This is a genomic window from Candidatus Methylomirabilis limnetica, assembly GCF_003044035.1.
GTDB lineage: Bacteria > Methylomirabilota > Methylomirabilia > Methylomirabilales > Methylomirabilaceae > Methylomirabilis > Methylomirabilis limnetica.
Genome location: NZ_NVQC01000022.1, coordinates 1 through 112999, shown reverse-complemented (window position 1 = coordinate 112999; position 112999 = coordinate 1). Strand labels below are relative to the sequence as shown.

General features: G+C 58.7%; 113 protein-coding genes, 4 tRNA genes, 3 pseudogenes and 2 riboswitches (1 of these 122 cut by a window edge). Of the genes and pseudogenes, 40 read left to right on the top strand and 80 right to left on the bottom strand.

Going from position 1 to position 112999, the window contains the following annotated elements; translation table 11 throughout:
* The 3 genes in view from CLG94_RS07805 to ruvX are tightly spaced (each overlapping or abutting the next) and all read right to left on the bottom strand, a layout consistent with a single transcriptional unit that may run on beyond the window.
* Positions 1–230, bottom strand: partial view of a tetratricopeptide repeat protein gene (locus CLG94_RS07805; RefSeq protein WP_107562360.1) — the start only. Its footprint begins 523 nt before the window's first position; 230 of the gene's 753 nt are visible here — the first part of the coding sequence; its start codon is at positions 228–230; its stop codon lies beyond the left edge, outside the window.
* A complete protein-coding gene (gene mltG / locus CLG94_RS07800; RefSeq protein WP_133174669.1) occupies positions 227–1246 on the bottom strand; it encodes an endolytic transglycosylase MltG in 1020 nt (339 codons plus the stop codon). Before mltG ends, CLG94_RS07805 begins: the two co-directional genes overlap by 4 nt.
* Positions 1243–1677, bottom strand: a complete 435-nt coding sequence (gene ruvX / locus CLG94_RS07795) for a Holliday junction resolvase RuvX (protein WP_107562356.1) — start codon at positions 1675–1677, stop codon at positions 1243–1245. The genes mltG and ruvX overlap by 4 nt, the downstream gene beginning before the upstream one ends.
* 53 nt (positions 1678–1730) lie before the next feature.
* On the opposite strand from ruvX, the gene CLG94_RS07790 reads away from it, so the two are divergent.
* Positions 1731–2408 carry an endonuclease III domain-containing protein gene (locus CLG94_RS07790; protein ID WP_107562352.1) on the top strand — a complete coding sequence of 226 codons (678 nt, stop codon included), beginning with the start codon at positions 1731–1733 and terminating at the stop codon, positions 2406–2408.
* On the opposite strand, the gene CLG94_RS07785 is transcribed toward CLG94_RS07790, so the two are convergent.
* From CLG94_RS07785 to CLG94_RS07750, 8 genes are all read right to left on the bottom strand, one after another.
* Positions 2391–4247: a threonine synthase gene (locus CLG94_RS07785; RefSeq protein ID WP_107562350.1), complete on the bottom strand. Its 1857-nt coding sequence runs from the start codon at positions 4245–4247 to the stop codon at positions 2391–2393. The two genes, CLG94_RS07790 and CLG94_RS07785, sit on opposite strands and share 18 nt — an antisense overlap.
* A 336-nt stretch (positions 4248–4583) precedes the next feature.
* Positions 4584–5825 carry a S8 family peptidase gene (locus tag CLG94_RS07780; RefSeq protein WP_107562348.1) on the bottom strand — a complete coding sequence of 414 codons (1242 nt, stop codon included), beginning with the start codon at positions 5823–5825 and terminating at the stop codon, positions 4584–4586.
* A 270-nt stretch (positions 5826–6095) separates the two neighbouring features.
* Complete coding sequence (locus CLG94_RS07775; protein WP_107562346.1) at positions 6096–6494, bottom strand: metallopeptidase family protein; 399 nt, start codon at positions 6492–6494, stop codon at positions 6096–6098.
* On the bottom strand, positions 6491–7183 hold the full coding sequence (locus tag CLG94_RS07770; protein ID WP_107562345.1) for a rhomboid family intramembrane serine protease: 693 nt from the start codon (positions 7181–7183) through the stop codon (positions 6491–6493). The genes CLG94_RS07775 and CLG94_RS07770 overlap by 4 nt, the downstream gene beginning before the upstream one ends.
* Positions 7184–7363: 180 nt before the next feature.
* Entirely contained in the window at positions 7364–8026 is a 663-nt protein-coding gene (locus tag CLG94_RS07765) for a protein-L-isoaspartate(D-aspartate) O-methyltransferase (protein WP_107562343.1), read from the bottom strand.
* Between the two features lie 236 nt (positions 8027–8262).
* Positions 8263–9123, bottom strand: a complete 861-nt coding sequence (locus CLG94_RS07760) for a sigma-70 family RNA polymerase sigma factor (protein ID WP_107562341.1) — start codon at positions 9121–9123, stop codon at positions 8263–8265.
* A gap of 171 nt (positions 9124–9294) precedes the next feature.
* Positions 9295–10122, bottom strand: a complete 828-nt coding sequence (locus CLG94_RS07755; RefSeq protein ID WP_107562339.1) for an SAM hydrolase/SAM-dependent halogenase family protein — start codon at positions 10120–10122, stop codon at positions 9295–9297.
* A gap of 1 nt (position 10123) precedes the next feature.
* Complete coding sequence (locus CLG94_RS07750; protein ID WP_107562337.1) at positions 10124–10522, bottom strand: PaaI family thioesterase; 399 nt, start codon at positions 10520–10522, stop codon at positions 10124–10126.
* An 82-nt stretch (positions 10523–10604) separates the two neighbouring features.
* Between CLG94_RS07750 and CLG94_RS07745 the strand changes: the two genes are divergently transcribed.
* Together CLG94_RS07745 and msrB are read left to right on the top strand one after the other, a co-directional pair.
* Positions 10605–10691 (top strand) — tRNA-Leu (locus CLG94_RS07745).
* Positions 10692–10863: 172 nt separating this feature from the next.
* Positions 10864–11268, top strand: a complete 405-nt coding sequence (gene msrB / locus CLG94_RS07740; protein ID WP_107562335.1) for a peptide-methionine (R)-S-oxide reductase MsrB — start codon at positions 10864–10866, stop codon at positions 11266–11268.
* A gap of 35 nt (positions 11269–11303) precedes the next feature.
* On the opposite strand, the gene CLG94_RS07735 is transcribed toward msrB, so the two are convergent.
* The 23 genes from CLG94_RS07735 to CLG94_RS07625 form a co-directional block, all read right to left on the bottom strand.
* Entirely contained in the window at positions 11304–11702 is a 399-nt protein-coding gene (locus CLG94_RS07735) for an exosortase system-associated protein, TIGR04073 family (protein ID WP_239993176.1), read from the bottom strand.
* Positions 11703–11909: 207 nt separating this feature from the next.
* Positions 11910–12710 (bottom strand): polyprenyl diphosphate synthase, encoded by an 801-nt coding sequence (gene uppS / locus CLG94_RS07730; RefSeq protein ID WP_239993175.1) that lies wholly within the window; start codon positions 12708–12710, stop codon positions 11910–11912.
* Between the two features lie 8 nt (positions 12711–12718).
* Positions 12719–13807: a site-2 protease family protein gene (locus CLG94_RS07725; protein ID WP_239993174.1), complete on the bottom strand. Its 1089-nt coding sequence runs from the start codon at positions 13805–13807 to the stop codon at positions 12719–12721.
* Between the two features lie 112 nt (positions 13808–13919).
* On the bottom strand, positions 13920–14852 hold the full coding sequence (locus tag CLG94_RS07720; RefSeq protein ID WP_239993173.1) for a TonB family protein: 933 nt from the start codon (positions 14850–14852) through the stop codon (positions 13920–13922).
* Between the two features lie 70 nt (positions 14853–14922).
* The gene (locus CLG94_RS07715) at positions 14923–15759 is read right to left on the bottom strand and encodes an ABC transporter ATP-binding protein (protein WP_107562327.1); all 837 of its coding nucleotides are present in this window, start codon (positions 15757–15759) and stop codon (positions 14923–14925) included.
* Positions 15756–16862: a FecCD family ABC transporter permease gene (locus CLG94_RS07710; RefSeq protein WP_239993172.1), complete on the bottom strand. Its 1107-nt coding sequence runs from the start codon at positions 16860–16862 to the stop codon at positions 15756–15758. Before CLG94_RS07710 ends, CLG94_RS07715 begins: the two co-directional genes overlap by 4 nt.
* Positions 16859–17623: an ABC transporter substrate-binding protein gene (locus CLG94_RS07705; RefSeq protein ID WP_239993171.1), complete on the bottom strand. Its 765-nt coding sequence runs from the start codon at positions 17621–17623 to the stop codon at positions 16859–16861. Before CLG94_RS07705 ends, CLG94_RS07710 begins: the two co-directional genes overlap by 4 nt.
* A gap of 128 nt (positions 17624–17751) precedes the next feature.
* A complete protein-coding gene (locus CLG94_RS07700) occupies positions 17752–19722 on the bottom strand; it encodes a TonB-dependent receptor plug domain-containing protein (RefSeq protein ID WP_161954084.1) in 1971 nt (656 codons plus the stop codon).
* A 69-nt stretch (positions 19723–19791) separates the two neighbouring features.
* Positions 19792–20067, bottom strand: a riboswitch (cobalamin riboswitch).
* Positions 20068–20202: 135 nt separating this feature from the next.
* Positions 20203–21012: an adenosylcobinamide-GDP ribazoletransferase gene (gene cobS / locus CLG94_RS07695; protein WP_107562322.1), complete on the bottom strand. Its 810-nt coding sequence runs from the start codon at positions 21010–21012 to the stop codon at positions 20203–20205.
* A gap of 209 nt (positions 21013–21221) precedes the next feature.
* Positions 21222–22280 (bottom strand): nicotinate-nucleotide--dimethylbenzimidazole phosphoribosyltransferase, encoded by a 1059-nt coding sequence (gene cobT, locus CLG94_RS07690; protein WP_107562321.1) that lies wholly within the window; start codon positions 22278–22280, stop codon positions 21222–21224.
* The gene (gene cobU, locus CLG94_RS07685) at positions 22277–22840 is read right to left on the bottom strand and encodes a bifunctional adenosylcobinamide kinase/adenosylcobinamide-phosphate guanylyltransferase (protein ID WP_107562319.1); all 564 of its coding nucleotides are present in this window, start codon (positions 22838–22840) and stop codon (positions 22277–22279) included. The genes cobT and cobU overlap by 4 nt, the downstream gene beginning before the upstream one ends.
* Positions 22837–23043, bottom strand: a complete 207-nt coding sequence (locus CLG94_RS07680) for an adenosylcobinamide amidohydrolase (protein ID WP_107562317.1) — start codon at positions 23041–23043, stop codon at positions 22837–22839. Before CLG94_RS07680 ends, cobU begins: the two co-directional genes overlap by 4 nt.
* Positions 23040–23825, bottom strand: coding sequence for a cobamide remodeling phosphodiesterase CbiR (gene cbiR, locus CLG94_RS07675; RefSeq protein ID WP_161954083.1), 786 nt, complete (start codon positions 23823–23825; stop codon positions 23040–23042). The genes CLG94_RS07680 and cbiR overlap by 4 nt, the downstream gene beginning before the upstream one ends.
* On the bottom strand, positions 23822–24208 hold the full coding sequence (locus CLG94_RS07670) for a hypothetical protein (protein WP_239993170.1): 387 nt from the start codon (positions 24206–24208) through the stop codon (positions 23822–23824). Before CLG94_RS07670 ends, cbiR begins: the two co-directional genes overlap by 4 nt.
* Positions 24208–25509, bottom strand: a complete 1302-nt coding sequence (bluB, locus tag CLG94_RS13835; RefSeq protein ID WP_107562313.1) for a 5,6-dimethylbenzimidazole synthase — start codon at positions 25507–25509, stop codon at positions 24208–24210. The genes CLG94_RS07670 and bluB overlap by 1 nt, the downstream gene beginning before the upstream one ends.
* 192 nt (positions 25510–25701) lie before the next feature.
* Positions 25702–25866, bottom strand: a riboswitch (cobalamin riboswitch).
* A gap of 115 nt (positions 25867–25981) precedes the next feature.
* Positions 25982–26245: a histone gene (locus CLG94_RS07660; RefSeq protein WP_107562311.1), complete on the bottom strand. Its 264-nt coding sequence runs from the start codon at positions 26243–26245 to the stop codon at positions 25982–25984.
* A gap of 52 nt (positions 26246–26297) precedes the next feature.
* A complete protein-coding gene (locus CLG94_RS07655; RefSeq protein ID WP_107562309.1) occupies positions 26298–26564 on the bottom strand; it encodes a histone in 267 nt (88 codons plus the stop codon).
* Between the two features lie 856 nt (positions 26565–27420).
* Entirely contained in the window at positions 27421–28158 is a 738-nt protein-coding gene (locus CLG94_RS07650; protein WP_107562307.1) for an MlaA family lipoprotein, read from the bottom strand.
* A 391-nt stretch (positions 28159–28549) separates the two neighbouring features.
* A complete protein-coding gene (locus tag CLG94_RS07645; RefSeq protein WP_107562305.1) occupies positions 28550–29668 on the bottom strand; it encodes a PQQ-dependent sugar dehydrogenase in 1119 nt (372 codons plus the stop codon).
* Entirely contained in the window at positions 29668–30636 is a 969-nt protein-coding gene (locus tag CLG94_RS07640) for a quinone oxidoreductase family protein (protein WP_107562303.1), read from the bottom strand. The genes CLG94_RS07645 and CLG94_RS07640 overlap by 1 nt, the downstream gene beginning before the upstream one ends.
* 235 nt (positions 30637–30871) lie before the next feature.
* On the bottom strand, positions 30872–31111 hold the full coding sequence (locus CLG94_RS07635) for a DsrE family protein (RefSeq protein ID WP_133174667.1): 240 nt from the start codon (positions 31109–31111) through the stop codon (positions 30872–30874).
* 50 nt (positions 31112–31161) lie between these two features.
* Entirely contained in the window at positions 31162–31845 is a 684-nt protein-coding gene (gene radC, locus CLG94_RS07630) for a RadC family protein (RefSeq protein WP_133174666.1), read from the bottom strand.
* 143 nt (positions 31846–31988) lie between these two features.
* On the bottom strand, positions 31989–32270 hold the full coding sequence (locus CLG94_RS07625; protein ID WP_107562297.1) for a hypothetical protein: 282 nt from the start codon (positions 32268–32270) through the stop codon (positions 31989–31991).
* Positions 32271–32972: 702 nt separating this feature from the next.
* Here CLG94_RS07625 and CLG94_RS13605 point away from each other — a divergent pair.
* Positions 32973–36308, top strand: a pseudogene (locus CLG94_RS13605) (PQQ-dependent sugar dehydrogenase).
* Positions 36305–36436 carry a hypothetical protein gene (locus tag CLG94_RS13780; protein ID WP_275666221.1) on the top strand — a complete coding sequence of 44 codons (132 nt, stop codon included), beginning with the start codon at positions 36305–36307 and terminating at the stop codon, positions 36434–36436. Before CLG94_RS13605 ends, CLG94_RS13780 begins: the two are co-directional and overlap by 4 nt.
* Here CLG94_RS13780 and CLG94_RS13280 read toward each other — a convergent pair.
* On the bottom strand, positions 36428–36580 hold the full coding sequence (locus CLG94_RS13280) for a hypothetical protein (RefSeq protein WP_161954082.1): 153 nt from the start codon (positions 36578–36580) through the stop codon (positions 36428–36430). The genes CLG94_RS13780 and CLG94_RS13280 overlap by 9 nt on opposite strands.
* A gap of 552 nt (positions 36581–37132) precedes the next feature.
* Between CLG94_RS13280 and CLG94_RS13275 the strand changes: the two genes are divergently transcribed.
* The 11 genes from CLG94_RS13275 to CLG94_RS07560 all read left to right on the top strand — a co-directional run bounded on the left by CLG94_RS13275 (position 37133) and on the right by CLG94_RS07560 (position 45884).
* Positions 37133–37306, top strand: coding sequence for a hypothetical protein (locus CLG94_RS13275; RefSeq protein ID WP_161954081.1), 174 nt, complete (start codon positions 37133–37135; stop codon positions 37304–37306).
* 275 nt (positions 37307–37581) lie between these two features.
* Positions 37582–38316, top strand: coding sequence for an SDR family NAD(P)-dependent oxidoreductase (locus CLG94_RS07605; RefSeq protein ID WP_107562293.1), 735 nt, complete (start codon positions 37582–37584; stop codon positions 38314–38316).
* Positions 38317–38353: 37 nt separating this feature from the next.
* On the top strand, positions 38354–39151 hold the full coding sequence (locus CLG94_RS07600; protein WP_161954080.1) for an MBL fold metallo-hydrolase: 798 nt from the start codon (positions 38354–38356) through the stop codon (positions 39149–39151).
* Positions 39144–40145 (top strand): RecB family exonuclease, encoded by a 1002-nt coding sequence (locus CLG94_RS07595; RefSeq protein WP_107562289.1) that lies wholly within the window; start codon positions 39144–39146, stop codon positions 40143–40145. Before CLG94_RS07600 ends, CLG94_RS07595 begins: the two co-directional genes overlap by 8 nt.
* Positions 40146–40461: 316 nt before the next feature.
* Positions 40462–40920, top strand: a complete 459-nt coding sequence (locus tag CLG94_RS07590) for a methylated-DNA--[protein]-cysteine S-methyltransferase (RefSeq protein WP_239993169.1) — start codon at positions 40462–40464, stop codon at positions 40918–40920.
* Positions 40921–40964: 44 nt separating this feature from the next.
* Positions 40965–41040 (top strand) — tRNA-Thr (locus tag CLG94_RS07585).
* Positions 41041–41222: 182 nt separating this feature from the next.
* Positions 41223–41678, top strand: coding sequence for a tetratricopeptide repeat protein (locus CLG94_RS07580; protein ID WP_107562286.1), 456 nt, complete (start codon positions 41223–41225; stop codon positions 41676–41678).
* A gap of 25 nt (positions 41679–41703) precedes the next feature.
* Complete coding sequence (locus tag CLG94_RS07575; protein WP_107562284.1) at positions 41704–42759, top strand: M48 family metallopeptidase; 1056 nt, start codon at positions 41704–41706, stop codon at positions 42757–42759.
* The gene (gene ubiE, locus CLG94_RS07570; protein ID WP_107562282.1) at positions 42760–43482 is read left to right on the top strand and encodes a bifunctional demethylmenaquinone methyltransferase/2-methoxy-6-polyprenyl-1,4-benzoquinol methylase UbiE; all 723 of its coding nucleotides are present in this window, start codon (positions 42760–42762) and stop codon (positions 43480–43482) included.
* Positions 43479–44351: a UbiA-like polyprenyltransferase gene (locus tag CLG94_RS07565; RefSeq protein ID WP_107562280.1), complete on the top strand. Its 873-nt coding sequence runs from the start codon at positions 43479–43481 to the stop codon at positions 44349–44351. Before ubiE ends, CLG94_RS07565 begins: the two co-directional genes overlap by 4 nt.
* 300 nt (positions 44352–44651) lie before the next feature.
* Positions 44652–45884, top strand: a complete 1233-nt coding sequence (locus tag CLG94_RS07560; RefSeq protein ID WP_107562278.1) for a nitrate/nitrite transporter — start codon at positions 44652–44654, stop codon at positions 45882–45884.
* 520 nt (positions 45885–46404) lie between these two features.
* Here the strand turns inward: CLG94_RS07560 and CLG94_RS07555 are convergent.
* Together CLG94_RS07555 and CLG94_RS07550 are read right to left on the bottom strand one after the other, a co-directional pair.
* Positions 46405–46480, bottom strand: a tRNA-Ala gene (locus CLG94_RS07555).
* Between the two features lie 618 nt (positions 46481–47098).
* On the bottom strand, positions 47099–48277 hold the full coding sequence (locus CLG94_RS07550) for an MFS transporter (RefSeq protein ID WP_107562276.1): 1179 nt from the start codon (positions 48275–48277) through the stop codon (positions 47099–47101).
* Between the two features lie 116 nt (positions 48278–48393).
* Here CLG94_RS07550 and CLG94_RS07545 point away from each other — a divergent pair, with 116 nt between their 5' ends.
* Positions 48394–49119, top strand: a complete 726-nt coding sequence (locus CLG94_RS07545) for a 2-phosphosulfolactate phosphatase (protein WP_107562274.1) — start codon at positions 48394–48396, stop codon at positions 49117–49119.
* Positions 49120–49200: 81 nt separating this feature from the next.
* Here the strand turns inward: CLG94_RS07545 and CLG94_RS07540 are convergent, their stop codons facing one another.
* Together CLG94_RS07540 and CLG94_RS07535 are read right to left on the bottom strand one after the other, a co-directional pair.
* Positions 49201–50733 (bottom strand): Rne/Rng family ribonuclease, encoded by a 1533-nt coding sequence (locus CLG94_RS07540; RefSeq protein WP_107562273.1) that lies wholly within the window; start codon positions 50731–50733, stop codon positions 49201–49203.
* Positions 50734–50803: 70 nt separating this feature from the next.
* Positions 50804–53407: a TIGR03960 family B12-binding radical SAM protein gene (locus CLG94_RS07535; protein ID WP_133174663.1), complete on the bottom strand. Its 2604-nt coding sequence runs from the start codon at positions 53405–53407 to the stop codon at positions 50804–50806.
* A gap of 260 nt (positions 53408–53667) precedes the next feature.
* Between CLG94_RS07535 and CLG94_RS07530 the strand changes: the two genes are divergently transcribed.
* Positions 53668–54174: an inorganic diphosphatase gene (locus tag CLG94_RS07530; protein WP_107562269.1), complete on the top strand. Its 507-nt coding sequence runs from the start codon at positions 53668–53670 to the stop codon at positions 54172–54174.
* Positions 54175–54276: 102 nt separating this feature from the next.
* Here CLG94_RS07530 and CLG94_RS07525 read toward each other — a convergent pair whose 3' ends face one another.
* The 4 genes from CLG94_RS07525 to CLG94_RS07510 all read right to left on the bottom strand — a co-directional run bounded on the left by CLG94_RS07525 (position 54277) and on the right by CLG94_RS07510 (position 57185).
* Positions 54277–55194 carry a phosphoribulokinase gene (locus CLG94_RS07525; protein ID WP_107562268.1) on the bottom strand — a complete coding sequence of 306 codons (918 nt, stop codon included), beginning with the start codon at positions 55192–55194 and terminating at the stop codon, positions 54277–54279.
* 185 nt (positions 55195–55379) lie between these two features.
* A complete protein-coding gene (locus CLG94_RS07520) occupies positions 55380–55838 on the bottom strand; it encodes a hypothetical protein (protein WP_107562266.1) in 459 nt (152 codons plus the stop codon).
* Positions 55839–56043: 205 nt separating this feature from the next.
* The gene (locus CLG94_RS07515) at positions 56044–56883 is read right to left on the bottom strand and encodes an MqnA/MqnD/SBP family protein (protein ID WP_107562265.1); all 840 of its coding nucleotides are present in this window, start codon (positions 56881–56883) and stop codon (positions 56044–56046) included.
* 14 nt (positions 56884–56897) lie between these two features.
* Positions 56898–57185: a chlorite dismutase family protein gene (locus tag CLG94_RS07510; protein WP_320414619.1), complete on the bottom strand. Its 288-nt coding sequence runs from the start codon at positions 57183–57185 to the stop codon at positions 56898–56900.
* A 344-nt stretch (positions 57186–57529) separates the two neighbouring features.
* On the opposite strand from CLG94_RS07510, the gene rpsU reads away from it, so the two are divergent.
* Both rpsU and CLG94_RS07500 read left to right on the top strand, forming a co-directional pair.
* Positions 57530–57811: a 30S ribosomal protein S21 gene (gene rpsU, locus CLG94_RS07505; RefSeq protein WP_107562263.1), complete on the top strand. Its 282-nt coding sequence runs from the start codon at positions 57530–57532 to the stop codon at positions 57809–57811.
* A gap of 23 nt (positions 57812–57834) precedes the next feature.
* Complete coding sequence (locus tag CLG94_RS07500) at positions 57835–58332, top strand: RNA recognition motif domain-containing protein (protein WP_320414618.1); 498 nt, start codon at positions 57835–57837, stop codon at positions 58330–58332.
* 130 nt (positions 58333–58462) lie between these two features.
* On the opposite strand, the gene CLG94_RS07495 is transcribed toward CLG94_RS07500, so the two are convergent.
* The 12 genes and pseudogenes from CLG94_RS07495 to ligA all read right to left on the bottom strand — a co-directional run bounded on the left by CLG94_RS07495 (position 58463) and on the right by ligA (position 72744).
* Complete coding sequence (locus CLG94_RS07495) at positions 58463–59596, bottom strand: AI-2E family transporter (RefSeq protein WP_107562259.1); 1134 nt, start codon at positions 59594–59596, stop codon at positions 58463–58465.
* Between the two features lie 196 nt (positions 59597–59792).
* Positions 59793–60683: an isoaspartyl peptidase/L-asparaginase family protein gene (locus tag CLG94_RS07490; RefSeq protein WP_107562257.1), complete on the bottom strand. Its 891-nt coding sequence runs from the start codon at positions 60681–60683 to the stop codon at positions 59793–59795.
* Positions 60673–61965 carry a M48 family metallopeptidase gene (locus CLG94_RS07485; RefSeq protein ID WP_107562255.1) on the bottom strand — a complete coding sequence of 431 codons (1293 nt, stop codon included), beginning with the start codon at positions 61963–61965 and terminating at the stop codon, positions 60673–60675. The genes CLG94_RS07490 and CLG94_RS07485 overlap by 11 nt, the downstream gene beginning before the upstream one ends.
* Before the next feature lie 31 nt (positions 61966–61996).
* Positions 61997–62482 (bottom strand): tetratricopeptide repeat protein, encoded by a 486-nt coding sequence (locus CLG94_RS07480; protein WP_107562254.1) that lies wholly within the window; start codon positions 62480–62482, stop codon positions 61997–61999.
* Between the two features lie 147 nt (positions 62483–62629).
* A complete protein-coding gene (locus CLG94_RS07475; RefSeq protein WP_107562252.1) occupies positions 62630–63760 on the bottom strand; it encodes an ABC transporter permease in 1131 nt (376 codons plus the stop codon).
* Positions 63757–64749 (bottom strand): ABC transporter ATP-binding protein, encoded by a 993-nt coding sequence (locus tag CLG94_RS07470; protein ID WP_107562250.1) that lies wholly within the window; start codon positions 64747–64749, stop codon positions 63757–63759. The genes CLG94_RS07475 and CLG94_RS07470 overlap by 4 nt, the downstream gene beginning before the upstream one ends.
* Positions 64742–65800: an HlyD family secretion protein gene (locus CLG94_RS07465; protein ID WP_107562248.1), complete on the bottom strand. Its 1059-nt coding sequence runs from the start codon at positions 65798–65800 to the stop codon at positions 64742–64744. The genes CLG94_RS07470 and CLG94_RS07465 overlap by 8 nt, the downstream gene beginning before the upstream one ends.
* Before the next feature lie 221 nt (positions 65801–66021).
* Positions 66022–66315, bottom strand: a pseudogene (locus tag CLG94_RS07455) (site-specific DNA-methyltransferase); the annotation flags it as partial.
* 84 nt (positions 66316–66399) lie between these two features.
* Positions 66400–67221: a BRO family protein gene (locus CLG94_RS07450; protein ID WP_107562822.1), complete on the bottom strand. Its 822-nt coding sequence runs from the start codon at positions 67219–67221 to the stop codon at positions 66400–66402.
* Between the two features lie 32 nt (positions 67222–67253).
* Positions 67254–70284, bottom strand: a pseudogene (locus CLG94_RS07445) (BPTD_3080 family restriction endonuclease).
* A gap of 106 nt (positions 70285–70390) precedes the next feature.
* Complete coding sequence (locus CLG94_RS07440) at positions 70391–70699, bottom strand: HigA family addiction module antitoxin (protein WP_320414617.1); 309 nt, start codon at positions 70697–70699, stop codon at positions 70391–70393.
* A complete protein-coding gene (ligA, locus tag CLG94_RS07435; protein WP_107562245.1) occupies positions 70696–72744 on the bottom strand; it encodes an NAD-dependent DNA ligase LigA in 2049 nt (682 codons plus the stop codon). Before ligA ends, CLG94_RS07440 begins: the two co-directional genes overlap by 4 nt.
* A gap of 182 nt (positions 72745–72926) precedes the next feature.
* On the opposite strand from ligA, the gene CLG94_RS13425 reads away from it, so the two are divergent.
* From CLG94_RS13425 to CLG94_RS07350, 17 genes are all read left to right on the top strand, one after another.
* Positions 72927–73184, top strand: a complete 258-nt coding sequence (locus CLG94_RS13425) for a hypothetical protein (RefSeq protein WP_107562243.1) — start codon at positions 72927–72929, stop codon at positions 73182–73184.
* 323 nt (positions 73185–73507) lie between these two features.
* Positions 73508–73789, top strand: a complete 282-nt coding sequence (locus CLG94_RS07425; protein ID WP_107562241.1) for a hypothetical protein — start codon at positions 73508–73510, stop codon at positions 73787–73789.
* 185 nt (positions 73790–73974) lie between these two features.
* Entirely contained in the window at positions 73975–74556 is a 582-nt protein-coding gene (gene pyrR / locus CLG94_RS07420) for a bifunctional pyr operon transcriptional regulator/uracil phosphoribosyltransferase PyrR (RefSeq protein ID WP_107562239.1), read from the top strand.
* 11 nt (positions 74557–74567) lie between these two features.
* A complete protein-coding gene (locus CLG94_RS07415) occupies positions 74568–75497 on the top strand; it encodes an aspartate carbamoyltransferase catalytic subunit (RefSeq protein ID WP_107562237.1) in 930 nt (309 codons plus the stop codon).
* Positions 75498–75517: 20 nt separating this feature from the next.
* Positions 75518–76861, top strand: a complete 1344-nt coding sequence (locus CLG94_RS07410; protein WP_107562235.1) for a dihydroorotase — start codon at positions 75518–75520, stop codon at positions 76859–76861.
* An 88-nt stretch (positions 76862–76949) separates the two neighbouring features.
* On the top strand, positions 76950–78161 hold the full coding sequence (gene carA / locus CLG94_RS07405; protein WP_107562233.1) for a glutamine-hydrolyzing carbamoyl-phosphate synthase small subunit: 1212 nt from the start codon (positions 76950–76952) through the stop codon (positions 78159–78161).
* Positions 78162–78181: 20 nt separating this feature from the next.
* A complete protein-coding gene (locus CLG94_RS07400) occupies positions 78182–78439 on the top strand; it encodes a DUF4258 domain-containing protein (RefSeq protein WP_107562231.1) in 258 nt (85 codons plus the stop codon).
* Positions 78436–78630 (top strand): DUF2283 domain-containing protein, encoded by a 195-nt coding sequence (locus CLG94_RS07395; RefSeq protein WP_107562229.1) that lies wholly within the window; start codon positions 78436–78438, stop codon positions 78628–78630. The genes CLG94_RS07400 and CLG94_RS07395 overlap by 4 nt, the downstream gene beginning before the upstream one ends.
* A gap of 34 nt (positions 78631–78664) precedes the next feature.
* Positions 78665–81943 (top strand): carbamoyl-phosphate synthase large subunit, encoded by a 3279-nt coding sequence (gene carB, locus CLG94_RS07390; RefSeq protein ID WP_107562227.1) that lies wholly within the window; start codon positions 78665–78667, stop codon positions 81941–81943.
* A gap of 98 nt (positions 81944–82041) precedes the next feature.
* Positions 82042–82998, top strand: a complete 957-nt coding sequence (locus tag CLG94_RS07385) for a dihydroorotate dehydrogenase electron transfer subunit (RefSeq protein WP_107562225.1) — start codon at positions 82042–82044, stop codon at positions 82996–82998.
* A gap of 69 nt (positions 82999–83067) precedes the next feature.
* Positions 83068–84495, top strand: coding sequence for an aminodeoxychorismate synthase component I (gene pabB / locus CLG94_RS07380; protein WP_107562223.1), 1428 nt, complete (start codon positions 83068–83070; stop codon positions 84493–84495).
* A gap of 69 nt (positions 84496–84564) precedes the next feature.
* Entirely contained in the window at positions 84565–85545 is a 981-nt protein-coding gene (locus tag CLG94_RS07375; RefSeq protein ID WP_161954079.1) for an aminotransferase class IV, read from the top strand.
* Positions 85542–86513 (top strand): dihydroorotate dehydrogenase, encoded by a 972-nt coding sequence (locus CLG94_RS07370; RefSeq protein WP_107562219.1) that lies wholly within the window; start codon positions 85542–85544, stop codon positions 86511–86513. Before CLG94_RS07375 ends, CLG94_RS07370 begins: the two co-directional genes overlap by 4 nt.
* Complete coding sequence (nth, locus tag CLG94_RS07365) at positions 86510–87175, top strand: endonuclease III (protein ID WP_107562217.1); 666 nt, start codon at positions 86510–86512, stop codon at positions 87173–87175. Before CLG94_RS07370 ends, nth begins: the two co-directional genes overlap by 4 nt.
* Positions 87176–87281: 106 nt before the next feature.
* The gene (locus CLG94_RS07360) at positions 87282–88070 is read left to right on the top strand and encodes a DsbA family protein (protein ID WP_107562215.1); all 789 of its coding nucleotides are present in this window, start codon (positions 87282–87284) and stop codon (positions 88068–88070) included.
* 170 nt (positions 88071–88240) lie between these two features.
* Positions 88241–88504, top strand: a complete 264-nt coding sequence (locus tag CLG94_RS07355; RefSeq protein ID WP_107562213.1) for an AbrB/MazE/SpoVT family DNA-binding domain-containing protein — start codon at positions 88241–88243, stop codon at positions 88502–88504.
* Positions 88501–88935, top strand: coding sequence for a PIN domain-containing protein (locus CLG94_RS07350; RefSeq protein ID WP_107562212.1), 435 nt, complete (start codon positions 88501–88503; stop codon positions 88933–88935). The genes CLG94_RS07355 and CLG94_RS07350 overlap by 4 nt, the downstream gene beginning before the upstream one ends.
* A gap of 88 nt (positions 88936–89023) precedes the next feature.
* Here the strand turns inward: CLG94_RS07350 and CLG94_RS07345 are convergent, their stop codons facing one another.
* The 12 genes from CLG94_RS07345 to CLG94_RS07290 all read right to left on the bottom strand — a co-directional run bounded on the left by CLG94_RS07345 (position 89024) and on the right by CLG94_RS07290 (position 100877).
* Complete coding sequence (locus CLG94_RS07345; RefSeq protein WP_107562211.1) at positions 89024–90577, bottom strand: glycine betaine ABC transporter substrate-binding protein; 1554 nt, start codon at positions 90575–90577, stop codon at positions 89024–89026.
* On the bottom strand, positions 90564–91331 hold the full coding sequence (locus CLG94_RS07340; protein WP_107562210.1) for an ATP-binding cassette domain-containing protein: 768 nt from the start codon (positions 91329–91331) through the stop codon (positions 90564–90566). The genes CLG94_RS07345 and CLG94_RS07340 overlap by 14 nt, the downstream gene beginning before the upstream one ends.
* Positions 91332–91373: 42 nt before the next feature.
* Complete coding sequence (gene egtD / locus CLG94_RS07335) at positions 91374–92345, bottom strand: L-histidine N(alpha)-methyltransferase (RefSeq protein WP_107562209.1); 972 nt, start codon at positions 92343–92345, stop codon at positions 91374–91376.
* Positions 92346–92608: 263 nt separating this feature from the next.
* On the bottom strand, positions 92609–93481 hold the full coding sequence (phnE, locus tag CLG94_RS07330) for a phosphonate ABC transporter, permease protein PhnE (protein ID WP_107562208.1): 873 nt from the start codon (positions 93479–93481) through the stop codon (positions 92609–92611).
* A complete protein-coding gene (gene phnE, locus CLG94_RS07325) occupies positions 93481–94368 on the bottom strand; it encodes a phosphonate ABC transporter, permease protein PhnE (RefSeq protein ID WP_107562207.1) in 888 nt (295 codons plus the stop codon). Before phnE (CLG94_RS07325) ends, phnE (CLG94_RS07330) begins: the two co-directional genes overlap by 1 nt.
* Positions 94319–95137, bottom strand: a complete 819-nt coding sequence (locus CLG94_RS07320) for a phosphonate ABC transporter ATP-binding protein (protein WP_107562206.1) — start codon at positions 95135–95137, stop codon at positions 94319–94321. Before CLG94_RS07320 ends, phnE (CLG94_RS07325) begins: the two co-directional genes overlap by 50 nt.
* Positions 95138–95151: 14 nt before the next feature.
* Positions 95152–96027, bottom strand: coding sequence for a putative selenate ABC transporter substrate-binding protein (locus tag CLG94_RS07315; RefSeq protein ID WP_107562205.1), 876 nt, complete (start codon positions 96025–96027; stop codon positions 95152–95154).
* A 278-nt stretch (positions 96028–96305) separates the two neighbouring features.
* A complete protein-coding gene (locus CLG94_RS07310) occupies positions 96306–96545 on the bottom strand; it encodes a YMGG-like glycine zipper-containing protein (protein WP_107562204.1) in 240 nt (79 codons plus the stop codon).
* A 46-nt stretch (positions 96546–96591) separates the two neighbouring features.
* Positions 96592–96978, bottom strand: a complete 387-nt coding sequence (locus CLG94_RS07305; protein WP_107562203.1) for a response regulator — start codon at positions 96976–96978, stop codon at positions 96592–96594.
* Between the two features lie 284 nt (positions 96979–97262).
* Positions 97263–97463, bottom strand: a complete 201-nt coding sequence (locus tag CLG94_RS07300) for a hypothetical protein (RefSeq protein WP_107562202.1) — start codon at positions 97461–97463, stop codon at positions 97263–97265.
* 219 nt (positions 97464–97682) lie between these two features.
* Positions 97683–99488, bottom strand: coding sequence for a sensor histidine kinase (locus CLG94_RS07295; RefSeq protein WP_107562201.1), 1806 nt, complete (start codon positions 99486–99488; stop codon positions 97683–97685).
* Between the two features lie 6 nt (positions 99489–99494).
* On the bottom strand, positions 99495–100877 hold the full coding sequence (locus CLG94_RS07290) for a sigma-54-dependent transcriptional regulator (RefSeq protein WP_107562200.1): 1383 nt from the start codon (positions 100875–100877) through the stop codon (positions 99495–99497).
* A gap of 166 nt (positions 100878–101043) precedes the next feature.
* Between CLG94_RS07290 and CLG94_RS07285 the strand changes: the two genes are divergently transcribed.
* Entirely contained in the window at positions 101044–101436 is a 393-nt protein-coding gene (locus tag CLG94_RS07285; protein ID WP_107562199.1) for a cupredoxin domain-containing protein, read from the top strand.
* A 415-nt stretch (positions 101437–101851) separates the two neighbouring features.
* Here the strand turns inward: CLG94_RS07285 and CLG94_RS07280 are convergent, their stop codons facing one another.
* The 11 genes from CLG94_RS07280 to CLG94_RS13005 all read right to left on the bottom strand — a co-directional run bounded on the left by CLG94_RS07280 (position 101852) and on the right by CLG94_RS13005 (position 109407).
* Positions 101852–102601 carry an ABC transporter ATP-binding protein gene (locus CLG94_RS07280; RefSeq protein WP_320414616.1) on the bottom strand — a complete coding sequence of 250 codons (750 nt, stop codon included), beginning with the start codon at positions 102599–102601 and terminating at the stop codon, positions 101852–101854.
* Between the two features lie 94 nt (positions 102602–102695).
* Positions 102696–103514, bottom strand: a complete 819-nt coding sequence (locus CLG94_RS07275) for an ABC transporter permease (protein ID WP_107562198.1) — start codon at positions 103512–103514, stop codon at positions 102696–102698.
* A gap of 48 nt (positions 103515–103562) precedes the next feature.
* On the bottom strand, positions 103563–103769 hold the full coding sequence (locus CLG94_RS07270; protein ID WP_107562197.1) for an FmdB family zinc ribbon protein: 207 nt from the start codon (positions 103767–103769) through the stop codon (positions 103563–103565).
* A 21-nt stretch (positions 103770–103790) separates the two neighbouring features.
* On the bottom strand, positions 103791–103988 hold the full coding sequence (locus CLG94_RS07265) for a ubiquitin-like protein Pup (protein ID WP_107562196.1): 198 nt from the start codon (positions 103986–103988) through the stop codon (positions 103791–103793).
* Between the two features lie 20 nt (positions 103989–104008).
* Positions 104009–104515, bottom strand: coding sequence for a MogA/MoaB family molybdenum cofactor biosynthesis protein (locus tag CLG94_RS07260; protein ID WP_107562817.1), 507 nt, complete (start codon positions 104513–104515; stop codon positions 104009–104011).
* 155 nt (positions 104516–104670) lie between these two features.
* Complete coding sequence (folE, locus tag CLG94_RS07255) at positions 104671–105225, bottom strand: GTP cyclohydrolase I FolE (protein ID WP_239993165.1); 555 nt, start codon at positions 105223–105225, stop codon at positions 104671–104673.
* Positions 105226–105305: 80 nt separating this feature from the next.
* The gene (locus CLG94_RS07250) at positions 105306–105935 is read right to left on the bottom strand and encodes a DUF4398 domain-containing protein (protein ID WP_107562194.1); all 630 of its coding nucleotides are present in this window, start codon (positions 105933–105935) and stop codon (positions 105306–105308) included.
* A gap of 49 nt (positions 105936–105984) precedes the next feature.
* Positions 105985–107223 carry a diphosphate--fructose-6-phosphate 1-phosphotransferase gene (pfp, locus tag CLG94_RS07245; RefSeq protein ID WP_107562193.1) on the bottom strand — a complete coding sequence of 413 codons (1239 nt, stop codon included), beginning with the start codon at positions 107221–107223 and terminating at the stop codon, positions 105985–105987.
* A gap of 312 nt (positions 107224–107535) precedes the next feature.
* Positions 107536–107610: transfer RNA gene (locus tag CLG94_RS07240), tRNA-Gly, on the bottom strand.
* Between the two features lie 70 nt (positions 107611–107680).
* Positions 107681–109225, bottom strand: a complete 1545-nt coding sequence (locus CLG94_RS07235) for a tRNA nucleotidyltransferase/poly(A) polymerase-related protein (protein ID WP_193450642.1) — start codon at positions 109223–109225, stop codon at positions 107681–107683.
* Complete coding sequence (locus tag CLG94_RS13005) at positions 109222–109407, bottom strand: hypothetical protein (protein WP_133174661.1); 186 nt, start codon at positions 109405–109407, stop codon at positions 109222–109224. The genes CLG94_RS07235 and CLG94_RS13005 overlap by 4 nt, the downstream gene beginning before the upstream one ends.
* A 298-nt stretch (positions 109408–109705) precedes the next feature.
* On the opposite strand from CLG94_RS13005, the gene CLG94_RS07225 reads away from it, so the two are divergent.
* Positions 109706–109909, top strand: a complete 204-nt coding sequence (locus tag CLG94_RS07225) for a DUF1858 domain-containing protein (protein ID WP_239993164.1) — start codon at positions 109706–109708, stop codon at positions 109907–109909.
* Positions 109906–110628, top strand: coding sequence for a serine O-acetyltransferase (cysE, locus tag CLG94_RS07220; protein ID WP_275666223.1), 723 nt, complete (start codon positions 109906–109908; stop codon positions 110626–110628). The genes CLG94_RS07225 and cysE overlap by 4 nt, the downstream gene beginning before the upstream one ends.
* A gap of 490 nt (positions 110629–111118) precedes the next feature.
* Here the strand turns inward: cysE and CLG94_RS07215 are convergent, their stop codons facing one another.
* On the bottom strand, positions 111119–111991 hold the full coding sequence (locus CLG94_RS07215; protein ID WP_107562188.1) for a hypothetical protein: 873 nt from the start codon (positions 111989–111991) through the stop codon (positions 111119–111121).
* A gap of 529 nt (positions 111992–112520) precedes the next feature.
* A partial coding sequence (locus CLG94_RS07210) for a helix-turn-helix domain-containing protein (RefSeq protein ID WP_275666220.1) occupies positions 112521–112999 on the bottom strand: 479 nt, incomplete at its 5' end.

The window sequence follows — 112999 nt, the reverse complement described above, 5'->3', positions numbered from 1 at the left end:
TCCATCAGGTACGCTAACCCCAAGGCGTTATGATAGGCAGAATTGTCTGAGGCGCCATCGATCGCCTGACTGAACTCCCCGATGGCCTGCTTCGCGTCCCCATTGGCCAGGCGTGCGACACCAAGATGATAATGGCTGTCGGCCTTTTCCTGTTTCACCGCCATCTGCTCTGTGGCACAGGCGGCGAGCAGACCGCTAAGCGCAACGATTATGATTAGACCCTTCCTCATCCCGCCCTCCTGATCTGATACCGCCTTACCATAGCGTTGTGCTCGCCCAGCGTATTCGAAAAGGCATGCGTCCCGTCATTTTTCGACACGAAATACAGATATCGGGAGGAGGCGGGATGTAGGGCGGCCATGACGGAGGCGCGTCCAGGGCTTGCGATCGGACCGGGCGGCAGGCCCCGGTGAAGGTACGTGTTGTATGGCGAGGGCGCCTGCAGGTTCGCTCTGGTGAGCTTGCCGCTAAACCGCGATAGGCTGTAGAGCACAGTAGGATCGGATTGCAGCGGCATCCCCAGCCGCAGCCTATTATAGAACACCGCCGAGATGAGCGGCCGTTCCTCTTCCGCCATCGCTTCCCGTTCGATCAGGGAAGCGATGGTCACCACCTCTGCCACTGACATCTTCATCTCCATGGCGCGTGCCCGTTCTGCAGGACCGAACACCTCACCAAATCGCTGAACCATTCGCCCGATAATCGCCTCTTCGCTCAGCCCCTTGACGAGGCGATAAGTATCTGGGAACAGATAGCCTTCGAGCGACTCACCATCCACCCTGTACCGCGCCAGCAACTGACGGTCCCGCAGAAGACCCATGAACCGTTTCTGATCGACCAGCCCCTTTTTCTGAAGCGTTTCGGCAATCTGTTGGGCGGCGAACCCCTCGGGAATCGTCACCTGATGGACGAACCCTTTCCCCTGCTCGAGCCGGCGGATAACCTCAAGCAGGTTGAGGCCAGAGGCAAACTCATACTCTCCGGCAAGCAGGTGTCGTTGTGTGCCACGGGCGACAGCCACAGCCAGGAAGGCGAAACGACTGCGGATCACACGCGCCTCTTTCAGCGTCCTCGCGATATCGAAGGCTCCCGTCTGCGGCCTGATGACAACGGCACGTGTGGTCTCGTTCGTTGACGGTGCCGGTCCGCCCATAATGTACCACAAGATACCTCCTCCCACCAGGAGACAGAGGCATAGGGTAAGCGCTCGCGGCGGCAGTGGAGGTGATGAGAGTGTTGTGCTCACGAGGAGCGCTCCTGCTGACGATGGTAACGATCGAGGAAGCCCTGCAGGATAAGGACGGCGGCCATCTGATCGACGTGCCGCTTCCGCTTGGCTCTGGACAGATCGGCCTCGATCAGCAGGCGTTCAGCCTCCCTGCTGGTCAGCCGCTCGTCCCACATCGTCACTTTTGCCGTCCCACCCTCTTCCAGTCGCCTGGCAAACGCCATGGCCGCCTCGGCGGCAGGGCCGATGGAGCCGTTCATGTTCTTTGGCAGGCCGACGACCACCTCGAGTGCACCATACTGGTCAATCAGCCCTTGAATGACGCTGAGGGCCTCCTGCTCTGAAGATGGTTCGAGTGATGGCAGGGGCTGGGCTGTGAGTCCCAACTCATCACTTACGGCCACCCCGATCCGCCGCGTCCCAAAATCGATCCCCAAGTATCGCGTCACTGCTCGCTGACTCTCCCCTTGACCTCTCAGAAAAACCAGTCACAATGATCGGCATGCCACAGACAGCAACCAAACGTCGGCTCATCTCCCTTTACCGGCATCTCTTCCGACATTTTGGACCACAGCGCTGGTGGCCGGCCCGCTCTCGGTTTGAGGTCATCGTCGGCGCCATCCTTACTCAGAACACCGCCTGGGTCAACGTCGAGCGAGCCATCGCGGCGATGCGGGGTGCGCGACTGCTCAACCCCCGTGGGATCGATGCCGCGCCACAGGAGCAACTCGCCCAGCTCATCCGATCGTCAGGGTATTATAACATGAAGGCCAAATGCCTGAAACAGTTCACGCAGTTCTTGCAAACGCGTTACAGCGGAAGTCTACAGCGGATGTGTCGAGCGGAGCTACAGAGATTGCGGCCAGAGCTGCTGGGAATTTCAGGGATTGGCGAGGAGACGGCCGACTCGATCCTACTGTACGCGGGAGGCCGACCGATCTTTGTAGTGGACGCCTACACCCGTCGGGTACTGGAGCGGCACGGACTGAGTACGGAGAAAACTCCCTATGGTGCGATCCAGCGTCTCTTCATGACACACCTGCCGGCTAACCCGACGCTCTTCAACGAGTATCACGCCCTGCTGGTGGCCGTCGGCAAGACCTACTGCCGGAAAACGCCGCTCTGTGACAGTTGCCCCCTCCGTTACGACCTGCCGAAGGAGTCACCGCTTCTGTCGTAGCCAAAGCAGGTTATAGCCTTCTATGAAGGCATTCACCGAGGCGACGATAATGTCGGGGGAGGTCCCGATGGCGACTACCCGGTTGCCTTCGGCGTCCTTCATGACAATGGTGGTCTCGACTGCGGCAGCGGTCCCAGGCGAGTTGATCTGTACATTATAGTCGATCAGCTCAAAGAAGAGCTTACCGCTGGTCAAAGCGGCTTGTTTCAGGGCGTTAATGACTGCATCCACCGGCCCGACACCCACGGAGGTGGCCTCGACCTTCTCCCCATCGAACAGGACCCAAACGGCCGCCTCCGCCTGGCCATGGAGCGACGTCGAGACCCTGAAATCCTCTACCGCGAGGACGAGCTTATGGGCCGAAAGCCCCTTGAGAACATTCTCCACGATATACTGAAGGTCCGCCTTGGTGATCGGCTTCCCCTTCTTCACAAACTCCTCGATCAGAGACCGCACCTTGCCCCCGTACTCCGCAGTGAGCTTCACCCCGAACTCCTGCCGGACCTTCGTGACGACCTCGGCCGCCGACGGGACTTGCTCAAACAGGTTCTTATCGCCGTTCTTAGCCCCGGCGGCCCTGATCTCGTAGAGCCGCAGCTTCAGGAACTTCTCGACCTCCTGCATCGAGGGGTCGATAGTGGCCGGGGACGGCAGAATTCGCAGCGCTGCCCGGGGATCCTTGAGCCCGTTCCCTGTCGCGAGGCAGACTACTGACTCGTCCGCCCTCACGCGTCCGCTGGTAAGCAGCAGCGCTAGCGCCCCGACCGGGAGCGCCCCGGACGGTTCTACGAAGATCGACTCCTGGCGCGCGAGCCGCTGCTGGGCCTCCAAGATCTCGGTATCGTTGAGCGACAGGGCGCATCCGCCCGATTCGCGGAGTGCCGCCAGCGCCTTCAGCCCGTCCAGTGGATCGCCTGCGATCAACGCAGAGGCAACCGACTCCGGTTTTTTTACCGGTACAGTGTCATCGCTCCCCTGATTAAACGCGGTCACGATCGGCTGACAGCCTACCGGCTGGACGCCGATCATCCGCGGCAGAGACGAGATCAAGCCCAGCTCATGAAACTCTTTGAATCCCTTCCAGAGGGCGGCGATGTTCGTGCCGCAACCCATTGGGACAATGACGACGCTGGGGGCCTGCCAGTCCAATTGCTCCACAATTTCGAACGCCTGCGACTTCTGGCCTTCGATGCGGAAGGCGTAATCGCCCGCCAGATAAAACCTATAGCGCTGGCTCATCTGCTCGGCGATGGATGCCGCATCGTTATACGTCCCTCGGATCTGGAGGACCCGGGCTCCGTAGGAGAGGGCCTGGGCCATCTTTCCGATCGGGGTCCCCTCCGGCACCGCCACATAGCACGGCAGCCCGGCGATCGAGGCGTAGGCAGCGACGGAACCGGCCATATTCCCGGTGGACGCCACGCAGATCGCCTTGGCGCCTTGCTCTTTGGCCTTGGTGATCTCCACGAGCGTTCCTCTATCCTTGAAGACACCGGTCGGATTCAACCCTTCGTTTTTAATGTAGAGCCGTTTGATCCCCAACTCTTCCGCTAGTCTATGGCACCGGTACAGCGGCGTCCCGCCCTCATCAAGAGAGACCACCAGATCGAGGTTGAGAATGGGATAGAAGTCGAGATATTTAAGTGCCTTGATCGGAGAGGTCTTGAGCGAGTATCGATTCAGGCGAGCTCTGATATAGGTGTAGTCATAGCGTACGCCGAGCGGCTTGCCGCAACTGATGCAACGCGTACTGCTCTCCTGCTCGGTGCAGGTCTTGCCGCACACGATGCAGTAGAGCTCGTAAAACCTAGCCTCCCCACGCCGTCCTCTCGCAGCCATCGATCCTCCTCAATCCTCAGTGTAGACGCAAGACCGGCGCGATCTTATCGGGGGTTACCCGAAAGTGTCAAGAGTTTTCCAGGGTTTCAGTATGAGCAGACCTGGTGAAGCCAGCCGGAAAGAGAAGGCTGGAGCTGAGTACCCACAGAGGAATTCAGGAAGAATTGTTATGGAACGAGGCGAACGCCCACCCCAAGATTAATAGAAGGGAACGCGGAGACATGGCAAGAGGCCGGCGCGTCTAGTTGATGCTGATGGTGATATTTTCTGAACTCTGAAAATGCTTGTCGCCGAGTCTCCCCTCGCTCTAATCCACGCGGTATGTTTATAGTCAGATCAATATCCCCCAGCGTGGATCAGCGTGATGGGCTGTTCGTCCTTGCTAAAGGTGCCCGTGTTCTTGGTGGCGTCGGCCTTGAGCTGTATTTCGACGGCGGAGGGGCTAGCGCTTGCATTGGCAGGGGTCGACAGATAGAGGGCACCCGTCCCGGCGACGTGGGGTGCGGCCATCGACGTGCCAGACATGGTCGTCGTTCCCCCACCTTTTCTCGTTGACAGGATGCTTACGCCTGGCGCCCAAACGTCCACGCAAGTGCCATAGTTGCTCCAGGAAGCTTCATGGTCAGTACTGTCGGTGGCAGCGACCGTCATGACGCCGTCATACATGCCCGCGCGGGCCGGCGAGGAGTTGCAGGCATCCGCCCCGCTGTTTCCTGCTGCGATAGAGTAGAAGACGCCGCTATCGGCCGACCTCTTCACCGCGGTGTCCAGAGCTTCGCTCACCCCACCGCCAAGGCTCATGTTGGCGACAGCCCGCTTCGTGGCGTTGGCTAGCAACTTGGCGTCGGCCGTCACCCAGTCCACGCCCTTGGTAACGCCCGACATCGTCCCGCTCCCGCTGCACCCGAGCACCTTCACGCCAGTGAGCGGCGCGCCGGGAGAGACCCCTACCACGTCGCTCAGATTGTCTTTGGCTGCTACGGTGCCGGCCACATGTGTCCCATGGCCGTTGCAGTCGGTGTTCTTTCCTCCGGCGAAGTTCACATTTTTGACCAGATTAAGGTCGGAGTGTGTCGCGATCCCGGTATCGATGATGTAGACGTTAACGTTCGTAACGGCGCCCTCCTCGTCCCCGGCCTTTGTCGAGCTGCTGTCCGCGTCGATTCGATTGATACCCCAGGGAAGCGTCTGGGCGATAGCGTGCATTGTGCCGTCGGCCTCGACATAGGCGACCATGGGCTCGTTCTCGAGCGCGTCAATCTGCCGCGCCGTCAGACGGGCGGCAAAGCCTCGCAAGCTTGCGCTGTAGACGTGGTCTGAGCGGAAGCCATGCCTCGCTTCAATTGCCTGCACGGCTCCGGAGACGCCCGGATCGAGGTATTCCCACGCTGTAGGGTTCGCGCGGGCTCGGTCGTCCGCACGATAGAAGGCTTGGAAATTGTGAAAAGGGGCGTTATCGGCGAAGACCACGATTACGGGGAATGTCGCAGACGGCTGCTGCGCCGACACGACGGTGAAAGATTGCATGGTTAGAAGGCAGATGACCCCAATTACCGATCTCAATAGCAGGCGCTTCATCTAAGTTCCACTCCCTTCCTTTACGAGACTCTGTGTCTCAGGCATCGCAGTCTCCTCATCTCCGGCTCGCAGGGGGCGTGTCCTTCTTGCCATTCCCTCTCCCCCTTCTTGTCAAGCAGAATTCGCACAAAACCCATTTGGGCAGAACATCTATCGGATCCTAACCTGTTCGTCACAATTTATCATCAATGCACGCAACCAAGTATCGAGCTTCTTGTTATACTTTACGTCGAACCAGACTCTTGTCAACGGAAATCGCGAGTCAAATCGTTACTTGTACCCGGCCTTTTCCAGTTCGTCTTCAGAGAGGCCAAAATGGTGACCAATCTCGTGCAACAGGGTCGTGCGGATCTGTTCTTGGATCTCTTGCTTGGTTCGGCAGCCTTCCTCAATAGATCGCTGGTACAGGGTGATCTTATCGGGTAAGACCATTCCGTAGGAACTGCTCCGCTTGGTCAGCGGGATGCCGGCGTAGAGGCCAAGGAGGGTCTCCGTTGGATCGGTCCCGGCCACCGCCAACTCCTCGTGCGTGGGCTGATCCTGCACCACGACCTCTACGTTCGTGAGGCAATCCATGACAAGCGGCGGAAGGGACGCGATCGCCTGAGAGACCAGTTGACGGAACTCCTGGCGACTCAGGGCCATTCGTCGCTTTGCCGCGCTCATCATAGCCGATTCCTCCAGTGAAGCCACTTGCGACCGCCTGACAACAGCACTACCATACCGAGGCCTGCGACGAACCCCCCGATGTGGGCGAACCAGGCGACGCCCCCCACCTGAACGCCCAGTGTTCCCACGCCGTTCAGTACCTGGACGATGATCCAGAACCCCAGAACAATCAATGCCGGGACTTCGACGAGCCGGTAGAAAAAGCCGAGCGGTATAAGGGTGAGGACACGGGCATGGGGAAAAAGGAAGAGATAGGCTCCCAGCACGCCGGAGATCGCCCCGCTGGCCCCGACCATTGGGATCTTTGAAGCGGGATCAGTCCAGATTTGGGTAGCCGCTGCCGCCAGTCCGGAGAGCAAATAAAAGACCAGAAACTTTCGCCGTCCAATCCTATCTTCTACGTTATCGCCGAAGATCCAGAGGTAGAGCATGTTGCCGCCAAGGTGGAACAGGCCCCCATGTACGAACATTGAGGTGAAGACGGTGGCGTAGAGCGGAACGGGGTGCGGCACCAGCAGATCGCCACCGCTGATCTCCAGTGGGATGAGACCATACAGGTGGATAAACTGTACCGCCTCCTGTGGCGGCAACATCAACTGGCTCACGTAGACAAGGATGTTCGCGACGATGAGCCCAACCGTAACAACGGGGGTGCGACGGGAGGGGATGTTATCCCTGAGTGGGATCATAGTAGTTCAAGGTTCATGGTTCAAGGTTCATGGTTCAAGGTTCAAGGTTCGGAGCTCGAGGTTCATAGAGAAAATACGATTGCGTTCTACTTACTATGCCAGGCGTAGGAGATCTGAATCTGCAAACACGATGAACTTTGAACTTTGAACCTTGAACTCCGAACCTTGAACCTTGAACTATCACCAGTCCTCGGCGCCTCCCTTTCCAGTCAACGGCACGAAGCGTACGGGTGCAATCGAGCGGACCATGAATTGCCCGCCACGCTTCTCTCCGAGGATCAGATCCTGCGTTTCCCTCGCACTCCCTACCGGGATCGCTATTCGCCCCCCCTCGCGTAGCTGCTCGATCAGCGGTAACGGGATCCGCGGAGCGCCGGCAGCGACCACGATCCCGTCAAAGGGAGCAAACTCGGGCCATCCTTCATATCCGTCCCCATGTCTGACGTGCACATTGCGGTATCCGAGAGCCTCCAGGTGGGCGCAGGCTCCTTCCGCTAGCGATGGGATGATCTCGACGGTATAGACCTCGGCCGCCAGTTCGGCCAGGATAGCGGCCTGATAGCCCGAACCGGTCCCAATCTCAAGGACCCGATGCGACGGTTGCACCCGGAGGAGTTGGATCATTAGCGCAACAATATAGGGCTGGGAAATGGTCTGTCCGGCACCGATAGAGAGAGGACGGTCTTCGTAGGCGAAACATTCCATGGCCGGCTCTACGAACAGGTGGCGTGGGACCCTCCCCATCGCCGTGAGGACCCGCTCATCGACGATATCTCTGGCCCTGAGCTGCTGCTCTACCATCCGCCATCGCGCTGCCTCCGCGCTTTCATATTGGTCGTCCATTGTGCATCCCCTGAAACAATCAGACTGAAGATCTAGACAAGGGTGAAGTAACCATGTTGGGCTTCACAATTTCTCATTACGCGACTGCCGGGTAAAGAGCTGCAGGCCACACCGGGTAAAAACAAAAGCCCCGATCTCCGGTAAAAGGTCAGGGCTTATCGATCCAACCGCATCTATTTTCAAGCGAAACATCCCACCCTTCTTGTGACGGTGGGTTGTTCGGTAGATGAGGAGATCTAATTTAAGTAATCTCTCAGATGCCTGGTTTTGGCCATGACACGCAGTTTCTGCTTGGCATGCTCCTCGATCTGTCGGATCCGCTCCCGCGAGAGCGTAAGTCGCTTGCCAACCTCTTTGAGGGTCATCGCATCTTCCTTCCCCAAACCGAAGCGCAGCTCCACAATGAGTCGCTCTCTGGATGTGAGGTTGCCAAGCATTCGCTCCACCTCTTCACGGAACGACCTCCGGATCAGTTCGTAGTCAACAGGAGGGATCTGCTTCGATGCGTATAACTCCATGCCAATCCGTTGTTCAAGGCTGATTTCATCGCTGAAAAAAGCCAGTTGACCAGCCCGGTGCAATGCCCCCTCCAGGTCGCTCGCGCTAAGGTCTAATTCCTCCGTCACCTCCGAGTCGGTCGGCTCAGCTTGCAACTGCTGGGAGAGATCGGCGCGGATGTCGTTCAGTTGCGATGCGAGGCGAGCCTTACGGAGCGGAAGTCTCACAGCCCCTCCGCCTGCGGCCAAGGCCTGCATGATCGCTTGCCGGATCCACCAGACTGCATAGGTAATAAACTTAACGTTATACTCCGGGGAGTAGCGGCGCGCGGCTTCGAGCATGCCGATATTGCCTTCGTTGATCAGGTCTGATAGCGACAGACCGCACCCGCGATAGCGGAGGGCTACCTTGACCACGAAACGGAGGTTGGCCTCCACCAGTTGATTCAAGGCCCCCTCATCCCCACGTTGAGCCGCCTTTCCCAGGAGAAGCTCATCCTCTTTCTTCAGGAGTGGAACCTGGGCAATCCGCTTCAGATAGGCGCCTAGAGCGTCGTCGGAGACCCCTTTGTAAAAATGCGCGAACGATCTTTTCGCCACCGTGTCTCACCTGCGCGTTAATCCAGCATCCACGTGCGTTATGAACAAGCCGGGCTGCTATGTTGCTAGAGCCTAACACAGTATTTTACGGATTGTCAAAGACAGGGAAGCGGCCGGAAGACCAGGACAACGTTAGCAAGGGAGGCGTTGGGGAAGGATCAAGCGGGGGATTCACCCCCGATCGCCGGCATCCTTCATGCCGACTACGACCCCAGATCCTCGTCCTGCGCCGAGGAGCCGGGACGCATCCCCATGATTCACGAAAATCTCCAGATAGTCCGTACTTCCAATGACGGCGCCAGGTGCGGCAGGGGCGACCTGGCCGTAATAGGCAACAACCGGAACCTCCTGTCCGGCAATACGAACGAAGAATGTCATCGGGAAATCTCCGGCCGCCAAATGTTCCAGGTCGGTACGGGTAACGTTCGTCACCAGGTTACCGAACCGATCAATATGGAGTATTTCCCCCTTGATCAACGAGGTTCCGGATAGCGTCGCGCGGGGGAGCGCCAAGCGGACATAGTCATCTATTGGTACTCCAAACTCGGCAGGCTTGGCCCCGAGCGACAGGTGGCCTGCCACCGGCGCAAAGACGTCGCGGCCGTGAAAGGTGGCGCTGACCGGATGGAGGAAATACCGGGTAGCAGTGATGGCTCTGACGCCCGACGATCCGGCCTTCTCTGCGAGCGGGGCCAGAAGTCCGTTGTCCGGACCAATGAACAGATGGTCGTCGCAGGTAACCAGGATTGGGCGGCGAGGCCCGCCGACCCCCGGATCAATCACCGCGACGTGGATCGTGCCTTGAGGGAAGTAGCGGTACGCCGTAATGAGAGCAAACGCCGCCTCGGAGGGCTCGTAGGCCTTGCCACCATGGCACAGATCGACGATCACCGCATGGGGGTTGATGCCGAGAATTACCCCTTTCATTATACCGACGAACGGATCGCTCAACCCGAAATCCGTCAGCAACGTGACGACCCGCCGTGCCTGATCCCCCATCTTACCCTCGGATCTTCATCAGGAGGCCGGTGGCCTCGGCAACGACCCTCCCATCCTCCCCCTCGGCCCAGGCCTTCATGTTGACAGTCCTGGCGCCATGATTCAGAATCTGCCCGTAGAAAATCAACCGCTCTCCGATAGCGGCTGGGCGCCTAAGCGTAATCTGGAGCTTGGTGGTGACGGCCATGATCTGTCGCAAGTAGGCGCCGTTGACCATCACCTCATCGAGAATGGTCGCAATAATACCCCCATGCAAGACGTCCTTCCAGCCCTGAAACCGCTTCGGTGGGGTAAACTCGGTCCGAATGCGATCATCACCGATCAGTTCGAATTCGAGTTGCAGACCGGCTCCATTCTGCTTGCCGCAGACAAAACACATATGATCGTCTTCGTAATCCATAGGTTCTTCTTGTGCTTTTCCGTTGACTTTTCAGCGTTGACCATCTACAAGTAGTGAGCGTAAGCAGCTTACTACATACCGTGCCGAAGTGGCGGAACTGGTAGACGCGCTGCGTTCAGGGCGCAGTGGGCGTATGCTCATCGGGGTTCGAGTCCCCGCTTCGGCACCACTAGACTTACGGAGTTGCAGACCTCGGATTAGCTGGGTTTTTCGTCTTTTACTCCTTCTCTCCGCAACCTATCGATCTCTCGTGTCTGGCCGCCGAATTCTCCTTAACGTAGCCTTCCTGCACAGCTCTTCGCAAGAAGATTTTCAAAAGACTGAGCAAGTGAGGATCTGTCATGACCGATAAGCTGATCAGGTCAGATGAGCAATGGAAACAGCGGCTCACGCCGGAGCAGTTTTACGTCTGTCGGCAGAAGGGGACTGAAAGACCGTTTTCTGGTGAATACTCCGACTGCAAAGTAGACGGGATCTACCGTTGCGTCAGCTGCGGTAATGAATTGTTTGGCTCCGAGACCAAGTTCGACTCGGGGACCGGGTGGCCTAGTTTTTGGGCGCCTCTGGCTCCTGAGCAGATCGAGACTGTGGAGGATGCCGATCTGTTGATACGGCGTACCGAGGTGCGGTGCAGCCGGTGCGACGCGCACCTGGGCCACGTCTTTGCTGACGGACCACCGCCGACACACCTCCGTTACTGTATCAATTCAGTCGCACTAACACTGGCAAAGAGCTCAGGCCAGTGAACGAAGTTTACTGGGGACGCTCGGCGACATCGTGGCTAGGGCCTATCGCCTACCCGAGGGCGCGCGATGAGCGCGGGTGATACCACCGTCCGTCCTGATTCAAAAGGATAGCGTGGGCTCAAGATCGGTCTATAATCGTCCGGGATCGAGATCGGGAAGGTAGCTAGTTCATACGCTCCAACGACAGTCCGCATCAAGCCGAGGCCAAAACCAGCAAGGAAGCCGGCTGGGATCCCAAGAAGGGGCCCTTGTTCTCGCGCCTCATAGCAGATCGTCTTCGGCCATTCGATAAACAGACCAAGGGTCAGATTGGCGACACCTCTCAGAGCCTTCTGGCCCGGCGAGGAGCTGGTCAGTTCCCCGGCAACGGCCTGGGTGGTGAGGGCCATCGACATCACAAGCGCAAGCAAAATACCCCGCAAGGTCATGTTCATTGGTGCCTCCAATAGGTTAGGGGAGCCGCCCTGCCGTCTCCGAAGCGCATTGCGCGGCTACCCCACGGATTGACAACGACGACGAGGGAAGGTAGACAAGTTACCGCCTACCTCCGCAGTTCCGGTTCTCTCGCAAGCCGCTTTCCCTTCACTCCTCACCTCGCACTCCGCACCAGACATGGGCGCAGCAAGCAGCGCCCCTACATTTCATACCCCAAATCGGCGCTCGCGTTGCTGAAAGCTTCGAATGGCCCGAAAGAAGTCGATCTTTCTGAAAACCGGCCAGTAGGCGTCACAAAAGTAATACTCGCTGTATGCGCTCTGCCAGAGCAGGAACCCGCTCAGCCGAACTTCACCGCTGGTCCGGATGATGAGATCAGGATCTGGCAGATCGTATGTATAGAGATACTTGCCAATCTCGTCGATGGAAATATCATCGATGATCTTCTCCAGTGGGACACTTTTCGCTGATTTGTCCCTGAGCATGGCCGCGATGGCATCCGCGATCTCCTGTCTCCCGCCATATCCCACTGCGACATTCAGGTAAAAGGCATCGTAGTCCCGCGTCGCCTCCTCAGCCTCGTGAATCGCCTTCACCGTGGACGGGGGGAGAAGTTCCATCTTGCCGATAGCTCTGATCCGCATCCGCTTTCGGTGCACCTTGGGATCCCTGGCAATGTCGCGCATCTTCTTCTCGATCAGCGCCAGGAGGTCGTCCACCTCCTCTTGGCTTCGGGATACGTTTTCAGTGGAAAAGATCCACACGGTCACCATCCTGATCTCAAGCTCTTCGCACCAGTTCAGGACCTCTTCCAGCTTCTCCGCTCCCATCCGGTGTCCTTCAAGGATGGTGGAATACCCGTACTCTCTGGCGTATCGCCGATTGCCATCAAGGATCAGACCGATGTGCCGGGGCAGCTCTCCGCCTCGAACTTCCTGAAACAGCCGCCCTTCGTACAGACGGTACAGTAACTGCTTGAACATCCCGTATCGTTCCTTCCTCTTCATCGAGGGACTTATGGCTCCGAGAAATTGAAGGGGGAGGGCGTGATCACGCTTAGCAAAAGTAGTAGCGATGCGAAGCCCACCAGCCTTCTGCGTTTATCCAGCGGGGTCACATCGTTCAGGGGAGGAGGATGCTTCAGGCCCAGAATCAGGGAGAGGGATGCCCAGAACAGCCACCCTGGCCAGTACAGGGTCCCCATGCCGACCAGCACGATCAGGGCGAAGATTGCCACCTTCCGGTGATGCTTACCTACCAGCGCATACGCGATGTGGCCACCATCCAGTTGACCGATCGGGAGCAGATTCAGCGCTGTCACGAGCAGACCGATCCAGCCGGCGAAAGCCACCGGGTGCAACAGTACGTCGCCTCCTTGGGGTATCGGTCCCAGCGTCAACCACTGCAGGAGCGAAAACATGAGCGGTATCCCAAGGGCGATGCCAACATGTCCCGCTGAGTCTGTGAGTATCAGTTCCGACCAGCGCAGTCCCACGACGATGGCAGGGAGTGCCACGCAAAGCCCTGCAAGCGGTCCTGCGATTCCGACGTCGAAGAGCGCCCTGCGATCAGTAACCGGCGACTTCATCCTGATGAACGCCCCGAAGGTCCCGAGCCCAACCGGGGCAGGGATAAAATAGGGGAGCGTGACAGTGATGCCATACCGTCGAGCGGTAAAGTAGTGTCCGAGCTCATGGACACCAAGGATTGAAAGGAGCGTGATTGCGAAGGGAAGTCCTTGCACCACCGACCAAGGATTCGTCAAGGGATGGGCGCCGCGGTTGGTGGCACCCACGAACACAGTGGTGACGAGGGTAGCCAGCAGGAGCAGGATGTTCAGCCACGGGCCTGAACGAAACTGACGTTTTGAGGGCATTACCCGGAGGATCGTCAGGTCTTCCTCGCTTTGAAGCAGCGGGTAGTAGCCGTGGGGGACAAGTCGTTCCGTCAGCTCAGCTACAGCCTTATCGGGATCGACCAGCAATGTTCCTTTGAAACGAATCGTCCCGTCAAGCAGGTGCGACTCAGTGATCGCAAAGACACCCGCCATCTCCCGTTCAAGAAAAAAGAGGGCGTCCTCTTCCGGGTTCAGCCAGCTTGCCATATCTTGTTTATACCACGGACCCTGTGAGCCGTCAAAACCTTCTGCCGTCTCTCCGCAAGAGCCTAATTCCACGTAACGGCAGGCGCTTCGACACGTATCCGGATAGTGACGCTCATCGATCCCCAAGGCCTCCACGGCTGACATGGTAGTAAAAGGCCGCTCGGATATTCAGCCGTTCAAAGTGCATCCGCTCAGGGAAGGGGCTGAAGGGGGTGGCTTGTCGTATTGCCCGAATCGCCTCGTTATCCAGTGGGGCGATACCAGAAGTCTGCGTGAGCTGCAAGTCGCTCAAGTGGCCATCGCGGGTGATCCCAAAGGTCACCACGAGATTTCCGGTCAGGCCTCGCGCCCCCGGAGGGTAACCCCACACACCCTCGATTCGCTTTTTTACCCCAAGCAGATAGGGCGCAAACCGGGAATCCTGGCTGTCCAATGAGACGGTTGGCCCAGTAGTAGAATCGGCATCGCCTTCCTCCATCGTATCAGCCGCCTGGTCAGGGTACTGCTTGGCATCGAGGCTTTTCCAAAGCATGGCTAGTTGACCCCGGAGATCGGATGGGTGGGTCGATCCACCGACACTCTCGCCCTCAAGCGGCTCTACTTGAGCCACCTTCGGGCTTGGGGAGACGGCTAGCCCAGGCGACGACTGCAGCGGGGTCGGCACCCAAGGGGTGAGCGCGGCACGATGAGCAGAAGGGGCGTCGGATCTCGCTATCGCCGCCGATGCGGGTGGATGAGCCAAGCTTGCTGTGGGGAGGGGGGCCGATTTTACGCTCGGGCGACTTACACGTTTCGGCGTTCTCAACGGACCCACCTTTTTCGCAGACCGTTGCGTACGCGCAGCGGACTTCTCCGGAATCATGTGGTTACGCGTAGGCGGGACCCGCGTCCGAACAGATCGATTGAGAATCCGGACCTGGAGCGGCCGATCCGCAGGTAGCCGGGCAAAAAGCTGCATTGCGCTGAGCAGGCCGGCAAAAATTAGATGGGCTAGCAGCGAAAAGACGATGAAGTTGCGGATCTGCGGATGCTCAGCAGACATCATTCGCGACCAGAAATCTTGAACCTTGACTCTTAGCACTGCAAGCTACAATAGTCTGCGGCCACTAAATTTGTCAAGGATTGATCGTCTCTGCGGAGGCGTCTTCGCGGGCGAAGAAGAGGTCGAGTTTGTCTGGCAAGAGGGTCACCCATGGAATACTGCGCTTGGGATGCTGCTCTACAAGTACGGACACGCCAAAGACCTCCTGGATTATATCTGGCTGAATGACTTCGTCCGGGGGGCCATCCGCAACGATGCGACCCGATGATAGAAGAACCAGACGGTCGAAATAGAGCGAAGACAGGTTCAGATCGTGCATGGATGAGATAACCGTCAGACCGTACTTCACGTTGAGACCCCTGATCAGCGAGAGGATCCGGAGCTGATGGCTAAGATCGAGAGAACGAGTTGGTTCGTCGAGCAGCAGTAGGCGCGGCTTTTGTGCCAGCGCCATCGCCAGGATGACCCGCTGGCGTTCCCCTCCAGAGAGCTCGTTGTACGAACGGCCCGCGGAAGGTAGGAGATCGGTGGAGGTCATCGCCTCCTGTATTGCCTCCAGGTCCTCGCAAGTAGGACCCCGGTAGCGATGTAGATACGGTGTACGTCCAAGCAGCACCACATCCCTCACTGTGAGGGCGTAGGGTAGCAATAGCTCCTGGGGAACCATAGCGATTGCCCGCGCCAGCTCTGCCCGACTCATCCTCTCCAGGGGGTTACCCTCGAAGGAGACCTCCCCTTCCCTTGGGTGTAACAGGCCTAGCATCAACTTCAGGAGGGTCGTCTTTCCCGAGCCATTCGGGCCCAGGATCGCCACTCGCTCGCCCCGTTCAATGAACAGTTCGATCCTCGCAAGCCCGAAGCCGCTCGGATAAGTAAAATGAACGGCTTGGAGACGGATCCCTGGTCTCATCGCCACCCCGTCTCTCGCCCGTTGCGCCGAAGCAAGAAGAGGAAAAGCGGACCACCGAGCAGCGCTGTAAAGATCCCTACGGGAAGCTCTGTCGGGGCGGCAATAGAGCGTGCCGCCGTATCCGCCAACACCAGAATGGCCGCACCGGCCAAGGCGGACGCCGGCAGGAGCCGTCGGTGGTCGGGCCCAATCAGGAGGCGCAGAATGTGCGGGACGGCAAGCCCCAGGAACCCGATCAGACCACTGATGCTGACTGCGGCACCCGTCAGCAGTGCCCCAAGCGCGATGATCCTTCTGAACTCCCGATTCAGATCTACTCCCAGGGCTTGCGCCCCCTCCTCGCCAACCGTCAGGGCATTGAGTGGGACCGCAAACCCATACGCCACGACAATCCCTACGACAATGATCGGCCCCGTCGCCAACAGTTGTCGCGGATCATTCACCGCGATCCCACCCATGAGCCAGGTGAAGATGTGACGAAGTCGAAACTCGCTCCCCTCGAAGAGCAAGATGCTCAAGGAGCCCAAATAGCCGAGAACCGCGTTGACAACCACGCCCGCGAGCAGCAGGGTCGCCGGCGAGTTGCGCCCATCCACCCGTGCAAGTCGGTAGACCAGTTGTACCGCCAGCAGGCCGCCGACGAAGGCCGAGAGCGCCACCGATCCAAAGCCGAGGACGGAGGCCGTGGGTAGGACAAGGATGGCCACCGTCGCCGCAAGGCCTGCACCAGCCGACGTACCAATGATATACGGATCGGCAAGCGGGTTGCGAAGTAACCCCTGAAACAGGACGCCGGCAGTCGCCAGCGCCGCGCCCACCAGCGCCCCGCCCAGGACTCTGGGCAGCCTGAGTTCCAGCAGGATCGTCTCGTCCGCCGCCTGCCAGGTCACCGGGCCGACCGGAATGCCCACCGATCGAAGGAGGATCTTGAGAATGGTCATGGGCGACAACGCGACCGCGCCCTGCATGACACCAATGAGCAGCGCCAACAGGAGTAAGGCTGACAAGGCAACATAGATGCGGGGTGCGAAATCCCCCCACCCCCCCTTTATAAAAGGGGGGCACGGGGGGATTTGGGGTGCGAGGTGCAGGCTCCGCCTCATCGAAATCGATCCGGGTGGAGCAGTCCAGCCAACAGCTCGAGGCCCTCAACGATCCTGGGTCCAGGACGACTGATCGCGTTCGAATCGATCGCAGCAATCGCTCCCAGACGCACCGCCCGCAGGTGACTCCATCCTGAGCGGCTGGCTACGAGCTCCGGGGTCTGCGGGTTGATCGGCGCGCTGGCGTCGCTCAGGATGATCAGATCGGGGTCGGCTCTGATCAGTTCCTCCAGGCTGAACTGAGGCCAAGCCGTTCGCGAGCGCGCAGCGACGTTTGCCCCACCTGCGAGTTGAACGAGGACATCGATGAATGAACCAGGACCGGCCGTGAAAGGGCGGCTCGGGTCGCTGCCATCAAACTCGATGAAGACCTTGGGCCTGGGGGCGTCCCGCACCTTCGCCACGACGGCGGCTACACGCTGCCGCATGGCGCGAACCAGACCCTCGGCTCGTCTCTCGGCGTTCACGATCCGCCCGATTAGGAGGATGTTACGGTAGATGTCGTCGAGCGTCCGTGGCGCAAAGACCATCACCCTGATCCCCTGTCGATCGAGCGACAAAAGCGGCTCGGCGCCCCCATAGGTCGAAAGAATCAGATCCGGACCGAAGCTCACAATCTGCTCCAGGCTGGGATTAAAAGGAGCCACTCGAGGCTTGGCTTTTGCGGCGGTCGGAAAGTCGCTCCACCGGTCCACGGCCACAATTCGGTCTTCAGCGCCCAGGGCGAACAAGATCTCGGTATTACTCGGCGTTAAGCTCATGATCCGCTTGGGCGGCCCGTCCAGTGTGACGGACCGCCCTGTATCATCTACAACAGTAAGGGGAGACGCGTCGGCCGAAGCCCACACCGCGATTATCAAGATGAATGACAGCAGGCATCCTCGGGACCTCATAGGCTGCCCTTAAAACCTAGCAGAAAGGTAATCCGCGGGGCAGAGAAACCGAAGGTCTCCTGAAACCCCTCATCAAAGAGGTTCTGGACCTTTCCGAAGAGTGACACCTCCCTCAGGTGGAGGCGATCCTTGAGCAGGAGGTAGGCGAAGGCAACATCGACGATGGTGTAGCCGGGGAGCGTCACCCGTGGCGAGGGGAAAGTACGAAAGTCGAGGTCCTCCTGAGCGCCGACAAAGGTCGCCGTCAGGTTGGTGTGGAGCTGCTCCCAGACATGGTCGATAGAAAGCGATCCCCTGTGCTTCGGTCGCCGGATCAGCGGTGCGCCGACCGGTAGTTCAGTCCCTCCAACGCCGCCATTGTCGAGAACCTTACTCTCCAAGAATGTGTAGGTGCCGCCCACGGTCAGGCCGAACCCTGGATGCACCCTGGCGGCGGCCTCGATCCCTTTTGCCCTGGCCGACTGGACATTCCGGAAGCTCGGCGATCCACCAACAAAAGCGATCAGGTCGGTGAACCGATTGTGAAAGTAGGTAGCATTCAACTCGACCAGGCCCTTGAGCAGCGGCTGGTCGAATCCGACCTCCCAGCTCTTTGATCGCTCTGGGCTCAAATTGGGATTGCCGATGACAAACTGACTCCCGATCCCGAAGTTCTGGATGAAGGTTGGCGCTTTGATCCCCTTGCCGTAGCCGGCCCTGAGCTTAGTCCCGAGGAATGGGAGGATGTAGGCTCCCGACACGCGGGGGGTCACCTCAGTCCCGAATGTGCTGTTCCCATCGACCCGAAATCCCGCCGTGAGAAAGAGCTGCTTCTTCCAGTCGAATTGGCCCTGGAGATAGCCGGCCTTATTATCTCTGCTTGCCTCATTCGCGCTTGAAAACGGAAAATCGGTCTCTGTGGCGGCAGCGCGCTGTTCGAACTCCTCCCGCTCAAAGGCGAAGCCGGCGGTAAAGAGACTGGAGACATCAAAAACGGTCGGGGCAGTCAGGTTCCAGAAGTAGTCCGCAGATACGCGGCGTTCCTCGTTGGTGCTGTGGAAGGCGGAAAAATCAATGAGCTGCCCTGTGCGAGGATCTACCGGGTCGAATGGATCGTCAAAGGCCGACTGATGGCGGTAGAAGCCGACCTGCACCGTCTGCTGCCACCAGGGCGTCAGCGTGTGACTGGCCTTACCGCTAACGAGTAGCCGCTTCTGATCGGAGGACTGTCTCGGATCAAGCGGGCCGAAGAGGTTGCCGGCATCGCCGGTGGGAAACTCGAAGAGACTGTCGGTGAACCGGACGACAAGGTTGAGGTCCAGCGCCTTCTCTACGGCGTAGTCCACGCGACCGCTGACGGTTGTTTCACGAAAGTCGTTGTTGGTGCGTAGGCTCCCGTCGGTGTCGGTCCTGCCTACGTTCAACGAGTAGCCGACTCTTCCGCTACCACCAGCCAGACTCAACTTCTCTTCAAAGGTCTTCAGATTCCCGCCCGCGAACGAGGCCTCGACTCGCGGGGCCCCCTTCCCTCGCTTGGTGAAGATCTGGATCACCGATCCCATAGCATCGGAACCGTACAGCGCGCTGTGCGGCCCCCGGACGATCTCGATCCGCTCGATATTGTCAGTGCTCAGGTCGCTGAAGTCAAAGAAGCCGCCGGCATCGTTCACCTTGACCCCGTCGATCAGAACGAGGTTGAAGCGGGATTCGCCACCCCTCGGAAAGACCGAGACGGTGCCGCCGCGACTCCCTATCTGTGTAACACTCAACCCCGGCACATCCCGGAGAAGGTCTGAAACCTGAGTGACCTGACGAGTTTCGATCTCCTCTTTCGTGATGACCGTTACAGATGCAGTGATTTGCGTTACGGGAACTTCGGTTTTAGTCGCCGTCACTACGACCGGCCCAAGCTCTACCGGTTCTTCAGGAGTGAGTCTGAGCATCTGCCCTGACGCGCTCCCCAGTCCGCAAGCCCACAGAACTGCCACCCACAACCACCTCTTGACCAAACTACTCCAGCATTTCATCATTCGCCCCCTTATCCGCGAAGGTGGTGCGTTCTCGTCCTCCCCTGGACAGGTCTCCTGACTCGTGGATCGTTATCGACCCTGCGCCTTCCCATCCAACCAGTTTTGAGTTTCTAGTTTTGAGTCTTCAGTTTCGGGTCCTAGAACTCGAAACTCAAAACTCGCAACTCGAAACCATTACTTTGGACAGTGGCATTGTGCAGAGTGACTCCCCACTCACAGTGGCGGGACCGTGCTGGCTTTACCCTGTCGCAGCATATGGCAGGACACACCAGCTTCCCTTACATCCAGGGGCGCCCAGTTCGACTTATCACATTGAACTACCCGTATTGGCCTCTCTCACCCCCTTTCAAGCTTGTTACCCATTCCACTGCAGCAAAGATCCGGCTCACATCTGCTCCGTAACAAAAATCTCCCAATCCTCGGAGGAAGACTTGACCACTACCGTCCATCTCCGAGCCCTGCGACAACGAGAAAGACGATTTCTGACAACTCGATCGTGGCGCCGTAGACGTCACCCGTGAGACCGCCGAGGCGACGCTTCAGCCACAGACCCATCCCCAGGGCAACGGCGAGTGCGGAAACTCCCGGTACGATGACACGCACGCCCGTCCAGGCTACCAAGGCCGACGTCAGGCACGTCGCCATAGCAAAATGGAGTGGGCGCCCGTGCCAGTGAAAGAGCCTCCCCAGGCCTTCGACCCGCGCGTACGGGAAGAAGATTACCAGTGGAATCACCGCCCATCGTGCCAGAATGGGAAAGGCGAACAGTTCCCATACGGCGTCATGCCGGAGCACCATCATGACGGTGAACACCTTCGCGATCAAAAACAGGCAGAGGACCGTAGCTCCATGGGCTCCGATGCGGCTGTCTCTCATGATTGCGAGCATGCGCAGGCGATCCCCACGTCCCCCGCCAAGAGCGTCCGATACGTCGGCCAACCCGTCCAGGTGAAGGCCGCCCGTAAGCGCCGCAAGGAGCGCAACGAGGCCAACTGCCACCAGGTCTGAGGACAGATAGCCGCGCAGGAGCCGCTCCGTTCCGACAAGCGCGAGTCCCAGCGCCATCCCGACGATGGGAAACCACGATAGCGAACGACCTAAGTCGGCCTCTTCGACCAGCGCATTCTTCACCGGCAGTCGTGTCAAGAAACCGAAGGCGATGGCGAGCGATCGAAGCATTTTCATCACGGCGAAGATGAACGCAGGCGAGCGAGACGCCAGGGCAACTCGCAGTCGATGGGCGCTCAAACCGTAGCGTCCAACCGGTTCTACTCACCCTGCCTCGGCGGAAGAAACGGCAGAGCGCTGTGATCAGAAGACTCTTCCCCACGGACGATGCTGTGCCTTAGCCCATAATCATGGGCGCCAGCAGCGGTCTAGCTCCTGACGGAGAGCGCCCATGAGATGATCATGCGCGAACATGGCGAGGGATGGCTCCATCGCTGCTTGCTACACAACTAGGCGCCACTATCGCTCACCCCCGCCGAGGTGAATGTCGCCATCTCGCGAAGGATGCACAGCGCTGCCTCGACGAGATTCATGGCTAGTACCGCGCCGGTGCCTTCGCCTAAACGCAGATTCAGATCGAACAGGGGCGTGGTGCCGAGTGCTTGGAGCACGAGCCGGTGTCCAACCTCCGCAGAGCGGTGCGAGGCAATGAGGTGCTCTGCCGTAACCGGCGCGATTCGCGTCGCGGCGAGCGCCGCGGTGCCGCAGATGAATCCATCGACCACTATTGCAATCCCGGACGCCGCTCCACCCAAGATTACGCCGGCGAGCCCGGCGATCTCGAATCCCCCTACCTTGGCCAGGGCATCGACGCCATCCTGTGGATCAGGCCGGTTGACCGAGAGCCCTCGCCGAATGACGTCAACCTTCCGCTTGAGGGCCACATCGTCAATGCCGGTGCCTCGTCCTGCGACGTCCTCCGGAGGCGCTCCTGTGAACACCGCGGCCAGGGCGCTCGCGGCGGTCGTGTTGCCAATGCCCATATCGCCGATGCCCAGGAGGGTCACCCCATCCCGCACCAGCTCCTCAGCGATCTGAATGCCAACTTCGACGGCCGCGATGGCTTCTTCTCGCGTCATCGCGGGCCCTTTTGTGAAGTTGTGCGTGCCGGACCCGATTCGGTGCGCCCGGATCTCCGGTGCCGCGGAGAGCGGCGCCTTCACGCCCATGTCCACGACTACGACCCGGGCACCGGCATGTCGCGCCAACACGTTGATCGCCGCGCCGCCACGCGCGAAGTTGAGCAGCATCTGGCCGGTGACCTCTTGCGGATAGGCGCTGACGCCCTCCTCGGCCACGCCGTGGTCAGCCCCCATAACTACGATGGCCTTCTGGGGAGGATCAGGCGCGTTCGTGCCGCGAATCGCCGCCACTTGGCAGGCAAGGTCCTCGAGCCGACCGAGACTCCTCCGCGGTTTGGTCTTGATGTCTAGTAGTCGTTGCGTTGCTTCTGCAATGCGATGGTCGGGCTCTCTGATACGGGAACAGATCTCGGTCAACTTGCTCATAATGCGCTTTCCAGGATTCGAACCGACACGGGCTCGGGTCGGATGCGCAGGACCGACCCGAGGATCGCCAGATAGACCTCATCTGCGACGCCAGCGAGTCGTTGGTGGGCGCGGCCCGCAACGTCCCGGAAGGCCCTTCCGAGCGGCGTCTCGGGCACCACGCCCATCCCCACCTCGTTCGTCACGATGACGGCGTGAAACGCCCGCCGTTCCAGGACGCCGACAAGGGTTTGCACCTGCTCCAAGATCCTCGTCTCCGACTCGTCCCGGAGAAGCAAGTTCGAAAGCCACAGGGTCAGGCAGTCGATCACGACGACGTCGATATCGCAAAGATCGAGCAACCTCTCAGCCAGAGCGAGTGGTTCCTCGACGGTCCGAAAGTCGGCACCGCGTGTGCGGGCATGGTCCGCGATTCTCTCCTTCATCTCCTCATCCATGGCCTGCGCGGTCGCGACGAACGCGCGCCGCGCGCCGAGGCGCCGTGCCAGCGAGAGGGCGAAGGCGCTCTTGCCAGACCGCGCTCCTCCCCCGATCAATACGATCCTGGTTTCGTCGCTCATCTGCCGACCCCTCGCGTACGTGTCCATGTCTTCACACTCTGGGTGGTCGCCTCTCCGACCACCCTCCCGATGAGATGGCCGAGAACCGTCTGCTTCCCGGCATAGCGTGTGGGAACGCCGTGCTCAGGCGCAGCCCCGAAGCGGACTCCGCTCACCGCGCACCTCAGCAACGCGGGCGGTTGCAGCAAACGAGCGCTGATCATGACGGCTCCCCCGCGACCAGCGACTGAACGACTGCAAGCGACTCCTCAAAATCAGCCTCACGAAAGACTTCGAGCGTAAGCACACCACGGTACGACACGCTCAGCAGGGTATCGACGACCCAGCGAGCACTCTCGTGCGGGTAGTGCTTGAGCGAGCGGTGATCTCGCCCCGATGGGTCCACGCCGTGCCACTGGATCACCCGCGTACGGTGTAGGTTTAGGAGAAGCAGATCTCGCTCTGGACGCTCGTCGCGGTGAAGGTGCCCGAGATCAATCGCCACAGAGAGGCCAAGGTCGTTGACGACCGGCTCGATGTGTGAGAAATTGTAGTCGAGCGTTTCAATGCACAAGTCTGCCGGAGAAACCCCTCTGTCCAAAATGGCCTCGAGCGACCCCGCCGCGCGGCGACGCCAGGCCGGAAGATCCGTTGGCACCCGATCGTGCTCGCAGTCGCCCAAGTAGACGTGCACGATATAGGCGTGGGGCCGGAGCGGCCTTGCCAGCTCGATCGCGCGGCAGACCTGTTCGATGGCCGTCTGACGCTGCGAATTGCTGTCGCTCGCCAGACTGACGTTGAGAGGCGTGTGTACTGTATAGGTCAGATCGGCTCGCCCCTTCCACTCAACGAGCGCGCGCAGTTCCGCTTCGTCCGGAAGGCCTGATTCGAGTTCGAACAAGAGAATCTCGATGTCGTCGACCCGACCGGCCAGCCGCTCGACGTTTGGAAGCCATCGGGCTGGGTAGATAAACGAAGTGGCGCCGATGCGAAAAGGTACGTTCACCGCGTCCTCCTCGCGTAGACGGTGCACGCGTGAACGAACCCCTGGGCCGCAAGAGGGTTTGACGCCCAGTGGGCGTGCACATACGAAGCAAGTGTGTTGCCGATACGATAGCCTTCTCGGAGCACCTCGCCTCCGCGGCGGCGACGAACGGTGTAGACGCACTCGGCCTCCGCCTGGAGTCGAAAGTCCGAGTAGCGAAATTGGTGTCCGCGGAAGCGCAGACCTGGTTGGCCGAGCATCGTCACGTCCTGCGTTTCCACCTCTACGTATCCGAGAGCCTGCAGGCGATCTCGCATCTCAGCTTCACCTGGGACGAGGCCGACCATGACGGTCGTCTTTCCGACGCTGCTGGACGTGCCTGCGATGACGAGACGCGGAACCATCAATAGTCGATCCCCGGCTGAGCCTTGAGGCCACGTTCGAACGGGTGTTTCACCGACTTCATTTCCGTCACGAGGTCGGCCAGTACACAGAGGTCCTCCTGCGCATTGCGCCCCGTGACAACCACGTGCACATGGGCCGGACGCGCGCGAAGAGTCGCTAGGACGTCCGCCAACTCAATGAAGCCGTAGTTGATCGCGTACGTAATCTCATCGAGGACCACCACGGCCTGTTCGCCGCTCGCAATGAGCTCCTTCGCCTTGGCCCAGGCCTCCACGGCCGCGCTTCGGTCCCATGTGAGATCATCGCTCTCCCAGGTGAATCCGTGCCCCATTACGAGGAACGTGAGCCCGGGGAGTGTCTCGGCTAACACCCGCTCACCGGTCTTCCACTTGCCCTTGATAAACTGGACCACGGCCACCCGAAAGCCGTGCCCGAGCGCCCGAAAGACGATACCCAGGGCCGCTGTCGTCTTCCCTTTGCCCTGCCCTGTGTAGACCAGCAGCAGCCCTTTCCGCAATGGCTCCACCTTTCCGGACCGCTCGTCGTCAGTGGAATGCGCCCTCGGCGGAGTCTGCGGACGCACATCTTCGCTCGCGCGCTCACCGTTAATCCGGCTCGTCTCAAGTGCGCGGAGCAGGTCGGGTCGTGGCCGCGCGGCCCAGCGGTCATGAAAGACTACCTCTTGGAGCGGAAGCCGCGGCAACCAGCCCATGGTCTCGAGCATGGGCCGCTCCGGAAAGCTCTCGACGAAACCGACGCACAGGTAGGCGACGGGAATGATCCGGTCCGGGATTCCCAGGATCGTGCGGAGAGCGCCGGGATCGAGGATACTCACCCACCCGACGCCGAGACCTTCTGCGCGTGCGGCAAGCCAGAGGTTCTGGACGGCGCAGCAGGTGCTATAAACCGCGGTTTCCGGAATCGTGTTCCGCCCGATCACTGCCGGCCCAAAGCGCTCCTGGTCGCACGTAACGCATAGGTTGATGGGCGCGTCGAGGATCCCTTCCAGCTTGAAGGAGAGATACTCCTCCCGGTGCTCCTTCTCAAACATTTCAGCGGCGCGCAGCCGCTCCGCCTCGACATGTGCACGAACCTGCCTGCGGACCTCACGATCCTCAACAACAAGAAAGTTCCACGGTTGCGAGAATCCGACTGAGCCGGACTGATGTGCCGCCAAGAGGATACGAGCAAGGGTCTCGGCCGGAATGGAATCGGGGAGAAAGGACCGCATATCGCGGCGGCGCGTGATCGCCTCATAGAGGGCTCGGCGCGACGCTTCAGGAAAGGCATGATCCGTCATAGGGTCCCCCCCATCGAAACAGCAGATGAATCTCTTTATCTATCGGGACCGGTGGAGTTGAGTTCATGATCCCTTAACAAAAAACCCCAATCCTCGGAGGAGGATTGGGGTTTTCTTTCCCAAACCGGACGGTAAACCTACGCCGCGATCAACCCGGTACGCGACAAGGCCGCCCTTCCCCTCGGAAGGTCATCAGCACCTCGGGGCTGGGCAGGTTCCTGGCTCGCGGCTTACCTTAGATATCAACGCCGCTTACAGTTGCGGGGCAGCAACGGCCTGGCCCTCCACGATCCGGGTGTAGGGCTTCACCGTTTTCCCTATTTCCGCCATCGGCGGACCCAGCGCCATCCTAACTCTGGCAGGACGTGGTCTTTCTATCCTGCCAACACGGCAGTGTCAAGAAAATAAAAGGCACCCCGCTGGTTGCGGGGTGCCTTTTGGCACGTGTTCGAACACGAACAGCACGCAGTGGCTACTTCTTCACTGGGGCTGCGACAGGAGCAGCAGCTGGGGCTGGTACAGCAACTGGTGCAGCCGGGGCCTCTTCCGCCTTCTTGGCCGCCTTCTTGGGCTTCTTCGGCTTCACTTCCTTCTCGCCAGCGGCAGCCGCTGGGGCCGCCTTCTCGACAGCCGGCGCCGTGGGGGCCGCAACCTTCTTCTCGTCAGCAAAGCTGAGACCAGCCACGGAGACGCTGAAGAATGCAGTCATCACTACGATACCCAATTTCTTCATCATCGCTTTCAATCACCTCCTTTCTAGTTTTGACATCATATCTTCAGAAGAGCGGCTACTTCTTCACTGGGGCTGCGGCAGGCGCAGCAGCCGGGGCTGGTACAGCCGCTGGGGCTGCCACTGGAGCCTCCACCTTCGGTCCCGCCTTCTTGGCCTTCTTAGGCGGCTCCTTCTTCATCTCCTTGCCAGCGCAAGGGTTGGCTGGAGCACCGGTCGCCGCAGCCGGGGCCTCATGCTTCTTCGCCTCGTCAGCAAAGCTGAGACCAGCCACGGAGACGCTGAAGAATGCAGTCATCACTACGATACCCAATTTCTTCATCATCGCTTCGAATCACCCCCTTCCTGGTTTTGACATCACATCAATGCTTTGGCTCGTTGGTTACAGTATGATTCTTATCGTCTGCAGGAGCAGTGCCAAAATGCGAATTCCAACAAAAATGATTCTCCTCAATAGATCTCACGAGTTAGTAGCCATCCCTGCCATAGCCAGGCGTGGAAGGAAGGGCCATACCCTTCTGTTCACCCGTTTTGGGACGTGGTCTATCCCAATTGGGGTAGATCCTATTGACGAGACCTAACGGGAAAAGAGGTGACGAACCCAGCGCCAGAGAGCGAACTCACCTTGGGAGCATAAGGAAACTGCATAACGGTCAATGCTAATGGGTTGGGAGGCGTGACCTGTGTCTGTCGGAGGTAGAGAAGGGGTCCTAAAGAAAGAGGTTCTTCCGGCTGTTACGTGGGGCCTTCGGTATTGACGTGAGTAGGCAGGGGGTAACGGATACTTCAACGAAGCTCAGTACGAGCTCCGCCGAAGGAGCAGGGACCCACTGAGATGAGAAGAGCCGCTCCGAGAGGTGCAGAAGTGACGCCTGCCTACCACACCAAGAAGCGCATTCAGGATATCGTTTACCTATACAAGACCCGGAAGAGTTGGCAGTAACCATTCAGTAAAAGGGGGGAAATCATTAAATAAAATGTGGTATTTTTACAAAATCCCCCTTAATCCCCCTTTTTAAAAGGGGGAAACAGTTAGTCCCCCTCTTTGGAAAAGAGGGGTTAGAGCCTGCCCCGGCATATATTAAGCCTGGGGGAGATTTTCTACCCGTAACTGAATGGTTACATTTGGCAGTAGTGACAGCCGCTTCACGTTATAATGCGTGAGGGTTGAGAGTAGACGATTACTTCGCGATGGCCCGCTGTCTCCCTTGCAGATAGAAATTCCGCACCGCACTGTACAAGTCAACGGTAGACTCTTCAACGCTATCGAATGTTTCCAGGTTCTGCGACCGGGCATTGACGACTTCCCCGGTTCCCCTTCCGGCCAATGCGGCGAACGGGATGAGGTAATTCAGTGGGTCCAGGGCCGCGTCCGCCGCAAAGCCGAAGGCGTCACGGGCCGTTAGCGGCGGCAAGAAGGGCAAGATTAAATAGGGACCTGGGCCTACTCCCCAGATACCCAGCGTTTGGCCCGTATCCGCGTCGCTCTTTTCAAGCCCCACCTTCTTCGCGACATCGAAGAGGCCGACGACACCCACCGTTGTGTTGATGCCGAAGCGAGCCACTTCGGTGCCGGCCCCCTTGAATTTGGCCTGTAGCAGGTTATTGACGACACGGCGAGGCATGGCGATGTTATCGAAGACGTTACCGAGACTTTCCTGCACAGGGTCCGGCAGATAATCCCACGCCTTCGACACGGGTTTCAGGACGTACCGATCAAATACTTTATGGTTGAAGTCGAAGATCTTTTCGTTATAAGGCTCCCAGGGGTCGTATTCTTCGATTTGCTCTGTCTCCAGCAGTACTGCGCCTTCCACTTGTCGGGAAGCACCTTCACCGGTCGATTGCGGATCCCCCGCCATTGCGCTCGACGCGCCGACAAATCCTACGATTGTCACTGCAACGGCCAATTCACCCACCCACGATAATGATCTCCTGGCCCAGTGTCCCACCCTTTCTCTCCTTTCCTTGGTCAAAGCCGATGTTCGCGATCTCGTATCGGCGCCCCTTCCCAATTGCCACGCCTTCGCCGCTCCTCAAAAGGCTACCATCTTTACCACGAATTCTCTTTCCTGTCGCGCAAATATTTGCAAATCGTGTAACCCATACTATACCTGCAAGCCTTTCCTGCTCACCCATTAGATAGGTTATTTGTAACCACTCAGGTGTTTAGACTGAAGGCTGAAGGTTCTAATTATCTCGCAAGGCACGAATCGAGCCATTCAAGACCTTTTCTGAGTTTTCTTTGATCACGCATGACTTACCCCTAAAAGCCTTCAGCCTTCAGCCTATCTACCTGAGTAGTTACCGTTATTTCCTGTAGCTGATACGATAAATTACATCTGCCTTATCATCCGAAACCAGCATCGCGCCATCCGGCATGACAAGCAGGTCCACAGGACGTCCCCACGCGTGACCGCCTTGGAGCCACCCTTCGGCAAAGACTTTGTACGAGAGCGCGCGATGGTTTTCAAGTCGTGCAAGGGTCACACGATACCCGATCGGCACGCTCCGATTCCACGATCCGTGTTCCGCAATGAACAGGTGATTTCGAAACTCGTCTGGAAACATCGTTTCCGTATAAAAGCGCACGCCTAGCGCTGCCACGTGGGGCCCTAGTTCTATTGCAGGTGGGGTGAACTCCTCACACTTCCGCCCCTTCCCGAACCCGGGATCGGGAAGAGTTCGCCCATGACAATAGGGAAAGCCAAAATGCAGCCCTGGACGCGGCGCATGATTCAGCTCGTCCGGCGGCAGATCGTCGCCCATCCAGTCTCGCCCGTTATCCGTAAACCAGAGCTCACGCGTCTTCGGATGCCAATCGAACCCAACCGTATTGCGGACGCCCCGCGCGAAAATCTCCAATTGGGCCCCGTCCGACTGCATCCTCATGATCGAGGCATAGCGCTCATCTTTGCGCTCACAGACATTACACGGGGCGCCTACTGGGATGTACAGCCACCCATCTGGGGCAAAGCGGATGAACTTCCAGCCATGATGGCGCTCTCGGGGGAAGCGCTCACTAAGCGCCACAGGCTCAGGCGGGTCTTTCAGGTGGGTCTCGATATTGTCGTACCTCAGAATACGGTCCACTTCGGCCACGTAGAGTGCGCCATTGTGGAAAGCGACGCCATTCGGCATGTTGAGTTCTCGCGCGACCGTAACGACCTCATCCGCCTTGCCGTCCTGGTTGCGATCGACGATAGCATAGACATTCCCTGCCGTGAGGGTCCCAACAAACAGCGTGCCGTTTGGGCTGAGGACCATTGAGCGGGCGTTGGGGACAGGACTCGCATAGATGCCGATCTCAAACCCTGTCGGCAGTCTGATCTGATGGAGCGGCAACTCCTGTGTGCTGTTTGCTCCGCCGCAAGACACCGATCCTGTCAGCAACACGAGTAAGGACAGACCAAGTCGAAGGCCGCGCATCAGGGGATCAGCAGGACCTTCCCTTTGGTCTTGCGCTCTTCAAGGTAGCGATGGGCGAGCGGGGCCTCCGCAAGCGGGAAGGTCGTGTCGATCCGCACGGTGAGCGCTCCGGCCATGATCCAGTGGAACAGATCCGATGCCCGCTTCAGCAGTTCTGCCCGGTCGAGCGTATAGTGCATCAGGCTAGGACGGGTCAGATACAGTGAACCCTTGGCGCTGAGCACCTGGGGGTCCAGCGACGGTACCGGCCCGCTGGACTGGCCGTAGAGCACGAGGTACCCTCGAGGTCCGAGGCAGTTGAGGCTCTTGTCGAAGGTGGTCTGCCCGACCGAGTCGTAGACCACGTGTACGCCTTGGCCACTGGTTAGGCGCTTGGTTTCCGTTTCACAGTCAACCTGCGTGTAGAGGATCACCTCATCAGCACCGGCCTGTCTCGCCAGATCTGCCTTCTGCTCTGTCGAGACGGTCCCGATAACCCAGGCTCCCCGTTGCTTGGCCATCTGGACCAGGAGCAAGCCGACGCCACCAGCGGCCGCATGAATCAGCGCGCGGTCGCCCAACTGCAGTGGGTAGGCGCTGTGGGTCAGATAGTGCGCGGTCAGCCCCTGCAGCATCACAGCCGCCGCCACCCGTGCCTCCAATGCATCCGGAATCGGCACCAGCCTCCGCACCGGGACCACCGCATATTCCGCGTAGGCGCCCACATGCATGGCGTAGACGACGCGGGCTCCCGGTGTAAGGTCCGATACGCCCGGGCCTACCGCATCCACCACGCCGGCCGCCTCCCGGCCGGGGATCACCGGCAACTGGTCAGGGTATTGGCCTTTCCGTTGGTAGATGTCAATATAGTTGACCCCAACCGCGTCAAGTTTGACCCGCGCTTCGCCCACGCCGGGCTCGGGGAGAGCCACCTCCTCGTAGCGAAGTACTTCAGGACCGCCATACTCGTGCATGCGAATCGCGCGCATCGTTGTGTCTCCCTCTGGAATAGCCGTCAGCCGTCAGTAATCAGCTTTTTTGGTACCCTTAAGAATATCCTAGCTAAGAGCTGATAGCTGACAGCTAATAGCTTCCTACTTAGTAAGTAACCGACCGGTCATACTCCATGAGTAGTTGGGCATACCGTTTGATGTCGATCTTCTCGATGACTGACATACGCTTGAGGTCTTCGTCCAAGACCCCTCGAGCCTGGGCTCACCCCCCTCAGACGTAGATTGGGATCTGATGGTCCACGGCGAACTGGAAAAGCTCGTCGAGTGGAGGTAGCCCGTGGGGCTTCACGTACTGCCGTAATTCCGGTTTGACCAGGACGGTGGCATCAAGCGCAAGGACGATGCCGACATCGATCCCCGATTCCTTCGCCCCCTTCGCCACAAAAAACGGCATCGCCGCCCGTGTGGAGTTGTCGTAACCGTAGGTCGCTGTAATTAACAGCCTTGCCATCGTCCCCTCCATTCTCTGCGTGTTCAGCTCTATTTTTCCGTATCCATCCGCTACAGCAGCCCGTTGGCCTTGAAACTAAAGGGATCGGTCTCGCCGATGACCAGGTGGTCGAGGAAGCGCACACCAACGGTCGCCGCGGCTGTCTTCAACGCCTGGGTCAGATCTCTGTCATCGCTAGATGGCGTGGGGTCACCGCTGGGATGATTATGGACCAGAAGGAAGCCGCTGGCCTTATGCGCCAGGGTACGCTCGATTACCTTCCTGACGTACACAACCGATTGGTCCACGGTCCCGCGCTGCAGGCACTCGGTGGTCATCACCGCGTTTTTCGAATTCACGAACGCGACATGGACCTCTTCTTCAGATAACCCCTTCAGCTTGGCCTGAAAATAGGCGGCGGCCTCCGCGGTGGACCTGAGCACCGTTTTCGCCTTTGGGGCCTGTGTGACAAAACGCACCGCGAGGGGTCGAATCAGCGAAATCAGCGTGGCCGCCTGGGGCCCGATCCCGTCTATTGCTTCCAGGGCTGCTGGCTCAGCCTCGAAGACACGGGCCAGCGTCCCGAATCGTTCCAGGAGCTTCTTGGCGAGCAGCTTGGTGTCGTGCCTGGGAATAGCATAAGTCAGGAGGAGCTCCAGCAGCTCGTAATCTTCGAGCGCCTCCTCGCCATTGAGCCGGTAGCGAGCCCGCAGCCGGCCCCGATGCCCTGCTAAATAGTTCGTGGCTTTTTGCATGATCGGACATGAAAAATCAAAATACGGCCTAGCCAATTCCTAGTGCAGCGACACCGAGGACACTCCGACTTTTCGCGTGCTGGCGCTGCATAAGTTACATGCCAGAGCATTTCAAATTGCCGGTACATCGCGCCCACTGCGACTTACTGGTTGAGTCGTGGGGTCGCTTCCCACGCCAGAACTGCGCTGTTCCATCGGTAGAACCCACATGAGGATGAGCTAACCGGGGCAGGGCCGTGAAGGATCGCCACGGCGTCTTTCACTAGCGCTTCGGCTGCCGCCGGGTCAGTCGGAACTTCCTGGACGTCGACCTGGAACTGAATGAGGCTGTGCGCTTTCACCTCGATCGGATGATAGTAGATAAAACACGCAACGCGTTTGGTCTTGTGACCTCTACCTTCCAGCAGCAGCGTGTAGGGGTCCATCTGATTCTGGTGGAATGCAAAAACGTCGGCTTTCGGGGCATACCCACTGAGCTTGCAGTCCCCCCAGCGAGGCCCAGCAAACCCGCGCCAAGAGCCACCTCCTCAGGATTTACGCAGAATTAAGCGAAGTATACCATAGCGATGGAGTATGATACAATGCGCTCCGTTGCTACCATCTACTAGCATCTAAACTGATATCAGACTATACGAGCGATGGCGATAAACATTCTCGCTTATTCCGATGCGCGGGACGGGCATCATGCAGACGGCAGCACATAGACCGGGCAGGGCAGGGGCCAAACGGAGCGGTGCCAGGGCATACAATCTCCATTTCCCACCCTTCTCATGCAAAAGAGTGTGTCCTCAAAAGAATCGCTACCAAACCATGCATGAACCACCACTGAAGCATATATGGACCGCGTATGGACAGTGGCGACGGGTCGAGGAGCGCCCGACGGCGTACTATCACCCAAGGGGAGTTGACGACACCCCGCACACGGTGGGAGACTGTACAGCGGAGCGTGGGTCCTGTAGTTGTCGTGAGCTGGACCATGAAAAAGGGGGCGTCACGCATGGCCGATCGGCGCGTAAGCGCGCAGGAGGTCGCCCCAAGATGACGACGAAGGCGACAAGGTACCTCCATTGAGCAGCCGACAAAGCAGTTGGGCAGGTGTGCGGTGGTTGGTCAGCGGCGTGGTCGTGATGATCGCGCTGGCGTCTGGGGCCGCCGCTGGCCAGGATGTCGGGGGTGACGGCCACCCTGGGGGATACGTCAAGGGCAAGGGTACACCTGCCCGTCCCGAGCACGCGCTGCCGCAACGGCGGCTGCCACCATCTCAACTGCCAGCGCGGGTCGTGCTCGACCGGGTCGAGGCTGCGCGCTTGAAGATGGAGGCGACAGGTCAGCTATCTAAACCTGGGGTGCCGCTCCAGATTGGCTTTAGCCGCGAGGTGCCGATGCTGCGTCAGGCGACGCACGCCTCGGCTCTACTGTCATGGACGTCCATTCCCGGCGGGCAGATTGCCGCAGTCAGCCTTACTTCTCCTGACGCCCTCGGTATGCGTCTGGGCTTGTTGGTTGACCAGATGCCTATGACGGCTCTACTGCGGTTTTATGCCCAGGGGGCGGAGCAGGTGTTCGAGGTGTCGGGCCAGGAGATCATGGAAACCCTCGCCCGCAATCATGCCGCTGGCGACACAAGCGATGAAGCCCGTACTTACTGGTCGCCAGTCATCGACGGCCAGGAAATGACGGTGGAAATCGAACTGCCTGCCGGAGTAGCTCCAGATAAGGCGATGTTTTCCATACCGCGCGTTTCCCATTTATTTTCATTGCCCCTGGAGACCCGCGCCTTGCAAAAACAAATTGGCGCTGTCGGGTCGTGCAATCTCGATGCTATGTGCTACACATCGACATGGGAGCTCGAATCCCTGGCGACAGCCAGAATGATATACACGAAAGACGGTAGTTCTTGGTTGTGTACGGGCACCATGATGAGTGACAGCGATCCTTCCACGGATATTCCCTATTTTCTGACCGCCGACCATTGTCTTTCGACGCAAACCGTGGCCTCGACCCTGCAAACCTATTGGTTTTATCGTGCCTCAAGCTGCGGAAGCGCTACGTTGAGTCCCGGCACCCGGACCTTGACCAGCGGGGCCACCCTGCTCTATGCCAGTTCGAATACCGATACGAGCTTCTTGCGACTGAACAGCCCAGCCCCAGGTGGGACGTGGAAGTCAGGGTGGTCGACAGATTTGCCGGTGATCTCTACCTCGATCGTTGGCCTCCATAATCCGAAGGGCGATTTGCAAAAGATCAGTTTTGGAACCATCACTGATTACGACAGTTGCCACGACGTGCCCTCCACTGATTACTTTGCCTGCATCCCAGCGACCTCTGGCAGCGTCGACCATCTTCAGGTTGTCTGGAGCCAGGGCACTATCGAGGGCGGCAGCAGCGGTTCCGGTCTTTGGGCCGTATCCGGAAGCGACCACTACCTGGTCGGCCAGTTAACAGGTGGAACCTTTTCCTGCGTAACGCCTACTGCCACAGCTTTCTATGGCAGTTTCGCTGTAGCTTACAACGCAGCACTGTCTCAATGGCTAGGGACCACCCCGCTCACAGATGGGGTCTGTGGGGCAGCAGACGGTGGAACCTTCCCAACCGCGCCAAACACAAACCTGTGTAGTGCCGGGACGCCGACCTCGATCAGCGGGAGCGGCCCTTGGTCGTGGAGTTGCATCGGATCAAATGGGGGAGCATCTGCGACCTGCTCAACCATCCTCAATCTAATCACGTACACCATCACCGTGCCCAAAGCGGGCATCGGCGCCGGTACCGTCACCAGCAGTCCGTCGGGGATCAACTGCGGTTCCACCTGCGCGGCGAGCTTTACCAGCGGCACGCCGGTCACCCTCACTGCCACGCCGACCGTTGGCAGCACCTTCGTCGGCTGGGGTGGGGACTGCGCGGCCGATGGGACCGTCACTCTGGATGCGGTCAAGACCTGCGCGGCCACCTTCACTAGACCTCTCATCCTCTCGACTACCTCCCTGCCCGCAGGAGAGCAGGGAGCCGCCTATGGGTATGCGCTGCAGGCCGAAGACGGAACGTCCCCTTACACCTGGAGCCTGGGCGGGAGCAGGAAGAATAAGCTGCCTCAGGGCCTCACGCTTACTTCGGACGGCACCCTCAGCGGGATCCCGACCAAGGCCAAGACCACGAGCTTTACCGTCCAGGTGACGGATGCGACATATGCCTTAGCGACGAAGAATCTCTCTCTACAGATCGTCAAGGGTGTCAAGTTCAAGACCAAGCCGGGTAAGGGCAAGGTCGAGACCCCGTACTCAGCCACGCTGCAGACCACGGGGGGGATCGCGCCCCTTACCTTCAGCCTCATCGGCGGGGCACTCCCACCCGGCCTCACCCTCGATCCCGCAACAGGACAGATCTCGGGGACACCGACGGCTGCCGGCACCTTCAACTTCCAGGTGAGGGTGGCCTCAAGCGGCGGCTCCAGTGCTCAGAAGGACATGCGGATCAAGATCAAGCGGGGGAAGGTGAATATCCCCCCGGTCACCTGGCCGACGATCTCATTGACCCCGGTGGTCAGCGGGTTCAGTTTACCGATCCTTGTCACGAACGCGGGTGACGGAAGCAATCGCATGTTCATCGTAGAGCAAGGCGGGACGATCCTCATCTACAAGAACAACGCACTGAACGGGACACCGTTCTTGAATATGACCGGGCGAGTCAATAGCGGAGGCGAACGAGGCCTGTTGAGCCTGGCCTTCCCGCCGAACTATGCCAGAGTGCATCACTTCTACGTGTTCTACACAGATTCCGCCGGTGCGTTGACCATCTCGCGCTTTGGTCTCACCGGCAATCCCGATGTGGCGGACGCCACCAGCGAGCAGATCGTGTTGAGCATTCCGCACAGCGACAACACCAACCATAACGGCGGGATGCTGGCTTTCAGTCCGGATGGCCATCTATATTTTGGCTCCGGCGACGGCGGCGGGGGGGAGGCGATGGTCCCAACAACGCGCAGAATCTGAATATCCTGCTCGGCAAGATCCTGCGCATCGACGCGGAGACGGACACTCCCACCACGTACACGACTCCCGACCAGCAATCCATTCGTCGGCGTGGCGGGCCGGGACGAGATCTGGGCCTCCGGAGTACGCAATCCCTGGCGCTATTCGTTCGACCGTCTCACCGGTGACATGTACATCGGCGATGTTGGCCAGGAGGCCTGGGAGGAAGTGGACTTCCAACCGGCGGGCTTCGCAGGCGGTGCGAATTACGGCTGGCACGTTCTCGAAGCCAGCCATTGTTACACCCCTCCTCGGGCTGTACACCGCCCGCCGCGTACGTTCCGCCTGTGGCCGAGTACAACCACGGATCGAGTTACTCCTTCGGTTGCGCCATCACGGGCGGATACGTGTATCGCGGCGCTTCGTATCCCAGCATGGTCGGTGTCTACTTCTACAGCGATTACTGTACCGGGCGCATGTTTTCGATGCAAAACGTGAGCGGAACCTGGGTCACAACGCAACTGATCGACACGCCTTACACCGTCTCCAGTTTCGGCGAAGACGAAGCGGGCAACCTCTACGTAGTCGACCTCGGTGGCGCGATCTACCAAGTCGTTTCACTGTAGTTCGCGCCCTACAAAAAACAGAACCCCCCTTTCGAGTTCCGGGCTGCCTCCACGGTGAAAGGCCCGTCCGGCGGCCCAGAGGTATTCGGTGACGTGGATCAGATCCACGATGATCGTAAGATCGAGGCGTTTCTTCCGGGCCATCTGGCGCAGGGAAAATAGGGACAGACACTATTATCGTAAGAATTAGTGGTGTGTACGGTCATGACAGGTGCCGGCTACGGATTACCCGAACCGTTGCATCCGGCCACCCGTATCAAGTGCGGCAACGAGGGAATGATCGCCAGGCGATCTTTCGGAATGACAGCGATTCGAAGGCGCACGATGACAGAGCGGCCACTGCAAAGAGACGGGTTCATCTGGGAGGTGCGCAGGAAACTGGACGAGTAATACACGTGTAGCAGAGGGGAAGACCAAGAAAGGATTTCAATAAATAGTGCGTGTACCAATATCACTATAGGGCGCCGCATCAGCGAGGCTGCCCGTTGCCTATTCCGACTCCCGCCATTGGAATGAGCACCAACTCTACTATTAATCTTCGGTGCCGCCAATGTAGTCAGTTTGGTGCTGTTATGATATAGTACGCATGCGCGTCTGCAGGACTCCTGGCATCGTGCTGCGCTGACGGTGTGTGCGTATGGGTCCGGCGAAGGGAAGCATCGTTACTTACAGCGTAAAGGGGGAGGAGGAGAAGACATGGCGGAGAAACAAGGAGCAAAACTTGCCAGCCGCACGAAGACCCAAGCCCGGAAGACGGCCGGTCAGTGCGTGTGTGGCGGAGATCTGATCTGGAGCATGGTCTTTAACCCTCGCGGTCGCATGATGAAAGTCTGCGAGAAGTGCGGGATAGCCATACCAAAGGCGGTGTAAGACACGGTAGCGAGCGGCCTCTCATGACGATAGGGCCTCCCGGAATGATCCGGGGGGCCCTATGTATTTCATCGCCGACGGGCGATTGGGGCCGGTAAGTTATGAGTCAAGGGCTGCGGAGCCCACTGGGTATTTCGGAGAAGTGGGAGATAGTCCTTGGCAGTGGATAGTCCACGCAGTATCATGCTCTCGCATCGGATATGTCACCCTGCAAGTCTGTCGAGCCATGCGTGAAGGCGTTGCGGGGCGGGGCTGTTGGGCATTGAGTGGGGGATATGGATCTCTGCGGACGAACGGCGTTGGTAACAGGGGCGGCCAGGCGTGTGGGCCGAGGAATCGCCTTGGCGATGGCCGGCCGTGGCGCGGACGTGGTGATCCACTACAAGAGCAGCGCCTCCGAGGCCCACGAGACGGTGGAGGCGGTGGAGCGTATCGGCCGGCGAGCGTTCGCCATCCAGGCTGATCTGGCGGAGCCTGATCAGGTCGAGGCGCTCGCCGACAACGCAGTCCAGGCATGTGGAAAGGTTGACGTCCTGGTTAACAGCGCTGCGATCTTCCGCATGACGCCCCTTGAAAGCCTCACTGTACAGGACTGGGAACAGTTCCTGCGAGTCAACCTTACGGGACCGTTCCTGCTGGCCAGACGACTTGGCCTGCTGATGCGGCAGCAGGGAGCCGGGAAGATCATCAATATCGCCGATGTCGCGGGGATCAAACCGTGGGCCGACTTCCTACCCTATTCTGTCTCCAAAGGGATGTTGATCACTATGACCCAAGGGCTGGCGAAGGCGCTGGCGCCGGAGGTTCAGGTGAATGCCGTGGTACCGGGAACCGTGCTGCTGTCGGAGGATTATGGCGAGAAGGAGCGAGAGTCGATCGTCAAGGGGACGCTGCTCAAGCGGATCGGCGACCCGATCGATATTGCCAAGACCGTCCTCTTCCTTGTAGAGGGCTCGGATTTCATTACCGGGCAAGTCGTAGTGGTGGATGGAGGTCAATCGATTCGGTAATGCGTCTATAGCGTCTATTGCGTGCAGCGTCCATAGCGTGCAGCGTTTATTGCGTCTACGCGATGGCCAACGACGCTACAGACGCAACGACGCTACAGACGCAACGACGCTACAGACGCAACGACGCTACAGACGCAACGACGCAATGGACGCAATGACGCTACAGACGCTCTACCTGAAACAGATTGAAGTAGGCCAGATGGCCAACTACGTCTATCTTATCGGCTCGACCAAGACGAAGGATGTCGCTGTGGTCGATCCGGCCTGGGAGATCGATAGGATCGTGGAACTTGCCCGGGCCGATGAGATGAGAATCACCCACATCCTCGCCACCCATACCCATCCCGATCATGTGGGTGGTAAGCTGTATGGTCTTCAGATTCAGGGAATCGCGGAGTTGCTCGAGCGGGTAGACGCCAAGGTGGTAGTTCATAGAGCTGAAGCAGGCCATCTGACCCCCCTCGCTGGATCGAACATCATGCGGGTCGATCATGGCGACACCCTGAACCTCGGCGACCTCACCATGACGATGATCCATACCCCCGGCCACACGCCCGGGTCACAATGCTTTCTGGTTCAAAATCGGCTGTTCTCAGGCGACACACTGTTCATCGGCTCGTGCGGTCGAGTGGATCTCCCTGGTAGCAGTCCCGATCAGATGTACGATTCGCTGACCAATAGATTGATGAAGCTGGACGATAAGACCGTACTCCTGCCCGGTCATAACTACGCCGCTGGCCGCACCTCCAGCAGCATCGGCGAGGAGAGGAAGCAGAACCCCTGTGTTCAGTCTCGCTCTCTCGCCGAGTTCCTTCGCACCGTGGGATATGTCTAAGCAGATCTACTCAGCATCCCGGCTCTCCACTTACGAGTCCTGCCCCCTTAAGTACAAGTTCCGCTACATCGATAAGATCACCAGTAAGGAGGAGTCGATCGAGGCATTCCTCGGATCACGTGTACATGATGTGCTGCATACGCTCTATCGAGACCTACAGCCCGGTGAAGATCCGAGCCTGCCTGATCTACTGAACGACTATCGCGAGCAGTGGGGGCAGCACTGGCACGATCAGGTGAAGATCGTAAAGCAGGACTTTTCGGTCGACTCTTACAAGCAGTTTGGCGAGCGTTGTCTGGGTAACTACTATCAGGCTCATAAGCCGTTCAACTACGGACAGGTAGTGGGATTGGAATATCAGGTGGCCACCTCGCTTGACCCCAATAGCTGCTACAACATTCAAGGATACATTGACCGTCTGGTGAGGATCGGGTCAGGATGCTACGAGATCCATGACTACAAGACGTCCGGTCGTATGCCGAGCCAGGAAAAGATCGATGTTGATCGACAGCTAGCCCTCTATCAGATCGCGATAGAAGGAATGTGGCCTGACGCCAAAGAGATCGAGCTGGTCTGGCACTACCTGGCTTTTGGAAGGGAACGCCGTTCAAGGCGAACGCCGACAGCGATCGAGAGGCTGAAAAGTTCGACGATTGCCCTAATCGATCACATCGAGGCCGATACCGAGTTCAAGCCGATCAAAACCAATCTTTGCCATTGGTGCGCCTACAAGAACGTCTGTCCGCTTTGGAGTGACCACCCCGATTCAACTCATGTCCAATCAATCAAGGCCTACGGCAATGGGCGATCAATGGAGGCCCAGACCGCGGTAGATGGCGGGGGGATTGACCTGCAATCTATTTCTCGCGACGCGCTCCGAGAGGCGATCGTGACGTCGGCCGAGCATGAAGGGGCAAAGATACGTGTTATCGAATACGGTCAGCTCTCTCTGGATCTGGGCGAGCCAATGACAACCGAGGGCCAGCCTGGATAGTACGGTGGACGGGTGGGTCCGGCTGTCATCCGAAAGCTTAGCCCTGCTCTTCAGGCAGGTAGAACTGGCGCGGTTGAGTGCCCCCTTTGTTGAAAAGCTGCAACGGTACCTGCAAACCAGGGTATAGGGTTTAGGGTAAAGAGCATAGCGCGCCGTCGTCTACACCATGAACCTCATGTGTCGCACTTCTCGCCTTATGCGTTACGCATCGGTTTCAACGCCGCTTGGATGGGTCCATGTAGCCTATCGTGGCAAGGCTGTTTGCTGTGTTGCCCTCGGGTCGGATGGGTGTGGCTTTGAGCGGGCATGCGAGAGGATGTTCGGCGTTCGACCGATACGGGATCACCGCCTACCGGAAGACATGGCCAAACAGGTACTGGATCATCTGACAGGGTGGCGGCGTTTCTCTGGCCGGATCGACCTGTCCCGCCTCACACCTTTCCAGCAGAGGGTCTTGCGAAAGATCCGGACAATCCCCACTGGTCAGGTGCGCTCATACCAATGGGTCGCGAAGGAAATTGGTGCGGAGCGAGCAGCCCGTGCGGTCGGGACAGCCTTGGCCAAGAACCCGATTCCGCTTCTAATCCCGTGCCACCGGGTGGTCAGGAGCGATGGCCGCCTCGGGGAGTATTCCGGAGGTGGCCCTTCCGTTAAGGCGAAGCTGTTGGCCTTTGAAGGCGTCGATCTGGAAGACCTGACGCGCATGCGTGGCCGCCGCGAAATCGCAACCGGCCGCCGGCGTAAGGGCGGCGCGGATCGCCCCCTGTCTCTGTAGCTTGACAGCCCTGACACCCTTGGCTATAGTATGGTCATCCTCGCGCCGGCGTAGCTCAGTTGGTAGAGCAGCTGATTCGTAATCAGCAGGTCGCGGGTTCGATTCCCATCGCCGGCTCCAGCCGTTTGATCGGTTCGTTGTCCTCTGGGCGCATCGCTGAAAATAGGATCGCGCGTGTTCTGCCTTCAAGAGACTTGGCCACCGTGCCGCGATGCAGGATGTCATCGTGAGGCGTGTTACGGAGGCTATAGATCGTTACCTGTCGATCGCGTTTCCTAATTGTTCTGACACTACGAGGCAAAATGGGCGTATTGGGACCATGCAGCTCTAATCGTTGCGTGAAGAAGCCGCGCCTCATCGGGCTCGCTACCGTGTTGGTTGTCCTTGTCCTCCAGGGATCAAGTCTCGCGCTTGAGGGTAAATCGCCAGAGGCCGAGGGTAAGCCGACCGCTAATCGAACGACAACAGCAGAGGCGCATTTAGAGCTCGGGGTCTCTTACCATGAGCGAATGTTCGCCGATCTCGACCAGGCGATTGCCGAGTACGAGCAGGCGGTCAAGCTTCGGGGCGACTTCGCCGAGGCACACTATCATCTGGCGCTCTCGTACCATACGAAGGCCAAATTGAGGGATGACGATAAGGTCCTGTATCGCAAGGCGCTGAAAGAATATAAGCTGTATCTGAAGTACCTGCCAAAGGGTCCATTGACTGAAAAGACTCGGCAGAACATTAAGGTAGTGGAGTCGAGGCTTCGATAAGCGTTCGGTGCGAGGACTGTGAGAGATGGATTGCTGTAACAGGGTCGGTAGGCGTGATTTCCTGCTGTTAGTCGTGGGGTCCTTACTTGGATTCGCTTCCCCTCGACGCGCCTATGGTTTCACCATCATATCCGAAACTGAGGAGAACGAGATCGGCAAGAAGGCGGATCAAGATATCCTCGGGCAGTTTGGGCGCTACCGCGATCAGCAACTGCAAGCGTATGTGGAGTCGGTCGGTCAGCGACTGCTCGATGGGATTGGCCCAACCAGTTTCCACTATAGCTTCAAGGTAGTCGATGTCCCGGAAGTAAACGCGATGGCCCTGCCCGGCGGCTACATCTACATCACCAGAGGAATGCTGGCGATGCTGAATAGCGAGGCGCAACTCGCCGGGGTCCTTGGCCACGAGATCGGCCACGCTACCTCCCGTCATGCGGCTCATCAGCTTACCAAAGCATTAGGCGCGCAAATCCTGTCGCTGGGTCTTATGGCCGTAAGTCCTGGCGGTCGTCAGAACACAGGGGAGTGGGCGAGGGTTTCGGGAGCTCTCTTCGATCACGTCCTCATGGGGTATGGCCGAGAGGCGGAGATGGAAGCTGACGAGCTAGGACTCCGCACGGCCTACCGCGCTGGATACGATCCCGGGGAAATGGTAGCCTTCCTCAAGGCGATGAAGATGAAGGAGCGACTGGAGGCGTTGGGCTATCACGGTTTTAAGGGGACCCACCCGGAGACCAACGACCGCGTTGTGAAGGCCGAGACCATGGCCTCCATTCTCATTGGGCAAGGTCGCGGCAGCCTCGAGGTGAAGGCAAACGAGTACAAAGCGCACCTCGACGGTCTGGTCTACGGGGCGAAGCAGGATAATCGGCGTCTGAAGATCTACGTTGCCAAAGATGGAGATACACCCGCAACCGTGGCCAGGGATGTGCTGGGCGATCAGCAACTGACGTGGGAGGTGGCGGATCTGAATGGGATCAAGGGAACGAGAACCTTCCGTGCGGGCGACCAGGTGAAACTGCTGTCGCCTGTTCCCAGAGGATCGTATGGAGGGCGGCAGTTGGAACTCTCCCCGAACTGAATGGAGGCGAATGGAGGGGCAAGAGATGGCGACGTCATTCGCCGGATGTTTGGCGGTATTGCGCCTCGATACGATCTCCTCAATCGTCTTCTCAGCCTTGCACGGGACCGCTACTGGCGCCGGGAGGCTGTGGCTCAAGCCCAGCTCCCTTCGGGCGGGGTGGCGCTGGATGTCTGCACCGGGACTGCCGACATGGCTCTTGAGCTGGCCGAGCAGTTTCCATCAGCCAGGGCGATTATCGGAGTAGACTTTTGTCCGCCGATGATTCGTATCGCGGCGGAGAAGGTGGCCCGCAAGGGGCTGACAAACCGTATCCGGCTGCAGGTCGGCTCCGCTGAGGCCCTGCCGTTCGGCGCCGATACCTTCGATGCGGTCACCGTTGCCTTCGGCATTCGCAACCTGGTGGATCGCAAGTGTGGGCTGGCGGAACTCTGTAGGGTGCTGCACCCAGGGGGTGTGGGGATCGTCCTGGAGTTTGCTACGCCACAGGGGCCACTCTTTGGATGGCTCTACCGTGTGTATTTCCATCGCGGGCTCCCCTGGCTGGGGGGCCTGATTTCTGGAGACTCCCAGGCGTACAAATACCTTCCAGCCTCTGTGTCCGCCTTCCCCGCCCCGCAGGAGCTATCCAGGATGATGGAGGAGGTGGGTTTCCACAATGTGTACTTCCGCACCATGACCGGTGGAATTGTCACCCTTCACGTGGGAAGGAAATTGGCGTGAACCTGGTGCAGCCGGCCATTCGCAAGACGGCCCTGTTGCTAGATCTGATCAAGTTTTCCCACACGATCTTCGCGCTCCCGTTTGCCTTCATGGGCGCGATACTGGCCGCTCGAGGGGTCCCGGCGCTGTCGATACTTCTCTGGATTATGCTAGCCATGGTTGGCGCGAGGAGCGGGGCCATGGCGATGAACCGTCTGGCTGACCAGGAGATCGATGCCAGAAATCCCCGCACGCGGGAGCGGGCCCTCCCACAGGGACTGGTCCGGCGCGGAGAGGTGATCCTGCTCATGCTTGGATCCTTCGCGCTTTTCCTATTCGCCGCCGCCCGGCTGAATCCCCTCTGTCTCAAGTTGGCTCCCTTTGCGATGGCGGCGCTGATCCTGTACTCCTACACCAAGCGCTTTACCTTTCTCTCCCACCTGATCCTGGGGCTGGCGCTGGCCATGGCGCCTCTCGGCGCATGGATCGCTGTGACTGGCGAGGTAGCGGCGGCTCCGGTTGTGCTCGGCCTCGCCGTACTCTTCTGGGTGGCCGGATTTGATATCCTGTACGCTATGGCCGACATTGACTTTGATCGGGCCAGCGGTCTCTATTCGATCCCCGCTCGGTTCGGAATAGCGAGCGGGATGACCATTTCTCGAACCTTACACGCGCTGACCCTGCTCCTCCTCCTGCTGCTGATTTTCCTCTCGGGCCTGCGCTCTTTCTACCTGACTGGTGTCCTCCTCGCCTCGGGCCTCTTAGTGTATGAACACCTGCTCCTTATCCGCTACGGCCTGAAGCGACTCGACGCCGCCTTTTTTACGGCCAACGGTCTCCTCAGTATCACCCTATTCTGTTTCACCCTCCTCGACTTGCTTCTGTTGTAGCGAAATCCTTTGAACATCTACCGGCTGGGTTTGGTCTATCCGGTCTGTTTGGTCTGGTCATTACCCATAGCCTGTCTCCCCCCTTGCCAAAGAGGGTCTAGAATATGGGTAATCTCTCGTTTGTCCGCTTCGCGCGGTGATTTCCTCGGTGCCTCCGATGATTGGCGGCCGGAGACAGAGTGATGGGCCCCTCATCGGAATATCGATGAAGGGCTTTTTCTTTTCTAGATCCGAGGGCTGAGCGGGAGCGCGCTGACGAAGCAGCCCGTACAAGAGTAGACGGTACACAAGAGGTCCGGAATGCCGTTCAAAGATTTCACCAAGGTCGGGCACCCCAGAACCCTCATCAGCGCGTTTCTGTATTTCACCATCCACTGCATGATCTGGGTTCTCATGGGGGCCTTGGGAGTTTTCATTGCCGGCGAGTTGGATCTGACCGGCAGCCAAACAAGTCTCATAGTGGCCATCCCGATCCTCACCGGCTCTCTCCTCCGAATCCCAGTCGGAATCCTGGCCGACCAGTTCGGCGCCAAGAAGACGGGTGCTGTGCTTCAAATCCTGGTTCTCCTCCCGCTGCTTGGGGGATGGCTCGTGGCCGATAGCTTCGCTTCCGTAATAGCGGTGGGGCTCCTCCTCGGCTTCGCCGGGGCCGGCTTCACAGTCGCCATCCCAATGGTCAGCCGATGGTATCCGCCAGAACACCAGGGGCTGGCCAACGGGATCGTCGGCGCCGGCAACCTCGGGGCAGCCCTCGCTGCCCTGATCGCGCCTTGGCTGGCGGAGGTAGTAGGATGGCGACATGTCTTCGGCTTGGCGATTCTCCCCGTCTTGCTCACATTGGCGATGAGCCACTGGCTCGCGAAGGAGAGTCCTAACCGTCCCGTCCCCAAACGGTGGTCGGAGTCCCTGAAGATCCTCCAGGAGAGCGACTGTTGGTGGTTCAACCTCTTCTACGCTATAACCTTCGGCGGCTTTGTCGGGCTGGCCAGCTTCCTCGTCATCTTCTTCCATGATCAGTACGGTCTCTCGCGGGTGATGGCGGGCAACATGGCCGCCCTGTGTGTCCTGGCCGGAATTCTATTCAGGCCGGTAGGCGGGTATCTCGCGGACCGCATGGGTGGAGTGCAGCTCCTCTCGATCATCTTCGGCGCCATCGGCGTCCTGACCGCAGGCGCGGGGCTCCTCCCTCCACTCCCTGTGGTGACCGTCCTCCTCTTCCTGGCGATGGCCGCCATGGGGCTCGGCAATGGGGCGCTCTTCCAGGTAATTCCACAGAGGTTCCGGAGCGAGATCGGCGTTGCTACCGGGGTCGTGGGCGCGATGGGTGGAATTGGCGGATTCTTCCAGGTCATGCTCCTCGGCCTCCTCAAGGATCTGACCGGCTCGTATGGAACCGGGTTGCTCCTCTTTGCCCTTGCGGCCTTGGCAGCCGTCGTGGCGCTGCAGGCCCTTCGACCTGGCTGGCAGGCATCCTGGCTTCAACCGGCCCTTCTGGCTAAGCAGGCCTCAGGCTCTCCTCGATATAAAGAATAGTGGTATTGAGCCCAAATGGTGCAGTGGACCTCATGCGTTAGCCGCTGTTGTAGTCGGAACTACAGTGCAGGCCTCCACCCCTGTCTCCGCCGAGCCGCCAGACCCCGTTAGTGCTCGCTTCCTACCAACCGCCATCCCGTTCCAACGCCGGCGTCGCGACTCTTCCACCATTCGACCTCACGGAACCCAATGTACCTCCGGTGGGAATGAGGAATTGCTGCCCAATCTCTCTATCTCCGGGCTATTGGATTCTCGTCGAGCGCTATGATAGGATATCGCACAATGGCGTCAAGGGTGACGGCTAGGGTCCGGGATATAGCCTGGCATGCGTGGGAGAGTGCGCGATGTGCGGGCTCTCGGGAGAGGGGCGCTGCGGAGCTTGGTCTCGTGGGATCGGGCTGGTTGCACTCGCCCCGGCGTCTGTTTGGGTCGTCAGGACGTCTATCCGATGCGCTGGGAGAATGCTAAGGCGGGACGATCAGGCTACGCGCCGACTACGCCAACGAATGGGTGAAGTAATTGGTGGAGCTGACGGGATTCGAACCCGTGACCTCCTGACTGCCAGTCAGGCACGCTCCCAACTGCGCCACAGCCCCACATTGAAAAGTGTATTAACGGGGATGATTTAAGCGGACATGGGGAAAACTGTCAAGGGAAATCTTCCCCGTGTTGTAACCATTCAGTGAGAGGGGGGAAATCATTAAAATAAAATGTGGTATGTTTTTATAAAATCCCCCTTAATCCCCCTTTTTCAAAGGGGGAAACGGGTAGTCCCCTTCTTTGGAAAAGAGGGGCTAGAGCCTGCCCCGGCATGTATTAAGCCGGAGGGAGATTTTCCACCCGTAACTGAATGGTTACCCCGTGTTCTGTGCTATCAGGCTCTAACGTGGGTCACCGCTTGAGGTAAAAATGAAAGAGACGCCCCGTTACTGTTTCCTTTGCGGCAGGGCAATCGCACTCCAGGAAACCTTTCTCCTTGCGGAAGGGCCAACCTCGGATATTGTCCGAAGTATCTGCCGCCCCTGCTATTTTCGTAGGAGCCTCGAAATTCGCGAGGCGGTGAGAAGAGAGAGCGAAGAAGGGTTCATCCGCTAGTGTAGTGTATTCAACTCTTCGTTATACATTCCGTTCGCCCTTCGACAAGCTCAGGGTGAACGGTAGATGTAAAGAAGTGGTAGACGCACTACGCCAGAAGTGCGATTGATGCCGTCAGGTTATGCGGTCTTTACCTGGGACATCAGTATGATGCCTGAAGCTGCGGCAACCAGCAGTGCTGCCATCACGAACTCCGTCCCTAGTGTACTGAGAAATCCCGCAGCCGCTCCGCCTGCGAAGCTGCCGAGGAATTGCAGAGAACTGTAAGTCCCCAGCGCTGTCCCATACATGGTCTTAGGTGACGCTTTGGTGATGAGGCTGGGCAGGATCGGTTCAAGACTGGTGTAGCCGGCAAAGAAGAACACGCCTGCAATAGTGAGGACCAGTAGCGGATGGTCTTGGAGTCCAAGGTCAGCTCCTCGAAAGAGCAGCCATCCACTGATCGCAAGAACAACGAAGGCCATCACGCCCATCGATTTTGCCCAGCCCCGGTCGGCTGCCCTGGAGGCCCCAAACATCACGACAGCGGCGGCGAGGACCATCGGGCCAAGCAAGAGGTAGTAACTTTGCAGGGGCAGGTGGCGGCGAGCCAGTAAGGGAAAGTAGAAGAAGAAACTACTCATGAAGAACGACATGAGGAATCCACAGACACCCAGCTTGATGATGCCGGGGATCTTGAACACCGAAGCGACCGATGGCCGGTCGCCAGAGACGTCAGCCGTTCTTCGCTCCCTTGGCGGCTCCTTGATGGCAACCGCCACGTAGATGGATGCGAGCAGGCTCAGAAGGCCGGACAGCCAGAAGAGGGACGCATAACCGCTGAGGCTTGCGATCATCGGTCCAGCCAGGATGCCGCCGACGAAGGAGAGGCCAATGGAGATCCCGAGGAAGGCCATTGCGGTTGCGCGATTCTTCTCATCGACCGAATCGGCCACCATGGCGAATGCGACAGAGCTGACGGCGCCGGTCCCTTGGATCAGGCGCGCGGCGATGAGGGCGTAGATGTTGGGAGGGACGGCGGCCAGGATGGAGCCCACGCCGTGAAGTATGAGGCCGATGATCAGGAGAGGTTTCCTCCCAAATCGGTCGGACAGCCAGCCGAACGGGATCTGAAGCAGGGCATTGGCCAGCCCATAGCTACCGAGGGCAAGACCGATCAGTGGTTTTGAGCTGGTAAATTGCTCTCCATAGAGCGTAAAAATGGGAAGTACGAGAAAGATGCCGAGCATCCGAATCGCGATGGCGACGCTCAGCGTGGCTATAGTTCGCTTTTGATCCGACGAAAAGTTAGCACGCATTATCCGGAACCTTCCTGCTGAAAGGTGATGGCCACCTGTTCATAGCAGGTCTTCAGAGGGGTGTCAATGGAGTTGGGGCAGGGCGTTGGTGGGGTTACTGAGATGGGATCACCATCGTGATCGTCGAGGTGGCATTCAGTCGGTTGGATCCTGCCTGCCGGTCCGCCTCTGGTCGAGCAGTGGCTGTGATCGACGTGATACGAGCCACGACGACCATCACCATGGCGCTGCACCACGGTTGTGCTGGTGTCATCCCTGTACGAACGCTGAGCGAGGCCAGGGCTGTGGCGCAAAGGCTAGGCGGAGGGGCCATACTTGCGGGAGAACGGAGAGCAGGCAAGGCGGTAGGCTTTGAACTCGGGAATTCTCCAGCCGAATATGGGCGAGAGCGCGTCCGGGATAAGACGGTTGTCCTGACGACAACCAACGGGACCCGCGCATTCCAGGCTGCCCCAGGGGCTCAGGCAATAATTGCCTGCTCATTCTTAAACGCGGCTGCCACCGCACGCTGGCTCAGAGGAACCGGGCTCGACATCCTCATTGTGTGCGCGGGTACGCATGGCCGTTTCTGCTTGGAAGATGCTGTGGGCAGCGGGATGTTGATCGATCGCTTGCTCTGCATCTCTGATCGCGCGCTTGAGCTCAGCGATGCCGCCAGGGCCGCCCACCAACTCTTTGCAACCTATCGGGACGACCTGCTTGGGATGCTCCGAGGCTGCGAATGGGGAAGACATATTATTCACAAAGGCCTTGGGGCGGACCTAGAGATCTGCGCGCAAGTGGATCTGACCGACATCGTGCCCGTCATGCACAAAGACCGCCTTGTGGCGGAGTACACATGAGGGACAACAGCTAAAAGCCTTTAGCCTTCAGCCTATCTACCTGAGTAGTTGCTCGCCAAGTAGCAGATCTCAACCTCTGCGCTACCCCTCCAGCAACTGGTATTTCCCGGGAGCCAAAGATTCTTCCGGAACCAGGATGATCTCTCCGCCGTAGGTCTGCTGGAGCGCTTCGATTACCTCGCCATCCTCAGCTCGGAACCAGTCGATCAGGTCGGGATGGGCACGGATCCGGACCATGGGGATCCGCTTGCTGAACAACCGCCACTCTACCTCTCGAAGGACTTGATGGGCGATGGAGGGGGTTGAACGGACGTAGCCAAGACCGCCGCACGCAGGGCATGAAGCGCTCAGGGATTTGTTCAACCCTTGGCGGACCCGCTTCCGCGTCATCTCGACCAGGCCAAGCTCTGATAGGAGTGAAACGTTGGTGGGGGAGCGGTCTGGCTTCAGTGCCTCCTTCAGATCCTGGAGCACCCGATCCCGACTCTCCTGCCGAGCCATGTCGATGAAGTCGATGATAATGATCCCACCCAGGTCTCGTAAGCGCACCTGGCGCGCGATCTCCCGGGCCGCCTCCAGGTTGGTCTTGAGGACCGTCTCTTCAAAATCGTGCTTGCCGACATATTTTCCGGTGTTGACATCGATGGAGACTAGCGCCTCCGTCTGCTCCAACACGATGTAGCCACCTGATTTGAGCCACGCCTTGTGTCGCAGCGCTTTCTCGATCTCTCGTTCAATACCGAACGACTTGAAGATCGGCTCATCCTCGGTGTAAAGAAATAGATGCGACTTCAGATCGGGATGCAGCGACTCGGCATACTCCAGACACCGCTCGTACTCCGTCGGACTGTCTACCACCAGGCGGACCACCTCCTTCGTGAAGAGGTCGCGGAAAATCCGGAAGATCAGGTCCAGGTCCTGCTGTACCACTGCCGGGGCGGTGAGTGTTTCGGCCTTGTCTTTGATCTTTTTCCAGAGGGACCGGAGAAACTCGAGGTCGGCCTCGATCTCGTCTTTCTCCTTACCGATCCCGGCGGTTCTGACGATGACCCCCTCCCGTTGAGGGTTAATCTCTTCGATGATCTGCTTCAGCCGGGATCGTTCCGCTTCGTCCTCGATCTTCCGCGAAACCCCGACGTGCTGCTCGGTAGGCATATAGACCAGGTGGCGGCCGGGCAGGGTGATGTGAGAGGTGATACGAGCGCCCTTGGTCCCGAGTGGCTCACGGGCCACCTGCGCGACAATCTCCTGGCCCTCCTTCAGGATTTCCTCGATGCTGGCCTGTGGGCGGCGACCTCGAGCGAAGTTGGACCTCGGCTCATCGGAGAGGGGTTCTCCTGGCTCGTCATCCTCGCCGATGGTGAGCAATTGCTCAAATTCCTCCACGTCCTCGAAGATGTCCCGAACGTACAGAAAGGCATCCTTCGCCAGGCCCAAATCTACGAAGGCCGCCTGCATCCCAGGAAGGATTTTTAGCACACGCCCTTTATAAATGTTTCCGGCAATACTCTTATTCTTCGAGTCGTCGATCAGCAACTCGACTAGAACGCCGTCCTCCAGGACGGCCACTCGAGTTTCCACGATGGAAGAGTTCACAATAATCTCGCGTTTCATTGAGCGATAATCGCTTTCTCCTTAAGCAGGTGGATTACTAAACGTTAATGCTCGCAAGCGGCAAGAGCTATCACTGCTCGCCATCCAGGATCAGCGCAACTCTTGCCACACGCAACTTCGCCTCCCATTCATCACACTGGCCGTCAAGCGTATCTTTTAGCAGGTGAGCCATAATCACGTGTGGTCGCACACTGCTGCCATGACCCGTACTCAGGCGGAGGTCCCAACAGAACGCACTTCCCTCTTCGCGCAGCGCCACTAACGCCAGGATCTGCGGCCGGACATCGACATCCACGAGCCTATCCTTTCGCCTGACGCGGACCGGGATGCTTGGCCGATCGAGCCACTCATTGCAGAGCGCCTGGGAGCTGAGCTTCACTCGGATCTCCTGGGAGGAGCTATCCAACGGCAATGAGACTCGATAGTTGAGCTCCCGCACCAACGGTGTAAGCGAGGGCGACGCCAATGGAACCTCCCAGGCTCGGAGCAGGTGTAGCTCCGGTGCCAGGGACCGATTGACTCGTGCCACCAACTCCTCTGGGGCTATGGCCGCGCTCAACTCGATGTCCGCCAATTCCTGCCACCCCTCGACCCCCACTGGAAGCGCCATGGCACACGCGAGTTTTGGTTGGGGGTTATACCCCTGGGAGTAGGCTACGGCTATCCGAGCCCGACGCACCGCCCGGCCCAACGCCTTCATTAACTCCAGGTGCGAAAGATACCGCAGCACCCCGATCTTCTGAAAAATAAACCGGATGCGCTGAACGGGCGCTTCATATAAAGTTTTGAGTTTTGAGTTTTGAATTTCGGGTTCAGCGCCAGGAACAACGCACGTCGAACTCGAAACTCGAAACTCTGGACCCGAAACTTTCATTCCGACCTTCTCCGCCCAGGTTGGCCAGTTGGGCTGGCAGATCTCGCCACAGGCCGTGCATGGAGCCGTGTGACAATCGGCCGTCCCGCGGACCTCTAACGCCTTCTTGTACTCTCGCTGTAGGAACGACTTGTTGACGCCGATGTCGATATGATCCCACGGTAGCGGTTCATCCAGATTGCGCGGCCGATTAGCGATCGCCTTCGGATCGATCCCTGTCTCGTCGAAGGCCTGCATCCATAGGTCGAACCTCAGATGTTCAGTCCAGCCGTCAAGCCGACACCCGAGTTCATAGCCACGAAGGATGGCTCGACCAAGTGAGCGGTCACCCAGGGAGAAGACCGCCTCCAGGAAGGAGGACTGGACATGATGCCACTTGTACGACACTTTCGCCTCTCGTAACTTTCGCTTCAGGAAATCCTGCTTTTCCTTGAGGATATCCATCGGCTCCTGTGCGTACCACTGGAATGGGGTGTGGGGCTTCGGGACGAACGAGGAGGTACTGACTGTCAGCCCAAAGCCTCGAGCCGACTCCGCCCGCGCGATCCGCGCCGATTCCCGCGTGATGCGAATCATCTCGTCCAGGTCCGTCTGCGTCTCGGTCGGGAGCCCAATCATAAAGTAGAATTTCACCGACTCCCAGCCGGATTTGGCGGCATTCCTCACGGCCATGAAGATCTGTTCCTCGTCGAACCCCTCCTTATTGATCACCTTTCTAAGCCGCTGGCTTCCGGCCTCCGGCGCGATGGTGAAGCCGGTCTTTCGAACCCGTCCGATCTCCTCGGCCACCTGCGGAAAACGGTTCAGGGCTTCAACCCGCAGGGAGGGGAGGGACAGCGAGATCTTCTCCGGCAAGAGATCCTCCATGAGCGGGTGGATAAGATGAGGGAGATCGGTCAGATCGGCGATGCTCAACGAGCCTAGCGAGACCTCTTCATACCCCGTCCCTCGTCTTGCCTGCAGGGTCATCTGCATGATCTCCTCGGCGGATCGCTCTCGAAGCGGTCGGTAGATGTAGCCGGCTTGACAGAAGCGGCACCCCTGCGTACATCCACGCATCACCTCGATACTGACGCGGTCGTGAACGATCTCCATGAATGGGACCAGAAACGCGCCATAGTCGATCCCATCGAGGTGGATCGCTGTCCGCTTGCGAATCGTCTCGCCCTGGTGGAGCGCGGGCACGTAGCAGCCTTCGATCTTGGCCCATGCCTCGAGGAGCTCTTCACGCGGCCCCCCCGTTGCTTTCCACTGCATGACCGCTTCGCAGATCTCTATAATCGCTTCCTCCGCATCGCCGAGCAGGAATAGGTCGATAAAGTCGGCGATCGGCTCCGGGTTGAAGGCGACAGGACCACCCGCGATCACGAATGGATCCCCTTCGCGGCGCTGCTCGCTCTGGAGCGGGATACCGGCCAGGTCCAGCATGTTCAGGAGCGTCGTGTAGGAGAGTTCGTACTGCAGCGTGAAGCCAATCAGGTCGAAATCCGCCAGGCTGTAGCCGGATTCAATGGTGCAGAGTGGAACCCTCTGCTGCCGCAGCAGCCGCTCCGCATCCACCCACGGCGCATAGGCCCGCTCCGCCATAAACTCCGGCCGCCGGTTCAGGATCTGGTACAGGATCTTCAGGCCCAGATGGGACATGCCGATTTCGTACGTATCGGGAAAGGCTAACGCGACTTTGACTTTAGCGTTGGCGGGGTCCTTCTTGATGGCGTTCCATTCCATCCCGATGTACCGGGACGGCTTACTCACTGCAGGGAGAATCTCATCCACTATCACTTGCCGAAAGCTATGCACTCACGCGTCTCCTTGTTCACCCACGGTAACGCCACATCCCGGAAATCATACACTATGGCCACCTCAAAGGCAATCTTCGGGCGATTCGGGCGATTCACGCCGCGTCACGAAGTTCTTCCGAGACAGACCCCACCGTGAGATAATAGCGTGAACCCAGAGGTGACCATTCAATGAGAATACTGGCACTCATGGTCTCTACTCTTGAGCGGGGCAGACCCCAATGATTCTCACTGTTGTCGTGAGTTGAGGAGGGCTTAACGATGAACTACAAAAGCTTACCGATCGGGGAGGGCTCACCGATTATTGTCAACACAGTGGTGGAGATCCCCTCAGGATCGAGCAATAAGTACGAATACGACATGAATCTGGGCGTGTTCCGGCTGGACCGCGTATTGTACTCACCGGTGCACTATCCGGCCGACTACGGATTTATCCCTGGCACGCTCGGTCAGGATGGGGACCCGCTTGACATTTTGATCCTTATCTCCCAGCCGACATTCCCCGGTTGCCTGGTCGAAGCCCGGCCCGTTGGGATGCTGGACATGGTCGATGATAAGGGGATCGATGAGAAGATCCTCGCCGTAGCACACGGCGATCCGCGCTATCAGCGGATCGAGGATCTTGCCAACGTAGAGCCTCATGTGCTGAAAGAAATCGAACACTTCTTTAACGTGTACAAAAACTTGGAAGGGCGAACGAGCCTGACATCCGGTTGGCTGGGTCTGGGCGCCGCTCATGAGCGCATAGAGACCTACCGCATCAGGTAGTCAGAGGGCTTGCATGTTCGGCCGTAACTACTCAGATGGACACGTTAGGATCTGCCAGCCCTGCATTGGCGCAAAGGCTGGCGGAACACATTGGGCGTTATGTTACGCCTTGAGCTTGTTCTCGATCATGATGTGAATGATCGGGGCTAAGATCAGTTCCATTGCCAAGACCATCTTACCGCCCGGAACAACGATGGTGTTACGGCGTGAGATGAATGAGCCATTGATCATCGCCAACAGGATCGGGAAATCAACCCCGAAACGTTTCGGATCGACAAAGCGGATCACCACAAAGCTTTCATCTGCGGACGGGATGTCACGCGCGATGAACGGGTTGGAGGTATCCACAGTAGGCACGCGCTGGAAGTTGACGTGGGTGCGTGAGAATTGCGGGGCCAGATGGTTAATGTAGTCCGGCATCCGGCGCATGATGTTGTCTACGGTTGCTTCAGGCGAATAGCCGCGCTCAGCGTGGTCACGGTGGATTTTTTGAATCCATTCCAAATTGACGCTAGGCACTACCCCGATGCCGATGTCAACATGCTGGGCTACGTCATAGCCGCCGTATTTCTGGTCCGGGGAAGTGTCTTTCACCAAACCGTGCAAGCCTTCATAGAACAGGACGTCGGTGTTGCTTCCAGTGTCTTCCCACGGGGTAAATTCGCCTGAACCAGCGTTGCAGGCGATACCCGCATCCGCCAAGCGCTTGCAATGGAATGCCGCTTCTTCAGCGTTGTGCAGGTAGTGACGCTTTTTGCCAACCCCCGCTTCACCGTAGCTCTTGAATAGCGCTTCGAGTGCGTGGAAGTCGTTGGCTTCGGGGCCGAAGTGGCTGAAATTGTGCTCAACCGCAGAGCGTTCCTTGAATTGCGCGCGGGTTACGCTGTGGAAGCTATCACCTTCAATAATCGCGGAGATAATTTCCTCGCGGCGGAAAATGTTTTCAAACGCACGTTTAACAAAGGTAGTACCTGCCCCAGATGATCCGGTAACTGCAATAACTGGATGCTTTTTGGACATGGAGCTTCTCCTCGGAAGATTTTTTAGATGCGCAATCTCATAACATTCTAGCCGAACCCCAGGTGGCTGTATATATCTTTTGATAGGGGCTGTGCATTAAGCGGACAAATGGCGCGCTACTCATTGCTATACATAGCGTCGTAAGTCGCAACAATGAACTACCACGCGGCTTGCCGCGGGGTAGTTCATTCTCCCAAGAGCTTCTTTTCGGCCTTCTCTATCTCCCGTGAGGTCTTTGTTTCGGCTTTCTCTACGTGTCCCACGGCCGCGTTGTGTGCCTTCTCTGTTTGTTCCTTAACTTTTCCCTGCATCTGGATCGCCTTGGTTTCTGCTTTATGCTTCTGCTGCTCGGCCTTTGCAGCCGCCTTCTCCGTCTCCTGCTGGACTTTCTTCTGCGCCTGCTCAGCTTTCATGGCCGCCTTGTCTGCGGCTTTCTTTGATTTCTCTTCTACTCTATCAACGGCCGCTTTGGCCTTCCCTTCCGCTTTCCCACGTTCCTCCGCCGCTTTTTGTTCAACCCCGGTCTTGATGTCCGAGATCGTCGGTACCGTCGGGATTACGGGTGGTTGGTATTGGGCAAAGGCCCACGTGCTGAACAACAGCGCGCTCGTGACGGCACCGGTAAATGTGAGAATCTGTTTCATCTGCAAGCCCTCCTTGGTTAGAATGCTGATGATGAACGACACGCCAACTAGAGTGTAAGAACTTTCACTACGGTGGCTCTCCATCGAGCTGAGCATAGACGCGGCATTGCACGGTGTCAAGAGTGGTGATGGGGGAGGGATCCGGTTGCCGACAGTTGTGGGTCGGATCGGACCGAGGGTGTGAAGAAATGAGGGGAGTAGGGGCTTAACCGGGGAGGAACTCCGGTTGGATTCGCTTGGTTATCAGGCCTTGTTCCCATGCTAAATTCAGGAGATGTTCGAGGCCCTGTCTGGTTTCCTGATTCCAGGTACGGGTATCCTCGTTCACATACATACCGACGAATCGATCGGTTAGAGCCACATCTAATCCACGACCAAACTGCATGGCGTATTGAAGCGCCTCTTGTCGGTGAGCCAGGCCATAGTTGATACTGGCCTGAAGGTATCCCGAAACCTCCAGACAACACGGTTCACCCAGATCCTTGCGGATAGCATTGGCCCCCAATGGCAGGGGCAGCGCGGTCTGCTCGTACCACCAGGTTCCGAGATCCAGCAGCTTGGTAAAACCGCTGGCCTCGAAGGTGAGCTGCCCCTCGTGGATGACAAGTCCGGCATCCGCCTCTCCTCTTTCGACCGCGTCGAAGACCTGGTCGAAGGGGACCTCGACAGCCTGAAACTCACGCAAGTAGAGCTGCAGCACAAGGAAGGCCGTCGTGAGTCTACCGGGAACGGCAATTCGCTTGCCACGGAGGTCGGCAGGATCGAGTGGGCGCTTCGCCACGAGGATCGGCCCGTAGTTCCGTCCGATGCTGGCGCCATGGGGCAGCAGAAAGTAGCGGTCAGACACATACGTGTACGCATGGGCTGAGATCGCTGTCACCTCCAGCCTGCCTTCCATCGCCCAACCGTTCAGAACGTCTATCGCTTCGAGGATATGCTGGAAGCGAAACCGGCCCGTGTCAAGTCGCTCCTTGGCCAGGGCGTAAAACATAAATGCATCATCCGGGTCCGGACTATGTCCGATGTGGATGAGACGTGTCTCCATGCGCTGTCCGCTTTCTAGCCCAGGTCGTCCAGGGTCTCGTGAATGGTCTTTTGAATGTAGCTGAAGATCGGCGTATCGCGAAGGGTAAAACGACTGGCCTCGGTCTCACGGAGCGCCATAATAAGCTCCACGAAATCTGCCGGCCTGTCGCTTTCAAATGCTACCACAAACTCCTGGTCATCGAGGCCAAATGAGTAGGTGGTGTTCAGTTTCACCGATGGAAACTTGTGACCTACCTTGATATGGGCATTCATGATCTCCTGACGCTGACCGATCGGCAGCAGGTACCAGGTAAAAAGCAAAATTTATGAATTGCTCCCTGTCCGAGGCCGGCATATCATTGCCCTTATTCATCCTGCTTCGGGTTGGGCCGCTGCCCACGCTGCCCCATGCGTGTTACCTTCGCCACATCTCTTATATACATCAGGATCAGGGCGAGCGCAAGGGCTGGTTGATGTCTCTACCGGGGTGTTGGCTGATTATCCTTGACACACCTGCAGGGGATGCTTATACTCAGTCGATTTTTGGTCTGAGGCCTGCGTTTGCGTTTACTGAAAACACCGCAAGGACCAGGGGCTCGCGGTATTTTCGTTTCTAAGACCGTGAATCATGTCAGCGGGAAGCGACACTGCGATGACGAGGGATAATGGCTCTTGACGATGGTACTGAGGAAACAGGCGGGGGTTCGAGGTACGACAAAGGGACGAGGCATCGCCCCCTCGAAGTCAAGGTAGATGGCCGAGGGGTAGAATCAGCTCTTCGACTCTTCAAGAAGCTCATCTTGCGCGATGGGATCTTGAAGGAACTGAAACGAAGAGCGCACTACGAAAAACCAGGGGAGAAGCGTCGCCGAAAGGTTCGCGAGGCCGCACGTAGACTTCGCCGCCAGGCGGCTCGCGCGGTTCGCCGCGACCCGGCGGAATTCTAAGTCCCCCGGGGAGGTCCGGGCGGATGAAGCCAGCCATGGAATGCGGGGCCATGGCGATGGCGCTAATCGAACTACCCGTGAGAAGTCGGCCGCAGGCCGACGGAAGGAGTTTCGAAAGCATGGGAACACGAGTGTATGTTGGTAATCTCCCGTTTGATACGGATGCATCTGCGCTCCGCACCCTCTTTGAAGAGGGTGATCGTAAGGTCACCGATGTCAAGATCATTACAGATCGTGATACTGGACGACCCCGGGGCTTTGCCTTCGTTGAGATGGAGAGTCCGAGCGACGCTGAGGCCGCTATCCAGGCCTTGAATGGGCGAGATGTTGGTGGTCGGGCGCTGACGGTCAATGAGGCAAAAGAACAGGCTCCTCGCCGAAGTGGTGGCGGTGGTGGCGGTGGTGGCGGATATCGCAGTGGTGGTGGTAGCAGCAGCGGCGGCGGTGGCGGATATCGCGGCGGCGGCGGTAGCGGCGGCGGTGGCGGCGGCGGTGGCGGCGGTCGCAGGGGCGGCTATTAACCGCGGTAGCGCACAATTTCCGAAGAGCAGGCTTAGGTTGCTTAAGCCTGCTTGATTTTCTCTTACCTGCTGAGAGATCCTGAGATCCCTTACCACTTTTAATAACACCCGAAAGGTCATTGTCTTGTCGTCACCTGTCCTGCCTACCTCCGATAGACTGGTCGGCCGGGGTTGCCGATAGCTCTACGTAGATCTCGATGAAAGTCGCGAGCGTCACTAGAAGCACTGGCCCCAGGATGAACCCGAGAATACCGAATACCTGAAGACCGCCAAGCATACCAAAAAATAGAAATAGCGTCGGCAGATTGGTGCCGCCTGAAATGAGCGCCGGCTTCAGCACATTATCGGCAGTGCTGACGACCACTACCGACCAGGCGATCAGGAAGAGACCGCTAATCCAGCTTCCCTCCAGGAACAGATAACCGGCTGCGGGGACCCAGATCAGCCCTGATCCGCCAACTGGGAGTAACGAGAAGAGGGCGGTGGCCAGCCCGAGAAAGACCGGGTACGGGACACCGAGGGTCCAGTAGCCTACCCCACCAAGGACGCCCTGCGCCAGGGCCGTCACGAGTGTGCCGCGGACTACGGCTGACACAGCGTCGTAGAGACGCGAAAAGAGCACCTCGGCATGTCTCCGTTCAAGCGGCAAGAGCCTCTGGAGGCTGCCGACGATCGCCTCACCGTCCCTGAGTAAGAAGAAAAAGGTGAAGACGGTGAGGAAGAAATTGACCGTAAAACTCAACAGGTTGAGGGCGATCCCCTTTAGGTTGTCGACGATGAAGCTGCTGACCGCACTCAGGCCGCTCAGCAGTAGCGCATTCAGATCGAAGCCCAGACGCGTAAAGGGCAGGCTTATACGATCCCAAAAGGCCCGCCCGGCCATCACCACCGGATGGGATGAGATCCCTGCGACTCCCTGCTGCTGATAGAGACGCTCTGTCGCCTGATAGAAGCTGGCGGCTTCGCGCGTCAGTACCCACCCGCACAGGATAGCCGGGATCATCACGGCCGCAATCACAGTGATCGTCAGCACAAGGGCGGTGAGTGCGGACTTGCCACCGAGCCATTGCAGCAGGCGGCGATAGACCGGTTGAAAGACAATGACCAGTACGGCTGCCCAGAGAATCGGAGACCCGAAGGGAATCAGGATCAGGTAGGTCAGGTAGAGGAGTAGGAGCAGAGACCCATAGAAGAACGCGGCGGAAACGCCAGTTCCATTCCCGCCCCATCTGGAAACCCTGCCATCATGTTTCTTATCGCCCATTCTCTCCACCCTCTTCGTTCATTCGGCGTAACTACTCAGGTGTTTAGGCTGAAGACTGAAGGCTGAAGGCTCTAAATTATATCAGAGGGTACGAACCGAGCCCCTCAAGACCTTCTCGGGGTTTTAAATAATCACGCGGCTTACCCCTAAAAGCCTTCAGCCTTCAGTCTATCTACCTGAGCAGTTACCATTCGACTCAATCAAAGATCTCAGGATCTGTGTTGCCCTCCCGGATGCAAGCGCAGGGCATCTGCGCGGTATTCCTCGCAACGCCAATTCGGCCGTATTGATCGAGCAGGATGATGCCGACCTCGGCGCCGGTCCTGGCCGTAAGCTCTCCGACGGCACGCCTGGCCGCCGCCATTGGCTCTTCGCCCATCCGAAGGAACTCGAGAGCGGTTTTTGCGAGCACCAGTTTAATGATCGCCTCCCCATTGCCAGTGCAACTGGCCGCGCCGAGCTGATCGTCGGCATAGGTCCCGCAGCCAATCAGCGCAGAGTCGCCTACGCGGCCTGGTGTCTTCAGCGGCAGGCCGCCCGTCGAGGTTGCTGCGGCTAAGTGCCCCGCTTGGTCGATGGCGATGGCGCCGACGGTACCGACACCCTCGACCTGCTCCTCTCGCAGGGCGGACCATCGGGCACGCTGTCGTTCCGTAATCAGCGCTTCGGCCACGCACTCCTTGATCCCAACCGCTGCGGCGAATCGCTGGGCCCCCTCCCCGACAAGCAGGGTTGGCCCGCCAGCCTCCATTACTGTTCTTGCGAGCGTCACAGGATTAGCGATCCGTTTCACGGCGCCGACGGCTCCGGCTGCCAAACCTCGGCCGTCCATGATCGAGGCGTCGAGTTCTATCTCTCCATCCCGATTAAGGACGGCGCCTCGGCCAGCGTTGAAGGCCGGATCGTCCTCCAGTGTCTTGACTACCTGCTCGACGGCGTCCACCGCGGAGCCTCCCGCTGTGAGCACTTGCCATCCATTCACAACGGCTGCCCGAATACCATCTCGCCGTAACTCAACTAAGTCAGGAGCTACCTTTCCTGCGCCTCCATGGATAAGGATCACAGGACCGAACGATCTAGCGGTCATCAATTTCACCTCTTCGCTGCCCCTGTTTCGCTCGAAAAGACTCGGCCATGGCGATCCGCTCGAGGACCGGAGGGTGGGTATACAAGAGCCAGACCATGGCTCGCGGTGGCTCGATGTCTGCGAAATTCGTCCTGGCAAGCTTGACCTCTGCGCCGATAAAGGCCTCAGGGTTAGCGCTGAGACGGAGCGATTCGAGGTCGGCTTCTCGTTCAAAGGACCGCGAAATAGCTACCTGGATAGGCGTCGTCAGGATGGTGAGGGCGAGGAAGAGGAGCAGCAGGAACGGTAACGACATAGGGTCAGCCGGATGAATAAAACCAAAGCGTCCGGAGTCGGCTGCGGTATTGAGAAGGCGAGCGATCAACCACATGGCTGCCAGCGCCGAGGTCGCGCTAATGGCCATCCCCTTCCAGGTGTGGTGCCGTCTCCAGTGGCCCAACTCATGCGCCACAATCAGTTCCACCTCCTCAGGGGTGGAGCCGGCGATCAGCGTATCGTACAGAACGATGCGTCTCGTTCGTCCGAGCCCCGTGAAGTAGGCATTGGTTTTGTTGGTTTTTTTGCTGGCATCTATCTCCAGGATCGGCCCTACTGTGAGACCAGCCCGATCAGTTAACGCACGGAGCCGGTTCACCAACGCTTTATCCTGCACCGGTCGGAACGTGTGAAACAACGGATCGAGGAGGATCGGAGACAGTTCAGCGAGCAAGCCCATCACAAGGACAAGGATAACCCATGCCGACAGATACCAACGGACGGGATCCCATCGGATAAAAGCGTAGAGCAGCATCAGCAGCGGGAGCAGGATCGCCGCGTTGATCAGTGCCCCTTTGGTATAATCCCACGCCCACGAAGCGACCGACTGGCGAGAGAGGCCAAATGTATGCTCGCGGAGGAAGCCCCCGTAGAGGCTGACAGGGAACGTGACCGCATAATACAGCAGAGCCACCAAGAGGCCGTACACCGCAATGGTTAGCCACACACGCCCGCTTGCGACCGAGATGCTGAGATCGCGAATTTTCGCGGACAGTGGGCTCAGGGTCATGAGCCCAAAGAGGCCGAGGGTCAACGCCATTCGCACGCCATACAACACATATCGCCCTCGCGCGTATGCCCGCCCCCTGTCGATCTCTTCAGGGGTAAAATACTGTCTGGTCCTATCGGCGGATGAGGTGCGTAGATCCGAAGGCGGAGACTCGCTTCCAAGCGCCTGCCTTTCAGGTATGATCGTCGCCCCGGCAATCACCAGTAAGAACAGAGGGATGGACCATTGCGATAACATGCAGCGCAGACCTCGATAAGGGGTCAGCCAGTCAATTCAACAGCCCCAGGACCTTGTGCAACTCGACGCGGGCCGCAGTATAATTCGGCTCAATTTCCAGGGCCAGTTTTAGCTCTCTGATCGCCTCTTGGTATTTCCCTTTCCGCATAAGGACTCGGCCCATATTCATGTGGGGGTAATGGCGAGGTTCGTACCGCCTGGCCACCATGGCCCGTTCGAGCCACGGGATCGCCTCGTCGTACCGCCCCTTCTCAATCAGGTAGACGCCGATGTCGTTGTACGGATTGCCGAAATCAGGGTCGACCTGGATGGCAGCCTCACACTCCTTGATAGCCTCGTCGATCTGTCCCTGAAAGCTGTATGCCCACCCCAGGAAGGTGTGAGCCTCAGCCGTCGGGTAGAGTTCTATGGACCGCTTGTAGGCTGCAATCGCGCCATCCAGATCCGAGCTCGCTTGCAGTCGGTGTCCTTCTTTAAAATAGAATTCCGCCAGTTCAAGTCTTGCCGGGTCAGGCATGGTTTTCACCTATCGTTACTTTGTTAGCGGACGCGGCGAGGGCCAGCATTACTAACAGCCTTCAGCCTTCGGTCTATCCACCTTAGTAGTTACGTTCATTCTACCACGTGAATAGGCCCTGCTGTGCCTTGAAAAGAGGCCCTGTGCTCATCCGAGCTTCTTGTGGAAGCGGAGAATGCTTGTCGTGATCAGGATCACCCCGATGGCGGTGAGGACCAGCAGGTGAGTCCAGAGATAGGAGATGCCGATTCCTTTCAGGATGATCCCGCGAATAATCTCCACGTAATAGGTGAGAGGGATTATGTAGGCGACGGTCTTGGCCAAGGGCGGCATTGCCTCGACCGGGAAGAGAACTCCGGAGAGGTAGACCGACGGGATGAAGATAAAATACGACATCTGCATGGCCTGCGCCTGGGTCCTGGCGATGGTGGATAACAGGATACCGAGACCCAAGGTCCCCATGATGAAGAACAGGGACAGGAAGTAGAGGAGGAACAGGCTTCCACGTATCGGGATGTCGAAGATCCAGACGCCGAACACGAGGGCGAATGTCATTTGCGCATAGGCAACCAGGACATTCGGAACGATCTTCCCGATCATCAACTCCCAGCGGCGCAGTGGGCTCACGATCAGCGCCTCGAGCGTTCCACGCTCCCGCTCCCGCACTACCACCATGGCGGTGATGGTGATAGTGGTTTGCATCAAGATGAAGCCCAGCAGGCCAGGGATGATGAAGATAGCGCTGACAAGGTCCGGGTTGTACCAGGCCCGGACCCGGACATCCAGAGGGGCGGTGGAGGTGGCCCGACCGGCGCTCCGCTGCAGCGTCTCCGATACGATCCGCATCGAGCCAACCTGGCCGATCGCGTTAGCCGCGTTGATGGCCGATGTCGCCACCAATGGGTCCGAGGCGTCCACGATCACCTGGACCTGCGTGACGCGCTGCTGCTTGAGCAAGCGGGCATAGTCAGGTGGAAAGATGATTCCTACCTTGGCCCTGCTGCTGTCGATAAGGCGTGCAATCTGTTCATAGCTGTCCACATGATAGTCGAGGTTGAAATATTGAGAGTTGGTAAAAGCATGGAGGAGTTCTCGACTCTCAGGCGTCCGGGACTGATCGAAGACAGCGGTCGGCATGTGCTTGACGTCGGTATTGACGGCCCACCCGATGATGCCGAGGATCATCATCGGCATAAAAAGCATCATGGCCAGCGTAAAGCGGTCGCGCCACATCTGGATAAACTCTTTGCGGATCATGCCGAGCAGGCGTGACCTCATATCTCGCCTTCCCGCATTCGCTTCAGTTGCGCCCGGAGAGAGCGCCGGTCGACCAGGCCGACGAATGAGACAAAGATATCCTCGATCGATGGGGTCGCCACCTCAACCCGGTTAACCTTGAGCCCCTCGCCGGTCAGGCGCGCCTCCACATCGGTGGGCGACGGGCCACCCTCCTCGATCACCACGTGGATGGTGTTCCCAAATCGGACGACCTCTGCCACGCCGGGAAGCGTTTCAAGGAATATCGTGGCCTCCCGTATCGGGTGGCATTCGATCTCGAGGACCTGGCCCTTGAGGGCATTCGCCTTGATCTCCTCACGGCTCCCCTGGGCCGTGATCCGACCTTGATAGATAAATCCCAGACTGTCGCAGTGTTCCGCTTCATCCATGTAGTGGGTGGTGGCAACGATGGTGATCCCTTCCTCAGAGAGCCGGTAGATCAGGTCCCAAAAGTTGCGGCGGGAGACCGGATCGACCCCTGCGGTCGGCTCGTCCAGGAACAGGAGCTCTGGCTTATGAATGATACTGCACCCTAAGGCCAGGCGCTGTTTCCAGCCGCCTGACAGGTGGGCCGCCAGCTCGCCCTCACGTCCGGTCAGATCGGCCATCTGAATCATCTGCTCGATTCGGGCCCGCTTGATCCCATTCGGGACCGAGTAGAGGCTGGCGTAGAAGTCGAGGTTCTCCCGGACGGTCAGGTCCTCGTACAGGCTGAACCGCTGGGACATGTAGCCGATCTTTTCCTTGATCCGCTCCGGCTCCGTGGCAATATCGTGGCCCAGCACATACCCTGACCCCTCGGTCGCGTCCAGGAGTCCGCAGAGCATCCGGATGGTGGTGGACTTCCCGGCCCCATTCGAACCGAGGAACCCGTAGATCTCGCCTCTTTTGATAGTCAAGTCCACATGGTCCACGGCCACGATCTTGCCGAATCGTTTCGTCAACCCCTTGGTGATGACCGCGCAACTATCGCGGTCGATCTCAGCCATGGAGGGGACTCCACCGGGCGGGCGATCGACGGCTGGTTCGCTTTGTCCCTCTGTCTCCTACCTTAATCTCGGTATCGGCCGGCATCCCTGGTTTCAGTAGGCGCTCGCGGTTGTCCAGGCTGATCTTGACCCCGAAGACCAGGTTCACGCGCTCCTTCTTGGTCTGGACCGTGCGGGGGGTAAATTCGGCCTTCGAGCTGATCTCGATCACCTTCCCTTCGAAGCGCCGATTCGGAAATGAATCGACGGTGACCGCGGCGGTCTGGCCGATACCCACCAACCCGATCTCCGACTCCGGGATGTAGACGCGCAGCCACAGATCATCAGGATCGATGAGGATCACGATGGGAAAGCCGGGATTGACGACCTCTCCTTGCTCGGCCCGCTTGATGAGGACGATGCCGGCGAGGGGCGCCAGGATGGTGCTGTCGCGAAGTCGGACCTGGGCCATGCCAAGCGCCGCCTTTGCCCGATCGCGTTCGTGGCGGGCCGCCTCAATCACCTCTGATCGAGGCCCAATCCGGATCATCTGGTATCGCTCCTGCGCCGCCTTGACCTGGCTCTGCGCGATCTCGACCCTGTTCTTGGCGCGATCTCGCTCTTGCGCTGAGATGGCCCCTTCTTTGAAGAGGTTGTCAAACCGGTCCCACTCATCCTTAGCCAGCTTCAGGTTATCCTCGGCCTGCTGCAGATTGGCGCGCGCCTCTTCGATTTCCTGAAGGCGCGAGCCGGCGAGCAACTCCTTGAGCTGCGCCTCGGCCTTGGCCAGTACCGCCTGCTGTTGCGCTACCTCCGCCTCGATCTCCGGGGTGTCGAGCCGAGCGATGACCTGATTCGCCTGGACCTGGGCCCCTTCCTTCACCATGAGCTGAGCGAGACGACCCGGCAGCTTCGAGCTGACCTCGACCTCGGTAGCCTCAATCGTCCCATTCGCCACCAGGCCGCCGCCGCCCCCCTTGTCGCGCACCACCCCCCAGCCGACGAAGAGTGCAGCGCCAGCCAGTGCCAATAGTGCAACGAGCAATGCTATCTTTCGTCTTGGTTCCGTCACACACCCCCTGCAGTGCGGATATGGTTATACATAGTATCGTAAGTCGCAACAATAGACGTCATTCCCGCGAAAGCGGGAATCCAGAACAGCACTGGATTCCGGGTCAAGCCCGGAATGACAAACTGCCTGAGACTTATGTCGTAATGTGTAGCCAGCATCCTCGTCTTGCCTGCCTGCATCCTGCGTCTTCATATTTGAAACACCTTCAGCACCTCGTCGCCTTAGTGGTTGATGACCTTCACGGCGATCTTGCCCGTCTCGGGCTTGGCGAATGGCCGGCTGATGGTGGTGTAGAGACTGCTCCAGGCCGCTTCGTCGATGTCCGCCCGTAGCGCCCGCTTGAGCTTATCGTAAGGACCCTCACCGTCTTGTGCAGCCCCGGTGAAGTAGGCGTGGCGGACAAAGAAGCTCTCGCCGTTGTAGTCGGTGTCGATAAACCAGCACGCGATATCGTCGGTGGAGGAGTTTCGTATCTGTCCTGTGGTCGGATCGTACACATCGAAGTCGCGCAGCTCCTCGGTGGGGATGTTCGCGCGCTTGTCCTTATGGCGAATGGATTCGACTTTCGTCGGCGTGGTCTTCTTTTTGACCATGGAATGTTACTCCGACTTCGGTGGAAGCTTGCGCTTGGGTTTGTCGATCAGGTAATTGTCGCGGGTGATGACCTTGCGGCCCGACTTGGCTTCAAGCTGGCGACGGGCATTGCCCGCAACCGAGCCGCCTGCTTTGGCAGCCAGTTTGTTTTTTAGGAGGCCCTGGGCGTTTTTGTTGCGCGCGATTTCTGTGGTTGCGGCCTCGCCGAGCATGGTGAAGATCAACTCGAGGTCGGTCATGTGATCGCGGAGATTTTCACGCTTCAGGCCCTTCAGCTTCTTGTAGTCGGCAGGAGTCAAGCCAAATGTGGCTTTGGAAATTTCGCCGGTAAGTATGGCGAAGTCTTTTTGATCCTGAATACCGCGTTTCTGCCATTCGCTGGTCAGTTCGTCACGGACGGCAATGCCACGGACGCGCTTTTCGACCCAATCGTCGGGGTAGCCTTTGTCCTGATAGAGTTTCCGCATCCGCTGCTGGGCAAGTTCGGGGTTTTCGATCTCCTGGACGCGCTGGTAACCCACCTCAGCCAGCCAGCGTTTGAACGGTTCGGCCTTGGGGCTGGGGATCGACTGGATGATGCGAAAGGCGGCTTCGGTGGACGCGGCTTCCGTGGGGTAAGCCTTGCCGTCAGATGAGACTAGTTTCAGTTGTCGACAAAGTGTCGACAACTCGATTCCGCTAGATTCCTTCTCCCGCTGCTTCATGCGATACCAGTAATCGCGTGGATTCTCGCTGTCGGTGAGGGCGCCGATGATGTCCACAACGGAGAAGAACCACTGGTCATCGTGCCAAATACGGCGAATCTGCTTCGCCCCGAATACGATCATCTTGCCCTGGGAATCGGCTGGCAATTCTTCACTCACGGTTTTGCTCCTTTCTTTAGGCTGGCGCGGATCAGGTTCTTCGCGTCCCACGGGTCACTGATCTCAATGAAAGTCCAGCGTCCGAAGCCGCCGTGGTTGTTGATGGCCGGCACCCACAGGGAGCGCGCAGTAGAGACCTTGGCGGCCTTGTTCTTCTTCTTCTCGCCGGTGACTTCGACGATCAGGTTCAAGAGGTCACTCGGGCCGTGGCCGTCGTCGATGCAGGCGATGAAGTCGGGGATGTATTGGTGTTCTTCGCCGTTCAGCGTGTAAGGGGATGGTGAAGCCGAGGTTGTGGTTTTTGACGTAGCGGATGACCTCGGGCGAGTCTTCGAGGGCTTCGGCCATCTTCTGCTCCCATGAATCGGTATCGGCCACCACATGGGAGATGTGGCACTTGTCGCTGCTGGTGGCGAATACGGCTCGGCTAGTATCGAAATCCACATCACAGGTGGAGCCGATCGTATCATGCGGGCGCAGGATCGGCCGTAGGGGCGCACCCTTGTGGTCGCCCTCCGTGCCGTCCGTCGAGGCGACGATCGCCTTGTAGATGCGGTCGGCGGCGTCGTGTGCTAACTCGATCAAGAGCAGCAGTTGCGGGAAGGTGTTGTCCTTGAGCGTGACGCATTCGGCCAGCCAGCGTTTGGCGATGCCGAGCAGTTGCGGGAAGAGCCAGGGTTTATCGTTGCCGTCATCGTCGCGGAAGTATTTTTCCAGCGTCAGCTTGGCCAGCAGGAAGGCGACCTCGTTGAGCCGGTGGCGTTTGAGATCGTCGAGGGTGTGGATGCTGGATTCGCCGACGATGGGCGCGTTCTCGGTCTTGGTGGGAATGTCGGCAGTCGAGAGTGCCAGGTGCGATTCTGCTGTGAAGGTTGCGGTGAGCCGCTCGCCAGCCACGTCGTAGCGGTAGCCGAGCAGCCGTGGAAAGGTGATCTCGCAGGCGATGCGGCGCTCGATGGCGCGAACGCGGGTGGGCAGCGGGCCGGGCTTGGGGTCTTTAGTTGCCCCGCTGCACGGGATGAAGGAAAAGGGCACGCCGTAGACTTCAGCGTATTCGGGATTGAAATGCCCCTTCTCGTTGGCGGCGTAACTTATGCGGCGCAGGGCGCGACCGACCACCTGCTCGCACAGCAGTTGCGTGCCGAAGGCGCGCACGCCGAGAACGTGGGTGACGGTGTTGGCATCCCACCCTTCCGTGAGCATGGAGACGCTGACGACGCACTTGACGTGTTCGCCGAGTTTGCCTGCCTTACCGACCGTGTTCATCACTTCGCGGAGGAGGTCTTCGTCGGTCAGGGATTCGGCATCGCGGCCGGGAAAGCGGGCTCGGTAGTCGGCCTTGAACTCGTCGATTTCTCGGGCGGCGATCTTCTTGAAGTCGTCGCTCATCGCTCCGCCGGACTCGAGCTGCTGGCTGTCCACCAGGATGGTGTTCGGGCGGTGCAGCCAGCCACCCTTACCGTCGTCGTTGCGAAAGATGGACAACTGCCCGGCCTGGGCGACGATCTGGTCGCCGATCTGCTTTTCCCATCCGGCAATGAAGTCGAAGACGCGTTTGGACACGTTGGTGTTGTTGCAGACGACGATGAACACCGGCGGCGTGATGCCACGGGCGCGGGCCTCGGCGTTCTGCTCCCACAGGCGGTGATACTTCTTGTAGTTGCCGTAGAGGCTGAGAAGTGCTCCATGAAGTTCGAGGGGGATCTTCGGTTCGCCCACCACCTTATCGGTTTTGCGACCCTTTTTTGATAGGTGCTCGCGGATGCGGAGCCACAGGTCGCGGTAGGTGGGCTGCTCGCCTATCATTGAGTCATCAGCCACCGGCACACGGGGCACTTTGACGATGCCGGCCTCGATGGCGTCGATGAGAGAGAAGTCAGAAACTACCCACGGAAAAAGAAGCCCCTCGGTGATTTTCTTACCATCGTGCGTAATTTTGCTGTAACCCGAACCGCGCAGAAAGAACGGTGTGGCCGAAAGGTCGTAGATGGCCTTCACGCCGATCTTGGCCTTCACGGCCTCGATGCCGGAAATCCATACGCGAGCCTCTTCGTCGCGTTGCTTGGCTTCGACGCGATCATCGCCGGTGAGTTTTTCCTCTTCGCCGTCGGGTTTGCGGCGGTAGCAGTGATGGGCTTCGTCGTTGAGGACGATGATGTGTTTCTTGGTGCTCAATTCGCGACAGACGCGGCGCACCATCTGGTCGGGAGTTTCGGTAAACGGGCTTGGCTGCCCATCGGCGAGAATCGACTTCGTGATCTTGCCGGCGGCGACCCTCTCGCGCAGTCCGAAGGCGTGGTAGTTGGTGATGACGATTTTGGCCTGTCCGAGCTGGTCCTGTAGTTGGGCCGGTACAATGTCACGCTGGCGGTAGTAGTTCTCCGGGTCGTTCGGCAACAGCACGCGGAGCCGGTCGCGGATGGTGATGCCGGGGGTGACGATCAGGAAGGTGTCGGAGAAGCGGGCGTCCTGGGGGTTGGCGCGCTTGTTGAGCGTGTGCCAGGCGATGAGCATGGCCATGACGACGGTCTTGCCGGCGCCAGTGGCCATCTTGAATGCTGCGCGCGGCAGGCCGGGGTTCGATGTGTCGTTCGCCTCTCGTATCGCGTTCTCTATCCAGGCATCGCCGTATTTCTTTGCCACCTCGGTAATGTAGATGGCGGTTTCAAGGGCCTCGTTCTGGCAGAAGAAGAGTTTCTTCTCGCGATTGGGATCGGTCCAGTAGGCAATCAATCGCGTGGTGGTATGTGTCACGCCCAGGTAGCCGCCCTTGCGCCACATGGCGACGCGGCGTCGGACATCGTTGACGAGCTGGTTCTCCTCGATGCGGTCTTGTGTCCATTCCGTTGCGAATTGAAGCTGCTTGGCACCCTTCTTCTTCGGCTTGGCGATGGGGACGAAATAGGAACTGGTCCGGCGGCCGTCAACAATCTCGCTGGTGATGCCCTCGTCGCTAAATCGAAAATGACGGGTCGGCTCGTCGAACGGCGAGTTGATGATCGGGTTTTCGATGACGACTTGGCTCATATGGTTCCGTGCATGGTGTTTTTGCTTTCCAGGATGTGTGTTGGTCCTGTTTTGCCAGTAAATGGCCCATGAGTGCGATGAAACTTCACAATGTCAATAGCGCGCCTCACACACAAACCCTATCCGCAGCAAAGGTCTTCACCTTGATATGTTTGGATCGTTCTTCCACCTGGGTCGCATCATACTGAAACTGTAACCGCATCCATCCATCCGGCGTACTGCCAAACGCCTTGGCCAAGCGAATAGCCATGTCCCAAGACAGGTCTGCATTCTCGTTCACCAGATTACTCAACGCAGACCGCGACACACCAAGGATCTTCGCCCCTTCGGTCACGCTCAACCCATGTGGCTCCAGACAGTCCACGCGCACCGACAATCCCGGATGCGGTGGATTCTTCATATTCAACGCCTTCATAGCGCTCCCTCTTTGCCAATGAGCTTCTTGAAACCGGCTTCGTCAAGGGTCGTGACGCCGAGGCGCGTGGCATCGTCGTGCTTGCTGCCGGGATCTTTGCCCACGACGACATAGTCGGTCTTCTTGCTGACCGATGAGGTCAGGCGGCCACCGGCCCGAACGATCAGCTCCTTGGCCTCGTCGCGGGTCAAGCTCTCCAGTCCGCCGGTCAGAACGAACGTCTTGCCAGCCAGAGGGCGAGGTCCCGCCGTGACCCCTTCCTCCTTCATACTGACGCCCACTCCTCGCAACTGCTCGATCTGGCGGCGGTTCTCCGGCTGGCGGAAATAGAGCGCCACACTCTGGGCGATGCGGGGGCCGATGCCGTAGATCTCGGCCAGTTCCTCCTCAGGCGCCTGCTCCAGCCGATCCATCGAGCCGTAATGCTGGGCCAGGATCGTGGCGACGTGTTCGCCTACATACCGGATTCCCAGTGCGAACAGTAGGCGACTCAGCCCGCGTCCCTTGCTCCCATGGATCGCGTTGTACAGGTTGGTGGCAGACTTCTCGGCCAGCCGTTCAAGCTCGGCGAGGGTGGCCACATCAAGTTGGTATAGATCGGCTAACTCCCTGACCAGCTTCCGATCGACAAGCTGCTCCGCTACGGCCTCGCCCAGGTGCTCGATGTCCATCGCCCGCCTCGATCCGAAGTGCAGCAGCGACTCCTTCAGCCGGGCTAAGCAAGCGGAGTTGGTGCATCGGCTGACGACCTCGCTTTCGGGTCGGAATGCCTCGGCGCCACAGACAGGGCACTGGGTAGGGAAGCGGAACGGCCGACTGTGAGAAGGCCGCTTGTCCTGTATCACCCGCAGAATGTGAGGGATCACGTCGCCTGCCCGCTCGATCAGGACGGTGTCCCCCTCGCGGACGTCAAGACGTTCGATCTCATCAGCATTGTGGAGCGTTGCGCGGCTGATTGTGGCACCGGCAATCTCTACGGGATCGAGCAGGGCGGTCGGCGTGAGCGCCCCCGTTCGCCCCACGCTCACTTCGATCTTCCTGATGACACTGGTCGCCTGCCGCGCTGGGAACTTGTAGGCGGTGGCCCACCTGGGATGATGTGTGGTCGAGCCGAGCCCGCGTTGCTGCTCGATCGCATCGACCTTTACCACCACACCGTCGCAGTCGCACCCGATCTCGTCACGGGCGGCCTCGACCTCAAGGCATGTCTGAATCGCCAAATCGATATCAGTGCAGCGCCGGCGATAGCGCTCCAGCGTGTTCTTGCGGTCTTTGGGATCAAGAAGGAATCCGGACTCAAGCAACTGCTGCATGGCCTGTGAGTGGCCTTTGAACGGATTCGGCTCGGCATAGCTGACGCCGTAGATGAAGATATCGAGGGGACGGCTTGCGGTGATTCGCGGGTCTTTCTGGCGGACTGACCCGGCCGAGGCATTCCTCGGATTCGCGAAGGGCTCATCACCTTCCGCCTCCAACCCCCGATTCAACTTTTCAAACGCTTGACGCCACATGAAGATCTCCCCGCGCACCTCCAGGATGTCAAGCTTTGTTAACGGCCCGTGCAGACGACGAGGGATGCCCCTGACCGTCATCAGGTTGTGCGTCACATCCTCACCGTACCGGCCATCACCTCTGGTAGCTCCCCGCACAAACTGGCCATGCTCATACACCAAGGCCACGCCGAGGCCATCCACCTTTGGCTCGGTCACGTAGGTAAACTGCTCGCCTGGCAGCGCCCGCTTCATGCGGGCCTCGAACTCCTGGAGCTCATCAGCGTTGTAGGCGTTGTCCAGTGACAGCATCGCCGCCTTGTGCTGCACCGAAGCGAACCCTTCGACAGGCTGGCCGCCAACCCGCTGCGTAGGAGAGTCGGGCGTGATCAGTTCGGGATGCTCTGTTTCGAGGTGTGTCAGGCGTTGAAAGAGCTTGTCGAACTCGGCGTCTGTGATCTCCGGCCGGTCCAACACATAGTAGAGGTATTCGTGGCGTAGAATGAGCCGTCGGAGTTCCTCAGCCTGTGCGCGGAGTTGAGAGGTGTCGGGCATGGGTTTCCACTGAGTAATCAGTCTAACTATTTGTAATTACAGGGATTCACAGATTTAACCTTCGGCCTATTGGTAACAGAATGTCTCCAACTAGGCAAGGTAATTCGGCCCTTAAACCCTTGTCGATGTCGGCTGTCTAATCAGGCAAACAGTTACAACAACCACAACAGGAGGGAACGATCATGAAGCAGTATCTGTCGAAACTGGTCGTCATGGCGCTCGTTATCGGTGGATTGGTTGCTGCAACTCAGCCGGCTCTGGCATGGGTTAGGGTCGGAATCAACGTCGGGGTCCCATTCCCCGTGGTCGTCGCCCGGGCTCCTGTTGTGGCACCGGCTCCAGGGTGGCGCATGCGACCTGCGCCTGTCTATTATCGGCCTGTCCGGGTTCCTGGACACGTCAACCGATGGGGTGCCTGGGTTCCTGGCCACTGGCGGTAAACGCTTCCTGCTCTGCGTGACCTCCCCTCCCTCCGACCGCTGCGGGACTGACCGTCCGGTGAGTCCCGCAGCGGTTTTCTTCTGTTTCCTGGCACTCTGGCCCAAGAACAGCGATAGAAAGTTGTCATTGCGAACGAAGTGAAGCAATCTCGCATTATTGCACTGAGATTGCCACGCACCCTACGGGTACTCGCAACGACGGGAAGAATCGAGTAGTTGCGAAGCCTATCGCTGTTCTTGGGTCTGGCCGTCACCTTGACATTTGCGCGCTTCTTCTGTAGGGTGGCTTCTGCAGATGATGGTCACCCACGTTGGTGAGCGCGATGATCGAAGCTATACTCCTGCAACAGTTCGAAGAGCTAGCAGAGCGGCTTGGTGTCAAGGTCCTCTACGAGAGCTTGGATCAGCAGGAATTTGTCGTGAAGAGCGGGACCTGCACGCTGCGAGGACAACTCGTGGCGATCGTCGATGATCGCCTTACTCCGGGCGATCGAATACGGGTCCTGGCCGATTGCCTGTCACGGTTCGACCTTTCCACAGTCTACCTGGTTCCGGCTGTCCGCGAATTGATTGAAGCGCGACGGACCGGGCCGCCTACGGTATAGGAGGAGAGCGGCAGGGAAGAAGATGAGCCATGAGTTGGACGTGTGAGGATTTGGCTTGACTGTCAGCCGCGTTTTGGTACAGTGAACTGGCCTTTTAATCGGACTCAGAGAGGTTCGAAAAGGAGATGCTGTGGGAACTTCGCAAATCATTCTAGGCAGCGTTTGTCGAATAACCTCCTCGCCGGATGGTGAGGGGGTTTTTTTATGCCCTGACCTCCATGGCCGCTGAGCTGAACGAAAAGGCCAAAATTCTGGATCAGACCGGCATCCAGCGGGCTGTAACCAGGATTGCCCACGAGATCGCGGAGCGAAACAACGGGACGGAGGGCCTCGTCCTGATCGGCCTCCGTAGCCGAGGGGTAGATTTGGCCAGGCGGATCGCCAAGGAGCTGAAGCTTATTGCTGGGGCTGATATTCCGGTTGGGACCCTGGATGTGACCCTCTACCGGGATGACCTGGATAAGGTCGGGCCTCAGCCGGTGGTCCGAACAACTGAGATCCCGTTCTCGATCAACGAAAAGAGAGTGGTATTGGTGGATGATGTCCTGTACACCGGCCGGACCATCCGGGCAGCCATGGACAGCCTGATCGACCTTGGCAGGCCCCGCCTGATTCAGCTTGCCGTCCTCATAGATCGGGGTCACCGCGAACTGCCGATTCGGGCCGATTATGTCGGCAAGAACGTCCCCACCTCGCGGCAGGAGCAGATTCAGGTCCTGCTCACTGAGGAGGATGGGGAGGATTCGGTCGTCATCGTGAAGGGGTAGGAGAGGAAGCGATGGGCCTGGCAGGAAAAGATCTGTTGAGCATGCGGGAGCTGACGGTAGACGAGATCCGGCTGATCTTGGATACTGCCGAGTCGATGAAGGAGGTGGCCCGCCGCGACATCAAGAAGGTGCCGGCCCTGCGCGGCAAGACCCTGATCAATCTCTTCTACGAGCCCAGCACGCGGACCCGGACATCCTTTGAGATCGCAGGCAAGTGGCTGAGCGCCGACGTCGTCAATATCTCCATCTCGTCCAGTTCGGTGGCCAAGGGGGAGAGTCTGAAGGATACCGGCCTGACGCTGCAAGCAATGCACCCGGACGTCGTGGTTATCCGCCATCCATCCGCTGGAGCGGCAGAATTCCTGGCCAAGCGACTTGCGGCGCCGATCATCAACGCCGGCGATGGCGCTCACGAGCATCCCAGCCAGGCCCTGCTCGACCTCTTCACCATCAGGGAGAAGGTGGGGCGACTGGAGGGACTCAAGGCAGCCATTATCGGCGACATCACTCATAGCCGGGTCGCCAGGAGCAACATTCATGGGATGCAGAAGATGGGGATGGAGGTGCGGGTTGCAGGGCCCCGGACGATGCTTCCCCGTTTCGTCGAGCGACTCGGCGTTGAGGTCTTTACGAACCTCGATCGAGCCATCGCCGAGGTCGACGTCATCATGATGCTGAGACTTCAGGTCGAGCGCCAACAGGCCGGGCTGTTTCCCTCGCTGCGAGAGTACTCTCGCCTGTTCGGTCTCACCGTAGAACGGCTGAAGGCTGCAAAGCCTAATGTGCTGATCATGCACCCCGGCCCGATCAATCGGGGCGTGGAGATTGCGCCAGACGTCGCCGATGGGCCCTATTCGCTGATCCTCAATCAGGTGGAAAATGGCCTGGCCGTGCGGATGGCCTTGCTCTACCTCATTGCTGGCGGCGGGCAGGCGGGATAAAGGCGGGTGAGGGAGCTCTCATGCGGATTCTGATCAAGGGTGGTCGAGTCATCGATCCTGCAAATGCGGTCGATGAAATCCTGGATCTCCTCATAGAAGACGGGAAGATTATAAGGTTAGGCCGGAGCACGGCAGAACCCACTCTTAACACCCGGGGAAACGGGAAGACATCAAAGAATTCGAGATCCCAGACAGCAGGAGTAGAGTCCATTGATCGGGTGATGGATGCCACAGGGTTGGTGGTCTGTCCGGGGTTGATCGACATGCATGTCCACCTGCGCCAGCCAGGACGTGAGGATAAAGAGACCATTGCGAGCGGAACGATGGCTGCGGCGCGGGGGGGTTTTACGGCGGTTTGCTGTATGCCGAACACCGACCCGGTAAACGACACGCGCGCTGTTACCGAGTTCATCCTTGACGCGGCCAAGCGCGAGGGGGTCGTTCGGGTGTACCCCGTTGGCGCCATCACGAAGGGGATGAAAGGGGAGGAGCTGGCCGAGATCGGAGAGCTATTCGAGGCTGGCTGCGTCGCTATCTCCGATGATGGTCGGCCGGTGATGAGCCCCGAACTGATGCGGCGGGCCATGGAGTACGCGGCGATGTTTGACCTGCCGGTTATCCAGCATAGTGAGGATCTGCACCTGAGCGGCAGGGGCGTGGTCCATGAGGGGTTCGTCTCGACCGATCTCGGGCTTCGTGGCATCCCCTCAGCCTCGGAGGCGGTGATGGTAGCGCGAGATATCCTCCTGGCGGAGCTGACTGGCGCGAGACTCCACATTGCGCACGTGAGCGCAGCCGAATCGGTACGTCTGATCCGCGAGGCCAAGGCCCGCGGGGTCCGGGTGAGCTGCGAGGTGACCCCGCATCACCTGGCGCTCACGGAGGAGGCGGTCCGTGGCTTCAGTACTCACGCCAAGATGAATCCGCCGCTTCGGTCCGAGGCCGACCGGCAAGCCCTGATCGAGGGCCTGCGAGACGGAACCATCGACGTGATCGCGACAGATCACGCCCCTCACACGGTCCAGGAGAAAGAGCAGGAGTTCGATCAGGCACCCTTCGGGGTGATCGGTCTGGAGACGGCACTCGCCGTGACGATCACAACCCTGGTGCATCCTGGAGTACTCACACTCTCGCAGGCGATGGGGAAGTTCACCAGCGAGCCCGCGCGCATCCTGAAGCTCCCAAAGGGACGCATTGCCGAAGGCGCCGACGCTGATCTGACGATCTTTGATCCGACTCGGGAGTGGGAGGTGGACGCGGGCGCCTTTGTGTCGAAAAGCCGCAATACCCCCTTCCACGGCTGGCGGCTTAAGGGGCAGGCTGTGGCGACGCTTGTCGCTGGCAAGGTGGTCTGGGAGGCGTGATGAGAGTGCGAAGCACGGTATGCGAAATCTCCCCATCCCCCCTTTCTAAAAGGGGGGCACGGGGGGATTTGGGGGACAAGGGACGCTTATGAAGCAGGCGTTATTGACGCTGGCCGATGGCGCCATCTTCGAGGGTGTCTCCTTCGGCGCAGAAGGGGAGACCGTCGGTGAGGTGGTCTTCAACACCAGCATGACCGGATACCAGGAGGTCCTGACCGACCCCTCGTACAAGGGCCAGATGGTCGTGATGACCTATCCTCTGATCGGCAACTACGGCATCAACCCTGAGGACGTCGAGTCAACAGTGCCGGCCGTGGAGGGGTTCATTGTGAAGGAGGCGAGCCCCTACCCAAGCAATTGGCGCAGCACTCGGACCCTTGACAGCTACCTTAAAGAGCAGGGCGTCGTGGGAATTCAGGGGATCGATACCAGGGCGCTCACCAGGCATCTGAGGGACCATGGGGCGATGGAAGGGGTGATCTCAACAAGAGACCTGAACCCAGATAGCCTGATTGCCAAGGCCAAGGCCTCGCCTGGCCTGATCGGTCGCGATTTGGTGAAAGAGGTGGCCTGTACCTCGCCCTACACGTGGCGCGAGGGACCGTGGCAATTGGGAAAGGGGTACGAAGGCAGTTTCGAGTTTCGAGTTTCGAGTTTCGAGTTGGCAGATCAGCTCGCGCTGTTCCCTAACCCCTCTACCCTAACCCATAAACCCTTCCGTGTGGTGGCCTACGACTGCGGGATCAAGTTGAATATCCTGCGGAGGTTGGTAGAGGCAGGGTGCGACGTGACGGTGGTTCCTCCGGATACTCCTGCGTCCACGGTCATGGGTTTGGCCCCGGATGGGGTCTTCGTGAGTAATGGCCCCGGCGACCCGGAGGGCGTGCCGTATCTGATTGACAACGTGCAAAAGCTGATTGGCGCCGCGCCGATCTTCGGCATCTGCTTGGGCCATCAGATCCTGGGTCTCGCCCTCGGGGGACGGACCTACAAACTGAAGTTCGGTCATCACGGCGGGAACCAGCCTGTCAAGGATCTGACGACCGGGAAGGTGGAGATCACCACCCAGAATCACGGCTTTGCCTTGGACATCGCCTCGATCCCGGATAAAGAGATCGAGCTGACCCACATCAATCTCAACGACCAAACCGTCGAGGGGATGCGACATCGTCGCCTCCCGATCTTTTCGGTGCAATACCACCCGGAAGCCTCCCCTGGTCCCCATGACGCCAGCTACCTCTTTCAGCGCTTCGTGGACCTCATGGCGAGCAAGCGCAACCGGGAGGGCGCGAAGGGTTGATTGATCGAGGATGCAGAACGGTGAGGTTCCACTACTCTAAGCATCTGCATGAGGAACTAGATAGACGTAAGATTTCGCGAAAGCTCTTGGAGCAGGTTTTACAAGGGCCGGAACAGAAAGTACCTGAGGTGGACAACGTTACCTGCTATCAATCTCAGGTAGAAATCGAGGGAAAGCCTTGTCTCTTGCGGGTGATGGTCAACGAAACGGTCGATCCCCCCGTTGTGGTCACCGTGTACCGGACAAGCAAGATCAGCAAGTACTGGAGGGTGCCATGAAGGTCAAATATGACCAAGAAGTGGATGTACTCACAATCGAATTTAGTGACGCACAGGTTGAGGAGAGTGACCAGGACAAACCAGGGGTAATTCTGGACTACGACAAGGACGGGAACATTGTGGGCATGGAAATCCTCAACGCATCCAAGCGGGTCCAGAATCCTAAATCCGTGGAGTACGCTGTCGCTTGACGTGTGAGGTTCAATCAGCGGGAGTCTTGCAGCTATGCCAAAGCGCACTGACATTAAGAGCATCTTAATCATCGGGTCGGGCCCGATCGTCATCGGGCAGGGGTGCGAGTTCGACTACTCAGGGACCCAGGCCTGTAAGGCGCTGCGGGAGGAAGGCTACCGGGTGATCCTGGTCAACTCGAATCCTGCCACGATCATGACCGACCCGGAGATGGCGGACCGGACCTACCTGGAGCCGCTGACCGTGCCTATACTCTCGCAGATCATCGCCCGGGAGAGACCGGATGCGCTGCTGCCCACCCTCGGGGGGCAAACCGGCCTCAACCTGGCTGTCGCGTTGGCCGAGGAGGGAATCCTGGACCGATACGGGGTTGAGATGATCGGGGCGAAGCTACCGGCCATCAAGAAGGCCGAAGATCGCGACCTCTTCAAACAGGCAATGCAGAAAATCGGGGTTGAGGTGGCTGAGAGCGGCCAGGCCCGTTCCCTCGAGGAGGCTCGTACCATCGTCGAGCGGATCGGTTACCCGGCGATCATCCGTCCTTCGTTCACGATCGGAGGCACCGGCGGCAGCATCGTCTACAACCGGGATGAGTTCGACGAGCAGGTCCAGTGGGGCCTCAGTGTGAGCCCCGTCCACCAGGTTCTGGTAGAAGCCTCCGTGATCGGCTGGAAGGAGTTCGAGCTGGAGGTGATGCGCGACCTGAAGGATAACGTCGTGATCATCTGTTCCATCGAGAACTTCGACCCGATGGGGGTTCACACCGGTGACTCGATCACGGTGGCCCCGGCGCAGACCCTGTCCGACAAAGAGTATCAGCTCATGCGGGACGCCGCGATCGCTATCATCCGGGAGATCGGTGTCGAGACCGGTGGCAGCAACATTCAGTTCGCCATCAATCCCGAGAACGGGCGGATGTTGGCGATTGAGATGAATCCGAGGGTTTCTCGATCCTCGGCATTGGCCAGCAAGGCGACCGGGTTCCCCATCGCAAAGATCGCCGCCAAGCTGGCTGTGGGCTATGCGCTGGATGAGATCCGCAACGATATCACGAAGGAGACGACAGCCTGTTTTGAGCCGACCATCGACTACTGCGTCGTCAAGTTCCCTCGATTCTCGTTTGAGAAGTTTGCCGGTGCGGACGAGACTCTGACGACGCAGATGAAATCGGTTGGGGAGGCGATGGCGATCGGCCGGACCTTTAAGGAGGCTTTGCAGAAGGTGATCCGCTCGCTCGAGATCGATACCTATGGACTCGAGAGCCGGATCTTCAAGGGTAAGGCAGTACGGGGTGCGGCGGTGAGCGAGGCCGACCTCCAGTTAGTCCGAGACCGCCTTCGCATTGCCAATTGGGAGCGGGTCTTCTACATTGCCGATGCGCTCCGGCTTGGGATGACAGTGCAGGAGATCTACAAGCTCACGGCCATTGATCCCTGGTTCATCGAGAACATTAAAGAGATCGTGGACTTTGAGGACCGATTGATCGGCCTCGGTGGGAGCCGTCGTGGGCCTACGCTGCTCCGCCTACTGACGGTTCCGATGATGCGCGAGGCCAAAGCCATGGGTTTTGCCGATCGCCGACTGGCCGAGCTTGTCGGCTCTCAGGCGTCTACCGTCCGGGATGCCAGGAAGCGGATGGGGATCGAGGCCACCTTCAAGATGGTGGATACCTGCGGCGCCGAGTTCGTGGCCCATACGCCGTACTTCTATTCGACGTACGAGCAAGAGTGCGAGGCCAACCCGACCAACCGCAAAAAGATCATGATCCTGGGTTCCGGCCCGAATCGGATCGGCCAGGGTATCGAGTTCGACTACTGTTGCGTTCACGCGGCCTTCGCCTTGAAAGAGATTGGCTATGAGACGATCATGGTCAACTGCAATCCGGAGACGGTCTCGACGGATTACGACACCTCCGATCGCCTGTACTTCGAGCCGCTCTGCATGGAGGATGTCCTGAACATTGCGGAGCGGGAGCGGCCAGAGGGGGTAATCGTCCAGTTCGGAGGGCAGACCCCACTGAAGCTGGCCATTCCGCTAGAGCAGGCAGGCGTGAAGATCCTTGGAACCCCACCCGACGCCATCGACCGAGCCGAGAACCGGGAACGGTTCAAGCAGGTGCTGCAGCGTCTTGGCCTGAATCAGCCGCCAAATGGAACCGCCGTTTCAGTGAGCGAGGCACTTCGGATTGCGCGGCAGATCGGCTATCCGGTCCTGGTGCGTCCCTCGTACGTCCTCGGTGGCCGTGCGATGGAGATCGTCTATAACGATTCGAGCCTCCAGGACTACATGGCGCGCGCAGTGCAGGCCTCGCCAGAGCATCCCGTGCTGGTCGATAAGTTTCTGGAGGACGCCATCGAGATGGATGTCGATGCCCTGTGCGACGGCCAGGAGGTCGTGATCGGCGGGATCATGGAGCACATTGAGGCGGCTGGAGTCCACTCCGGAGACTCGGCCTGTTCTCTGCCACCTCGGTCAGTGCAACAGCCGTTGCTCGATCAGATCCGGGTCCAGACGAAGGCTATGGCGCTGGAGCTTGGGGTAGTTGGCCTGATCAACATCCAGTTCGCGATCAAAGACCATGTAGTCTACGTCCTGGAGGTCAATCCCCGCGCTTCTCGAACCGTCCCCTTCGTCAGCAAGGCGATCGGTGTCCCCCTAGCCAAACTGGCGGCCAAGATCATGGCCGGGATGAGCCTCAAAGACCTGGGCTTTACCGAGGAGCCTAAGCTTCGCCATGTGGCGGTTAAGGAGGCGGTCCTGCCTTTTGTGAAGTTTCCTGGAGTCGATGCCCTCTTAGGGCCGGAGATGAAATCGACCGGTGAGGTCATGGGGATCGACCGCGAATTCGGGCTGGCCTTTGCCAAATCGCAGGTGGGGGCTAGTGGCGCCCTTCCCCTGAAAGGGACGGTCTTCCTGAGTGTGCGGGATAGTGACAAGCTGCATATCGTGCTTCTGGCACGACGGCTTGCGGATCTGGGCTTTCAGCTCGTGGCGACGGCTGGGACTGCGGCCTCGTTAGAAGGCGGCGGGGTGACCGTGAAGGCAGTGGCCAAGGTCATCGACGGCGTGCGCCCACATATCGTGGATAAGATGAAGAATGGCGAGATTGGCCTGGTCATTAATACGCCGGAGGGCCACCATGCTCGTCTTGACTCTTACTCCATCCGACGGACAGCGATCACCATGGGCATTCCCTACTTTACCACTATGGCCGCGGCGCAGGCGGCGGTGGAGGCGATCCAGGCGATGCAGCACGGGACGTTGAGGGTCAAGGCACTGCAGGAGTATCACTCAGACGCCGGGTGCGCGTAGGGGCAGTCCCTTGTGGCTGCCCTATGTGCGAAGTGCAAAACCCCCTCCAACCCCCCTTTGGTAAAGGGGGGCACGGGGGGATTTGAGGGGTGCGGGGAATGGCGACGGCATCTGAGGTCCAAGTTGAAGTGGTGTCCAATCGGCAGATCGCACCGGAGTACTTTTCGATGCGTCTGGTTGGCCCTCGATACCTGGCCAGATTCCGCCCTGGCCAGTTTCTCATGCTTGGATGTACAGATGGACTGGATCCGCTGCTGCCTCGAGCCTTGAGCATCCGAAGTGTAAAAACCCCCCCCAACCCCCCTTTATCAAAGGGGGGCACGGGGGGATTTAAGGGGCACGGGGGGATTTGGCGTGCGGGGCCTGCCCCGGACACCGATCCGGGGTGCGAGGTAGAGATTTTGTACAAGGTGTGTGGCCGCGGGACGGCGCTCCTGGCGACGATGCGTCCAGGTAGGTCCCTCCGGGCTCTCGGCCCCTTGGGGAACGGCTTTGAGGTTCCACGTTCCGCAACGGAGGTGTTCCTGGTTGCTGGCGGAATCGGTGTCCCTCCGATTGCCGCCCTTGCTGAGGGTCTTGCCACGCGCCGAGCATCACGCGAAACGAAGATGACCGTCTTTCTCGGCGGGAGATCTAAGGCTGATCTGCTGTGTACCGTCGATTTTAAGCGGGTCGGCGCAAAGATTCACGTGGCCACAGAAGATGGCAGCGCCGGTCAGAAAGGGTTGGTGACCGAACTGCTGGAGCAGTATCTCAACACCTCGCACCCCAAATCCGCCAGTTCCCCCCTTTATAAAAGGGGGGTTGGGGGGATTTACGCCTGCGGCCCGCATCCCATGCTGGCGGCTCTTGCGACGATTGCCGAAAAATATGAGCTGCCCTATCAGGCCTCCATGGAAGCGAGCATGGCCTGCGGCTTCGGGGCCTGCATGGGCTGCGTCGTACCGGTGAAGGGTGGCGAACAAGACCTGTCTGCCAGCCAAGCAGGTCGGACCTACCGCCTCGTTTGCAAGGACGGGCCAGTCTTTGACGGTTACGACATCCTCTGGCCTTAATCGCGTGCAGCGTGCCACAAACGCAATAAACGCCATGAACGCCATGAACGCACCGACGCGACAGACGCAATGGACGCAATGGACGCAATAATAGAGGAAGTCCCAAATCCGCCCGCCATCGCGGATCTTTTTGGTCTGGTCGCCGCCCGGCCCGGTTCCAGTCTCCTGGATGCTGATCCTTGGGCTACCAATCACTGGCGGGCTACGTGCTTTGGTTATGATCCGTTCCTCACCTTCTCGGCGAAAGGGCAGGAGATCACCATCTTGCGGGAGGGTAGGCTAAGCCGACTCACCGGCGATCCATTCCGGCACCTTCAGACGCTTCTCCGGCAGTTTGGTGACATCACGCATGTTCGGGAATTTCCAGCAGCCGGCGCCATCGGCTACTTCGGTTACGACCTTCGACACCACCTCGAAATACTGCCGGCCGTGGCGGTGGACGACCTTGGGCTTCCGGACTGCGTGATCCATTTCTACGACCTCCTCTTCTGGTTCGAACCGGGAACGGGACGGCTTCTCGTCACCTCGTCCGGCTTGCCTCTCCCCCCCGGTGCCGACCGGGAGCGGCGAGCTCGGGAGCGGTTGCAGGAAGGCCTTGACTTGATCCGGCAGGCCCGGCTGATCGCTCGTAGTACGCCGCCTGATTTGCCGCACACCGAGGCTCCCCTCGAGAGCAACATGTCAAAAGCGTACTACTTCAAGGCGCTAGAGGCGGTGTTGGAATACATCGCGGCGGGTGACATTTATCAGGCCAACATCTCGCAGCGCTTCGCTACTCACTTTTCGGGCGATCCCTGGGCCCTCTACCGGCGCCTTCGGACCCGCTTCCCCGCGTCCTTCGGGGCGTACCTTCACTGTGGTCCCTTCCATGTGCTGTCCAACTCCCCGGAACGGTTCCTGCTGGTGGAGGGGAATCGGATCTCGACCTGCCCGATAAAGGGGACCCACCCTCGCGGGATGACGCTAGAGGATGATGCGCGCATCATTGGCCACCTGCGTCGCGATCCCAAGGAGCGCGCCGAACATGTGATGATCGTGGACCTGGAGCGAAACGATTTGGGTAGGATCTGTCGGGTCGGCTCTGTGCACGTGGAGCAGTTCGAGACGATCGAGACCTACCACACCCTCCACCACATGGTCTCAACCGTGGCAGGCATTCTCGATGAGGGGGCGGACCCGATCGACTGTTTGCGGGCCACCTTCCCTGGCGGCTCCATCACCGGAGCCCCCAAGATCCGCGCGATGGAGGTGATCGACGAAGTGGAGCCAACGGCTCGTGGCCTCTACACCGGGGCGATCGGGTTCATCGGGTTCTCCGGCGCGATGGAGCTGAACGTCGCTATCCGGACGGCCATCGTGACAGGCAGACGGATCTATTTTCAGACCGGCGGCGGGATCGTGGCCGACTCTTCGCCGATACGAGAGTACGAGGAGACGTTGTTAAAGGCCGAAACCTTCTTTCGGACCCTCGGCGTGGGCGCTGGTTTTGGAAGGTAATTGCGTCTATTGCGTGCAGCGTGACGCGTTCATAGCGTGCCGCGTAACGCAATGGACGCAATCAACGCAATGGCCGCAAAAGACGCAATGAACGCAATTGTCTATCTGAATGGGCGCTACGTGCAGGCCGAGCGGGCGAAGGTGTCGGCGTTCGACCGCGGGTTCTCGTATGGCGATGGCCTCTTCGAAACCATCCGAGCGTATGCCGGGTGGGTCTTTGGCCTTGAGCGCCACCTCGCTCGCCTCAAGAAGGGCGCCGATCAGATCGGGATTCCGTTCGAAGATGACGTTGGCGAGTGGCGGCAGGTGATGGGTCAACTGCTCCGGCGGAGTAGCCTGCGGGCCGCTGATGCCTCTTTGCGGTTGACGGTTACGAGAGGCCCGGACGTGCTCGGTTCCCTCCTGCCTCCCGACGTGCCCCCTTCACCCACGCTGCTGTTGGTCGCCAGGCCCTTGTATGCTGGGATCGCCGAACGTCAGCAGGTCGGGATCGACGCGGTCATGGTTCACTGGGGGAGCCCATTCAACCCACTCCAAATCAAGTCGCTTGGCTACCTCTATAACATGCTGGCGATGGTACAGGCGCAACGCGAAGGGGCTCAGGAGGCCCTGTTTGTCGATCGCGATAACTGCGTCGTCGAGGGGGCCACGAGTAATCTGTTCTCGTTCTCGAAGGGGGTGCTGACAACCCCTCCCTTAAGCTCGGGGCTCTTACCGGGCATTACGAGGGAAGTAGTAATCGAGCTCACGAAAAAGGAGGGCCTGATCCTCCGCGAGGCGCCTCTGCCGCTTCAGGACCTCCTCGCGTCCGAGGAGGCGTTCCTGACCGGCTCTCTGAAGGAGATCATGCCGCTTGTCGCAATCGACGGCAATAAGATCGGTACCGGAAGCCCCGGCCCTGTGACGCAACGTCTCCAAAGGTGCTACCGAACAGCCGTGGAGGAAGAGCGGACACAAGGGATGCGAGGTGCAAAACCCCCCACCCCCCCTTTACGAAAGGGGGGCACGGGGGGATTTGAAGGGTGCGAGATGCGAGGCGCGAAATCATGAAACCTGTCGTGAGCCGCGTCAAACGACCAGACCTGCGCGTGACTGTTGCCGGCATCTCCATGCGGAACCCGGTAATGACCGCCTCCGGGACTTTCGGCTATGCTCAGGAGTTTGAGTCGTACCTGGATCTCTCACGCCTGGGAGCCATCGTGGTCAAGACCATCACGCTGCACCCTCGCGTCGGAGCCCAGCCTTCCCGGATTGTCGAGACCCCGGCCGGGATGCTGAACGCAATCGGCCTTCAGAATGTTGGCATCGAGGCCTTCCTCAGAGAGAAACTTCCCTATCTTATCGGGCTTGGGCCCCCCGTCATCGTCAATATCGCCGGGGAGTCGGTCGAGGACTATGTTGAGCTGGCGAAGCGGCTGAGCGATCAGGAGGGAGTCAGCGGGATCGAATTGAACATCTCGTGTCCCAACGTGGCTGATGGCTTGATTTTTGGCTGCAATGCTGTGCTGGCCAACAAACTGGTCGCGCGCGTGCGACAGGCTACTCGACTTCCACTCATTCCAAAGCTCTCCCCGAACGTCACTGATGTTGCTGAGATTGCCAGAGCGCTGGCAGAGGGTGGGGCCGACGCGCTCTCCCTCATCAACACGCTGATCGGTATGGCCATCGACGTACGAAGCCGGCGGCCGAAGCTCGGCAACGTGACCGGCGGGCTCTCCGGCCCCGCCATCCGGCCGATCGCTGTCCGAATGGTGTGGGAGGTAGCGCGAGCGGTGAAGCTGCCGCTCATTGGGATGGGTGGGATCATGACGGCGGACGACGCGCTCGAGTTCCTTATCGCGGGGGCCACGGCAGTGGCGGTTGGGACGGCCAACTTCACCTCACCAAGCAGTGCTACACGGGTCATTGATGGGATCGAAGCGTATCTAATCGACCACAAGATCAAACGTGTAACCGATCTCATTGGCTCCCTGGATCTCACCGGTACCCCGCGGGAGGTAGCAGGGGGATCAAGGTGAAACAGCAAAAAAGCGATATCCTCACCGCTACCCCAGCTAAGGCCAAGAAAATCCTGGCCATCATCGAGTCATCCTATCCCGATGCCCACGTGACGCTCGACTTCACGAACCCATTCCAACTACTCATCGCGACAATCCTGGCTGCCCAGTGCACGGACGAGCGGGTGAATCAGGTTACGAAGGGGTTGTTCAAGCGGTATCCGACCCCACAGGTGCTTGCCGATGCTGACCCGGTAGAGATGGAGGAAGCGATCCGATCGACAGGCTTTTACCGGAACAAGGCCAGGAGCATCATCGGCTGCTGTAAGAAGCTGGTCGAGGAGTTCGGCGGGCTAGTGCCGCAGACGATGGAGGAACTAATCACGCTGCCCGGCGTATGGCGCAAGACGGCCAACATCGTCCTGGGCAACGCCTTCGGCATCACCGAGGGGATCGCGGTGGACACCCATGTCACGCGGGTGGCAAACCGCCTTGGCCTGGCCGCCAGCAACAAGCCGGATGAGATAGAGCAACAGCTCTGCCGGGTTGTGCCGAAAGAGAAGTGGACCCTCCTCACCCACCTGCTTGTCTTCCACGGTCGGCGCATCTGCATGGCCAGGAAGCCAGACTGCCCGCACTGCCCGGTCCGCCACCTCTGCTCCTGGCCGGAGAAAACCATCTGACCTGCCGAGGAACCGCATTGACGAATTCGTTTTGTGTTGAATTGTCGGAAGCGCTAGAACCTTGTAGAAACAATGATGTGCTGAGAGAACTCAACAGGAGGAGATCATGAGAATCAGTAGCGCCATAGCTGCCACGACGATCGCAATTCTGACCTGCACCGCCGCACAGGCCACGGAGATCACTGGCGACGAGCTTAAGAAGGCCCTGCAAGAGAATCCCAACGTACTCATCGAGGCGATCAAGGCCAACAAGAAAGCCATCTTCGACATCATCAAGCAGGCGGGGCTTGAGGAGCAGGCCAGCATGCAGAAGGAGGCAGAGGAGGCTGAAAGGAAGGCCTCCGCGGACTCCTTCAAGAACCCCCTCAAGCCCGTGATCGACGACAAGACCCGAATCCGCGGCGAGAAGGATGCCAAGTATACTCTGGTTGAGTATTCCGACTTCCAGTGTCCTTACTGTGCGAGCGCCCATCACACTGTCAAGGAGCTGAGAAAGAGGCACGGCAAGGAGCTGCGATTCATCTACAAGCACCTGCCCCTGCCCTTCCACGCCCAGGCAATGCCCGCCGCACAGTGGCTCGAGGCCGTCGCGATCCAGTCGCCTGAGAAGGCTTGGAAGTTCCACGACATCCTCTTCGAGAACCAATCCAAGCTCGGCGTCGACTTCTTCAAGAAGACCGCCAAGGATCTAGGCATCGACGTGGAGAAGTGCGAGAAGGATGCCGAGAGCCAGGCCGTGAAAGACCGCATCGCTGCGGACATTGAGGAAGCCAAGCAGTTCGGCTTCAACGGTACCCCCGGCTTCTTGCTCAACGGTGTTCCGGTGAAGGGCGCCTACCCGATCGAGCACTTCGAGGAGATCATCAAGAAGCTCGCCGCCACTAAAGCCAATTAGGGAACACGGAAAGTCTTGGAAGATCTTGGGGTCATGCTCGATTTATGCCTAGTTTGCGGTCGGTATACCGCCTGTTCCTCTGGCCCCAGGTCTTGCCGGAAAGATGAGGAAAATGGCATTGAATTATGCCAGTTGGCAATATATAATGCCATAAAGAGGAGGAGTGTGTAATGGAGACAACGTTGGATAGATTCGGTCGGGTGGTGATCCCAAAAGAAATCCGCGATATTCTCGGTCTAAAACCAGGAGAACTGTTAAAGGTCGAGCAATCGGATGACGAGGTGATTTTGAAGCCGTTGCGCGAAGAAATCCCAATCAAGGTGAAGGATGGCCTGCTGGTCTATGCAGGCACAGCAACAGGCAATCTGATGGAGGCTGTGAGGGCTCATCGCGAGGAACGCATCAGGAGGGTGTCTTCGCCGCGGAGATCATGAAAATCCTTTTTGATACCTCTGTCCTTGTGGCCGCGATTGTAGGACCGCACCCCCTGCATGCCCCTGCTTTCCGATGGCTCAAACGGGCAAGGGCGAAAGAGTTCGATATGCTGGTTGCCGGTCATACGCTGGCTGAGCTTTATGCGGGGTTGGCCACGTTGCCCATAAGCCCACGGATTACGCCATGGATAGCCGGACATCTGATCCACAGTGATGTTGAAACCCTGGCAAAGATGGTTTCCCTTTCACCTTCGGAGTACAGCTCTGTCGTCAAGCGGATGGTTGATCTGGGACTATCCGGAGGCGTGATTTATGATGCCATTATCGTCATGGCAGCGAAGAAATCCAGGGTTGATCACGTGTTAACATTCAATGTTGACGACTTCAAACGCGTGTGGCCTGAGGGCGCAGACCGTCTCATCGCGCCATAAGACACACGGCAATATATTTGGTGAGCCCTTCAACATGCTCAGGGCGCACGGTAAATGTAAAGAAGTGTTAGACGCACTACACTGGTCCTTACCGGGCCGGCGACTGTAACCCAAGCTGGTCAAGGAACTCCCGCGCGACGACTGCGGCATCGCGGTGGCTGACATCTACATCGTAGTTCATCTGTCGCATCGCCTCCGCCGAGATCCGTCCTGCTAATCGCTCGATCGCCGTCCGAAGCGCCGGATGGGCTGCCAGCGTCTGGGTCCGCACAACGGGGATGGCGTCGTATGGTGGGAAGTACCGTCGGTCATCCTCGAGCATGGTCAGATCGAGCCCCTTGATCAGTCCATTCGTTGCATCGCCCGCGATCAGATCGACAGAGCCTCCCGCGAGCGCTCGATAGCTCAGCGTCAGATCCATCACATGCGGCGTCTCGGCGAATCGTAGCCCGTAGGTCTGGACCAGTCCCTTGTAGCCATCCTCGCGCTCCAGGAATTCGTACCCGAAGGCGGCCTTCCAGCTAGGCGTATGCGCCACCGCATCGCTGATCGTTGTGAGGTTGAGTCGGCGTGCCTCGGCAGCCCGGACGAGGATCGCGAAGGTGTTGTTGAAGCCGAGCGACGGCAGGACCGTACGGTCGGTCGCCGCATACGCTGCGATGACGCGCGCGAGTACGTCCGCGTGATCCCGTGAGGTAGGCTGATGAAAGATCGCGGTCAGGGCCGTTCCCGTGTACTCAACGTAGGCGTCGATGGCGCCGGAGCGAAGCGCTTGATCGCTGATGAACGTGCCGCCGAGATTGAGACGGCGCTCTACCCTGAGATCGGTAGTCCGCTCGATCACCTGGGCCAGCAGCTCGCCGAGGATGATCTGTTCTGAAAAATTCTTCGACCCGATGATGACCCGAGGGCCCCAGCGCCCTGATACGGCGAAGCTGCCCATCACGATCAGTGTCAGCGCGATGCCGGTAGCCACCAGCGCGCGGGCAGTCACGCGCCGCGATCGGGTGGCCCCCGGTGTCATGGCGCGCTCCAGCCATCCGAGCGACGCGTCCACCGCGAGGGCGAGGAGCGCAGCCGGTACCGCCCCTGCCAGGATCAGGGTCGGCTCGGTCATGGAGAGGCCCCGGAAGATATAGTCGCCGAGCCCTCCAGCGCCAATGGCGGCGGCAATCGTGGCCGCCCCCACGCCGCCCACCGCTGCCACGCGAACCCCCGCCACCATCGTCGGCATCGCCAGCGGTAGCTCAACCTGTAGCAGCAACTGCTTCGGCGTCATCCCAAGGGCTACACCCGCATCCCGTGCGGCCCGATCGATCCCCTGGATACCGGCAACGGTGTTGCGCATGACCGGTAGCAGCGCATAGAGGATGAGCACGAGCAGCGCGCTTCGGGCGCCAACCCCTCCAATAAGCGGAGCCGCCACCAGGAACCCGAACATGGCGAGGCTGGGTACCGTCTGGGCGATATTGGCGAAGGTCAGCAGTACCGCGCCCAGCCGAGGGCGCCGTGCCGCCACGATCCCGAGCGGCACCGCGATGGCGATTGCTGCGGCGGTCGCGACCAGCGTGAGCAGGAGATGCTGAGCAATTGCGCCGAGCATGTCGGCGCGATGGGCGACCCAGAAGTTAATCAGTGTCACGGGCGATGACCGGCACTGGCGGCAGTGCATCGAGGAACATCCGAATTCTTGGATCGCCGGCGCGGGCGATGACTTCTGGAGTATCAAGCGCCACGAGGCGTCCCTGATCCAGGACCCCTAGTTTCGTGGCGAGCGCAAAGGCTTCACCCATGTCGTGCGACACCATGACGACGGTCTTGCGGAGCTGATCCTGAATGCGGTGGAACTCGCGATGCAGTTCGGCGCGCGTGAGCGGATCGAGCGCACCGAACGGCTCATCCATCAAGATTACGGGGGGGTCAGCGGCAATCGCCCTCGCGAACCCCACTCGTTGGCGTTGGCCACCTGAGAGCTCGTGGGGGAACCGTCCTTCAAAGGTGGATGGATCAAGCCCGACAAGCTCCAGCAGCTCCTGGCAGCGCGCATGGATACGGGGTTCCGGCCACCCGTCCAGGCGCGGCACGACCCCGATGTTGCGGCCGATGGTCATGTGTGGAAACAGGCCGACCTCCTGCAGCACATAGCCGGTTCGGCGACGCAAGGCGATCGGGTCCCACTCGGGCGTTGCCCGACCCTCGACCCGAACCTCGCCGGCGATCGGTACGAGGAGACGATTGATCAGCCGCAGGATGGTCGTCTTACCGACGCCGCTGCGGCCCACCAGGACGAGCACCTCGCCGCGCTTCACGGTGAAGCTGACATCATCAAGAACCACCGCGCCGCTAGGGGCTCGGTAGTGTACGTGATCAAACTCAATCGTAGGCAGGTCGTTCATGGCCGGCGAGAAAAGGAGATCGGAACCATCGTGGCGGGATGATCAAGAGGCCAGGAAAAGACAAAATTGATCCCGAGGATCGCTAAAGTGACCAAGAACCTGAAATCCGTGGCGCGTGAGCAACGATTCCATTCCCGACTGGGAGTACTTGTAGCAGTTTTCTGTGTGGATCGTTTCATCCTGGCGAAAATCGATGTCAAGGTTCAGATCGCCGATCCTGACGCGTTGATTGCGTACACTGACCAGGTTCATCTCTATTCGGCCACGCTCGTGATTCCACACCGCCCGGTGCCGAAATGTTGCCAGATCGAAGTTTGCAGATAACTCACGATTGAGCCGGGCGAGAATGTTGAGATTGAACTTCGCGGTGACGCCTTGGGCATCGTCATAGGCTGCTTCAAGGACAGCCGGGTCTTTGATCAGATCAACGCCTAGCAGGAGCCGATCCATCGGACGAAGATGGCGACGGAGCATCGTGAAAAACCGGGCGATATCTTCTTCCGTGAAGTTGCCGATAGTGGATCCAAGAAACGCGACTAACCGAGGTCCGCTTGCGTGTGTGGTAAGGTAGCCAAGCCCATCGGCAAATTCGGCCGCCACCCCCACAACCCTCAGGCGCGGGTAGTTGTCCAATAGCTGTCGGGTTCCATTCTCCAATCCGGCTGGCGAGATGTCAACGGCATAGTAGGTGAGATCCTGCTGCCGAGCCAGGCATGACTCGATCAGATATCGGCTCTTCGTGGAGCTGCCGCTACCCAGTTCGACCAGCGTGAGGTCCGATGGACAGCGCCCGATGATGTGAACAGCGTGCTGCTTCAAGATGGCAGTTTCGGTTCTGGTCAGGTAATACTCTGGCAACTCGCAGATTTGCTCGAACAGGGCGTTCCCTGTCGGATCGTAGAAGTATTTGCAGGGGAGCCACTTCCTGGGCGCGGTGAGTGCCTGCCGGATATCGTCGGCCAGCGTGTCCAGAGCGTTCCTTAGCGTAATGCAAGTATATCGTTCATTTTCCATGATGTTACCTCAAGTCTGCTAGTGTAGTGCATCCAGCGCTGTTTTACACAATCCGTTCGCCCTGAGCCTGTCGAAGGGTGAAGCATTTCAATGAGTTCCGTTCATGGATTCGACAAGCCTGCCCTGAGCCTGTCGAACTGCTCACCGCGAACGGATTATAAAGGTATTTGTGAGACACTACACTTGACGCGTGATACCGTGATTTGATCCCGCTGTCAAGGAGAAAGAGAGAGAAATGGTCGGTCGCGGGCATTGATGAATTGTTAGGCAATTCGGCTCCTTATGGAGGCGCTGAGGGCGTCGACGGCCGTCACAATGAGATAGATCGCGATGATGAGGGTGAGCAGGCGATGCTCTAGAAAAAGACTGATGGCGATCTGGATCTGCTGGCCTAGCCCCCCCGCCCCGACGTAGCCGAGGATGACCGCCTCCCGGATGTTCACCTCCCAGCGATACAGGGTATAGGCGACACACTCCGGCAGGACCTGGGGGAGGATGCCGTAGAACAGGATCTGTAACCGGCCGGCTCCGGTCGCCTGCAGTGCCTCGATCGGCTGGGTCTCGACATTCTCCATCACCTCTCCAAACAGCCTGCCCAAGACTCCGCCCGTGTGAATCCCCAGAGCGAGCATCCCTGGGAACGGGCCGAGGCCGATCGCAAAGACGAGGATCAGCGCCCAGACAAGATGGGGGACGGTCCGGAGGAGGTTAAGGGTAGCCTTGGCGATGAGGTATAGGGCGGTGCGGAGCGCTCGAACCCACGGACGGTGCCGCTCCATCTCGAACAGCAGCCCGGCGAACATCAGGTTGCGACTGGAGAGGAAGACGAGGGAAAAGGCGATCAGAACCGCCAGGATCGTCCCGAGAAACGACATGGCGAAGGTCTCGAGGATCCAGTAGCCGGTCTTGAGCAAGAAGTCTTTGGATAGATCAGGCGGAAAGAGTCTCTTGGTGTAGGTCAGGATCTGGGATGCACTCTCCCCGCCCAGCAGTCCGCGCAGCGAGAACTCGGTTCCCACATAGCTCCAGGCCATGAGGATGAGGAAGCCCGCGAGGAATATCAGATTGGGGGGGGAGAGGAGATCGCGCCTCTTCGCTCCAGCGTGACCCGTGGCCCGCGTAGGGGTATGGACCATCAACCGCGCTCCCGGCCAAAAATCGCGCCTCTCACCTTGGCGCTCAAGGCATCAACTCCCGCCACCATCACGAACAGGATCGCGACCAGGGTAGTGACCTGGTTGAAATTAAACATTCGCATCGAGATCTCAAGCTGTTGGCCGATCCCCCCCGCGCCCACGAAACCCAAAATCGCCGATGCCCGAATGGCGCACTCCCAACGATACAGGGTGTAGGACACCAGGTTCGGTAAGGACTGTGGCAACAGGCCATACAGGAGGATGGTGAGCCGCGAGGCCCCAGTCGCCTGGAGCGCTTCCAAGGGCCCCGGATTCACATGCTCCAGGATCTCCGAGTAGACCTTCCCCAGCATCCCCGCATAGGAGATCGCAATCGCCAGGACACCGGGGAACGGACCTAGCCCAACGGCCCGGACAAACATGAAGGCCCACACGAATTCAGGGATAGTCCGGAACAGGCTGAGGATCGCCCTGGCCAGTAGATACGATCCCTTGTGGAGCATTGCTTGCGGGCGAGAGCCGGCGAGCTCTCGTTCGTGCAGAATACCTTTGAATGTGAGCGAGCTTGTCGCAAGAAGGCCAAGGGGGAAGCCGATGACTACGGCGATGACGGTTCCCATCAGAGAGATCTGAATGGTTTCCAGGATCGGGCGACCCAGCAGACTCAGGAAGTTCCAGGATAGGTCTGGCGGGAACATGCCGGTGACGAACTTCCAGATGTTCCGGCGTCCCTCAGGCTCGAAGAGCAGCAGTGGTTTCACCTGGGCAAGCTTATAACTTCCCAGGAACGTCAGGACGAACAGGACGGAATAGACGATCTGGAAGGTGGAGAAGCGCCTAGCTGGTAAGGTGAGGCTGGCAGGAGTAGAGGGAACGTTGCTTTGCACGGATGGAGGCCTCCTCTTCGGCTGTCTCGGTCTGACTTCCGGAGTACAGCGCTGTCAGATGGTCATCTGTTACCGCTGGGGCTGCCAGATCGAACGACATCTTTCCATCCTTCAGCCCGATCACTCTGGGGAAATGGGCCAGCGCCAGATCAACACTGTGGAGGTTCATGATGAGGGTTTTGCGGGTGGTCCGGCTCAGATCGATCAGCAGCTTGACGATTCCGGAGGCTAGCGCGGGATCCACTGAAGAGACCGGCTCGTCGGCCAGGATCACCTCTGGATTCTGTACCAGCATGCGGGCAATGGCGACCCGCTGCTGCTGGCCGCCTGAAAGTGTCTCGGTCCTGTCGTACAGCTTTTCAGCGATGCCGACCTGTCTGAGCGCCAGGGAAGCGAGATCGACCTCCGTCGGTCGGATCAGGGAGCGCACCGCCTGCCAGGTGGACCAAGTTCCCAGTTTGCCTGCAAGCACGTTATGAACGACCTGTAGGCGAGGGATCAGATTGTGCTGTTGGTAGATAGTTCCGATTCGGCGTCGGACCTCTCGTAGCCGCCGTCCGGAGAAGCGGCCGATGTCCAGTCCGTCGAATAACAGGCTTCCCGATGTTGGGGGGATCGTGAGATTCAACATCCGGAACAGGGTCGTCTTGCCGGCTCCGCTTGGGCCGATCAAGGCCACCCGCTCGCCCTGTCGGATATTCAGATCAAGATCGTCTACGGCGACGATCCGGCCGGCGAATACCTTAGAGACTCGATCGAGCATATACATGGGTTCTAATGGTGCTACTGAAGCAGCCCAGCGGCGATCGCTGCATCTTCAGCCGGCTTGAACTGCTCGACCTTGACGCGGACGTATCCCTTCGTACGCTGAAGGTCCATGAGGGCTCTATCCACTGGGTTGCTATAGTTGAGCTTCGTGAAGGCGGTGGCGATCTTTTCTACGAGACTGCTGTCCAGATCGCCCCGCACGGTCCAGACATAGTCGATGTAGGGGGGTGTCGTCCAGAACACCTGCACCTTATTGAGGTCAACCTTTTTGGCCTGAACGAGCTTTTCCCACACTGCCTCATTCAAGGCCCCGGCGTCAACTTTTCCGCTCTCTACCCAGAGGGCGGTGGCATCGTGAGCCCCGCTGAAGCTGAATTTCGCGAAGTCTTTTTCGGGGTCTATCCCATTCTGCAGAAGGAAATAGCGTGGCATGAGGTGACCTGATGTCGAGCTGACGCTTCCGAAGGAGAAGGTCTTGCCCTTTAAGTCGGCCAGGGTCTTGATGCCGGTTTCCGGCCTGGTGATGAATTTACTGTGAAAGCGCAGGTCCTCTTCCCGGCTCACCAGCGGGATCGCATTGCCTGTCCGCTTTCGAGCCTGGACGAAGGTAAATCCGCCGTACCAGACCATGTCCAGCTTCTTAGCCGCCAGGGCTTCGACGGTGGCAGCGTAGTCCACTACTGGATAGTATCTGACCGGGATGCCCAGTTCTTTGCTAAGATACTCAGCGAAGGGCGTATAGATCCGCATCAGTTCAGTCGGGTTCTCGTCCGGGATAGCCGAAACCCGCAGCTCTTTTGGCGCTTCAGACCAGGCAGGACTTAGCAATCCGAGGCTAGCCACAACAGCCACCAAACTTGACAACCAGACACAGATCCATCGATGGCGCATGAAAACCCTCCTGAAGGCTAGGCTTCTCGTCTGTCATTAAATAGGGTAAACGATGAGTCTAACACTATCGGCTTAAATCCTATAAGTCAAATTGTAAAATCCTATTATCTTGGCTAAGTTAATTGGTCCGCTTTCTGGCAGTAACAAGACGAGGATGGAGGAGTTGAGGAAAAAAGACGGCCTCTCCGACTCGGGAAGGGGAGTCAAATCGGAGAGGCCGTAGAAACCGAATGAGCAGTGGGGTGATGGGGCCAGTACTTGAAGTCAGTGCCCGATGCTCACTTCAGCGATTTCTTGATATCATCCCACATGGCGCCTGTAGCCGTTCCTATCGCTCCGCCCACAATGGCGCCGGTAGCCGGACTACCGGCCATGACGCCTACGACAGCCCCACCGGCCGCGCCAATGGCGCCTCCGCTCAAGGCACGCTGCTGACGCGTCGACATCCCGGCGCACCCCGTGGTTAACCCGAGCACGAGCACCCCTAACGCGATCCGTTTGGACATTGCTCTGCTCATCTGGCTTGTCTCCTTTTGTCGAGTTGTCGAGATAGCATTTACCTTGCTATGTTGACTTTGCTGTTTGAACACATGTTAAGAGCTCGTTAAGCTTGAGAGGCTTTGGCAGCATCCTTGTAATCCCGGCTTGCGCCACGATCTCAGCGTTAAGCTCGTAGAAGTCGCCTGTGATCAGGATGATAGGTGTAACTGTATCGGACCTGCGGATCACCGCAGCCATCTCGATGCCAGTCATTGCAGACATTCGGTAGTCCGTTAGGATGAGGTCGAAGTGGCACCCGTCCAAGGCGTCCAGCCCAGCGCGACCGTCTGGTGCTGTTCGCACCTCGAAGCCCACCCTCTCAAGATAGTCTGCTAACAATTCCCGCAGCGTACAATCGTCATCTACGACTAGGATCTTCTGCCTTGCATCGTTCAACCGTTGCGCGCTCATTGTCCCCTCCTCCTCTCTTTCAATAGGAAGGGCAAGTGGCATGCCATTAATCTGGGCTCGACTACATAAACGTTTACCCCCTTTAAACATAGCGACTTACACTATGGCGTGCGACGTCCGATAGCCTCAATCGTTTCCGGCGGGAGGTCAGAGCTGGGGAGTTGGCGAGTAAAGTTTTCTCTGGGGATGGGACGGTGAAGCGCTGAATAACCTGAATTCTAAAGGATCGCGTGCCTGAAAGGGGCGCTTACCAGGTCAGTACGAGGGGGGGTAATTATTACTCGTCAACGAACGGCCTTGGAAAGCTCGCTAGACAGAACTCGCGCCTTTTGGACCAAATTCGTGGCCTGTTGGAAGTCCTTGCTCGTAAGCGCCTCTCTGGCCTGCGTAAGAAAGCTGTGAATGGTTTGGTAGGTTTCCCATTGGTCGGCCTTCAGCTTCTGACGGTCGATCGACAGCAAAGTCCGCTCGACTCCCCGGCTCATGGTATTGACCTCCTCCGTCAGTTGCGTCTCACGGTCAGAGCTTACCTGGGGGGATAAGCGTGGTGTTGGTGGCTCCTGGCGTGCGGGGCGTGCGGGGACGTGTGGCGGAGGCGTTGGCGTGAATACCGCTTGAATCTGGGCGCACCCAGCCGTCAGAAAAAGGCTCAGCAATGTGACGATCATCTGTGAGGCCATTATTGCTAAACCCTTTGCTCCAAGCTAAGAGGTAGGAAAGCTGACCGTCATCGTGGTCCCTTGCCCCATCTTCGAGTCCACCTCGATAGTCCCACCGTGCATCTGAACGATCCGGTAGACCAACGAAAGCCCGATCCCATTTCCATCCGTCTTGGTAGTATAATAGAGACGGAAGATCTTGTCGAGGTCCTCAGGAGGGATGCCTACCCCCTGATCGATTACGTGGGCACAGATCCTGCCCTCAGCGGTCCGGTCTGTCGTAAGGGTTACCGTTCCTCCGTCTGGCATAGCCTGACAGGCATTCAGGACTAGGTTGAGGAAGGCCTGCCGAAGTAACTCATGATCGGCGTTGATCGGAGGAATCTCCTCATCAAGACAAAAGCTGAACGCGATCCCCCGAGACGTTCCTTGTGCTTCGGTCAACTGGGCGACCTCCTGCAGTAGCTTGTTCGGGTCCAGAGGGCGAAGCTCAAGGGTCTGAGGACGGACAAAACGAAGAAAGCCCTGCACCACACGGTCGAGGCGATAAATCTCTTTCCCCAGCACGTCCAGGCTTCGAGCTACATCCTCCGTAGGGCGGTTGAGCTTCTGTTTTAACAGCTCGAGATGAATGATCATGGCGTTCAGTGGATTTTTGACTTCGTGGGCAACACCCGAGGTGAGCTTCCCAAGGTCGGCTAGCTTTCGAGAATAGTCCACGAGCGACTGGATCTGTCGGAGCGGTTCGGTGTTTTTTAAGAGGATCATTCCCCCGACCACACCGTTCTTGTCCAGGATTGGGTAGGCGGAGGCCAGGATATCAAGGGGTGTGTCGCGGTCGCCCGGCACCGTAAGCGCAAGGTTTCTTACCGGCTGTTGGCGCAGGAAGACTTCGCCCACTGCCTCGGCTAAGGGGTGAGCCTCCCCCAGGATATGCCCCAACGATTGACCGACAGCATTCATGAGGGGGCAGGCCAGCAGGGCCTCGGCCACCGGATTGGCGAAGATGACCGCCTGCTCTCTGTTCAGCAGAATGATGGCGTCTTCGAGGCAATGCACGATCCCTTCCAGCCTGGTCTTTTCACTCATCAGGGAGGACCGGTCCTCCTGGAGCTGGCGTCCCAGGAGGTTGAGTTTTTCGGCAATCTCCCCGACTTCATCATGACGATCAAACGCGACTGGCGTGTCGAACTCGCCGCGCGCCATCCGGTCAACGCCTTGGGCAATCTGGCGCAACGGCACCAGGACAAGGCTGGAGAGGCCAAAGGCCACGGCCCAGGCCAGCGGGAAGGTGAACAGCGCCAGTAGCAGGCTCCCCCAGATGGCGGGTGAGAGTTCGTTCCACAGGAGGCTTCCAGCCAGCCCGAGTCGGATCGCCCCGAAGGGCCGGTCGTTGAGGCTGAGAGGCAGCGTCGTCTCAAATACCTGGCGCTGGCGGGCTAGCGCCAGGAGCTGACGAAGAGGGTTCATCTCCTGCAACTGTTCGATCTTCGTCCGGGATGGGGCCTTGTGCCCTTCGTGGGAACGCTGGCTGTGCATGAGGACTGTATCCGAGCGATCAGTGATCATGGCATATACCAGGTGCGGGGAATAGCCGATGCTGGCATCGAGAAGCGCGCGGAGCTCTTGGTCATGTCGCAGAGCAACCTCTGGACGGCTCCCCCGTGCACGAGCCATCACCCGAGTGCTGCCGGAGAAGATCTGCTGAGCCTGCAGTTTGCCCTTTTCCGCCGCATGCTGAACGACCAGGCGGGTAGTAGTCGAAATGTGAACAACTAACGCGAGCGAGACGATCAGGAAGACCAGAAGACTGATGCCGAGGATTTCCTTGCCTCGGATGCCGAGTGTCATGTGGACTTATTCCTGGGCGTTAGCCAAAGTGGAGGCTTCTTCCCGATAGCGGGCTAACTTGTTGTGCAGCGTCTTCAGGCTGACCCCAAGGATCTCCGCAGCCCGGGTCTTGTTCTGGTTCGTGCGTTCCAGCGTTGTGAGAATCAAGGCTTTTTCTGCCGCATCAATCGTGATCCCGACGGGGATGTTGATCTCCGGGGTCGGCCCAGGACGCTGACTGGGGAAGTTCGGCGGCAGATCGGCTGAGGTGATCATGTTTCCCTGGGCCACAAGGACGGCCCGCTCCAGCACATTCCGAAGCTCCCGGACGTTGCCGGGCCAATCGTGCCTGGTTAGGAGCGCGAGCGCTTCTGCGTCCACGCTGCGCACCGCCGTACCATATTTCTCTTTAAACTCCTCGATAAACGATCGGATGAGGAGTGAGAGGTCCTCGCGCCGCTCCCGCAGGGGTGGGAGGTGGACACTGAACACGTTCAGCCGATAGTAGAGATCCTCGCGGAGCAATCCATCCTGGACAGTTTGCGCCGGATCCTTATTCGTTGCGGCGACCACCCGGACATCCACGTGGATTTCCCTGGCTCCGCCCAGCCGCCGAAAGCTGCCCTCCTGAAGGATCCGGAGGAACTTGGCCTGGGTGGAGACCTTCATCTCCGCGACCTCATCAAGAAAGATGGTCCCGCCATCCGCCAGCTCAAAGCATCCCATTCTCCGCTCGGTAGCGCCGGTAAACGCTCCTTTCTCGTGACCGAAGACTTCGCTCTCCAGCAGCGTTTCCGGAATAGCGGCGCAGTTGATCGGGACGAAGGGGCTTTGCTTCCGTGGGGAGAGGTCGTGAATCGTCCTGGCCGCCAACTCCTTTCCGGTTCCGCTTTCCCCCCAGATGAAGACCGGCGCAGTGCTAGGCGCCGACAATTCAAGTAGTCGGTAGACCTCCTGCATAGCACGCGTATTGCCAATCAGTCGGCCGAACCGGCCCAGGTGACGGACCTGGTGGCGCAGCAGCTTGACCTCCTTCAGCACAGCTCCACGCTCGAGCGCTTTCTCTACAAGGACGCGGAGTCGCCCGACATCGACCGGCTTGGTGAGGTAGTCGTAGGCCCCTTCTTGCATCGCCTGGACCGCAGTCTCGATGGTCCCCTGGCCGGTCAAAATGATCAGGGAGGGGAGGGTAGCGTCATTCTTGAGAGTTCGCAGCAGCGTGAGGCCGTCCATCTTTGGCATGACGAGATCAGCGATGATGAGAGAGGGCTGCAACTCGGCCGCCTTCTCCAGAGCCTCCTGACCGTTAGCAGCGGCAGTGACCGTGTAACCCCAACTGGTGAGAAGCTCCTGGAGCCCCGCTCTGGAGGCAGGTTCGTCCTCTGCGATTAAGATCTTTGTTTTTGCCATAGTGATTCCGAGAGAAAGGGTTTTCGATAAGACAGCCTTATCATAGGGGCCTTTCCAGATTTTGGGAAGTATTGTTCGACAACCGTACTTGAAAACTTCTACAGTCCTGTGGTAATGTGCGACATCAGGATACGAAGCGCAGGGAGGCTCAAAAATCAGTAAGCTCATGCAGCGATTCTGGATCTGGTCATTGACGTCTTCCGTCATGGTCCTGACGGGCTGCGCAGGGCTTTTTCCTGAGATCGTCTCTTCAGCCGGGGCCCCCGCCGAAGCGAAGCGGCTTTCCTTCACGATGATCGCCCGCAACTACCGCTGTGAGCCCTCCGTTATCGTGGTAGACCGGGAAGGGAGATCGGTGCTGGTCAAGGTGAGTATCTGGAGCGACGGTGCCAGACACGTCTTTTCTATCCCCGATTTAGAGATCAGACGCTATCTCGATCCGGGTCAAGAAACAACCGTTGAGTTTCTGGCAGAGCGTTCAGGGGTCTTCGACTTCGGCTGCACTAGGTTTCCGCTGATCACCCCACTCGACCACAAGGGCAAGCTGGCCATCAAATGAGGTACGGCAGTGAGGAGGTCATGCATGCTGAACTGCTCCATTGCCGAAGGACCCATTCTTACGATCGACTGAGGCGCGCTCCACTGTCAAGACAAGCATAGGGGTTGGTTAAGGTGAGAGTAGAGAGGCTGAGCCGGGGTGATAACCCGAGATAGATCTCGATGGGGTGCGATAGAACCGTCCTTCATTCTCGTCGATGGTCGATACCCTGCGGCTTGCCGCGAGTTCGTCATACCGGCGGAAGCCGGTATCCAGCGGGCCCGACTGGATTCTCCCGTATCCAGTACGGGACAGGCCCCGTATCAAGTACGGGGCAGGCGTGTCACGCACGAAATGACGGGCCAGAACAGAAGACGCTACCCCGCAGCTTGCCGCGGGGTAGTTCATTTGGTAAGCGATACACCATGCATCGTCGCTAGCCTGGGGATGACGGGGCGCTGCGCTTGTTGTATTCGGCCACGACCTTGTCGGTTGGGCCGACGGCGATGGCTTGTCCATGATGTAAGCAAAGGGCTCTATGGCAGGTATCCTGGATCAGCTTGAGATCGTGGGAGACCAGCAGGATCGTGGCGCCTTTGGCCTTGAACGTTTCCATGCGTGCCTCGCACTTCTTCTTGAAGGCGGCGTCCCCCACCGAGAACAGCTCGTCGATCAGCAGGAGGTCCGGCTCCGCATCGGTGGCAATCGCAAACCCGAGGCGTGCAGACATCCCGGACGAATAGTTCATCAAGGGGACATCGATAAACTCCTCCAGCTCCGCGAACTCGACGATACCGGTAAATCGCCTTTCCAGCTCTTTCTGCGAAAACCCCAGAAGGGATCCATAGAGGAAGATGTTCTCTCGCCCGGTCAGATACGGGTCGAACCCGGCCCCTAGTTCGATGAGGGGGGCGATCCGTCCCCGTACTACGACACTTCCAGCAGAGGGCGGGATGATGCCGGCGATCACCTTCAGGAGCGTACTCTTTCCTGCCCCGTTCGCCCCGATGACACCGAAAATCTCTCCTGAGTGGACTGTAAAGGAGATCGCTCGAAGGGGCCAGAACTCATCCCGTTCGCTCTTACGCCCTTTCACCATCTGAATGACGTACTCCCGTATTGACCGAATTCGCTCTCGATGCAATAGCAGACGAATGGATAGATCTTCAACCGCCAGGACCGGCAAACGTCCTCGTGGAGATACTGGGGCTGAAGTCTGAAGGACCTCGACTGCCTCGGAAGTCTGAACGAGTTGAGACACTGAGCCGCTTACTCGTCCTTCAGACATAATGGATGAATCGAGATTCGAATCGGTGAAAGACGATCCATCCGACGGCGAGGATTGCCAGCGAGAGCGCGAGCCCGGAGACCAGCGCGATCGCTGCCGGCGCTGTTCCCATGTAAATGGGAGCTCGGAGAGATTCCAGAAGACCGTACATAGGATTGAGGTGGAGTAGGAGCTTGAACTTATCTGGGATGATCTCCGCAGGATAGAAGATCGGGGTGGCGTAGAACCACGCTAGCAGCCCTGCCTCGTAGAAGTACTTCACGTCCCGGAAGAAGACATTGAAGGTTCCCAGGAGTAAGGCAATGCCTAAGGCAAAACAGGTCAGGCTCAAAAGGGGGACCGGCAGCCACAGGAGGTTCAGACTGAAACTCGCTCCAAGAGCCATCATCAAGACAAAGAGTGGGACCAGCGTAAAGACAAAGTTCACGATCTGCGAAACAACGGCCGCGACCGGGAAGATCGCTTTGGGAACAAAGACCTTTCGGATGATATAACCGTTGAGGACGACGCTGTCCAGGCCCCTGGAGGTTCCCAGAGAGAAGAGGTTCCACCCCAGCAGGCCGGTGAGCACATAGAGCGGATAGTGCGGCTGGTTGCCGAATAACCTGGAAAAGACCATCGTAAAGATGACCATAGCGAGGAGGGGATTCAACACGGTCCAGGCGAACCCAAGCGCTGACCGCTTATAGCGAAGTTTGATTTCCCGAATGACGAGCTGGCGGAGTAGCTCCCGAAACCGGAGGAGGGTGCGGATGGGACCGGTGGAGGAGTGATCTGATACGTATATCCCTCGGACGGGGTTGGTTGCCATTAGTACAGCCTTACCTCGGGCACGCCGAGGTCAGTTGGCACAGCTCCCTCACCCGCTTGGCGCACAACTCGATCCCGCGCTACCCAGGGTACCAGAGCCAATGACCTTGCGCTCGCCTTTAAAGCTAAAGGCCGAAAACTGCTTTTCTACAGCCGCCCCTGGGCAGCGTGGACATTCTATTGAGGCATCGCGATCTAAGACGAGTTTTTCGAATACCTGACTGCAGTTCGTACAACGATACTCGTAGATAGGCATACGTGACTCCACCCTGCAGGGTTATTCTCCGCCGCGCTGGACGTAGCTTTTTACGAACTCCTCAGCGTTCTCCTCAAGGACCTCGTCGATCTCATCCATGAGCTTGTCAAGATCCTCCTTGAGCTTCTTCCCTTTTTGTACGGTCTCGGGATTCGGCTCGGCCGCCTCAGGTGAGGCATCGCCGGCCTCGCGCTTTTGCTTTCGTTCCCGCTCCGCCATGTCTTACTCCTTCACCCGTCTCACCGAGACGCCTCCCAGACGAGGTGTTGTACCTCCGGTATCAGGAGCTTCGTCATGGCGAGACGGACTGCGTCCACTGATCCCGGGAGGGCTATAATCACCTTTCCTTTTGCCGTCCCGCACAGGGCGCGGCTCATCAAGGCGGCGCTTCCGACCTCGTGGAAGCTCAGGCTTCGAAACAGCTCGCCAAAACCGGGTAGCACCTTGTCCAGTAAAGGACTAATAGCTTCAATCGTTTGATCCTTCTTACTGAGCCCGGTCCCACCGGTCATGACGATCAGATCGACCTCCTCTTCACACAGCTTCTTGATGACCTCCCTCAGGCCTTTAGGATCATTCTTCAAGATCATCGAGGCGACCTGGTAATGCCCGGCCTCATTCAGCAGCGATTCAATGAGCCGACCTGAGTGGTCGTCTTCCGACTTGCGACTATCGGTGATACTGAGCCTGACGTATCGGATCGGCCCAACCTTCTTTGCCTCTGTATGGTGATCGTGAGCGCCCATAGGTTCCCCGATGAGATTAAGTCTCTGTCCAGCCTGGTAGAGTTCCCGCTCAATCTGTAATATAGTGGAATAATGGATTCCGGTCAATGCGGGCAGCCGCAATGGGTTGTGTTCCGTAATCGTACTCCCTTACCCTTGGAGAGAGATCAGTTCCTTTATGTTGCGTGCGACCGGATCAACTGCATGAACTCGTTCCGGCTCTCGATCCGCTCGCGGAAGATCCCGTGCATTGATGAGGTTACGGCCTTGCTATTCTGTTTCTCTACGCCGCGCATCATCATGCAGAGGTGTTGGGCTTCCATTACGACGGCCACCCCGCGTGGTTGTAGGGCCTCCAGAAGGGCGTTCGCGATCTGAGAGGTCAGGCGCTCCTGCACCTGGAGTCGGCGACTATACATCTCCACCAGCCGAACCAGCTTGCTCAATCCGACAATCTTACCGTCCGGTAAGTAGCCGACGTGGCACTTACCGAAAAAAGGAAGCAAATGATGCTCGCACAAGGAAAAAAAGTCGATATCCTTGACCACGACGATCTCGTCATAGTTGTCCTGGAAGACCGCCTTGTTCAGGACATCATCCACCTGTTTGCCGTATCCGGATGTGAGGAAGGCTAACATCCGCTCTACCCGCTCCGGGGTCTTGACCAATCCTTCCCGATCGGGATCCTCGCCGATTTCCTTCAGCAGATCCCTGACTAATCGCTCGATCATTCTTCTATTCTCCGCATGACTAACATCGGCGCCTTTGACGCTAAACTGCGAATGCTTTGAAGCCTCTGGTAAAATTCCTGCTATGGCGCCGGCGTGGCCTGCCCTTCGAGCGTCAATGTGTGTAGCACAGACTCTGCCCGCGCCCTCGCCCTGCGGGCCTCTTTCCTCACGGCTTCCATTGCGCCCAGTTCGCCCAGCAACTGCTCCCGCAACGGGGTAAAGCTTCGGTTGACATCCGTGTTAAAGGTATCGGCGACCTGCGCTTTGATGGCGGTGATCTCTCGGTCGGATTTTACCTCTATCGCCTTCGCCCCGGCCACCTTCGCCTGGTACTGTGCCTTCTCCGCTAGCAGGCTGACCGCCTCCCCCGACTTCCTGGCGCTGAACAGGTGAGTATCCTGCTTCGGCTGTGCCTCAGATCTGAAGGTTTTTGCCTCATCCTTGGCCTGCGCTAAATAGTTCAGGGCAAGGGCGAACTCCCCCGGAGCATAGATATCCGCCTCGAAGTCCCTCGCCTCCTGGATGGCTTTGTTCGCCTCTTCTAGCGCCTTGACGAAAACGATCTCTTGCGCATCAGCCAAGCCTGTCCTGAGCCACGTCGAAGGGCCTGTCCCGAGCAAAGCCAAAGAGCCCGTCCAGAGCGTACACGGAACCAGCACGACCACCACGCCGAAGACCATGCGGTGAATGCTTCGCCTCCAGTATCTCATTGTGCTGACTCCTTCGCGAGAAACATACTCCTCCTGGTTACTGCAGCTTCTATGAGCGTCGATCGCCAAGATAACTAAACCGGCTTACGAATTCAGCCTGATCGAGGCGCCCGCCATGCGCGAGCGTCTCGATCTGCCCTGGCGTCTCAAAGTCTTGAGGCTCCAAGCGGATCATATAGGCCCGGAGCGTCCGATACGACTCGGAGTTGATATCAACGTACCGGACACGGATCTTCCCTGTCCGATGATCCAACATCTGCTGAAACGGGATTGGGACCATCTTCCCCCCCTGGATGGTCACCATGGCCTCCGTGTGACCGTCCAACAGAAAACGGGTGGCCCAATAGCCAAGACCGCGGCAATATAGGATATCCAGTGCGCCGGGTGGAGCGCAGCGGAGCTCATAGCCAAGATCTTTAGCTACGATCGTCACATCGACACCTCGCGCGCGAAGGCTTTCAGTAACCCGCTCTTTCAGCACTCGCCCCAACACAAGCTCCGAGAGACGGACATTCCCATAACCGTCCCGCTCAACCGAGCCGAAATCAGCAGGATCAAGTTTATCGGCCAGCCCTTCGCTCAGAATCGCCAGGCCGTACCCCTTCCCGGAGGCGCGCCGCTTGATGATAGCGCCTTCCAGGATGTCAACCAGCGTCTGAAGGGGGATCCTCGGTTCTGGAAACTCCTCTCCGATGACCGTTAAAGTGGCGCCGGCAGAGCCTCCTATGCCAAGCGCCAGATGGCCCGCCCGTCGGCCCATCACTGTGACGAAGAACCAGCGATTCGCCGTCACCGCATCCTCCATTAGATTCTGAACGATCTCTTTGCCCAGGTTGCAAGCCGTCGTAAAGCCAAACGTCGCCACCTCCTGCGGGAGTGGGAGGTCGTTGTCGATCGTCTTCGGCACATGCGCGACGGCGACTCGACCCTGCACGGCTTCCGATAGCCGACACGCCGCGAAGGCGGTGTCATCACCCCCGATTGTCAACAGGCATGACACCTCCAATTTGTTCAGCGCCTCGACCACATTTCGGAGCGCATCCGGGGATTTGGTCGGATTCTCCCTGGCCGTTCGAAGGATAGAACCCCCTTCGAAATGGATCCGAGACACCTCATCGATTTCGAGCTCTATCACGTGGCTTACGTCGCCTCGTGCAAGCCATTTGAACCCATCGTAGAAGCCGAGGACGCGTACCCCATGGTTGCGAGCCTCCATCGTCGCAGCAGCGATCACGCCATTAATGCCTGGCGCGGGGCCACCTCCAACCAGTATGCCAAGCGTTTTCATGAGGCCCCCCTCGACGGGAAATCAGCAACCAGCAATCAGCAATCAGCTCTCAGCAACACGCTGAAGACTGACGGCTATAACCCGAACGTGTTCAGTGTATGAGCAACAGGACTCGGCGTCAACCGAACTCACTCAACCCGGCAGTTCCGCTTTGTAGGGGCGGGGTTTATCCCCGCCCGTTACGAGAGGGCCTACAGTCCTCCCGTACAGTGCCACGCTTACAACCCAGACCAAGCATAGGGAAATCCTTGGAGACTTGAGGGCACTTCAGAAGCTGAAACCTGACCGCTGATGGCTGAACGCTGACCAACGTGGAGCGGGAGACGGGACTCGAACCCGCGACGTTCAGCTTGGGAAGCTGACATTCTACCGCTGAATTACTCCCGCGCCCTCTTCTGTCTAACAAAAGCACTCACGCTTGTCAATGGTTTTGACGCGCATATTTTTGGCGCGTGACTCAAGAGGGTCGCACCTCGAACGACTGCTGCCACGATACAAGATGTTCCTGGACGTAAGCCAGAGCATCCTCGCGGCTGTTGAAGAGCCCAGTCGCCTGAGCTTCCCGCAAGCGATCAAGTACGTATCCCAGGAAAGGGCCTGGCACAACGCCGAACATCCTGATCAGATCGTCTCCTCGCACGATGGGCTTTACCTGGCTTGCCATGAACTCGGCTCTGTAGAATCGGAACGCCTCGCGCAGGAATACCTGATGCCGGCTGAACTCCTCGGCTTCCCCACCGATCGTGGCCAGCAGATCCGCCCAGGAGTGCAACAGCACAACGGGGGCAACATCACCCAGCTCCCGGAAGAAACGATACTGCGCACTGGCGGTGACCGTTGCCAGACTCGAGAGATGGATCGGCCGCAGATGATATCGCTCGATGTTGGTTACGAGGTTTGTTGCCCGCCGACCCAGGCGAAGGCGTTCGCATAGGCGAGTGAGGACTGGCAGACCGGCCTGCTCGTGCCCCAGGAACCGGACTCGACCATCTGGTTGTATGCTCCGAGTCTCCGGCTTGCCGATGTCGTGCAGGAACCCCAGCAGCTTGAGGATGGCGGCCTCGGTGACGCCAGCCTCGATCTCCAGGCCGAGCCGCTCGCGTAACCAGAGGGCGTCTTCCGGAAAGAGCTGCTCAAGATTCGTGAGCAGCAGTTCGACAGACCGAAGCGTCTGAAGCGAGTGTTCCCAGAGGGGCAGACGATGCGGCATGCTTGCCGGAACTGATTTGAGCGCCTCTACCTCCGGGACCAGCACCTTCAGAAGCTGCAGGACGTCGAGGTGCTCGATCCAAGGCGTTGCGGGGACCGTATCGAGGACCCTGAACAGCTCGTCTCGCAGACGCTCCCCGGCTACTGTTCCGAGGAGCGATGCGCGCTCGACGATCCACTGCCGAGTAGTCTCCTCAATAGTGAAGCCAAGCTCTGCAGCCAGGCGAATTGCCCTGATCAGGCGAAGCGGATCGCGATCGAATGCCGATGGGGCAAGGGCTCGAAGGCGCTTTTCCTTTAGATCGTTCAGCCCACCCGCCGGATCAATTAAAGACAGGGTGTCGGGTGTCGGGTGTCGGGTGTCGAGCCTCACGGCCATGGCATTCACCGTAAAGTCGCGGAGAGCCAAATCGTCTTCGATTGTCTCGCCCTTCGATCGACTGATGTCGATCTGGACGATCATCCCTGCAGACCTGTCCTCGACCCCGATCGGGGATCTAACGATGGCCCGAACCGTCTCTGGTTCGAGGCGAATGAGGCTGCCTTCCAGGGCCGTGACCAGATCGCGACCGAACAGTTCCGGTTTCCCCCAGATCACCAGATCGAGGTCGATCCGCTTCGCCCTGCCACGCCTGTCATTAGCCACGTCGAAGGAGCCAAGCAGAAAATCACGCAGGTACCCACCGACCAGATACAGGGGGCCCACCCTGCCGCCGGCCGCGACCGCCTGGACAGCCAGAAGGTGCGGATCGCGCCCCAGTTCGTCCAAACCGAAGAGTGACGCCGATGTCATCGGGCAGAGGGACAGAGATTGGAGGGGAGACGGTCGTCACGCGCGGGGGTATGCGTCTTGCGGGTCTTTTGGGAAAGGATGGCAAGGATCAGGCCATCGAGTGGATTGCTCAGAGCCCTGCGCGCCTTCTTAGAGCCATAATGGCGCTCCAGGGCCGCGTGAATCTTAGCTATCAGATTCATTGAGGCCACCCCGGGGTCTTCGTCGGTCGCGATTGCGGATCGAAGGCACAAGAGTTGCTCCCGTTCCCCATTCCGAAATCGGCAATCTGCAATCCGTGAGGATGGAGGCAACGGCAGGCTACCGGACCTCTGGCTGGAAGTCAACAGCAATCGCCCACGAGAAAAATTCGCTTGCCATGATTGATTCTAGCCTTATATGATAAGCTTGCAGTTGAACCGAGGAATCGCTGACGTTGCCCTTGTGTATAAGTAGCCGGCATAAGGCAGACCAGCGGTTTCTCCGAAGGGAGGCAGGTTGATGAGGATCACCGCAGAGATGAAGATTGACAATGTGGTGCGGCAATACCCGGAGACCGTCCAGATCTTTAACCGCTATGGCGTCGCCTGCCTGGGGTGCTCTGCGGCTGAGTACGACAATATCGCTACCAGTGCCCAGGTCCACGGGGTCAACCTTGACCAGCTCCTGCGGGAGTTGAACGAGACCGTAACCATCCGAAACTGAATCGCGAACACTGCGTGTTCACAACACTCAAACGAGACATCCGAGCGGCCCTTGACCGAGACCCAGCGGCTCGCAGCACGCTGGAGGTTCTCGTGTGCTATCCTGGCCTGCATGCCTTGTACTTCCACCGCGTCGCGCACTGGTTCTGGAACGGCAACCTGAAGACTCTCGGACGCTTCATCGCGCACGTAGGCCGATTCCTGACCGGGATTGAAATCCATCCTGGCGCGAGTCTCGGGATGGGTCTCTTCATCGACCACGGCATCGGGATCGTCATCGGCGAGACCACTGAGATCGGTGAGGGTGTCACCATCTATCAGGGCGTGACACTGGGCGGCACCAGCCTGGAGAAAAAGAAGCGCCATCCGACGATCGGCAACGGTGTCGTGATCGGTGCGGGCGCCACAATCCTTGGGCCGATCAAGGTGGGAGACAACAGCCGTATCGGCTCAGGCTCCGTGGTGGTGAAGGAAGTCCCACCGAACTCACTCGTGGTGGGTGTGCCAGGGCAGGTCATCTATCGCGACGGCAAACGGGTCTCGCAGGCAGTTGACTTGGAGATGGCTGATATGCCGGATCCCGCCCAAAAGGCGATCCGGTGCGTCCTGGAACGTCTAACAGAACTGGAAAAGGAAGTCGGGACCCTCAAAAAGGAGTTGACGTCCTCGCCTGCTCATTATGCGCCTCCATCAAAATACCATTCTCCTCGAAACGAGTAGTCCGTCACTTCTGGAATAATCCCACATTCTTCCGGCTCTGACTTCCTCCCTTTTTTGTTCTTCCGGTTTTAGCGTGAGTATACTGGGAGCTCAATATCCCTTCCGGGGAAGAGGGTAGCTGTGTTCCTCCCCTTCGAGGGGGGAGGATGAAGGTGGGGGTGAACGGAGGCCTTCGGACCGTCACCCATAGCGTCTCTTGGGCTGCGTGGGCGATTGCTTGTCACCCGCTGACATAGTGCATGGCGCACGCCCCCCACCCGCCCCCCCGGATCGAGTCCGGGGCAGGCTCTCGGTGGGGGGAGGGGATGCCGGAAGAACCATTAAGGTGCTAGAAGGTAACTACAAGGTGTTTAGACTGAAGGCTGAAGGTTCTAAATTATCTCGCAAGGCACGAACCGAGCCATTCAAGACCTTTTCGGAGTTTTGCATGATCACGCATGACTTGCCCCTAAAAGCCTTCAGCTTTCAGCCTATCTATCTTGCAGTTACGTTAGAAGTTGATCCCGACATAGCCACTAGTGGTGAGGTGCTTAAGATTTTCGTCCGGAATATCAGGACCCCAGTAGTATCTGGCGTCGATACCGAGGCTGAGTCGATTGTTCCAGAACAGACGTTCAATCCCTATGCCGGTGACCCCGCCTATGCTGATGTTGGTGATGGCCTTGTTGACAGGCGTGTTCACATTAAAGGTCAGGCCGACGGGGATGATCCATGGCCGATAGGGGGCCAGCCAGGGCCGGATGGAGCCCAGGTTGTCGAAGCGGAATTTCGGGGCGATACCTACGGTCAGAATGTTTTCTAACCCCTTCCCCTCCGCGAGGACCTTATCCGGTGGAGTTTCAACCTTAGCACTGGAATCACCTGTTGTATGCTGAGTCTGAATGTACTCGACATAGATCTCCCCTAAAAGCGTGCTATTGAAGATCGTCATTAAGGGGAGGTCCAGCCCGGCTCCTACGTTAAAGCCGTTCCTGTCATCGGGGTTGTCCTGGGCCGTCAAGAGGGAGTTGCTCCGCGGGCTATCCATGCGGGCATATCCACCCTTGAAGAAGACCTGACCGCCCAACAGCTTGGGGGATTCTGCCTTCGCCGCCATCTCAGTCTTTATCTCTTCCTTCATGACTTTCAGCTTTTCGTCCACGGGGCGCTGAATTTCCACCTGCATCTTGGTTTCAAGGGCCTCCAGACGCTGCTGCATCCGCTTTACCAGTGTATTCTTGGTCTCGACCTCCTCCCGCAACGCCTGCAATTCGTGCTTGAGTTGGCTCATTTCATTCCGCGTCTGTGCCTCCGCGCTCCCTATCAAGGGTGAAAGCAGCGGTGTCAAGAATAGTGCAAGTACGGCCCAGCCCAGTTTGCGCATACGCATCCCCCTCCAACTCTTCACCGTTCACATTCCCTTCGTCAGATGTGATCGCTCTTTCGACAGTGGAGATCCATCAATGAACCCCCAGTAGAATGAACTACCCCGCAGCAAGCTGCAGGGTATCGTCTTCTGTCCTGGCCCGTCATTCCGTGCTTGACACGCCTGCCCCGTACTTGATACGGGGGAATCCAGTTGGGCCCTCTGGATACCGGCTTCCGCCGGTATGACGAACTCGCGGTAAGCCGCGGAGAATGAACCCCCAGTAGATTCAACTGACATCGAACTGCACGAGTTGCCCGGTCTGGTGCAGGTCGTACTGTCTGATGCTGCCCACAATCACGCAGCCGATGGCGAAAAAGTTACCCCTTGTGTGGATTGCGATCGACATATGGCGCCTCCACACCATCCTTCGCGCAGATACTTGAAGGTCAATAACCGTTGATGCTACCACGCCAGCCTGTCCTAGTGGGGACTTTTTTGTCGTTATTCCGCCCCACACTGCGACATCTGTCGCACAACAGGTGTCCTAGTCCGGAGCAATCAACATCTGTCGCTTCAGCCCAAACTGTTCCAGCTTCCGGTACAACGTGCTCCGGGAAATACCGAGTTGATGTGCCGCCTGGGACAGGTTCCCCGCACACTGCTGGACGATCTGGCGGATGAGCTGGCGTTCGGCCTGGGCCAGCCACCCGGTCGAATCGGGTCGGTCGGCCGGCAGCGCCTCTGCGCGCACCATACGAATGGACGCCGGAAAGTCGTCCCACCTGATCTCCGGGTGTTGCAACAGGACACCCACCTGCTGCAACACATTCCGCAGCTCCCGGATGTTGCCGGGCCATGGGTATGGGACCATCGCCAGATGGCGCAGGGCGTCCTCGCTGAAGTGATGCCCGTGACCTCCTTCCCGCTGCCGGCTGCGTACTTTGTGAGGTAGTGATGCGCGATCAATTGGATATCTCCCGTGCGATCTCGCAGGGGCGGCAGTGGAAGCGAGATCACGTTCAG

Coding starts and splice junctions, on each gene's coding strand:
- CLG94_RS07790 (WP_107562352.1), top strand. CDS start 1,731: ATGCCACAGACAGCAACCAAACGTCGGCTCATCTCCCTTTACCGGCAT.
- CLG94_RS07785 (WP_107562350.1), bottom strand. CDS start 4,247: ATGGCTGCGAGAGGACGGCGTGGGGAGGCTAGGTTTTACGAGCTCTAC.
- CLG94_RS07780 (WP_107562348.1), bottom strand. CDS start 5,825: ATGAAGCGCCTGCTATTGAGATCGGTAATTGGGGTCATCTGCCTTCTA.
- CLG94_RS07775 (WP_107562346.1), bottom strand. CDS start 6,494: ATGATGAGCGCGGCAAAGCGACGAATGGCCCTGAGTCGCCAGGAGTTC.
- CLG94_RS07770 (WP_107562345.1), bottom strand. CDS start 7,183: ATGATCCCACTCAGGGATAACATCCCCTCCCGTCGCACCCCCGTTGTT.
- CLG94_RS07765 (WP_107562343.1), bottom strand. CDS start 8,026: ATGGACGACCAATATGAAAGCGCGGAGGCAGCGCGATGGCGGATGGTA.
- CLG94_RS07755 (WP_107562339.1), bottom strand. CDS start 10,122: ATGGGGGATCAGGCACGGCGGGTCGTCACGTTGCTGACGGATTTCGGG.
- CLG94_RS07750 (WP_107562337.1), bottom strand. CDS start 10,522: ATGGATTACGAAGACGATCATATGTGTTTTGTCTGCGGCAAGCAGAAT.
- msrB (WP_107562335.1), top strand. CDS start 10,864: ATGACCGATAAGCTGATCAGGTCAGATGAGCAATGGAAACAGCGGCTC.
- CLG94_RS07735 (WP_239993176.1), bottom strand. CDS start 11,702: ATGAACATGACCTTGCGGGGTATTTTGCTTGCGCTTGTGATGTCGATG.
- uppS (WP_239993175.1), bottom strand. CDS start 12,710: ATGAAGAGGAAGGAACGATACGGGATGTTCAAGCAGTTACTGTACCGT.
- CLG94_RS07725 (WP_239993174.1), bottom strand. CDS start 13,807: ATGGCAAGCTGGCTGAACCCGGAAGAGGACGCCCTCTTTTTTCTTGAA.
- CLG94_RS07720 (WP_239993173.1), bottom strand. CDS start 14,852: ATGATGTCTGCTGAGCATCCGCAGATCCGCAACTTCATCGTCTTTTCG.
- CLG94_RS07715 (WP_107562327.1), bottom strand. CDS start 15,759: ATGAGACCAGGGATCCGTCTCCAAGCCGTTCATTTTACTTATCCGAGC.
- CLG94_RS07710 (WP_239993172.1), bottom strand. CDS start 16,862: ATGAGGCGGAGCCTGCACCTCGCACCCCAAATCCCCCCGTGCCCCCCT.
- CLG94_RS07705 (WP_239993171.1), bottom strand. CDS start 17,623: ATGAGCTTAACGCCGAGTAATACCGAGATCTTGTTCGCCCTGGGCGCT.
- cobT (WP_107562321.1), bottom strand. CDS start 22,280: ATGAGCAAGTTGACCGAGATCTGTTCCCGTATCAGAGAGCCCGACCAT.
- cobU (WP_107562319.1), bottom strand. CDS start 22,840: ATGAGCGACGAAACCAGGATCGTATTGATCGGGGGAGGAGCGCGGTCT.
- CLG94_RS07680 (WP_107562317.1), bottom strand. CDS start 23,043: ATGATCAGCGCTCGTTTGCTGCAACCGCCCGCGTTGCTGAGGTGCGCG.
- CLG94_RS07670 (WP_239993170.1), bottom strand. CDS start 24,208: ATGGTTCCGCGTCTCGTCATCGCAGGCACGTCCAGCAGCGTCGGAAAG.
- bluB (WP_107562313.1), bottom strand. CDS start 25,509: ATGACGGATCATGCCTTTCCTGAAGCGTCGCGCCGAGCCCTCTATGAG.
- CLG94_RS07660 (WP_107562311.1), bottom strand. CDS start 26,245: ATGATGAAGAAATTGGGTATCGTAGTGATGACTGCATTCTTCAGCGTC.
- CLG94_RS07655 (WP_107562309.1), bottom strand. CDS start 26,564: ATGATGAAGAAATTGGGTATCGTAGTGATGACTGCATTCTTCAGCGTC.
- CLG94_RS07645 (WP_107562305.1), bottom strand. CDS start 29,668: ATGCGCGGCCTTCGACTTGGTCTGTCCTTACTCGTGTTGCTGACAGGA.
- CLG94_RS07640 (WP_107562303.1), bottom strand. CDS start 30,636: ATGCGCGCGATTCGCATGCACGAGTATGGCGGTCCTGAAGTACTTCGC.
- CLG94_RS07635 (WP_133174667.1), bottom strand. CDS start 31,111: ATGGCAAGGCTGTTAATTACAGCGACCTACGGTTACGACAACTCCACA.
- radC (WP_133174666.1), bottom strand. CDS start 31,845: ATGCAAAAAGCCACGAACTATTTAGCAGGGCATCGGGGCCGGCTGCGG.
- CLG94_RS07625 (WP_107562297.1), bottom strand. CDS start 32,270: ATGGACCCCTACACGCTGCTGCTGGAAGGTAGAGGTCACAAGACCAAA.
- CLG94_RS13280 (WP_161954082.1), bottom strand. CDS start 36,580: ATGGCCCGGAAGAAACGCCTCGATCTTACGATCATCGTGGATCTGATC.
- CLG94_RS13275 (WP_161954081.1), top strand. CDS start 37,133: ATGGCGGAGAAACAAGGAGCAAAACTTGCCAGCCGCACGAAGACCCAA.
- CLG94_RS07605 (WP_107562293.1), top strand. CDS start 37,582: ATGGATCTCTGCGGACGAACGGCGTTGGTAACAGGGGCGGCCAGGCGT.
- CLG94_RS07595 (WP_107562289.1), top strand. CDS start 39,144: ATGTCTAAGCAGATCTACTCAGCATCCCGGCTCTCCACTTACGAGTCC.
- CLG94_RS07590 (WP_239993169.1), top strand. CDS start 40,462: ATGTTCGGCGTTCGACCGATACGGGATCACCGCCTACCGGAAGACATG.
- CLG94_RS07580 (WP_107562286.1), top strand. CDS start 41,223: ATGGGCGTATTGGGACCATGCAGCTCTAATCGTTGCGTGAAGAAGCCG.
- CLG94_RS07575 (WP_107562284.1), top strand. CDS start 41,704: ATGGATTGCTGTAACAGGGTCGGTAGGCGTGATTTCCTGCTGTTAGTC.
- ubiE (WP_107562282.1), top strand. CDS start 42,760: ATGGAGGCGAATGGAGGGGCAAGAGATGGCGACGTCATTCGCCGGATG.
- CLG94_RS07560 (WP_107562278.1), top strand. CDS start 44,652: ATGCCGTTCAAAGATTTCACCAAGGTCGGGCACCCCAGAACCCTCATC.
- CLG94_RS07550 (WP_107562276.1), bottom strand. CDS start 48,277: ATGCGTGCTAACTTTTCGTCGGATCAAAAGCGAACTATAGCCACGCTG.
- CLG94_RS07540 (WP_107562273.1), bottom strand. CDS start 50,733: ATGAAACGCGAGATTATTGTGAACTCTTCCATCGTGGAAACTCGAGTG.
- CLG94_RS07530 (WP_107562269.1), top strand. CDS start 53,668: ATGAACTACAAAAGCTTACCGATCGGGGAGGGCTCACCGATTATTGTC.
- CLG94_RS07525 (WP_107562268.1), bottom strand. CDS start 55,194: ATGTCCAAAAAGCATCCAGTTATTGCAGTTACCGGATCATCTGGGGCA.
- CLG94_RS07520 (WP_107562266.1), bottom strand. CDS start 55,838: ATGAAACAGATTCTCACATTTACCGGTGCCGTCACGAGCGCGCTGTTG.
- CLG94_RS07515 (WP_107562265.1), bottom strand. CDS start 56,883: ATGGAGACACGTCTCATCCACATCGGACATAGTCCGGACCCGGATGAT.
- rpsU (WP_107562263.1), top strand. CDS start 57,530: ATGGCTCTTGACGATGGTACTGAGGAAACAGGCGGGGGTTCGAGGTAC.
- CLG94_RS07500 (WP_320414618.1), top strand. CDS start 57,835: ATGAAGCCAGCCATGGAATGCGGGGCCATGGCGATGGCGCTAATCGAA.
- CLG94_RS07495 (WP_107562259.1), bottom strand. CDS start 59,596: ATGGGCGATAAGAAACATGATGGCAGGGTTTCCAGATGGGGCGGGAAT.
- CLG94_RS07490 (WP_107562257.1), bottom strand. CDS start 60,683: ATGACCGCTAGATCGTTCGGTCCTGTGATCCTTATCCATGGAGGCGCA.
- CLG94_RS07485 (WP_107562255.1), bottom strand. CDS start 61,965: ATGTTATCGCAATGGTCCATCCCTCTGTTCTTACTGGTGATTGCCGGG.
- CLG94_RS07480 (WP_107562254.1), bottom strand. CDS start 62,482: ATGCCTGACCCGGCAAGACTTGAACTGGCGGAATTCTATTTTAAAGAA.
- CLG94_RS07475 (WP_107562252.1), bottom strand. CDS start 63,760: ATGAGGTCACGCCTGCTCGGCATGATCCGCAAAGAGTTTATCCAGATG.
- CLG94_RS07470 (WP_107562250.1), bottom strand. CDS start 64,749: ATGGCTGAGATCGACCGCGATAGTTGCGCGGTCATCACCAAGGGGTTG.
- CLG94_RS07450 (WP_107562822.1), bottom strand. CDS start 67,221: ATGATCGTATTCGGGGCGAAGCAGATTCGCCGTATTTGGCACGATGAC.
- CLG94_RS07440 (WP_320414617.1), bottom strand. CDS start 70,699: ATGAAGGCGTTGAATATGAAGAATCCACCGCATCCGGGATTGTCGGTG.
- ligA (WP_107562245.1), bottom strand. CDS start 72,744: ATGCCCGACACCTCTCAACTCCGCGCACAGGCTGAGGAACTCCGACGG.
- CLG94_RS13425 (WP_107562243.1), top strand. CDS start 72,927: ATGAAGCAGTATCTGTCGAAACTGGTCGTCATGGCGCTCGTTATCGGT.
- CLG94_RS07425 (WP_107562241.1), top strand. CDS start 73,508: ATGATCGAAGCTATACTCCTGCAACAGTTCGAAGAGCTAGCAGAGCGG.
- pyrR (WP_107562239.1), top strand. CDS start 73,975: ATGGTGAGGGGGTTTTTTTATGCCCTGACCTCCATGGCCGCTGAGCTG.
- CLG94_RS07415 (WP_107562237.1), top strand. CDS start 74,568: ATGGGCCTGGCAGGAAAAGATCTGTTGAGCATGCGGGAGCTGACGGTA.
- CLG94_RS07410 (WP_107562235.1), top strand. CDS start 75,518: ATGCGGATTCTGATCAAGGGTGGTCGAGTCATCGATCCTGCAAATGCG.
- carA (WP_107562233.1), top strand. CDS start 76,950: ATGAAGCAGGCGTTATTGACGCTGGCCGATGGCGCCATCTTCGAGGGT.
- CLG94_RS07395 (WP_107562229.1), top strand. CDS start 78,436: ATGAAGGTCAAATATGACCAAGAAGTGGATGTACTCACAATCGAATTT.
- carB (WP_107562227.1), top strand. CDS start 78,665: ATGCCAAAGCGCACTGACATTAAGAGCATCTTAATCATCGGGTCGGGC.
- CLG94_RS07385 (WP_107562225.1), top strand. CDS start 82,042: ATGGCGACGGCATCTGAGGTCCAAGTTGAAGTGGTGTCCAATCGGCAG.
- pabB (WP_107562223.1), top strand. CDS start 83,068: ATGGACGCAATGGACGCAATAATAGAGGAAGTCCCAAATCCGCCCGCC.
- CLG94_RS07375 (WP_161954079.1), top strand. CDS start 84,565: ATGGCCGCAAAAGACGCAATGAACGCAATTGTCTATCTGAATGGGCGC.
- CLG94_RS07370 (WP_107562219.1), top strand. CDS start 85,542: ATGAAACCTGTCGTGAGCCGCGTCAAACGACCAGACCTGCGCGTGACT.
- CLG94_RS07360 (WP_107562215.1), top strand. CDS start 87,282: ATGAGAATCAGTAGCGCCATAGCTGCCACGACGATCGCAATTCTGACC.
- CLG94_RS07355 (WP_107562213.1), top strand. CDS start 88,241: ATGGAGACAACGTTGGATAGATTCGGTCGGGTGGTGATCCCAAAAGAA.
- CLG94_RS07350 (WP_107562212.1), top strand. CDS start 88,501: ATGAAAATCCTTTTTGATACCTCTGTCCTTGTGGCCGCGATTGTAGGA.
- CLG94_RS07340 (WP_107562210.1), bottom strand. CDS start 91,331: ATGAACGACCTGCCTACGATTGAGTTTGATCACGTACACTACCGAGCC.
- egtD (WP_107562209.1), bottom strand. CDS start 92,345: ATGGAAAATGAACGATATACTTGCATTACGCTAAGGAACGCTCTGGAC.
- phnE (WP_107562208.1), bottom strand. CDS start 93,481: ATGGTCCATACCCCTACGCGGGCCACGGGTCACGCTGGAGCGAAGAGG.
- CLG94_RS07320 (WP_107562206.1), bottom strand. CDS start 95,137: ATGTATATGCTCGATCGAGTCTCTAAGGTATTCGCCGGCCGGATCGTC.
- CLG94_RS07315 (WP_107562205.1), bottom strand. CDS start 96,027: ATGCGCCATCGATGGATCTGTGTCTGGTTGTCAAGTTTGGTGGCTGTT.
- CLG94_RS07310 (WP_107562204.1), bottom strand. CDS start 96,545: ATGAGCAGAGCAATGTCCAAACGGATCGCGTTAGGGGTGCTCGTGCTC.
- CLG94_RS07305 (WP_107562203.1), bottom strand. CDS start 96,978: ATGAGCGCGCAACGGTTGAACGATGCAAGGCAGAAGATCCTAGTCGTA.
- CLG94_RS07300 (WP_107562202.1), bottom strand. CDS start 97,463: ATGAGCCGGGGAGTCGAGCGGACTTTGCTGTCGATCGACCGTCAGAAG.
- CLG94_RS07295 (WP_107562201.1), bottom strand. CDS start 99,488: ATGACACTCGGCATCCGAGGCAAGGAAATCCTCGGCATCAGTCTTCTG.
- CLG94_RS07290 (WP_107562200.1), bottom strand. CDS start 100,877: ATGGCAAAAACAAAGATCTTAATCGCAGAGGACGAACCTGCCTCCAGA.
- CLG94_RS07285 (WP_107562199.1), top strand. CDS start 101,044: ATGCAGCGATTCTGGATCTGGTCATTGACGTCTTCCGTCATGGTCCTG.
- CLG94_RS07275 (WP_107562198.1), bottom strand. CDS start 103,514: ATGGCAACCAACCCCGTCCGAGGGATATACGTATCAGATCACTCCTCC.
- CLG94_RS07270 (WP_107562197.1), bottom strand. CDS start 103,769: ATGCCTATCTACGAGTATCGTTGTACGAACTGCAGTCAGGTATTCGAA.
- CLG94_RS07265 (WP_107562196.1), bottom strand. CDS start 103,988: ATGGCGGAGCGGGAACGAAAGCAAAAGCGCGAGGCCGGCGATGCCTCA.
- CLG94_RS07260 (WP_107562817.1), bottom strand. CDS start 104,515: ATGGGCGCTCACGATCACCATACAGAGGCAAAGAAGGTTGGGCCGATC.
- folE (WP_239993165.1), bottom strand. CDS start 105,225: ATGATCGAGCGATTAGTCAGGGATCTGCTGAAGGAAATCGGCGAGGAT.
- CLG94_RS07250 (WP_107562194.1), bottom strand. CDS start 105,935: ATGAGATACTGGAGGCGAAGCATTCACCGCATGGTCTTCGGCGTGGTG.
- pfp (WP_107562193.1), bottom strand. CDS start 107,223: ATGAAAACGCTTGGCATACTGGTTGGAGGTGGCCCCGCGCCAGGCATT.
- CLG94_RS07235 (WP_193450642.1), bottom strand. CDS start 109,225: ATGACATCGGCGTCACTCTTCGGTTTGGACGAACTGGGGCGCGATCCG.
- CLG94_RS13005 (WP_133174661.1), bottom strand. CDS start 109,407: ATGAATCTGATAGCTAAGATTCACGCGGCCCTGGAGCGCCATTATGGC.
- CLG94_RS07225 (WP_239993164.1), top strand. CDS start 109,706: ATGAGGATCACCGCAGAGATGAAGATTGACAATGTGGTGCGGCAATAC.
- CLG94_RS07215 (WP_107562188.1), bottom strand. CDS start 111,991: ATGCGCAAACTGGGCTGGGCCGTACTTGCACTATTCTTGACACCGCTG.